Genomic DNA, 115,343 nt, shown 5'->3' with positions numbered 1-115,343 from the left:
AGATCGACGTTGAGGTGCCGGTCTTCGTTGAAGGCACCCCGAAGGGCGCTGCTGTGGCCTTCGTCGACATCCAGGAGCTCAAGGTTCGCGCTGACGTTGCCAACCTGCCTGAGAAGATCGTCGTGAACGTTGAGGGCCTGACCGACGGCACCAAGGTCTTCGCTAAGGACGTTGTGCTGCCTGAGGGCGTTGAGCTCGACGTTGAGGATCCGGAAGAGTCCGTCGTTACCGTTGAGGTGCCGGAAGACGCTACCGAGTCCACCGCCGCCCCGGAAGCTGCTCCGGCTGCTGACGATGCTGCCGCTGCTCCGGCTGCCGACGCTAAGTGAGTCTTATAGTCTCATGCGATTGGCTGCATGAGACTGATATAACTCAATAATGCAAGTGATTGCATTGTGGAGCCCGTGCCTGAATGTTCAAGGTGCGGGCTCCTACTTTTTCACCATGTGAAAACTCTTACGCGCGTTACACGATGGTGTGTAAGAGTATGCACAGAGCTTGCGCCACAAGCGCACAGCAAACCCCCATCACGGCGGCTTATACCGCCAAGTCAAGAAGAAGTAATGACTAATGACTGAAAACACGCATCACGATCCGGCGGCGCTCGACAAGCTCGCCGAAGCGTTCACCGTACTGCCGAACGACAACCCTGCATCTGATGAGAAGCGTCAGTCCCTCATCGACAAGCCGGCTTTCGGCCAGGTGTTCTCCGACAACATGACCCACATGACCTGGACCAAGGGTGAAGGTTGGTCCGATCGCCGCGTTGAGCCGTATGCTCCGCTGAAGATGGATCCGGGTGCTTCCGTGTTGCACTATGCACAGGAGTGCTTCGAAGGTCTGAAGGCATACCGTCACGCTGATGGTTCCACTTGGCTGTTCCGCCCGGATGCAAACGCCGAGCGTTTCCAGAACTCCGCCAAGCGTCTGTACCTGCCTGAGCTGCCGATTGATGACTTCCTCGGTTCCGTGGCTGCTCTGGTCAAGCGTGATGCCAACTGGGTTCCGTCCCGCCGTGAGTACACGCTGTACATGCGTCCGTTCATGTTCGCTTCTGAGCCGTTCCTCGGTGTGCGTGCTCCGCAGGAAGTCGATTACTGCGTAATCGCTTCTCCTTCCGGCCCGTACTTCCCGGGTGGCGTGAAGCCGGTGAGCATCTGGGTTGAAGATAAGTGGTTCCGTACCGGCCCTGGCGGCACTGGTTTCGCCAAGTGCGGTGGCAACTATGCTGCATCCCTGCTCGGTGAGTACACCGGTATTGCCAACGGCTGCGAGCAGGTGTGCTTCGTGGACGCTGCTACCAAGACTTACCTCGAGGAACTCGGCGGCATGAACATGATGGTTGTCCACAAGGATGGCCACGTTGAGACCCCGTCCTTGACCGGTAACATTCTGCCGGGCGTGACTCGTCGTTCCCTCATCCAGCTGCTGCAGGATGACGGCCATGACGTTGTTGAGACCATGATTGCTCTGGATCAGCTGCTTGAGGATATCAAGTCCGGCGAAGTCACCGAGGTGTTCGCCTGCGGTACTGCAGCCATCATCACCCCGATCGGTCGCTTCAAGTCCGAGAAGTTCGACGTCACCGTGGCTGACGGTGGCTCCGGCGAACTGACCGTTGCTCTGCGCGACCAGCTGCTCGGCATACAGCTCGGCGAGATCGAAGACCCGCACAATTGGATGTGGAAGGTCTGCTAGTAGACGTTCGAACATCCGTTTGAAGTGATGCCGCAAGCCCTACTCCCATAAGGGTTTGCGGCATTACTTGTTTTTGGAATAAAATCGAGCATAAGTCCATTCGCCAACATTGGGCAACAAATTCCAATCTAGAATAAACTAGTGTGTCGTGATTTGTCTCGTTTATGTCCGTATGACTGTGCCGCCTAACAGCTGGAGGTGAGCTCGCGCTGGGTAATCTACGCTACTTGGCTGTCATTAGCTTTGTTATTGATGCATTTAGATCGATGTGAAAGGTGGTGAATCATGGGGCACTTGGCAAAGCGGCGCCGTGCCGCAAAGATTCTGAGTTGTCGTTTCCGGTTTATCAGAAGAACTGACGTAAGCCTGAGTATGTACTTGCGTGAGGTTCGTAAGAGCTTGCGTTATTGCTACGGGGTTCCGCGTTGATTTAATCGGCATGCTGTTCGGGTGGTTGTGTCCCACTCATACAGTCAATCGATTGATACGTGAACCGTGGCAAATTTCGTTGCCACGGTTCGCGATTTCGGCCTTTTTCAGGAAACCGGGACAATGGTTCCTCGCGTAACCATGATATTCACTTCGTCGCCATGGAGAAAAAGCCCGGAATTCCAACGTTTTGCGTTGAGGGGAATATGCTCATGGCCACGTGAGCGCCTCTGGAAATGTCCCGGTTTCCCGTAAAGGATCGAAATCACGAACCGGGACAGTGAAAACCGTTCCCGGTTCATGCATAAATCGATTGACGGAACTACCGGGACGACGGGAGACCACTCGGCATGCGTGTACGGGGTAATTATGACGCATGTGCTGGCGCATTCGAGTAATCGTGTGCAGCGCCGGATGATCCGAGGGAAGCTTCTAGATGGTGGCGAGTCTATGGGTCTTACACGTAAAGCAGCGGCCCATCTTCGACAATGAATGGGCTGACTTCCGTGGACACTTCGATACGGCTTGTGCGTAAGCCATGAAAACGCCTGCGATTTGACGTTTCTGAATTTGACCGCGTATGGTGAATCGCGTTATGGAGAATAGTGTCATGTTTGAGCTTGCTGGCCGATTTGGCTATGCTGCACGCTGGCAGGAGGAACTGCTGGCGTTGCTCAAACATACCTTGAAATTGTTTAAGGGATTGCTAAAGGGTTCTCTTCCATTTCGAACCACTGAATATCGCATAACCCAAGCAATAGCTGCCATCTAGCGTAAAGTTCCGCGCAATAACACCCTAGTCTACGTTTTTGCGGGCTTAGCGATGCAGCGTAATCTATGCCCAAGATAGGAATCATTCGAGTGTAATTGTCGGCATCAAGGCAATGACTCGCACTGAACGATAGCGGTTTGCCATATAACACGGCAGACGGTCGGCAATCAGGAATACAGCAGAAAACAACAGAAAAGAGAGAAACAATGAAGTACTTTACTACTGACACGCATTTCGGACATCCGCTGGTTACTGTGCTGCGCGGATTCACTACGTTTGATCCCGGTAGTGCGCAATATACGCACATTCTGCGCGAACAGGGGCGCAAGGCTGCCGAGGATTGGGGCAAGCAGATTGTGCTGGACGACTCCCGACTGAGCTTCCGCAAGGCAGCTGACACTGATGCACATGATGCGGCGGTGGTCGCGAACATCAATGCAATGGTCGGTGAGGATGACGAGCTATGGATTCTTGGCGATATCGGATATCGCACATCCGTACATCATCTCAAGGATTGCCTTCGTCAGCTTAGGTGCCGTCATCTCCACGCGATTATCGGCAATCATGATGATTGGTGGATGGGTGATAAGCCTGCGCTGAATCTCTTCGAGAGCATTGAACCGAACGGTACCGTCGAGCTAAGTGGCATGGATACCAATGCTCCAGATGCTGCAGAAATCGTGAACCTGTCACATTTCCCATACCAAGAAGATCTTGCTTACGGTTGGCCGGATGATGCCGTGCGCTTCCACGAACAGGCGTTGCCGTTCGACGGGCGCAAATTGCTGTACGGGCACACGCATCAGCTCACGCCTGCAGGGGCGCGCCCGGAATCCCTCAACGTTGGCCTCGATGCATGGAATCTGATGCCGGTTTCACAAGAACAGGTTGCCGATTGGTTCCGCGCTCAGCGAGATAGAAACAACAGCACTGGAGAATCGCGCTCTCCTCAGCTCGATATGCCGTCTTTTTCCTGAAATTGATTTCAAATACGTTTTTCATTCTTGAAACCACATCCCCGGTTTCAGACAAGGCTTGTTGTAGTCTCGGATACGGCGAAAAACGATGAAGCCTAGTGAGAAGGGGAGTAGCTCATGCAGGTGGCATTGGAGAACAACATCGTCTTTGTGGGCATTGAATACCTCGCTATCCTATGCTGGGGACTCTCGGGCGGTCTGTCCGCAATCAAAAAAGGCTACGACATTTTCTCCATCATGCTCTGTGGATGGCTCACCGCTCTCGGTGGAGGTCTTTTCCGTGATGTGATGCTCGGAGCGCTTCCTCCGGTGGGTATTACGAATAAGGGCTATGTGCTCACCACATTGTTCTCTGGTGTGATTGTGGTGGTAGCGCATCCGGAAATCAAAAAGTTCAAATGGACTATGACCGTCATTGACGCCCTCGGCCTTGGTTTGTTCGCCGTTAACGGTACGGCAAAAGCCTTGGCATTTGGCACATCTGGCATGACTGCAGTATTCCTCGGTATGTTTACCGCTTTGGCTGGCGGTTTGATTCGAGACATTTTTATCGGTGATGTACCGATGATTATCCGAGACAAGCATCTGTATGCTATCCCATCGTTCATCGGATGCATATTGACAGTGCTTGTCTGGCGAGGCGTGCGCTACGGCTGGTTCGATATGCGCTCTGAAATGGTTTTGGATGTGCTGATTGTCATTATTGTGGTGGCGATTCGTCTGCTATCCGTAGCGTTCAATGTGACTATGCCTGGTGCCATGCCTCGCACGCATGTGTATTTGCCTGGCGAAGGGCGGTATTTGGCGCGTCCGGATATTACGCCGCGTGATTCATCGCATGATGCCAATAATAATGAGTGACTGCATAATCACATATGGTTGCATAACTTCACGCACAGTACTGCAGATCAGTAATTCATAGATAATACATATAGATAGCAAAAAGCCCTGCAATCCAAATTGGAATGCAGGGCTTTTGTAAACCTTAAAGGCTTATGCTCACAGAGCGTTAATTGCCACAGCGAGGCCGGACTTGCGGTTAGCGGCCTGGTTCTTGTGAATCACGCCAGCACCAGCAGCCTTGTCGAGCTTCTGGGCAGCGACCTTGTAGGCGGCCTCGGCGGCAGCCTTGTCACCGGCGGCGATGGCTTCGCGGGTGGCGCGGATGGCGGTCTTCAGGCCGGACTTCACAGCCACGTTGCGAAGGTGCGCCTTCTCATTGGTGAGCACGCGCTTCTTCTGCGACTTAATGTTTGCCACGTTTACTCCAAACGATGTGTTTTACAAGGACATACAAAAGTTAGAGGATAGCACGCACCCAGGAAAAACCCGCGCAGTGCCACGCCGGATACAGTCCCTCGGCTACACTAGGTGAAGTTTGAGTATATGGTGAGCTTACGCCAAGAGGAGGAATGCGTTGGTCGTCCAACACAATCAGCCGGGTTCCACTGATCAGTCGTTAATTCGTAACTTCTGCATCATCGCGCATATTGATCACGGTAAGTCTACTGTGGCCGACCGCATTCTGCAGTTGAGTGGTATTGTGCCCGAACGCGAGATGCGCGACCGCTTCCTCGATCGTATGGATATTGAGCAGGAGCGTGGCATCACCATTAAGTCCCAGGCTGTGCGCGTGCCGTGGACGTTCGACGGTACCGAATACACGCTTGGCATGATTGACACCCCAGGCCACGTGGACTTCACATACGAAGTCTCCCGTGCACTGGCTGCATGTGAGGGTGCGGTACTGCTGGTGGACGCCACCCAGGGTATTGAGGCGCAGACTCTATCCAACCTGTACATGGCTATCGACCATGATCTGGCTATTATTCCTGTGCTCAACAAGATTGATTTGCCGAGCGCCGAGCCGGATAAGCATGCTGAGGAAATCGCTGGTCTGATTGGTTGCGAGCCAAGCGATGTGCTGCGCGTCTCCGGTAAAACCGGCGAAGGCGTGGCTGATTTGCTTGATCATATTGTGATGGAAGTTCCGGCTCCACATGGTGATCCGGAAGCACCGGCCCGTGCACTGATTTTCGATTCCGTCTACGATTCCTATCGCGGTATCGTGACTTACATTCGTATGGAAGACGGCGAACTGCACGACCGTGAAAAAGTGCACATGATGGGTATCGGTATGACCCACGATCCTATTGAGATCGGCGTCATCAGCCCGGATATGACCCGCACCAAGGCACTCGGCGCCGGCGAGGTCGGCTACATTATTACCGGTGCCAAGGATGTGAGTCAGTCCAAGGTGGGCGACACCTTGACCTCCGCGGTCCGTCCTGCGACCGAGCCGCTGCCGGGCTACCGTGACCCGAAGCCGATGGTGTACGCCGGTCTGTTCCCGATTGATAATGCTCAGTTCCCTGAACTGCGCGATGCGCTCGATAAGCTGAAGCTCAACGATGCCGCCCTGATTTATACGCCGGAGACTTCTGTGGCATTGGGCTTCGGATTCCGCTGCGGCTTCCTTGGTCTGCTGCACATGGAGATTGTGAACGAGCGTCTTTCTCGTGAGTTTGGTTTGGATCTGATTCAGACTGCTCCAAACGTTACCTATGATGTGACTGCTGAAGACGGTAGCGAACATCATGTGACGAATCCGAGCGAGTTCCCGGACGGCAAGATCAAGAAGATCGTCGAACCGATGGTTGCTGCGGACATCATCACGCCGAAGGAATTCATCGGTGCGGTGATGGATTTGTGCCAGGATCATCGTGGCATCATGGGCACGATGGAGTACATTTCCACTGACCGCGTGGAAATGCATTACCGTATTCCACTTGCGGAAATCGTGTTTGATTTCTTCGATCAGCTGAAGTCCCGCACCAAGGGATACGCATCGCTTGACTACCACGAGGATGGCGAACAAACCGCCGATCTGGTGAAGGTGGATATTCTCATCCAGGGTGAGAAGGTGGATGCTTTCAGCGCCATCGTGCACCGTGATAAAGCGTATAGCTATGGCGTGATGATGACGAAGAAGCTGCGCGGTTTGATTCCACGCCAGCAGTTCGAGATTCCGATTCAGGCTGCAATCGGTTCGCGCATTATCGCGCGTGAGAACATCCGCGCGTTGCGCAAGGATGTGTTGGCCAAGTGCTACGGCGGTGATATTACGCGTAAGCGTAAGCTGCTCGAGAAGCAGAAGGCTGGTAAGAAGCGTATGAAGATGCTCGGTCATGTGGAAGTACCGCAGGAGGCATTCATCGCCGCGCTCTCCACTGGCGAGGAATCCAACGACCGCGACACCAAAGACAAGATTCGCGCCGCCCAGAAAACAGAAGGCTGAGAATCAATCGTAAGGTTGTGGGCTCCCTCGTCAGAGGGAGCCGCAATGCGCCAGAGTAGGAAGGGGGAGTCACTGATGCCGTTTGAGGTTTATATCCATGTGCCGTTTTGTCTGCGCAGATGCGGCTATTGTGACTTCAACACCTATACGGCGGTGGATCTGGGAGGCGGGGCTTCGCGCGGCAACTATGCCAATATGGTCATTCGAGAGATGGAACTGACCAAACAATGGCAGCTCGACCATGGCATCGAGGAGCCAGAGGCCTCCACGGTTTTCTTCGGTGGCGGCACGCCCACGATTCTTTCGGCAGACGATCTGGTATCCATGCTGAATGCCATCCGCCGTATCTGGGGCATCGCACCAAATGCGGAAATCACCACTGAAGCCAATCCGGACACGGTCAATGAGTATTACATCAATCGTCTTGCCGAAGGTGGCTTCACGCGTATCTCCTTTGGCATGCAGTCCGCAGTGCCGCATGTCCTGAAAACACTCGACCGCACGCATACCCCGGCCAACGTGGCTGCCGGCGTTAAAGCCGCGACCAAGGCCGGTTTGCGCTCCAGCGTGGATCTCATCTACGGAGCACCGGGGGAGAGCCTTGATGATTGGCGCACATCGGTCGAAACAGCTATTAACCTCGGTGTCAATCACATCTCCGCCTATGCTCTGACTGTGGAGCCGACCACGAAAATGGGTCGTCAGCTTGCGGCAGGTACTCTGCCAAAGCCGAATGACGATGATGAGGCCGCCAAGTACGAGATTGCCGATGATCAGTTTACCCAGGCCGGCCTCGAATGGTATGAGGTTTCCAACTGGGCTCGCCCTGGATATGAGAGTCAGCATAATCTCGGTTACTGGCGCAATGTTGATTGGGCTGGTTTAGGGCCGGGCGCACATTCTCATTACAATGCGATGGCCTCCAGAACACACGGCCTGCGCGCATGGGATATCGCCCATCCGCGTTTGTGGGGCACGGCCATCAATGAACATCGTGTGCCATGGGGCGGCAGCGAGGAGATTACGCCGACTGAGAACCTCGAAGAGCTCATCATGCTGGGGCTGCGTATCCGTGAAGGCCTTGATTTGGGCCGGGTCAATCGGACCATTTCCGCTCAGTCGGCGAGCGCAGCCGGTTTGCGACTCATTGAGCCGAATGCTCTGCAGCCGATGGTTGATGAAGAACTCATCACCCTCGAACGTCAATCTGATAGTTCAGCATACGCAGGCAGCCTCAACGCCGAATCCGATCAGGGGACCGGCATTCGTGTTATTCCCACTCGCAAAGGTCGCTTACTGAACGACGCTATTATCGAAACGTTCTTCGAACTTATCGGCGTGTGAATTCCGAAAAACCATAAGTGTTCCACACGCCACTAGTGCAATCCCGCAAGTGAATGAACACAATGCGGGACTTTGTTCATTGCATTATGCCCTGACTCCGCGCATAATGTGAGCCGTGTTAAATAGACACTCTGTTGTCTGATTAATGGCTTTCATGTGCTGACGGAAAAGGAGCTTGGCGTGCGCAATGTGTGGAAAGTATTCGTTCGAGATATGCGGCGAGTACTCGCTGTACCGTTTGCGATGATTCTGCTTATTGCATCATGCGTAATTCCTGGACTCTACTCATGGCTGAACGTAGCCGCGAACCTCGACCCTTATGCTCGAACCGGCAATGTGCCCATCGCCGTGGCTAACAATGATCGAGGCACGTCGGTAAACGGCATGACTATGAATTTCGGCAAGCAGACCGTAGCCGAGCTCAAGAACAATCATGATTTGGGATGGCAGTTCATGAGCGAAAGCAGCGCCATCGAAGGCGTGGAATCAGGCGACTATTATGCGGCCATCATCATTCCCAAAGACTTCAGTGCAGATATGACCAGTGTGCTGCAAGGCACTATCACTCGCCCGCAACTCGAATTCTATGTGAACGAGAAAGTCAACTCATTATCGCCACGAGTAGCTCAGTCCGGTGCGCAATCACTCGAAAAGCAAATTAATGAATCATTCGTACGTACCGTAAGTGCCACTGTTACCCGTGAATTGACCAAGGAAGCCGGCAAGATCAACGATAAGCTTGACGGCACTGCAAACACCCTGAGCGGCAAGCTTGATAAGGCCCAGGGCAGCATCACCGATGCCCGCTCAGGCACCAGTGATGCGCAAACATCCATCGAGAACTCACGCCAAACTATCGCCGAAGTCAGAACGGGCATGGCTTCTCTCTCTAATCGTGCGAATACACTATCCGATTCGATTGCAAACACCGCTGATTCAATCAGTGCGGCACGTGGCGGATTGTCAAGCTTCAACCAATCCGCCAATACGGTCATTGCGCAAAGCCAAACCGGGCTGGGAAACCTGTCCAGCACGGCAAACGGAGCCATCGGCCAAATCAACGGCAATGCCGCAGAACTCTCCGGGCAGGTGAGCTCGATGCTTTCCACGCTGCAAACCGCCAACGACCGTCTCGGTGATGCCATCGAAACCATGGAAAACGATTCCACGCTGGCAAACTCCCAAGCATTGCAGCAGGCCAAAGACCATCAGCAGGCCATCGCCGATCAGATCACAGCCCTGCAGCAGATTAATACTGCGATTCCGGACTCGCTCAACGCGTCGCAGGAGACTGTCAACAAGGCAATCAATACCATCAAGCAGAAAGCGGATAACCTTTCCCGTATCTCCGGCGAAACCTCCAATAAAGCCAATCAAGGATTCGACACGCTTTCAGCAAACCTCACCGGACTGTCCGCAACCACGGCGGCGACCGCACAAGAGCTGAAACAACTCGACTCCAGCCTTGCCCAACTGGACTCCACATTGGCCTCCGCCTCGGAAGTCATGACGCAAACTGATACGCAACTCAAACGGGTGGATGATTCCATCACGCGTACACGCAACGATTTCACCGTGCTGGAAGCCAGCGAAGCCTGGGCCAAGATCAAAGGACTATCTGAAGTCAACGCGGATACCGTTTCCGACTTCCTCGCATCTCCGGTATCGCTGGATTCGCGAGAATACTATTCGGTACGCAATTACGGTTCTTCCGTAGCACCGTTCTTCACCAACGTCGGCTGCTGGGTTGGCTCATTCGTGGCGATCACCCTATTCAGGCAGGACGCCGACTCGGATGGAATCGAAGGATTGACACCCGCACAGGCCTTCCTGGGCCGATGGCTGCTGATGATGCCGCTCGCCATGCTGCAAGGCTTTGTAGTCTCCGTAGGCAACCTCATCATCGGCATCCAGTGCCTCAACCCTGCGGCATACATCTTCGGCACCATGGTCTGCTCGATGACCTATGTATCGCTCGTATACAGTCTGGTGATGATGTTCAGACATATCGGCATGGCGCTCAGCGTCATCGTGCTGATTCTCCAGGTGCCTGGCGCGGGAGGCATGTACCCAATCGAAATGATGCCGCGCTTCTACCAGCTACTTCACCCAATATTGCCGTTCACCTACGGTGTGGAAGCATTGCGCGAACCTATAGGCGGCTTCTATGGCAACGCGTTCTGGGTTGATTTGGCACGCACGGCTCTGTTTGCTGTAGTGTTCCTGTTTTGCACCGTATGCTGCCGTCCGGCGCTCGCCAACCTCAATGACCTGTTCACTCGGGAATTGGCGGACACTGATCTGATTAACGTCAGGAAGCAGGAAGTGGTCGGATCCGAACGCAATGTGATGCGTACTGTGCGCAAAATGATGCACGATCCTACCTGGGGCGCTGCAATACGCAAGCGTGCGGCGACCTTCGAACGCTACTATCCCACGGTGATTCGTTTCGGATTCCATCTGATCTGGGCGATTCCTGTACTGTTCCTCATCATCATGATGATTACCGGCCCGCGCATCGCATTCCTGGTTGTTTGGCTAATCGCGGTGCTGGTTATTGATATCGCACTTATCATCATCGAATATCTGCATTTGAATCTGCCAAGGCAGGCTGCAGAAAGCAGCATGGATATTCGCGAACTTATGCAATCCGTGATTGGAAAGGTGATGCACTGATGCGCAACATCTGGACTATTTTTGTGGGCGACATCAAACACATCGGTGGCAGTGTCATAGCATTGATTATTGCCATCGGCCTGATACTGATGCCCTCGTTCTACGCCTGGTTCAATATTTACGGCAGCTGGAATCCGTATAACAACACGAGCGGAATGAAAGTGGCCGTAGCGAACGCAGATCAAGGCTACCAAGGCGATTTATTGCCGGCAGCCGTGAACGTAGGCGATCAGGTGGTTAACGCTTTACGCGCCAACGAAGATCTCAAATGGACATTCGTGACTGAAAAGAACGCCAAAGACGGGGTGCAAAGTGGCGAATACTATGCTGCGATTGTTATCCCCAAGAACTTCAGTTCCGATGTGTTCGCCTTGTTCACTGCACAAACCAGCGATACCGGTAACGCAGACGAGTCAGATACAACGGATGCCGTGCATCACGCCCAGCTCATCTATTATTCGAATCCCAAGAAGAATCCCATCGCTTCAACAGTCACCAATCAAGGCGCTGCGGCTGTGCAGGAACAAATCAATGACACGCTGACTTCAACGGTGGCAACAGCATTGATTGGCACGATGGATTCCGTGCTGGATTATTTGGATACTGACCAAAGCAGTCGGTCAATATCCACGCTCAGCGCCAGCTTGCGGCAGGAATCAGAAGATTTGTCTTCGGCCGCAGCATTGAGTTCCAGTTATGCGGGGCTAACCCGTTCGGCGGCATCGATGATGGAAACATCGCTGCAGGCTATGCAATCCTCCAAAGACTCCATGAATTCGCGTGGCGTTGATACCACAGCATTAAAAAACAAGCTCAACAAGGCGGCCGATGCCATCGACCAAGCCAACAGTGGTATGGAAGCCGCGTTGGACGCTTTGGCTGATGCCCTTGAATCAGCTGGCTCCAACGTGGCCGACGCGCTGGAGAAACCATCCTCCTCGGCGTCAGATACCGCAGCAAAACTTCGTGCTATCTCTACGAATACCGTCAAGCCGATGATTGCCAACCTCAACGATTATCGCAGCACGCTTGCTGGTTTGAAAGACCAGGCTACGACGGATGCCGAACTGAAAGCGCTCACGGCCGCCATCGCTGACGTTGATCGCAGCATCGACAAACTCAATGATTATGATGCCAAGCTCAACGCGGCAGCGGACAAGGTGGCAGCCGGCTCACAATCCACAAGCCAAGCCGCTACGGATATTCGCAATCAAACCAGTGCGTTGGCTCAATCGATTCGGGATCTGAAGCAGTCGTATCAGGATAATGTGATGACGCCGATGAAAAATGCTGCAAATGCAGCTCGGCAGAGCGGCAAGGATGCGGCACTGCTAGTGAGCGATGCGCAATCCCTGCTTGCGAGCGTAACCGAAACCACGCAATCCGGTGGGCAAAGCGCTGCGGATGCGCTCGACCGTATCAATACGGTAGCCAGCACGCTCGATTCAGCAAACAGCCAATTGACCGATCAGGCCGGCAAGCTGAAGCAAACCGCGGACAGTATCGACGAAGCCCTGGCATCCGGGGGAGTGGAACAGGTACGCACCTTGTTCAGTCAGCCTGCGGATACGTTGGCTGCAGCCATGACCACACCAGTGAGTCTCAAGCGCAAAGCTATCTTCCCGGTGGAAAACAACGGCTCCGCTATGGCACCGTTCTATACGCTGATGGCCATTTGGGTGGGCGTTATGTTCCTTGGCATCATCATGAAGCCGAATGTGTCCGAGAAAACCGTGGCAGCACTGCATAAGCCGAAAGGCTGGCAGCTGTATCTTGGCCGAGGCGTGATATTCGTCTCACTTGCCTTGATTCAGACCACGATTCTTGGACTAGGCGACCTGCTCTATCTGCGGGTGCAGACCGTCAACCCGTTCCTCTTTATGCTGTGTCTATGGTGGACGGCCTTTGCCTGCAGCGTATTCATCTATACATTGGCGGCAGTGTTCGGCAATATCGGTAAGGCGATTAGCACGGCATTGATGATTGCGCAAATCGCTGGCACAGGCGGCACATTCCCGGTGCAAATGCTGCCTGACGGATTCCGCGAAGTCTACCCGTATCTGCCGTTCTCCCATGCTATGGCCGCTTTGCGTGAAACGATTGCCGGCTTCTATGGCAATGTGTATTGGGAGCAAATGGGGCGTATGGGCATCTACCTTATTGTGGCTCTGCTTATCGGCATCCCGTTGTATACGCCGATTAGTCGTGCCATGGCTCGTAGTAACGATTTGGTGGCGAGTACCAAGGTGCTTGGCTGATTTGCTGGGGCGCTCTGTGGAGACAGGGTGAAAGCTAACGCTCCTTCAAGTCGAGGATTGGATTGATGCCGTGTGCTCGAGAGTAGTCTTGAGTCTGAGGCAGAGATGCGGGGTCAATTCCGCATGGATATCCAATGAAGGAGCGTTGCCATGAGCCGTCACCAGTCGCTGATTGAACCGTTTGCACTCGCCCATGTGCGCGTTGTTACCGGTGACCAAGCAGGCAGCATACGCAATAATATGACCATTTTGGTCAATGCATCCGGCCGCATCGAACAGGTGGCGCCTAGCATCGAAACCAGTATTCCCGAGGAATACCATTACTTGGATGGCACCGGCAAAACCGTAATGCCGGGACTAATCAACGCGCATACGCATTTGTTTGCGCAGGGCAAGCCTCTCAATCCCAAGCTGGCTACGCCCAAAGGCCAGCGCATGCTTGCTCAACTGGTGCATTCAGCGCTTGGCAAACCGTATATGAAGACTACGGTGCAACGCAATGCGGAAACGCTATTGGATTCCGGTGTTACCACTATTCGTACGTTGGGCGACGTGGGCTATGAAGTGGTGGCGCTGAGGGATAAGGTTGCGGCCGGTGAAGTTGCCGGACCACGAATTCTGGCATCTGGTCCGTTGCTGGCTATTCCGGAAGGTCATGGGGCTCCGTTGATCGCATTGACCAGCTCTACGCCTGAAGAGGCGCGTGCCTGTGCTGCGCAGAATATTGCGCATGGTGTCAACGCGATTAAGATTGCGGCGACCGGAGGAGTGACTGACGCGCAGAAAGTCGGTGAAGCCGGCAGTCCACAGATGAGCGTGGAACAGATGCGTGCCATCTGCGATGAAGCCCATGCACATGGCATTATCGTGGGCGCGCATGCACAAAGTGCGGAAGGTGTGCGCCGTGCACTCAGAGCCGGAGTGGACACCATCGAGCATGGTAGTGCGTTGGATGATGAGCTAATTGGCTTGTTCCGCCATAATCCCAATGCGCTGCGTGGCTATTCCGCTCTGGTGCCTACGCTGTCTGCCGGACTTCCGCTGACCATGATCGACCAGAAGGTGACTGGCATTACGGATATTCAGCTTGAAAACTCCAAGAATGTGGTTGAAGGCATGGTTGCAGGAGCCAAGCAGGCGCATGATGCCGGGTTGGTTGTGGGAGTCGGCACGGATACTGGCATGACGTTCGTGCCGCAGTACGCCACATGGCGTGAACTTGCCCTCTTGGTTCGATTCGCTGGATTCACGCCGGCTCAAGCCATTCATGCGGCAACGCAGGTAAACGCGAAAATTCTTGGTGTGGATGATGTGACCGGTTCGCTGGGAGTCGGCAAATCTGCTGATTTGCTGGTCTTGAACTCCAATCCATTGGATGATTTGTATGTGCTGGAGCATCCGGCCTTAGTGGTGGCCGCTGGTCGGCCGGTATTCAGGCCCGAAGTTGATCGGTTCGTGCAAATTGACGAGCTTTTGGATCAGGCATATGCATAGGCTCTGCTGGAAAAAGAATAAATGGACGCCGTTGTCCGATTATTCATTATGCCAGCTTCACGCTGACTGTTGAATTATCGAATCTTCATATGACCTATTCGGTCGGGGAGAAACATCGCTATCAGATGATTCTCATAAGCGCATGAGCGCTATTTGGTTCAGCGAGCAACCTTGTCGGAGTCGTTGATGATGTCAGCGATCACCTTGGCGCTCTGAACGCTGCCCTGAGCCATGGTGCTTGCACCGTAGAGAGCGAGACCGCGCAGCATAGAATCCTTGAGAGACATAATCGTTTCCTTTCGTTGGGTCAAAGCCGGTTGGCTTTGATTTTTTTCGGCTTCGTTTGAAACCGGTTTCAGAATAACGCTGTTTCGTTGCGTTGGCAAGTTACCGTATGGTCATCGGCGTTTCGCGCCATTTTCCGCCATTCTTACTCCCGCTTGAATCGAACCGGTTCGATATGAATGTGCTTGTGCGTACGCCTCTCTATGGTGGATTACTGATTGCAGGTTTAACCAGCGTCGCAAAGACGTTGGAAAGAAAAAAGGGGAGAGGCATGGCGAGGAGTACGAAGCGTTCCCGGCCGGTTATCAAGGATGTGGCCAAGCTCGCCGGTGTTTCAGCTCCCACGGTATCGCGATATCTCAATGGCACTGCGAATATTACTGAAGACAAACGCAAGCGCATAGCCGAAGCGATTCAGGAGCTTGGCTATGAGCCGAGCATGGCAGCTCGTGCGTTATCCAATCGTGAGATGGATTCTGTAGTGGTGTTCGCCTCAAAGCCGGATGAATTCTCTACTTCCGCCACCAATCATGGCGTGGAGGCCGCCGCACGGCAATGCGGTTTTCTTCTCAATATCATTTCTTTGGACGAATCTGATATAGCTACGGTTGCAACCCGTGTGAAGATGGGACTGGCGGTAAGGCCCGCCGGCGTGTTGGTCTATGAATACGGCTGGGCCGGTGTGGAAGCACTGAAGGCTATCCCGCAAAGTGTGCCCACAGTCGTAGTGGGTGGCGGCTTTGGGGATGGCGATTATCAGATCATCAATGCCGAGCGTGATGGTGGCCGCTGGATGACTATGCATTTACTGGATTTAGGGCATCGCACGGTATTCCATGTGCAATGGGACCAGGAATCCGGTGACAATTCACGTACCAATGGTTGGAGAGATGCACTCGAAGAGCGTGGCGTGGATGTGACGGAGCCGATTATGGTGCCTGCTGGTGATTTGCGTAAAGCTGTGCTGGTGGGGAAGAGTCTTGGCAGCCGCGACGATGTAACAGCTGTATTTGCTGCCAGTGATGAACTGGCTATTGCTGTTATCAAGGGATTGCGTGAGGCTGGTCGCAGGGTTCCTCAGGATGTGAGTGTTGTCGGTTTTGACGACATGTCTTTTGACGCTATGTGGGAACCGCCGCTGACCAGCTACACGCAGAATTTCCATGAGATGGGGGAGCGCGCCTTCCGTATGCTGTTTGCGCAGATTCAAGCCAATCGAGCCGGAATCGAGCCGCCGCCTGCGCAGGTGGAAATCGTACAAGGCCGCCCCTGCCTGCGCGAGTCCGAAGCGACGTTTTCTGGTTTCCCTATTTGAGTTTCTGGCTCCCATTCTTGAGTGAAGCTGTCAGCGAAGCTGACTGAGAGGAGCCTTGCGTGAATGACACAAAGTACGAAAAAGTAAAAATGGACGCCGTTGTCCGATTATTCAGTTATGCCAGCTTCCCGCTGACTGTTGAATTATCGATATTCATGGATGACCTATTTGGTCGGGGGAGAAGCATCTGTACTAGATGATTCCCATATGCGCTTGCGCTAGTTGATTCAGCGAGCGGTCTTCTCGGAATCGTTGATCAGATCAGCGATCAGTTCAGCGCTCTTCATGCTGTTCTGAGCCATGGTGTTGGCGCCGTAGAGAGCGAGACCGCGCAGCATAGAATCCTTGAGAGACATAATCGTTTCCTTTCGTTGGGTCAAAGCCGGTTGGCTTTGAATTTTTTCGGTTTCGTTTGAAACCGGTTTCAGAATAACGCTGTTTCGTTGCGTTGGCAAGTTACCGTATGGTCATCGGCGTTTCGCGCCATTTTTCGCCATTCTTACTCCCGCTTGAATCGAACCGGTTCGATACGAATGTGACTATACACGCTTCTCTATGGTGGAATCGACACCGTTCCCTGTCAGACTTCTCTGAGGGGAGTATCAGCCCAGCTTCTTCAGCAATGACTCCACGTGCCCTTTGGCACGCACGTTGTATCGAGCCAATTCGATGACGCCCTGGGCATCAATGGCAAAAGTAGAGCGGATTACTCCCACATGCGTCTTGCCATACAGCTTCTTTTCTCCATATGCGGCATACAACTTATGCACGGTCAGATCGGGGTCGGAAAGCAGTGGGAACGACAGGTGATCGCGTTCGCGGAACTTCTGCAGTTTCGCAATCGAATCCTTGGAAACGCCGAGAACCGTGTATCCAAGCGCACCAAGCCGTGCCATATTATCGCGGAAATCGCAGGCTTCTGTGGTGCAGCCCGGAGTCATTGCGGCTGGGTAGAAGTAGAGAATCACACTTTTGCCCTGCGTGGTGAGTGCTGACAGAGTCACCGTACATTCAGTGCCGTCCGGGTTAACGGCAGACAGCGTGAAATCCGGTGCCTGCGCCCCTGCGGTCAGTCGCACAGGCAAGTCGGCTGCAGGAGAGGTGGTGGTATCGGTCGAGGTATCAATGGTGTGTTCGGTGTTGCTCATACTCGGTATCGTAATTGCTGCTCTCGTCTCTGGTCCTGCCATTTCACGTGATTACCACAGCACGTCAATGGGTGCTGTGGTTTTGTTGGTTTCGATGATGCGGCAGATTTGCTCGGGCGTCTCCTTGCAGCCGCGGCGAATCCACAGCCAGATGATTGAGGAGACCGCCGAGACCAGAATCTCCATCGCATAATCAGCGGGAATACCGTTGTAGTCATGCTTCGGTTCTTCCCCGAAGCGCTTGGCCTGTGCCACGATGAGCTGCTTAAGTACGTTCTTCAATCGATCGTACAGCTGCATATCGGTGCCGGAGCGGGAGACCGCATTGAAGAATGCATAATCGTCTTTGACATAGTGCAATGCCTTGGCGATGGCTACTTCTTGGAATGCATCGCACACGGATTTACCACTAGGAGTTGTGGTCTGACCGGTTTCGTCAGAATTGTCGATAAGAATCTGCGTGAGGTCATCGATGGTGTCGTCAATGAGCTGCTGGCGCAAATCGAACTTATCGATGTAATGCATATAGAACGTGCCGCGATTGATGCCGGCTGAACGAGCAATGTCGCTTACTGTCATGGCGTCAAAACCTTTGGACTGCATCAGCTGGGTGAATGCCGCCTTGATCTTCGCTTCGGTTTTGGTATTGCGCTTGCCGGTCATGATTCCTTCCGTTTCTTGTCTTCGGCTCGTATTGTTCGACTCTCGATTCTATCAACATGTTGTTGATTTAGTTGCTCAAATCAGCACTTTTCAATGAAGTGTTCAATTTGGACACTTTGCATAATTCTGGTCATTGACGGGCATTTCCGGGCGACTTTACGATTCGAGTAATAAATCAACACGTTGTTTATTCAATGTGAAGAAAAGACACAATACAGGCGAGGTCTACCCCTCAGTCGGCTTTGCCGACAGCTCCCCTGTCAAGGGGAGCCGGGAGGTCGGCAAGAAGGAAACAATCAGCATGGCATATATCGAAATGGTTCATAGCTTTAAGCGCTACCACACCGGAAGCACCACCATCACCGCCAATAACGACGTCAGTTTCGGCATCGAACAAGGCGAACTGGCGATAATTCTTGGCGCGTCAGGTGCCGGCAAATCAACCGTGCTCAACATTTTGGGCGGCATGGACACCAATTCCGAGGGCCAAGTCATCATTGACGGCAAAGACATCTCCAATTACAATGCCCACCAACTCACCGACTACCGTCGCTACGACATCGGCTTCGTCTTCCAGTTCTACAATCTCGTCGCCAACCTCACCGCCAAGGAGAACGTGGAACTGGCATCGGAAATCGTCAAGAATGCAAAAGACCCGGTGCAGACGTTGATAGACGTGGGGTTAAAGGATCGCATCAATAATTTCCCGGCCCAGCTTTCTGGCGGTGAGCAGCAGCGCGTAGCCATCGCACGAGCCGTGGCCAAGAACCCCAAGATTCTGTTGTGTGACGAGCCAACCGGTGCGCTTGATTACAACACTGGCAAACAGGTGTTGCAGATTTTGCAGGATCAGAGCCGCAAGCAAGGCGCAACCGTGGTGATTGTGACCCATAACTCTGCCATCGCCCCCATTGCCGACCGTGTGATTCACATGCATGACGCGCGAGTCAAATCCATAGAAATCAACGAGCATCCGATGGATATCAAGGACCTGGAGTGGTAAATATGGCTGATTTCGAGGATTTCATGGAAGAAAGCTTGGCTGGTTCCGCATCTTCCGCTACCTCCGCAACCCGAACTCATGGGGCTAGTGGGCGCAGACATTGCAAAGCATCCCACTCAAGTCTGTTGCGCAAACGCATGCTGTGGAAGGACATTTTCGCCACATTGCGAAAATCCAAAGGCCGCTTTCTGTCCATCGTGAGCCTGATGCTGCTCGGATCGTTTGCGCTCGTGGGACTGTTCGTCACCGGCCCGAACATGCGCGTCACCGGAACCAACTACTACAACACCAACAATCTGGCCGATGTCACCATCATCAGCGATTACGGACTTACCGACGATGATGCGCACATCATCCGCAATACTCCCGGCGTCAAAGCGGCGGAATTCGGCTATTTCAAAGATGTGACCATCGCACACAGCAACCATAGCCTGCGTATTTATTCGAAGCCAGAAAGCATCTCCACATTCTCGGTTCAGGAAGGCAGACTGCCAAATAAAGCGAACGAAATCGCACTGGACAGTACCGAACGAGACAAATACGCCATCGACAGCACCATAGCTGTCACAGAACAGCCTGATATCGCTGGAGACAAAGTACTCAAGCGCAGTAGATACACAGTGGTCGGCTTTGTGAATTCCAGCGAAGCACTGTCGAATGTGAACCTTGGACAATCCACAGCAGGCACCGGCGAACTCGACGGATACGCGGTGGTTACCGACTCAGCATTCGATTCCAACGTCACCATGATCGGACGCGTAACCTTCACGGATACGCAAACCATGGATTACTGGACCAGCGAATACCGCGACCGAGTGCAGCAGCATAAGGAGACATTGACCACACGTCTGGCCGACCAGCCTCAAGCGCGCGAGGCCACGATTCGCGAAGAGCGCAGGGAACAGATTGATAAGGCGCAACAGCAGGTCGACGCAGCCAAGCAGCAGCTTACCGACGCGCAAACGCAATTGGATGACGCGAAAGCACAGATAGAAGCCGGCAAAGACCAGCTCTCAAACGGCAGTGTGGAAGCTGTGGATCAAGCGTCATCCGCATTGGCTGAGCTTTCAGGTGCCACTGCGCAGATCGCATCCGCCGGCTCGCAGCTGACAGCGGCGCAAACGAAACTGGTTGCAGGCGGTCAGCAGCTGAGTCAAGGGCAAAGTCAACTTGGATTAGCTTGGCAGCAATTGACCGATGCCAAAACACAGCTCGATGTTGTTCGCACGGCATTGGATAGTGCCAAAGCCGTGCTCGATAAAACCGGTGCCGCGCTGCAGACATGGTCGGATTCCGGACTGACCGGCGAAGTATATAACAGTGTGAAAGCACAATACGATCGTGCCGTAGAAGCATATAACAATGCCGCCGCACAATACAACGACAAGCTTGGCTCTTACAATACGGCCCTGCAACAGTGGAATTCCAGTGCTGCCGAGCTCAAGCAAGGCAGCGAGGAATATCAGAACAATGCGGCTGCCATCGCCGATGCCGCCAATCAACTCGCCAACAAACAGACCGAACTCGGCTCAGCGGTCTCCTCGGCACCTGCAAGCGCTTCGAATGGAGCCAGCCAGCTTATTGAAGGCAACCGGCAGCTTGAGAAAGCCCAGGATGAATACAACGCCAAACTCGAAGAATTCAACGAAGCCAAACCAGCGGCCGAAAAGAAAATCAAGCAAGCCGAGCATGATATCGCACTGGCCCGCGAAAAAGTGGACACACTCGAAGTGCCTGCCTATTCGATCGACGGACGTCGCGAAGGATTGACTTCGGAAGGCTACCGAGTCTACGAAATCATCGCTAACATCGTAGAAAAACTGGCATTGATCTTCCCAGTGTTCATGTATTTCGTGGCGGCATTGGTGACTTTCACCACCATGGGCCGTATGGTCGATGAAGAGCGCACCAACTCAGGCACATTGAAAGCACTGGGATATGGCAACTGCGATATTCTCAAGAAATTCGTATTCTACGGTTTCACCGCATCCACTATCGGAACGATTCTCGGCGTCATACTCGGCCATACCCTGCTGCCGATGATCGTCTACCATGCGTACTCGGACGGCTTCACCGTGCCACGTATTGCGCTGGTTTTCCATCCGATGGTTACTTTGGCCGCGTTCCTGCTCGCATGGGTGAGCGCTGTGGTGCCTGCTGTAATCGCGGCATCGCGAGAACTGGCCGACAAGCCTGCGGCACTGTTGCTGCCGAAACCACCCGCCAAAGGTTCGAAGATTTTCCTCGAACGCATCACACCGCTGTGGAACCGGTTGAACTTCACCCGCAAGGTCACCGCACGCAACCTATTCCGTTACAAGACGCGCGGATTGATGACCATCTTCGGCGTGGCCGGTGCAGTGTCGCTGCTTACAGCAGGACTTGGCGTGCAGGCATCCATCGGACAGATCGGTGAGCGTCAGTTCGATGAGATCATCCACTACGACCTCATCGTGGCCGAACGCAGCGATAACAATGAGGAGCAGAACGCGACCGTCGCCCAATCGATGAAACGCGATGCCGTGTCTGACTCCACGCCGATTCGATACGAGGAACTCACCAAAACCGCTGGCAAGGAGAACGATAAGCAGACCATCACGTTGCTGGTCACGGATGACGCCTACAACTTCGGCGATTACATGACCCTGCGCTCGCGTACCACTCGCGAACCGCAAGTGTTGACCGACCGTGGTGCGATCATTTCCGAACGCATGGCGGATATGCTGAACGCGCAGGTGGGGGACACCATTACCGTAACCGACAGCAATGGCGTGGAGCGGCGCGTGAGAGTGGACGGCGTCACGGAAATGTATATCGGGCATTTCATGGTGATGTCTTCCGGGGAATATGAGCATGTGTTCCACACGGATTACCAGTCGAACGCGTACATGGTCAAACTCAAAGACAACAGTATTGAGAACGCCGAACGCCAGGGCGCCTCGTTCATGAAAGTGGATGGCGTCAGGGGAGTGGTACAGAACACTACGATGAAGAATCAGGTGGCCACCATCGTGAATTCACTGAACCAGATTATGGAAGTGCTGATTCTCGTGGCTGCATTGCTCGCCATAGTGATTCTCTACAATCTGACTAATCTGAACGTTTCCGAACGTATCCGAGAGCTATCCACCATCAAGGTGCTTGGATTCCACTCCAATGAGACCACCATGTATATCTACCGAGAAACCATCGTGCTTTCGGGGCTCGGCATTCTTGGCGGATATGCGTTCGGCGAGTGGCTGCATCAGTACATCATCACCGAGGTGCCACCGGACGAGGTGATGTTCGATCCAGCGCTCGGCTGGCTGGCACTCGTTGTGCCGCTGGTGCTGATCGTCGTGGTGCTCGCCGTACTTGGCGTTGTGGTCTATAGACGATTGCGCACAGTCGATATGCTCGCAGCACTGAAGTCGGTGGAGTAACGGCTCTCAATTCCGGTTGGGGTTTCTGATTTTCTCTCGCTGAGTCAAACTCAGCGAGAGAAAATCAGAAACCCCAACCGCATGCTGCTTGATGACATGGCCGGTTTTCCAGGTGTCTTGAAATTGCGTAAAATTGACTCTTGACTTTTTACGCGGTTTTCTCCAGTCGCCTCCGCATGGTCGGAAGCCATATATTGCAACGGTTTTCGACCATCATTTCGTTGGCATTGTACGTCAAATGGGAGGACATGAGGGGACATTGCGGCATTTCATGTCCTTCACAGATGGCGAAATTTGCAGGCGGAATGAACCAGAAAACGGAATTGTCGGCCACAACGGTTTTGGCATGGTAGCTGGCTATTTCCCTCTATCATAGGGTGTCGTTGAGCATGTCGAGTGCGAGGGGGATTTCTCCGGTTTCGGTGAGTCTGAGGATGAATGCCATGACGCTTGGCTCGCGTTTGAGCTGGCGGTATGCGTCGGGGTGTATGTCGATGACGGGTATGCCGGAGATGGTGTCCTCGATGATCTGTTGATCTGTTTGTTCTGGTGTGCTGAGAAGGCTTGAGCGGAGTTCCCGGCTCCAGGTGATGCTGCGTTGTCCCTTGGTGGCGTGCGCGTATTCGAGCCAGAGGTGTTTGGCTTTGCTGCCCCCGATATCGTCGATGGTGGATTGGTCAAGGAGCTGGAATGGCGCCAGGCTGTCCTTGCGGCTGGTTTTGTTGTCCATGCGGGTGATTTCCATGCCTATCGCGTCCGGTGGTTTGCACATGTATCGGCCTACGCGTTCCGGTGATTCCTTGACGGGCAGGAGGGTAACACCGTGGCGTTTGGACGCTTTGCGGCTGCCCTGCTGCCGGAGCATCGTGTTCCACAGATCGTAGAGGTTGTTTTGCAATTCCTTGATATGAGGATTGGGCCGGTCGATGAACAGGAGTGCGTGGATATGCGCGTGCCATCCGTGTGACGGATTCCATGTGATTTCGATGCTCCGAGCCCAGTGGGTGACGGCGTAGGTTTTCTTGAAAAGACGCCAGCGTTGCGAGGCTATCATGGTCGACCAGCTGACGGTGATGATATCCATGCCCTGTTCAAGCCTCTCGCCTCGGGTGTGAGGGCGTGTCAGCGTGGCAAACACGAGCCCGTGTCCCTCGGCCTGCCACCTGTTTGCGGCTTGTTGCAGGTCCATTCCTCTTTTCATGCGGATGATCGGCGCGCAGATCGGGCAGGCCCAGGGTGATGCGCAATGCTCCAGATTCGCGATGCTGGCCTTGCCGTCGATGAGCTGGACGACGGGTTTGCCCAATGTCCATCCGCAGCGTGCGATCCTCATCGGCTTGATGAAACCCGTCGTGGTGCTTTCGGACAGTTGCAACGCCTCCTCGATGAGCCATGCGGCGCTACGGTTCCTGCGCTCCCACTGCATCTGACGCCATGCTTGCCGCACTTCGTAGCTGTTCTTCTTTGGCTGGTCGTTCATAAGGCACCGTCTATGCGCATAGGTGACGAAGCACGAAGCCCGATATCAATGAAGGAGGCGTCATGAAGACGAATACGAAGAGAACTGACATGAAACAGTTGCGTGCATCAAGGTTTCCTCGAGTGAAAAGGTTATGGGATGCCGTGCTGTGTTCACGTCGTTCGTTGCTGTGGGTACTGCTGATGATCCCCGCTCTGGCGTGGGGCGGTATGTGGCCGTGGGTCTGGCTGTTCTCTTTGGTGCTGGTTCTGATTGTCGACCTGCCGGTGCATATCCCGTTTTACTGCGACGGCGTTCTGACCGTCGCTGATTTGACATCGGATTGGGGATTGTGGCCGCTAGTCATATTGTCGCCGTTCGAGGACGTGGATATGTGGAGCGACAGGAAGCGTCGAAGGAATGGCAATAGGCTGGTCCGAAGGCTGGGCCTAGTGTCCGGCGATGATTCCCACGATTATCGTGTGTGGTGGTATCCGGAAGAACTGACGCTGCTGGTTCGCGAAGGATTGGGGCCGAACCTGTCCCCGTCCCAATTGGAGCCGGTGCTGGTGAGCAAGGCCCCGCTCCTGGATTGCGTGGACGCGACGGTGACGGGAATCAATGGGGTGTGCTGCACCGCCCGTTTCCATAAGCATCCTCGATGGCAGGCTTTGGCCGGGGCTCGTAGGATAGGCATGCTGCCTGCACCGTCTACCCAGGATAACGGCATCGCGGTGCCGATAGGCCGTGATCTTGAAGGAGATCATTGCCTGCAGCTGCGTAATGTGCCTGGATTGTGCGTGGGAGGCGCATCAAGGTCGGGCAAAACCAAGGCGGTTTGCATGTTGGCTGCCTCGTTGCAGCATTTCGGTTTTGCTTCCGTGTCGGTAATCGACTGCAAAGGCGGCGGTGATTTCACCAATGCGCTCTCAAGCTCGGTTCCGTCATTGGAAATGTTGGGTGCCCGGGTGCTGGCTGACCGTGGGGATGAGGATTTCCTGCAACAAGCGAAAGACATGCTGGACCGTGAGGTGGAGGATATGAGAGCCCGGCAATATGCGTTGGACCGTAGTTTCTGGGACCTCACCGCGAACAGACGCCCGCCCCTGCGTTTGCTGATCATTGATGAGTGTCAGGAATTATGGGCCATGAAAGGCCGTACCAAGGCTGAGACCGAACTGTTGAAGGCCATTCAACGCAATATCCTGACGTTGATCCGCGTGGGCGCATCCGCCGGCTGGTGCACGGTTCTGTGCTCGCAGGACTGGACGAGCGATGTGATTGACACGTCGGTGCGTAGCCAACTGATGCGTATCGCGTTCTGGTCGGCTGAGAGCTCGAAAACGCAGGCCATTCTGGGCTGTTCCAACGAGACGATGAAACGGATGAATTTCGACGGTATGGATCGCGCCGCATGGCGTGGCATGAGCATCATCAACGACGGAGACAAACCCGACTGGGTGCGATGGGATTTCCTCGCATGATAAAAAGCCGGAGCGCATGGCAAAAACCATGTACTCCGGCTTTTGCCGGGTCGGCTACTTGGCGTCGCCTTGCGGCAGAGGAAGGATATTCACCTCATCCGCGTTGAAGGTGATGCCATTGCGTCCATCCACGGCCCACGGGCGCGCGGTGAGATTCATCAGACGGATTTTCGCATACTCCTGTCCCCGAGGGGGCTCTTTGCTGGGCACGTTCACCTCAATGACCTCCCGTTTGCCCGTAAGCGGCTTGATGAGCACGCTGACCACCTGCACTGGGACCTTGTCTCTGATAACGGCGTTGCCGTCGCCATCAAGTTTCGGTTCCGAACTCAGGAACCGAGTGTCTCCCAATGCAGGGGTATCCACTGGAATACGATTCATCGGAATCTCCTTTCTCCGAATCCGAGGGGTGGGACTTTCCCATTCCTCCTCACGTTTCTATGCGGCTTTCTGGGTAATGAATACGCGCCTAAAGCCGCAGGATTCCTCGATGAAGGGTTTCCAACACGAGCGTGGCAAGCGAAGTCGTTTCGTCCAGGGACAAGGCCTCGAACGCCGCCGTGACCGCCTCGGGCATGTTCCGTGAAAGCAGATGAAGATAAGCGGCGGTGGCGAGCGTCTGCGGTTCATGATGCTCACGCCCCGCATGTGCGAGGCATGAGGCGAAACGTTGGATACGTGGAACGTCAAGCCGTTCAGGCTGGCGGAGCGCGTTGACGATGATGCGCTGCATGATGCTCCTGGCGGTGGGAGAGTGCGGTGTCATGGTGAGGGCATCCCACTCCGCATCCTTCATGCCAGGGTTGAGAATGGCGCAGATTACGGCGTCGCGATTATGCAGGCTGGTGTTGATTGCCTCGCGCAGGGTCTGCGGTTCCGGCTTATCGGCTGCGGCGACGTTGCGCATTTCTATGGTGTCCATATTTATCCTCCGTGATTTTGTTTTTTGCCGTTCTTCGGCGGAATACGCGATGATGAGCCTTGCCGGTCAAGCAAGCCGGACGTTTCGGAAAACATGGTTTCGCGCACGGACGATTTGCATGACCGGCAAGGCTCGTTAGGGTGGAATCCGCGAAGAACGGCAAACACCGCCGGGAACGGCGGCCTGGAATATCAGGAAGCGGTCGCGCGGCCTGGATGCCGGGCGTCCTTGTCGACGCGCCGGTGAAACCGGCTCCGAATCCTCGGCGTGAAAGACGGATTGACCATGCCCGCGTATGGGAGAAAAGTCCGTGACCGGATGCCGGAATGGTGGCCGCGCAAGGCGCGGCCGAGCCCGCCGCGACGGCCGTAGGCCGCAAGCGGGCGGGCGGCTTGGTAATGAATACGCGCCTAAAGCCGCGGGATTCCTATTTCGAACGTCCGAAAACGATTTTAGAGGGGCTTGTGCGGCAGTGCTTGGCTTTACCTTGGATTGGGGTCGGCCATTGAAGGAATGACGTGGGGTATTTTTGTCGCGTGCGTCAATGGTTAGTCAGAGTTCTTCTTGACGCCGATTATCGTTATATTTCAAGGACTTGCGAATGATTGTCAGTTTTTCGCAGATGCTGATGTGTAGAGCAGTGCATATCGTATGTAGTGGTATTGTGATGCCTGACATCCTGACATTTGCCGTTAAACGCCTTTATTCCGGGGATTGCTGCGTCAATTTTTCGTCTGACATGTTATGACAGTATGTACTGCTTACGTGTATGTGGGGGTGTGATGCCGTATTCGAAGTATTCGATGCAGGCTAGTCAGCTGTTGTCGCTGTTAACTCTTACCGAAGAAGATCCCGATGCGTTGATCTTGAACGGTACTCGGAATCTGCCTGTGTCTTGTTTCCTTGGTTCGGACTGGTACTGCCGTCAGTTTTCAGATGTAAATGTTTCCATCAGTTACAACCCGATTGATATTGGCGATTACCTGGCGAAGGAAGGGGATCGGGTACTTACCCTTCGTAAAACTCCCTTCGGCAGCGTGAACGATGCAGGCCTTGCAAAGCTTGAGTCACTAGTTCGTCGTAGAACCAGCTTCCATATGAAAATCTATTGCTGCATGTCGTCATATGCTGCGTATGTGCCAGACGTCTATTTGCGTATTCCGACAGAATTCGAAGTCGATGAGCTGATTCGTCTGATTCGGCTTCATGGTCGATGGCCGATTCCTTTTTCGTTGCTCAAACAGGAACTGGCGGCGGAATCTGCATATCGATGGATTTGTAGGCGAGCCGATTGCGTTCTGATGGAGTATGCAGGCTCGAGAAACGTTCCTCCTCGTTTTCTGATTGAACATTCTTTCTGGTTTGGACGATGTGTGGTTTCAATTTCCGCTACTGGTACTCGGCATGTTCCAGTATGCAAATTACTGACGCCGAATGGTTTCCTGATTCTCGCCGTAAAACCTCATACCAAGCAGTTATATCAATTCCTTCATCGGCATATTACTGATTCTCTGGTAGCATCCGTGATTCGTGTTTTACCGGAAGGCAGGAGAAAGCCCGTCTACCGTCTTGCATTGGCTACTGCACCGGCTTTCCGACATTGACGCAACCGATTTTTTCAGTTTTATGCAATTAAAGGTCATTTTCCTTTCGACCTGCTTCGTTATTCTGCATAGGTCCTCCCCGTCTCTATTGATTGGACGCGTTGAATCACTGGTCATGCGTCCTCGAACGGCATCGGAGGTACGAAATGTCATCCTCTCAGGATCCTATGCATGAATTTGGCGAATGCTTTGAACCGCTTCCGCCAGCGCCCCTTGTTCCCGTCTACCCTGGCATGCTCAGTAGTTTCAACAAGTTGTTGAAGCTCGTGTCCTGCGTTGTGGACCCTCTTGATGAGGATTGGTTGGTGATTTCGCCTGATGGTAGGCAACTGAAAGTTCCGAAAGTAGAGTCTTCTGGAAATCCTGTTTGCTCTCCCGGCGTTGCAATGGCGATGGCGGAGCTGCGCGTGACTATGGGAGGTGGACCAATCGCGTTCGCTATTCAGGAGGGCACCGAACGTCTCTGGCACCGCAGCGTGGTGAATGGTCGGACCGTGTTTCATCCCATCGCTAGCGTTGAAGCTGAATTCGGCATCGCTGCGTCAGAGCATATGTCTGGGATCGACGACTTTATACGCCATGCTGTGTCTCGAATTCCTCAGGCACGACTGGTGCTGGGGGTGAAGTTCAAGGATAAAGGTTTTGCCCGTACGTACTCTACTTCGGGAATATCTCACACAACGGTTGTTGAACCGGACGATCCAAGATTTAGCATGATTTGGGCTCTCTCATTTCCAACCATCGATTATTGCGAAGATAGAGCGGACCGATTTTTGCGTGTGGCTCAGACGGTTGTTGATGGAGCTGCGGCGGCTGAGATGTTGGCTCGTATCATTGCTGCGCCGGTGTGCCAGCCGTACATGCACGGGATGGGCTTTCTTACAGGTCCTGGCGGAAATGGCAAGGGCAGGACTATTAAATCTATCTCTGCATTGTATGGTCGGCTGGCTGCTCCGTTCAACCTTGCTGCATTGCTTGGAATGGCGCGCTCTTCGTCAACGACAAATGATCAAGCTGCGCTGGGTTTGCTCACGGGCCTGTTGGCTTATGATTCCGATGCTGTTAATCCCGGTCAAGGGATGGTTGAAAATATCAAAAAAGCCACGGCGGGCGAGTCACTGTCTATACGATTGCTTCAGCAAAACGTGTCAACGAATACGGTGATGGCGTTCATGATTGCGGCGACGAATCGGAGTAGTACGCTTCCATCCACGCCAGAATGGCGTCGACGCATATGGACCGTTCCATTCCGTTCTGATACCACAGAAGAAACGGTTTTACACTGGTCTATGTATCTCGGCGATGGCATGAATCCGGATGATGGAATCATTGACGCTCTCATGGCGGGGGCCGCTAGTTTCGCGGAAGGCCGGCCCGATCCGGAAACTATAAACCGTTTGACTGAAGGTTTGACGTTGTATGGAAAAACCGTTCGTGATCTGCTTATGTCGTGTGCTCCATTGGAAAATGACGGTTTCCCCGTCAAACCTCGTGTTCCTGTGTCTCATCCGGAATTGAAGGAACTGCATGTAAGTGAAAAGGAACGCTCCGATCAATTGTCGTTGATGGGTCTATCGACGAGTAGTATGCGAGACGTACACGGTGACGGACGTACCCGGCAAGTCATCTTTATCAAAGATATGAAGCGTTTCGTGCCGTTCGCCGATGAATGGCGACGGCAGAATGCCGCCAATATGGCCGAGCAGGATGATGAGGATGAGCGCAAACGAGAATTGGTTCAGAAAACGCATGCGCAAATGTTGAATGCACGCCCGCTCCAGGCTGTGGATGCTCGTCAACAGCTTAATCTATTGCAGACTGTTACAGGATTGGATGGATGGGTCATCACACCATCGCCATCGCAATGGAACGGGAAGGGAATCATAGGCGATTGGAAAAGCGATGAGAGTAAAATCCGCCATCCTCTCCATGATATCCAAGCGTTAAAAATACCAGATAGGTATGGTCTGTCGCTGACGAGCAATCTGCTGATTATCGATTGCGATGCCCCAAAGCAGGGGGGTGAACACGGAATCGATTCACTGATGCGTATCCCCGGAGTAACGCTTGACGATTTGGATACGGTTGTCATGCGCTCTCCCAATGGGCTGCATCTCATTTATCAAACACCGAATCAGTGGATAGGTCATGTCAAGGCATCTACTGGAGTGAACAATACCCGTATTGATTTGCGCCCGGGTGTGAAATCCTATGTTGTTGGTCCCGGATCTCACTGGACTGATAAACAAGGTGAGCATGTATACCTAGGAATTATTCGGTTGCCTTCACCTCGGATGATTTCAAATGAAGATGGTACCAGTCAAGAAGAGCGTCGGATACCCCTGCTGCCTGAGGCCATTGCGCAATGGTTGGAGCCGGCTGCACTAGAGGTCCCGAGCCCATCTATGAATCATTCATCCGAACCTCTAACTACCGGCGAACAACCATGGCGTGTGAAACAGCCTTTCGACCCGGGTGCCACACATGGAGCGATTGTTTCCCAAGCGGTAGCCATAGTTCACGCCTACCGTGAGAAACATCATTCTTCAAAATGGCTGGAGGACGCTCTACGAGCACTGCAGGATGAGGTGCTTCGTCAACACCCTGATCACGTCAAACGCGAGCCAGGAGATGTGTACAAGGCCATCAAATGGGCATGCAGAAATGAAGGAATACCTGTGCCGTCAACCGTTCGAACCGATATCTGAGGGGGATTTGGAGAAGGATTTGACGTTGTTTATTGAATACGGAACGGAGATACATGAAAATATGAACGATATGGGCACCCGTGTCTTAATTTGAGGACGTGCTGCTTGTCCTTGCGGATGATCCACAGCCAGGTGCCGAACCTGCCGTCCTCCGGGTTCACGTAATCCGTACCGTCCGCGTTCTTCGCGGTCACCGTGTTGGTCTGGCCGCTGCCGGTGAACGTGGTCTGGGCGGTGGCGGCGGGCTCGCCGAGCTTCTCGTTGACGCGTTCCAGATACGCGTCGGGATCCTCCGGGTTTTTGATGTCGCCCGTCTGTTGGAGCTCGTGGAGGATGGTGTCCTGATCGCCGGTGTAGTAGTAGCCGTCGGCGGTGACGCTCACCCCGTCCACCCATTCGTCCTGGTTCGTGGTGTTCACGCCGGAAGTGACCTTATCCGTGACGGTCTGGCCGCGTTCCAGCACGCGCGTGTTGGTCTGGGTGGTGACGGTCGGCTGGAAATCACGACGCACCTCAAACTGGATGTTCCCCGACGTCGTCTCCGGATCGGTCAAGGTAAGAAGATCCTGACTGGAGGAAGAGGAAACAGCTACCCGAGGATTCTTGTACTGAACCACAGGAGTGACCGTTCCATTACCGGTGGCAGTCCACGGGATATGCATCTCACCGCCAGCAGTGGTCCCACTGATCGTATTCGTTCCGGTCGCATCGAATTTCGCCGGCCCCTTCAATGTGATCGTGTAGCTTACTCCGGATACGAATTGTCCATCTCCGGTTTTGATTCCCGGGTCGATGGTGCCTTTGCGCTTGCCCTGCGTGTACTTGTAGGACGCGTCGATGCCCGCGGGCATGTCGTTCGCCTCGGCCCAGATGGTCGCGGCACGCGCGCGCACCGCGTTGATGTCGCCGCCCACGAGCGTCATCTTGCCTTTGGCTTCGTTCCACCATGCCTGGTTGCGGTCGAAGTGGTCGTGGATCGCGTACGCCAACGCGGCCTGGTCTACCGGATCCGTGCTGTTCTGGTATTTGTCGGCCAGATACGCGGCCTTTTTCCCGTCCTCGGAGTCGACCGGCGTCCACGTGCCCTGGTTCTGCCAGTTGTACGGGTTGCTGAACTCGATGCAGTACTTGTATGGTTTGCTGTCGTCCTGCGGGCCGAGGAAGAACGAGCCGGTGCCTACCCACCAGCCTCCCGCCGCCGAACCGCTCATCGGGTTCGTATAGTAGCCTGGCCCGGCCGCGGCCTGCGCCGTATTCGCGACCAATGCGCCGCCCAGCAGCGTGGCCGACGCGGCCAACAGCGCGGCGCCCGTCTTGGCGAACCGTTTCAGCAGTCCGCCGCCCTTGTCTTTGAGATCGTGAGAATGCATGCGCATCCCATCCTTTCTCTGGTTCCATGCCGCACGGCCTGTTCCGTGCGACGCGAAACACCCCTATGCGGGGAGAACCGGAGGGGATTCGTCGTTTCTCCCGGACGGGGGACGCATGCGTGGGGGTGACTGGTTGACATTTTGTTGCAGGCCGGGGCCAGCCATCATGAACAGTGGTGGAATCCCCGGGATGATCGGAGACATGAACACAGCCACGGTTCTACCGGACCCGTTGTAGTCTGGTAGACCGCGAAGCGTAAACACAAGGAAGAGGAAATCGCATGAGCGAGGAGATCAGGAAGGAAGACATTCAGGATCAGGATGCATCCGTGAAGGCCGAAGCCCAGGGCAAGACGAAGCCGAAGTGGCTTATCCCCGCCATCGCCGGAATCGGCGTGGTCGTGCTGGTCGGCTCGGGTTTCGGCGGATACCACGCATGGTCGAATCATGAGTTGAACGTGGCCAGGACCGCGTGTGCGACCGCATCGGAGAAGGTCAGGGAATCGGCTAACGACTACAACAATCTGCTCAACGGCGACGCCAATGACGCTTCCGCGATTAAATCCGATCAGGTGAAGGACGCGAAGACCGTCGACGCTTTGGCGAACGCGTTGAAGGCGGAGGCTCCCGAATACGCGGGCTGCGTCGCCGACGACAGGGACGGGCTGAACAAGGCGGCGGAGACCCTGGAATCCCAGGCGAAATGGTACGAGAACCATACGAAGAGCCTGAGCAAGGCGGTGAAGGCGGTCACCGAGTCCAGGGCGGCGAAGACGTTGGAGACCGCGAAATCGAACCTCTCCTCCAAGCTGGATGAGGCCTCCAAGCTCCTCAGCGACTCCGATGGCAAGGTGCAGGACAACGCCACGCGTGATTCCCTGACTCAAGCCATCGACGATGCGAACAAACTGAAGGACGGGACCGATCCGGCGAAGATCGACGAGGCTCGCAAAAGCCTCGAGGATGCGATGAAATCCGTGAACGACAGCGTTCAGGCGAAGGCGGATGCGGATGCGCAGGCCGCGGCCGCGGCCCAAGCCCAAACTTCATCCGGTTACACCGGATCCTCTTCCAGGGGAGGCTCTAACTACTCCGGCGGAACCACCTATAGGAAGACGAATACGGGAGGTTCGACCTCCAACGGTTCCGGCAGTAGCCAGAGCTCAAATAATGGATCTTCCAGTGGGAATCAGTCCGGACTGCCTTCCTGGGGCAGTGGGTCTGATTTGTGCTTCGCCTATCCCACTGATGGCTCCCCTTCATATCAGGTTCCCTGCAGCTGATAGGCACAGACATTGTCTGTAATGTACTCTTTCCCCGCTTCGCGTTGAATCCCCGTTCCTTTCCTCCATTGGATCGGAGCGGGGATTCCCTCATGCTTTTGGGCCGGAAGTTTCGATACGCCACGGGACGCCGCTGACATACCCGCCATTGGCGTTCTTTACGGCAACGGTAATGGTTCCCTTGCGTTTGCCCTGCACGTACTTATAGGAACCGCTGATATTGTCGGGCATGCTGCTCGTCTCCGCCCACAATGAGTCGGCCTTCGCGCGCACCGCGTTCATGTCGCCGCCCACGAGCGTGAGCTTCGCCCGCGCCTCCTTCCACCGGTCCGGATGCAGATCCAGCTTGTCGTGGACGAGCACGGCCAGGCCGGCCTGCGCGGCCGGATCCGCGTCATCCTTGTACTTGTCGGCCAGATACGCGAGCTTGAGGCTGTCCGCGTCCGTCGCGTCCTGCCATTGCCCGTTCGCCACATCCTGCCACTTGTAGGATGTGCCGAAATCGATGCAGTACTTGTACGGTTTGCTGTCATCCTGCGGGCCGACGAAGAAGCCGCCCGTGCCGATCCACCAGCCGCCATCCGCGCTCCCGCTCGTCGCGTTCGCATAATAGCCGGGACCCGCCGCCGCCTGCGCCGTATTCGCGGCCAGCATGCCGCCGGCCAATGTGGCGGCCGACGCGATCAGCGCCACCGTGGCCTTGGCGAACCGTTTCAGCAGTCCGCCGCCCTTGTCTTTGAGATCGTGAGAATGCATGCGCATCCCATCCTTTCTCTGGTTCCATGCCGCACGGCCTGTTCCGTGCGACGCGAAACACCCCTATGCGGGGAGAACCGGAGGGTTCCGTCGTTTCTTCTGGACGGGGGACGCATGCGTGGGTGTGACTGGTTGACATTTTTTTCAGGCCGGGGCAAGCCATCACGCAAGTGGGGAATCCCCGGAATCATTCGAAACATCTGGAAGCCACGGGTGATGGGCGTGATAGCCTGTAGCCCGCGAAGCGTAATAGGTAAGGAGAAGCGTTCGTCATGAGCGAGGAGACTAAGAAGGAAGAAATCCAGGATCCGGCCGTGATCAAGCCGGAGACAACCACATCGGAAACGGCGGAAGCCCAGGGCAAGCCAAAAGCGAAATGGCTTATCCCGACCATCGCCGGGGTAGGCGTGGTCGTATTGGTCGCTGCGGGTTTCGGCGGGTATCACGCATGGTCGAATCATGAGTTGACCGTGGCGAAGACCGCATGCGCGACCGCCTCCGAGAAGGTCAGGGAATCCGCTAACGACTACAACAATCTGCTGAACGGCGACGCCGGCGACGCTTCCGCGATCACATCAGATCAGGTGAAGGACGCGAAGACCGTCGAAACCCTGGCGACAGCGTTGAAGAACGCAGCCCCCGAATACTCGGGCTGCGTCGCCGACGACGCGAAGGGTCTGAACGAGGCGTCTTCGAAGCTCGAATCCCAGGCCAAGTGGTATTCATCCCACACGAAGTCGCTGTCGAAGGCCGTGAAGAGCGTGACCGAGTCCAGGGCGGCGAAGACGTTGGAGACCGCGAAAGCCAGCCTCTCCTCGAAGCTGGATGAGGCGTCGAAACTCCTGTCGGATTCCGATGGGAAGGTCGCCGACAACGCGACCCGAGACAACCTGAGCAAGGCGATCGACGCGGGCAACGGTTTGAAGGACGGCAACGATCCGGCCAGGATCGACGAGGCCCGCAGAAGCCTCGAGGATGCGATGAAGGCCGTGAACGACAGTGTTCAGGCGAAGGCGGATGCTGATGCGCAGGCCGCTGCCGCGGCTGCGGCTCAGGCTCAGGCTCAGGCCCAATCGTCGCGATCCTCCTCCTCGTCCAGGTACTCGTATTCCGGCTCCTCCTCTTCCTCGTCCGGCTCCAATGGTTCGATCGGTGGTTTCCCGGACGCCGACCCCAACTATCACGGAGCCGCCCATGGAACCGGCCGTCCTGTGGATGGCTCTGAATCCGCCTGCAATAGTCAGGGAGTCTGCGGCATCGGCTGACCGCATCACCCCCCCTCTTCTCCCCTCGAAGGCCCGTACCGGCATGCCCCCGGTACGGGCCTTTCCCGTCCTCCATCGTCCGGAAGAAACCGCATAGCCGGAGCCCCGTCCCGTGGCATGCGGTTCTCCCATCCTTATCCGTCACGGCCGCGGGGCGACAGGAAACAGGGTCGCGCGGCGGGGAATCATGAGGCCGTGAAACCCCGGTCGCCAATTCAATCGCCCCGTGACCTCGGCATGATTCAGACTTTTTGGTCATATTCCATGACCTTTAGATCTTCCACATCTGGTTGAGCTTATCGACGGCAGTTTGTTCGTTCCCTGGCCATAGGGCAGCATACGTATCCAGAGTCATGGTGGCATTGGCGTGCCCCATGAGTCGTTGGACTGTCTTCACATCAGTGCCATTGGCAATCAGCATTGAGGCGTATGTATGGCGCAGGGCATGAGGGCTGAGTTTATTGATGCCGTTTAGTCCGGCTGCCGTTACCGCTGGTAGCCAGCATGAATGTCTCCATGCTATGTAATTAAGTCTGCATCCATCCGCGTCATGGAAGAGGAAATCATTCGCACGACGACCGGCCATAATGTCCGTAAGCCGGTCATGCAGCATCGACGGAATAGGAACTATACGGTCAATGCCGTTTTTGGTTGGTCCCTCTGCGCTCCATATGCAGCCATCTTTTCCTGTGGATCGTGTTTTGGTCACAGATACGGTCCAGGAGAACCTGTCTATGTCTCCAACGCGTAAAGCTGCGGCTTCCCCGATGCGGAGACCGGTGCAGGTGAGGAAAAGGATGAACAGACCATTGCAGGCAGTGGATTTCTCGCTGGTCTTCTTGTTGACGATACGGTCACAGGCTTTCGCGAGTGCTGTGACTTGGTCTGTCGAAAGAATGACCAGCCGTTTTGCATTATTACTTTTCACTTTCGGCCATTTTGCCTTTCTGCCGGCGTTTTCATTAACCCACCTGCATTGAATTGCGACATCGAGAATCTGGTTGAACACGTTCCGAATGTTCTGAATGCTGCCCGGTGTAAGCGGATGCTTGCGTCCGGGCGCGGAGCCGTTGAGCAGATCCGATCCCCACAGTTCCACGGCTAGGGGAGTGATGGATCCGACTGCTGCGTTACCCCAGCGTGGCTTGATTCGTCTCTCGTAAATCAGACGCTGGCCTCGCAGAGTTCCAGGGGCGACCGTAACGCGTTTTTCGAACCAGATATCGGCCGCCTGCGATACCGTGTGCTGCGCGCTGGCTTTGTCGATATAACGGTTCGATCTAATGTCGTCGTCGACTTGTGTGCGCCAGGATTCAGCTTCCGCTTTTGAACTGAACCTTTTGTTGCGACGCTTGAGCGAACCGCCAGGGAGCGGTTCCATCCAATACACGACCCAGCGTTTGCCTGTTCCGAAGGCGGCGGTTCGGTTCTCCTCGGCCACCTTCGCCTTGTCCGGGATTCGTGCGGAGTTAAGGCTTCGTCTCTCGGCGGAGGAAGCCGTATCCTTCAACCAGCGGTCTTCTATCCAAGCGTGTGCCATGTCAGTGGCTCGCTTCCGTGAGATTGGATTCAATCCAGGAACGAACGTCAATCATCCTGTATCGGACTGAATGCCCCAGCTTCAGGAAGGGGAGTTCCCGGTGCTCGCCTCTCCATCTTTTCAACGTCATAGTGGAGATTCCGGTCAGTTCGGAAACTTGTTCGGTGGTCAGCAACGTCACGCAATCGAGTTCTTGATAATCGTTCATACCCGGCTCTATGCCGGTTTTCGAGTGCGTGAAACGGGGGACATAGAGGGGACATCGTCTCGATACGTTCTGAACCCCGGTGAAACTTTCATTCTTGGAATCCCAATGATTCCAAGGGTTTTCGGCACTTTTCCCGTAAAAGCGAGAAATTAACCCCGATGACGCTTTTTGAACCCTGCTGAGACGTATTGAAACGCCGGAAAGCCTTACTCCCATAAGCGATTTGACCTTTCGTGAGCGGTTCGGGAGAGGCTAGGGAGAAAATAAGCTAAGATTGACTCTTGACTTTTTACGCAACTCGGTATATGGACAGCGAAACGTAATTGACATGCTTCGACGCTACGCTGTCAACAGCAACCTAGAGAAGTGGCGCGTTGTTAGCGTGCCCATAAGCAATTGAGGTGATTTCGGTGACATTCAAAGCCCCGCTTGATCTCACGGTCCATGCTCCGGATGGCATGTACGACCCCTCCAATGAGCATGACGCCTGTGGTGTGGGTATGGTCACCACATTGAACAAGCGCCCCGAACACAAGATCGTCAAGGACGCCATCGAGGTGCTGGTGAACCTTGACCACCGCGGTGCCGTGGGTGCCGAGGAAAACACGGGTGATGGTGCAGGCATCCTGATGAGCATGCCAGACGAATTCATGCGCGCCACCATTCCGGCCGAACTGCCTGAAGCCGGCCACTACGCTGCAGGCATCGCATTCCTGGATCGTGACATTGAGACCTCCGGCCAGCAGGAACAGGCCATCGCCAACATTGTGCGCGAAGAAGGTCTCGAAGTCCTTGCATGGCGCGTGGTACCCACCAACCCGGACGGCCTTGGTCTGCAGGCTCTGGCCGCAATGCCCGGCTTCAAGACCCTGGTCATCGCATCCGAAGATGGTTCCCTCGGCGGTGTGGAGCTCGACCGCAAGACCTTCCGCATCCGCAAGCGCGTGGAACACGAAGTCGGTGTCTACTTCGCATCCCTGTCCGCACGTACCATCACGTACAAGGGCATGCTCACCACCATGCAGCTCACCCACTTCTTCCCGGATCTGGTTGACGAGCGCATGAAGGCCACCGTGGCCATCGTCCACTCCCGCTTCTCCACCAACACGTTCCCGAGCTGGCCGCTGGCCCAGCCGTTCCGCCTGCTGGCCCACAACGGCGAGATCAACACCATTCAGGGCAACCGCAACTGGCTGTCCGCCCGCGAAGGCCGTCTGAGCTCCGAACTGCTCGGCGAGTTCAAGCCGCTGCTGCCGATTACCACTCCGGGATACTCGGATTCTGGCACCTTCGACGAGTGCCTTGAACTGCTGCACCTCGCCGGCCGCTCCCTGCCGCATGCCATCTGCATGATGCTGCCGCCAGCATGGGAGAAGAACAACGATCTCGACCCGGACGTGCGCGCATTCTACGAGTACAACAACACGCTTATCGAGCCGTGGGATGGCCCGGCAGACATCGTTTTCACCGATGGCACCCAGGTCGGCGCGCTGCTCGACCGTAACGGCTTCCGCCCGGGCCGTTGGCAGCTCACCGATGACGGCTACATCGTGCTCGCCTCCGAATCCGGCGTATTGCCGGAAACCGAGCAGGATCACATCGTTTCCAAGGGTCGTCTTGAGCCCGGCAAAATGTTCCTTGTGGACACCGCCGAAGGTCGCATCATCCCGGATGAGGAGATCAAGAAGAACCTCGCCGCCCAGCACCCGTACCGCAAGTGGGTGGAAGGCAACTCCGTGGAGCTTTCCGACCTGCCCAAGCGCGAGCACGTGAGCCACTCCGGCCAGTCGGTGCAGCGCCGCCAGCGTGCATTTGGCTACACCGAGGAAGACCTGAAGCTTCTGCTGACCCCGATGGCCAACACCGGCAAGGAACCGCTCGGCTCCATGGGTAACGACACCCCGCTGCCGGCACTCTCCAGCCGCAGCCGTATGCTGTTCGACTACTTCACCCAGAAGTTCGCACAGGTCACCAACCCGCCGCTGGACTGGGAGCGTGAGGAAATCGTCACTTCCCTCGAATCCGCCATCGGCCCGGAGCCGAACCTGCTGGCTGACTCCGAACTGCACGCCAAGAAGATTCTGATTCCGCTTCCTGTGGTCAACTCCGATGAAATGGCCCAGTTGAAGCGTCTCGACCGCGCCCGCATCCTCGGCGACTACTACCGTCCGTACGTGGTCAAGGGTCTGTATCAGGTAGCCGGTGGCGGCAAGGCGTTGAAGGAACGCCTGGATGAGATCTTCGCTGAAATCGATGAGGCCATCGAAAATGGCAAGAACTTCATCGTTCTGTCCGATCGTGATTCCAACCACACGTGGGGCCCGATTCCGTCCCTGCTGCTCACCTCCGCAGTACAGCATCATCTGCTGCGCCGCCACACTCGTACCCAGATTTCCATGGCAGTCGAGGCTGGCGATGTGCGCGAAATTCACCATGTGGCACTGCTTATCGCCTACGGTGCAGCATGCGTGAACCCGTACCTGGCCTTCGAATCCGTGGAAAACCTGGCCCGTACCGGTTACCTCAAGGTGGACGAACGCACCGCTGTGAAGAACCTCACCAAGGCACTTTCCACCGGCGTGCTCAAGATCATGTCCAAGATGGGCGTCTCCACCATCATGAGCTACCGTGGCGCACAGCTGTTCGAAGCCGTGGGCCTGAGCCAGGAAGTCGTGGACGAATACTTCACCGGCACCACCTCTCGTGTGGGTGGCGTTGGCTTGGATGAGATTGCCGAAGAAGTGGCCATTCGTCACCGTGTTGCCTATCCGAACCAGTGGACTGCATCCCCGCACCGCAACTTGAGGACTGGTGGCGACTACAAGTGGCGTCGTACCGGCGAAGACCATCTGAACGATCCTGAGGCAATCTTCCTGCTGCAGCAGTCGACCCAGCGTGGCGACTACCAGATGTTCAAGAAGTACTCGCACCACATCAACGACACGTCCAACCGTCTCATGACGTTGCGTGGCCTGATGAAGTTCAAGAACACCCGCAAGCCCATCGACATCTCCGAAGTTGAGCCGGCCAGCGAGATCGTCAAGCGCTTCTCCACTGGTGCAATGAGCTACGGTTCCATTTCCCAGGAAGCCCACGAGACGCTCGCCATCGCCATGAACTCCATTGGCGCCCGCTCCAACTCCGGTGAGGGTGGCGAATCCGAGGATCGTATCAACGATCCGCAGCGTTACAGCCGCATCAAGCAGATCGCATCCGCTCGTTTCGGTGTGACCTCCGATTACCTGGTGCATGCCACCGATTTGCAGATCAAGCTCGCACAGGGTGCTAAGCCTGGTGAAGGCGGCCACCTGCCTGGAGCCAAGGTTCCGCCGTGGATTGCACACGTCCGCCACGCCACTCCTGGTGTGGAGCTCATCTCCCCGCCACCGCACCACGACATCTACTCCATCGAGGATTTGAAGCAGCTGATTAACGATGCGAAGATGGCCAACCCGAAGGCTCGTATTCATGTCAAGCTCGTCTCCGAGTTCGGCGTGGGCACCATTGCCGCTGGCGTGGCTAAGTGCCATGCCGACGTGGTGCTCATTTCCGGCTACGACGGCGGTACGGGTGCAGCCCCGCTCAACGCCATCAAGCACGCCGGCACCCCGTGGGAGATCGGCCTGTCCGAAACCCAGCAGACGCTAATTCTGAACGGTCTGCGCTCCCGCATCGTCGTCCAGTGCGACGGCGAGCTCAAGACCGGCCGTGACGTGGTCGTTGCCGCACTGCTTGGTGCTGAGGAATTCGGCTTCGCCACTGCGGCATTGATCGTCGAAGGCTGCGTCATGATGCGTGCCTGCCAGAAGAACACCTGCCCGCAGGGCATCGCCACCCAGGATCCGGAGCTTCGCGCCCGCTTCCGCGGCAAGCCTGAGCATGTGGTCAACTTCTTCATGTTCATCGCTGAAGAAGTGCGTGAGATTCTCGCCGAGCTCGGTTTCAAGACCCTTGAAGAGGCCATTGGCCACGTCGAGTGCCTTGATCAGAACGAAGCAATCAAGCGTTGGAAGTCTGACGGCATTGATCTGAGCAACGTGTTGAAGCAGGCCGGCCCGGTTCCGGGCACCATCCTGCACCAGACCATCGAGCAGAACCATGAGCTCGAAAAGGCTCTGGACAACGAGCTCATCAAGCTCTCCGAGCCGGCTCTGGAACGCAAGGAGCCTGTGCGTATCGAAATGCCGATTCGCAACGTCAACCGTACGGTGGGCACCATGGTCGGTTACGAGATCACTCGTCGCTACGGCGAGGAAGGTCTGCCTGATGACACGATCGACATGACCCTGCATGGCTCTGGTGGTCAGTCCATCGGTGCGTTCATCCCGCGTGGCGAGACCCTGCGCATCTACGGTGAAGTCAACGATTACGCCGGCAAGGGTCTGTCTGGCGGCCGTATGATCGTGCGTGCTGAAGAAGGCGTCACCTTCGATAAGCATGAGAACGTCATTGCCGGTAACGTCACTGGTTTCGGTGCTACCTCCGGCCAGATGTTCGTGGCCGGCCGCGCAGGCGAACGTTTCGCCGTGCGTAACTCCGGTGCCACGTTCGTGGTGGAAGGCGTGGGCGATCACGGCTGCGAATACATGACCGGTGGCACCGTTGTGGTGCTCGGCCCGACCGGACGCAACTTCGGCGCAGGCTTCTCTGGCGGTAACACCTACGTGCTGGATCTCGACATGAAGAAGGTCAACCCTGGTGCCATCAAGTCCGGCAGCCTACTCTTCAAGTCGCTGAACGCTGAAACCGCACAGCTGGTGCACGATTTGGTCAAGCAGCATGCCGAGGAGACTGGTTCCCAGTTCGCGGCAGCACTGCTGGAAGACTGGAACGAAACCGTCAAGCGTTTCACTCATGTGGTTCCGAAGCAGTATCTGGCCATGACTCGTGCCATGGAAGAAGCCAAGGCCAACAACATCGATTTCAATTCGCCCGGAGCCTGGGAAGAGGTTTACGAGCACGTCACGGAAGGAGTGCGCTGACATGGGCGACCCAAGAGGATTCCTGAAAGTCCGTACCCGCCGCGAGTTGGCTGAACGCCCCATCGAGGAGCGTATCAAGGACTGGTTCGACGTTCACGCCGAATCCGGACTTCAGCCGTGGACTCGCGAACAAGCGGCCCGCTGCATGGACTGCGGCACCCCGTTCTGTATGACCGGCTGCCCGCTTGGCAACGTTATTCCTGAATGGAATGATCTGGTTCGCCAAGGCAAGTGGGAGGACGCATACAACCGCTTGTCTCAGACCTCTAACTTCCCTGAGTTCACCGGCCGTATCTGCCCGGCACTGTGCGAACAGGCCTGCGTGCTCGGCATTCACCAGCCGCCGACCATGATCAAGAACGATGAAGTCACTATCATCGACCAGGCATGGGAACTCGGCTACGTGAAGCCGCTGCCGCCGCAGCGTCTGACCGATCAGACTGTTGCCGTGGTCGGCTCCGGCCCGGCAGGCCTCGCCGTGGCACAGCAGCTGACTCGCGCCGGCCACACTGTGGTCGTCTATGAGAAGGATGACGCTCTCGGTGGCCTGATGCGTTACGGCATCCCGAACTTCAAGCTTGAAAAGGGCCTGATTGATCGCCGTATCGAACAGATGGAGGCCGAAGGCACCCGATTCCGTACCAACGTGGAAATCGGCAAGGACATCTCCTGGGATGAGTTGCGCGATCGTTACGACGCAGTCGTAGTGGCCATCGGCTCCCGTGTACCGCGCGATATGAAGATTCCGGGCCGCGAGCTCGACGGCATTCACTTCGCCCTCGACTTCCTGCCTGATGCCACTCGTCGCGTCTTCGGTGTCAAGCCGGTTAACGACATCACCGCCAAGGACAAGCACGTTGTGGTCATCGGCGGTGGCGACACCGGTTCCGACTGCCTCGGTACGTCCATCCGCCAGGGCGCCAAGGACGTTACTGTGCTGCAGATCATGCCGAAGGAGCCGAGCACTCGTCCGGACAACCAGCCTTGGCCGACCTTTGCGCGCCTCTACCAGAAGACCACGTCTATGGCCGAAGGCGGCGAGTACCTGTACAGCACCGATTCGGTGAACTTCATCGGTTCTGAAGAGGAACAGTCCAAGGTCACCATCGAGAACTCTGCCACCGCTGAGGGCTTCGTGGCAGATGAGCACGGTCACGTGACCGGTCTGAAGATTGTGAACGTGGCACCCGGCGAAAATGGTCCGTTCACTCGCCAGCCTGGCACTGAGCGCGTCATTCCGGCTGACCTGGTGCTCATCTCCGTGGGCTTCCTGCACCCGGACACCACCACGTTGCTTGACCAGCTGCCTGTGGAGCTCGACAAGCGCGGCAACATTGCCCGTAACGATAACTTCGCCACCAGCCAGGATGGCGTGTTCGTTTGTGGCGATGCCGGCCGTGGCCAGAGCCTTGTGGTGTGGGCCATTGCGGAAGGCCGCTCCTGCGCTGCAGCAGTGGACGAATACCTCTCCAGCGAAAAGACCAGCGAGCTGCCAGCCCCAATCAAGGCCAGCGATCGCCCGATGATGCTGCCTCGCTAAAGTAGAGCAACTACAAGCATGAGAAACCCCTGCCAATCTCGGCAGGGGTTTCTTTTTGTTAAGGTTTCTTACATTTCGAGAATATGTATATATAGTTAACATTCGGCTTCTACGGTGTTCTTTCGTCGTCATGAGGCGACGCCAATACTGTGGGAGAGAATTATGAAGACACGCCACATAACCTCATTAGTCGCGGCAGGTGCTGCGATCATCATGCTGCTGAGCGGCTGCGGCTCGACGGGCACATCAGATAATGCAAGCAGCACAGCAGGCTCCAACATCATTTCCGTCTACGGCAGCGAACCCGCGCACCCGCTGTTCCCGGGCGCAGTCACCGAAGCTGGCGGTGGCAAGGTTGTCGATCAGCTGTTCGCCGGCTTGGTCACCTACGATGCCAACGGCGGCATTCACAACGAAGTTGCGGAAAGCATCACATCCAGCGACAACGCCACTCATTACGTCATCAAGATTAAGAAGGGCTGGAAGTTCACGGACGGCACTCCTGTCACCGCTCATTCGTTCGTGGATGCCTGGAACTACACCGCTAACAGCGCCAACAAGCAGGGCAGCGCTAGCTTCTTCAGCACCATCGAAGGCTATGATGCATTGCAGGCATCGGATGTGGACCCAAGCGCCACACTGTCTGGCCTGAAGGTCGTGGATGACTACACCATCGATGTGAAGCTGAGCCAGCCTGATTCGGCATTCCCCGTGAAGGCCGGAAGCCACGCCTACATGCCATTGCCTGAATCCGCATTCAAGGATCCGAAGAAGTTCGGCGAAAACCCGGTTGGCAATGGTCCGTACAAGTTCGTCTCCTGGACGCACAACCGCAGCATCAAGATGGTGAAGAACCCCGACTACAAGGGTAACCGCGTGGCCAAGAACGACGGCCTCGACTTCATGATCTACACGTCTCCAGACTCCGCCTACGCTGATCTTCGTGGCGGCAACCTCGACTTCACGCACGCAATCCCATCCACCGCATTGAAGACCTTCCAGTCCGATAAGTCGCTGAAGTCCTATAACCAGCCGGGCGGCAACACGCTTTCCTTCACCATTCCTGAGTGGCTCGATCACTTCGGCCAGAATGAGGAAGGCAACCTCCGCCGTCAGGCCATCTCCATGGCCATCGACCGCAAGACCATCGCCGAGAAGATCTTCAACAACACGTCCACTCCGGCCGTCGACTTCCTGGCAGCCCCGATTAGTGCGTACTCCAAGAGCCTCAAGGGCAATAGCGTGCTCAAGTACAACCCGAAGAAGGCCAAGGAACTGTGGGCCAAGGCCAACGCCATTTCCCCGTGGTCTGGTGATTTCGAAATCGCCTACAACGCAGACGGTAATGCTAAGGGTTGGGTTGAAGCCGTATGCAACTACATCAAGAATTCGTTGGGCATCGATGCCAAAGCTGCGCCAATGTCTACATCTGATGAGTTCCTGTCCAACGTGGATTCCGGCAATATGACTACCGCATACCGCAGCGGTTGGGGCCCGGATTACCCGTCCGCAGACAACTACTTGGTGCAGCTCTACGCATCCAGCTCGGCTGACGGCAAGGGCGCAAACTCGGGTAACTACAAGAACCCTGAATTCGATGCGCTGATGGACAAGGCACTGTCTGCACCATCCACTGAGGAAGCGGATAAGTACTACCAGCAGGGAGAGGAGATTCTGCTGCAGGATCTTCCCGCCATCCCGCTGTGGAACCAAAACGCCACTGCAGCGAGCACCTCATCCGTCTCCGGTGTCGAATTCGACTATGGTGGCGGCCCGGTATTCACTGAGCTGACTAAGAAGTGATGTTCGAGGTATCTCACATTGACCTATAGTTTCGGAGCCAAAATCACCGGTACCATAGTCAGTGGTGAGACAGCCGAACATGCAGCACAGCGCACATAGCGCAAACAATGACGCCCGCCGTCCCGAAGTGAATGGCGGGCGTTCTGATGCAAACAGGCGCATCAGCATAATCAAATGTAATTACAACAGAATAGACAACAGGAGTACAGCACATCATGGAATTCACCGCATCCGGTACCACCGTGCGCTTTGATGAGCGAACATTGCAGTTCACATTCCAGCGCAACGGAGCCGAATGGAACACCCGCGCCGGCAGCAAACCTCAGCTGGAAAGCACGCAAGGTACATTCTCGTTTACTGATGCTGCATCCATCACCCATGAGTACAGGGAAACCGGCACTGGAGTAGGCGTACGCAGCATGTTCACCGGATTCGCGCACAGCGCGTACGCGTTCTGCACGTATGTATGGATTGAACGAGCTTCAGGCGATGTGCTGTTCGAGTGGATTCCGCTCAACGAGCAGGGATTGGATGTCACCAAAGTAGTGTGGCCGGTCGCAATGGAATTCGACCGTTCGAACGGTCACGATGCTACGCTAATCACCCATGAGCAAGGCGTGATGATTCCCAACACATGGCCTACCGCTGTCACTACGAAAGACATTGCTTTCGAGGGACGATTCGAAACAGCTGGAGGATACATGCCATGGTTCGCGCAACTGCGCGAGGAAGGTGACGGTTATATTGCCATCTGCGAAACCCCATGGAATGCCGGCTATGGCATCGACCATCCAGCCGATGGTCCGTACACGCATATTGGCACATGGTTCGAGCCAAGCCTGGGAACCATGGATTACCGCCGTGTAATGCGATACCGTTTCCTTGAGCATGCCGACCACACTGCGGTATGCAAGACATATCGTGCGTATGTCAACGAGCGTGGCCGTCTGCGCACCCTTGCCGAGAAGGCTGCGCGCAATCCTTCTGTACGCGATTTGATTGGCCGTTCTTGGGTGCACGTCGGCATCAAAACCAAGGTTCAGCCTGATTCCTACTACTTTGATAAGGAACATCCGGAAAACAACGGATCCTTGGTCACATTTGCCCAGCGAATCAAGCAAATGCAGACACTGCATAGCATGGGTGCCGGCCGACTCTACATGCATCTGGACGGCTGGGCACAGCCGGGATATGACAACGAGCACCCTGATTATTTGCCGGCTTGCCAGGAAGCTGGCGGATGGGAAGGCATGAAAGCGTTGGTAGATGCCTGCCATGCGCAAGGCGATATCTTCGGCACTCATGACCAGTATCGTGACTACTACTTCACCGCGAGAACGTTTGATACGAATAATGCCATTCGTCTGGCCGACGGTACGATGCCGGAGCATGCGCGTTGGGCAGGCGGACATCAAACCTACCTGTGCGCAGAGCTTGCCCCGGATTATGTGCGCCGTAATTTTGCTGAAATCGCGTCGCACGGCATTCAACTCGATTGCGCATATTTGGATGTGTTCACCTGCAACGAAGGCGACGAATGCTCCAATCCCGAACACCGCATGACCCGTCGCGAGTGCTACGATCGCCGCGCGGAATGCTTCGAATACCTGCTGTCGCACGGCATTCTGTCTTCCTCCGAAGAGGTCTCTGATTGGGCTGTGCCGAGCCTCGTGTTCTGCCATTACGCACCCTATGACTTCCAGATGCGCTCACCAAGTGCACCACGACAAGGCGTGCCGGTGCCGCTGTACAACCTCGTCTACCATGATTGCGTCATCGAACCGTGGATGATGGATCGTGTAGTGGATGGTGACGATTACATGCTGTACGCGTTGCTGAACGGTGGTGCGCCATACCTCATTCGTGATGCCGCATACATTGGTGTGGACGGTGACATGGACGCCGAACAACGTGCACGAACCGAAAACGAAATCGAACGATGCCAGATTGTTGCAGGCTTCCACGAACAGGTAGGCATGCAGGAACTGGTTCGCCACGAATTCGTCGAAGGTGACCCATTGGTGCAGCGTTCAGTATTTGCGAACGGGGCTTCGGTCACTTGTGACTTCCATACGCAAACCTACAGCATTGCCGACTGAGCGCATTGCCATAGTTTCGTGCGTAGGCGAGTATTATAGCCAACAGTGTCATCGTTGAGACAGGAGTAGATCAATGCCGAATCGTGCAGAACGTCGTGCCCAGGCTAAGGCTAATCGCAGGGGAGTGCCTTCACAATACGACCAGACTCAGGGTCGTGGTCGTTCAGGAATGATTGACGAATATCAGCTGCAGCAGAAGTCCATCCGTCTGCAGGAAGGTACGGACGGTAAGGAATGGAAGCCGAGCGGCGGCAAGGTTGAAGAGACCGAAACCCTGCTGACCACCAATCCGAACTATACGAATCCGAAGATGTTCAAAGCACCACATTCAGTTCGCCAGTGGTTCCGTGTGGGCAGCTGGACGCTGATTGCGCTGGCCATCATCGCTTTCTTTGTGGTGATGTGGCTGCCGAGCCATCCGATGTGGCTGATTGCTACTGTCTCCGGCGTGTTTATTGTCGGTGTGGTCAGCCTGTTCTTCACTGCAGGCAACTCCAAGGACAATCCGAACCTTGATCAGAATGGTACCGCCGTCTGATTGCACGCAGATAGATGAAAACCGTCATTATGTACGCGGCTGAACGAGCTTGCCGCAAACATAATGACGGTTTTTGCGTCTAAAACATCACTATGTTTGCGGGAGTACCGTTGAGCCGCGTACATAATGACGGTTTGAGTGTCTAAAACATCATTATGTACGCGGGAACTTACTGAATCGCCTCGCATTCGCCTCGATGAATAGCTTCGGCGGCCTTATCCGTGTAATCATTCATCAGGTACTGCTCATGATGATTCTGCGCGGCATATTCGGCACTCTGCTTAAGCCAATTAGCATCGGCGCCAAGGTATTTGATGGCATAACTATTGGTCACGCCTTCGAAACGGTTCACGCCATCCTGCATCACTACCGGCGGCTGAATTGTGCCGCAGTACATGTGGATGGCATGGTGCGCAAGCTCATGGCGAATTGCTGCGGCCGGGGCGTAATCCGTATCCCATCCATTGGCGTCCGTATTGGCGTAAATAACATTTGGCGTAACTGGGCAATAATATGCAAACGTCTCTTTATCTTCGAGTGCCTGCATATCCGGATTATTCGAGGAAGACTTTGTGCAGTATTGCTTGCCGGCATTGAAATCCCAGTTGATCTGCAATCCTGCAAGTTCAACGATTTTCTGTGCGCTCTCACGGTAATTGGAACCCATGTTGTTAGCTGCAGCTGCAATCTTGGGTTCCAAATCAGCCCACAAAGGCTTTAATTCCACGGAATTCTGACCATCAACCGTGTACGTGTCGCCATTGGCACCCTTAAGCGTGACCTGTACGCCGAGCGGTTCGCCTTTCTTAAAATGCTCCTCTACGGTATCCGTATCGGTTTTGTAAGACGCGATTACATCGTCCATTTCGTCAGCATCGATGCCGATGGTATCTCCGATGAGTTGCAAATTATTGGAGTATTTACCTAATACTGCGATGAAATCAGTGACGTATTTACCGCCGTCATCCGTAATCGGAATGCGGTATTTATCCATGAAGCCTTGCAAGTCATCAAGCGCTTCTTGACTGTACTGCTCGTACTTACCGTTCACATACTCGTACGTTGTTTGGTAAGAAGGACGATCCTTCATTGTGATGTATGTGACTTTTGGCTGAGTCTCCTGCTGTTGCTCCGATTGACTCTGAGCCTGCTGAACAGCATCATTCAAGGCTTTGTTTGCCATGGCGGAAAAGCCTGCGGCAATAGCTGCAAAGAGCAGTACCGGAATCAGAATCACTGAAATCACGATGGCTGCAATGCCGCCGCCGCTCAGTCCGCGCTTTTTTCTTCTCTGTATTGGTTGAGTGTAATAGTACGGAGATTGAGTCGGTTGTGGATTAGTGGATGCATGTGCATTCTGATAATGCACACCAGACTGCTGGTAGGGGTGAGGTTGCTGAGTATATGGATATTGCTGAGGATTCGTAGGGCCAGAATACTGCGTATATGGATTCGGCTGCTGTTGATTGCCTCCTTGTTGAGCAGGGCCGCCGTATTGCGCACCATACTGTGCTCCATACTGATTGGGCTGAACGGGTTGGTGAGGTTGGTATGGATTAGATTGTTGCCTGTATTGGTTGGATTGAGTGGGACTATTGGATTGCCCATATGGCTGAGACTGCGGTGGCTTGCCATAGGGGTTTTGTGGTTGTTGCTCGGTCATGATTCCCCTTCTGTTGAGACCTGTGCAAGTACTGTCTAGTTTAGGCGAGGAATGTATGCATAGTCCAGTATTGCGTTCGTGAATGCACGAATTGATTCGAGCATGGTTTAGCGGGATCATTGATGGCGAAGTTAATGCAAAACGCACGTCGGAAGTTGTGCGTTTTTGCGGGTCTTGTGCTTTAAAGTAGAACTTGCTTCCAGTGTTCTGATGAAAGAAGGAGAGGCAGTCCAATGAAGGTCGACATTCTCACCCGCGAATACCCGCCGCACGTTTATGGTGGTGCAGGCGTGCATGCTGAGGAGCTGTCCAAGGTTCTGGCTGAACGTATCGATGTAACCGTACGCGCCTTTGACGGCAAGCGCACCGAAGCTGATGTGCCGGCGATTCCGAACGCCGCTGAAGCCAAGGGTAGCCTGAAGGTTGTGGGCTATGACACCCCGGCTGAACTAGCTGATGCGAACGGTGCACTGAAGACGTTCGGTGTGGATCTGCAAATCGCCAATGATGTCGATGCCGATATCATCCACGCACACACTTGGTACGCCTGCCTTGCCGGCTACTTGGCCAAGATGCTGCATGGCACCCCGCTGGTTATTACCGCCCACTCTCTGGAACCGTTCCGCCCGTGGAAGCGTGAGCAGCTCGGCGGCGGCTACAACCTGAGCTCCTGGGCCGAGAAAGATGCCTATGAGCATGCCGACCGCGTGATTGCCGTTTCCGGTGGCATGCGCAACGATATTCTGACCGCATACCCGAATCTCGACCCGGATAAGGTGGTTGTGGTCTACAACGGCATCACTATGTCTGAGTTCGCCACCCCGGCAGATGATGATCCGGGCTGGAAGGTCTTTGAGCGCTACAACATTGACCGCTCCAAGCCGACCCTGCTGTTCGTAGGCCGCATCACCCGTCAGAAGGGCCTGCCGTACCTGCTGAAGGCTCTGCACTTCGTGGACCCGGGCATCCAGATTGTGCTGTGCGCCGGTGCTCCCGATACGCCGGAGATTATGGAAGAGGTCAAGAACTCCTTCGCCGAGCTGGACAAGGAACGCGGCAACATCATCTGGATTGAGGAGATGCTGCCGAAGAACGAGCTGTCCGCTCTGGAACATGGCTGCGACGCCTTCATCTGCCCGTCGATTTACGAGCCGTTGGGCATTGTGAACCTTGAAGCCATGGCTTGCGGTCTGCCTGTGGTGGCTTCCGCAACCGGTGGTATTCCTGAGGTTGTGGTGGATGGCGAGACCGGCTTCCTGGTCCCGATTGATCAGCTGCACGATGGTACCGGCACCCCGACTAATCCGGACAAGTTCGTCCATGACATGGCCGACGCCATCAACAAGATCATGGCCGATCCGGAACTTCGCAAGAATATGGGCCAGGCCGGCTACGAGCGCGCCCGCGACGTATTCAGCTGGGAGTCCATTGCTGACGAAACAGTCAAGGTCTACCAGTCCGTACTCGACGAGCAGAAGTAAGTCGAGTTCAGCCTCCCTCTGACGAGGGAGGTGGCACGCGCAGCGTGACGGAGGGAGAGACATCGTCTACAGGACGAGCCTCTCCCTTCATGTTGTTATTACAACTGCTATATGTTCTAGGATTTTCACTATGCCTACCGAAGTTCTCAAACTCGATAACGTTGAATTCCGCCGCAATCGCCGCGTAATCATCACCGACGTGAACCTGACCGTCAACGCAGGGGAGCGGTGGGTTTTGTTCGGGCCGAACGGCATCGGCAAATCTACGGCGGTGGGCATGCTCGCTACGCGCACCTTCCCTTCGGAAGGCCGAGTATTCATTCTTGGCCACCAGCTTGGCAAATACGATGTGTTCAAGCTGCGCACGCGCATTGGTTTAGCCTCCGCTGACTTGGGCCGTCAGTTCCCGGATTTCGAAGATACACTTGATGCCGTAGTCACTGGTCTTTCCGCTGTGACCGGCCGCTGGCAGGATACGTACACCGAAGAGGAGTACGCGCGAGCCCGTGGTCTTCTGCATGATTTCCGCGTGGGCTACTTGGAAGGCAAGCAAATGTGGCGCTTGTCCGAAGGCGAGCGCACGCGCGTGCTGATTGCTCGTGCTTTGATGGGTGACCCGGAATTGTTGATTATGGATGAGCCGACCACTGGTCTTGATTTGGGTGGTCGCGAGCAGGTGATGCGCACGTTGAGCCGTATTGGTGAGGAAAGCTCCAATCGCGCGGTGGTGTTGGTCACGCATCGACTTGAGGAGATTCCGGCTGGCTTCGACCATATCGCCATCATGGGCCGCAAGCCAATTCCCGCTGAGGATGCCACCGCCGAAGGCGTGGACGTAATGGGCAACCCGGGTGCTGGAACAATCGTCTATTCTGGTCCGCTCGAAGAAGGCCTAACCGACGAGCGCCTCTCCGATTTGTTCGGCATGCCCATCGAAGTGGAGCACAGTCACGGCCGCTGGTCTGCCTACGCAGTGTGATTTATTGTGCCGGCTGAGTGGTGGTTCATGGCGAATGGTTGGTGAATTATTCGCCGAATGATTGATTGTCATGAACTATTGTCGGTAATGAATGTTGCATAACGGGGGTATTCATGACTACGAGCAAACTGGTTTTTCTGGATATTGATGGCACGTTGGCGGATGAGAATCATCGGGTTCCTGAATCCGCGCAAGCCTCCTGCCATGAGGCGCAGCGCAACGGGCATAAGTTGTTCATCTGCACCGGCCGTTCGATGCCGAAGATCGAGCGCAGTATCTTGGATCTTGGCTTCGATGGTGTGGTGTCTGTAGCTGGCGCTCAGGCGAATGTAGGCGATACACTGCTCTTCCAGCATTTGGTGCCGCCTGCTGCGGTGGATGCGGCAATGGAGTATTTCAAGCTGCATCACATTGAAAACTACCAGTGGCAGGGTGCGGACGGCATGTATATCTCCGAAGGATATCGCCGTCATTTGGAATCTAAAGGTATGGCGTTCAACCGCGGTGAATTCGCAAAGTTCTGGCATTTGATTGATGAGATTGAAGTGTCGTTCGGCTCTACGCTTGGCCAGACCATTCATGTGAGCAAAGGCTCCTACTTCACTGGTCCGGAACCGGATGTGACATTTGAACAAACCAAACAGGATTTGAGCCCATGGTTCGAGTTGGTGCACGGTTCGTATGACAAGATTTCCCCGAATAATGGTGAGCTGCTGATTAACGGCATCGACAAGGGCACCGCTGTGCGTGATGTTGCCGATGCGTTGGGATATTCCATCGCCGACACGATTGCAATTGGCGATTCCGATAATGACACCGCCATGCTCAAGGCTGCAGGCACATCCGTGGCTATGGGCAATGCCATTCACGGCATCGAACAATTCTGCAACCTACAGACCACTGATATTCACGACAACGGCATAGCCAACGCCTTCCGCACACTCGGCCTGATATGAGCCATCAGCGAAGCTGACTGAGGGAGGCAATCACGAACAACGCAGAACACAGCTCATATCTATCGGTGGCAATCGCACAGTTCACACGGTGGCCCGTGAGCCGGAGCGCAACCTTCAAATCATCAATGGATTTGCCCATGATGCAGCTGATAAAGGAGCACTGCAGAATCGTCGCTTCGCTGACCCACAGCTTAAGACTGTAAGCGAATTACAACCAAAGAAGTCGTAAAGGAATTACGTATGGATGAGCGATGGTTGAAAGCATTGCGAGCTAAGAACATTACAGTCAGAGGACAATCAAACGACGGTGAAGCTCGTGTAAATGGCAAGAATGTGAACACATACAAAACGGCCGCGCACGGAGCATCGAACACATCGATGAGGCATGCGCAGCCGTTCAAAGCCACCGGCCATAAAGGCGGTATCAGCAGGCAGGGAAGCTGAATCGATTTGCCGGTTTTAATACACCGAGTAGCCGCCGTCGACCTGCAGATTGGTGCCGGTCACATAAGACGATGCATCGCTGGCGAGGAACAGCACGGCAGAGGCGATTTCCTCGTTAGTGCCGAAACGATGCATTGGCACCGGAGCGGTCATCATGTCATGCGCTTCAGGCACGATACGGCCCTCGAAAATACCGGACCACACGTATCCGGGCGAAATCGCATTCGAACGGATACCGTACGGGGCAAGCGCGGCAGCCAAGTATCGTGCGTACTCGTAGATTCCAGCCTTGGACGCGCCATAAGCAGCTACCGGCGAAGGGCCGCCGGCGATGAAGTTCGCGTTGTGTGCGGACAGCGACGAAGTGAAGACCAGCGATCCACCATGATTATGTTCGCGCATGATGTGCTGCGCAATCTGCGCGGTCAGATATGCGCCAGTCAGATTGATATCGATGGTCTTCTGCCAAACCTCATACGGTTCATCCGCGTCATCGCCAGGCACATTCACACCGGCGTTGATGAACGCCACATCAACTGTGCCAAGCTCCTCAACCAGTGAAGTCTTCAATGCATCAACCTGTGCCTTATCAGACACATCGCAGTACAGCGGCACAACCTTCACGCCGTATCGCTCAGACAGTTCCTTAGCCAACGGTTCAAGAGTTTCCTTGGTGCGCGGCAGATCAACAATCGCCACATCGGCACCGGCTTCAGCCCAAGCCGCGGCCACATTGCGGCCGAGACCGCCAGCACCACCAGTCACGAAACCTTTCTTACCAGCCAGAGAGAAGCGATCCATGATGTGATGGTTCGGATCTTTCCATTGATCGAGGGGATACTGATCGAATACTGAAGCGTCCGTCATAATAGTTCTCCGTTCTATTCGGTGGCGGCGTCATTGTTGCCATCAACAGAGCGAGCCTATCACAGACAATTAGGTTATCTGCGATAGGCTCGCATTAAAAGTTTAGGAAGTTAACATTTTCACAATGTGCGATGTATGCTGACTTTCCATTGTGATTGTTGAAGTCACAGCCGAGAGTCAGTCTTCCTCGTGCCAGTGCGGATCCTGCTCGAAGGTACGACCTTCCGGATTATCCATGGCAGCGATATCCTGCATATCCTGCTCGTCGAGCGCGAACCCAGTCAGATCAAGGTTGGCACGTTGACGTTCGGGATTCATGGACTTCGGAATCGCCACATCACCCAGTTGCAGATGCCAGCGCAGAATCGCGGCCACAGGGGAGACACTGTGCTTTTCGGCGATGCGCACGATGGTCGGATCCTTGAGCATCTGATTCGCACGGCCCAGTGGACTCCATGCCTCGGTGATGATGCCGTGAGCATCGTCATAGGCGCGCTGCTCTGCCTGCTGGAAGAACGGATGCAATTCCACCTGATTCACAGCCGGAGTCACACCAGTGGCGCGAATCAGCAAATCGATATGGCCAGGCAGGAAATTGCTCACACCAATATGCTTCACAATGCCTTGTTTCTGTGCATCGACCAAGGCTTGCCAAGCTTCCACGAACTGGCCCTGTGACGGGTTCGGCCAGTGGATCAGATACAGGTCAATGTAGTCAAGTCCCATACGAGCCACCGATTCCTCGATGGTTATGCGAGCCTGATCATACTGATGGTGACGTCCCGGCAATTTCGAAGCCACAATAATGTCTTCACGCGGCACTTCGGACTCGCGGATGGCCTTGCCCACCACGCCCTCGTTCTCATAGTTGAATGCGGAATCAAGCAGACGATAACCGACCTGGAGTGCGGACTTGATAGCCTCGACGCCTGCAAAACCATTGACCTTATACGTGCCGAAGCCGATTGCCGGAAGCTCCAGCCCATCATGCGCCTTGCGAACCGGAATCGCTGGTGGTTCCATCAATGCCATACCTACTCCTTTGTTGTCGTTCTGTTGCGACATGGCATGTGCGACATCGCTATTCACAATGCTCACTATAGTGACGCGGACTTGCTGATTATTGCATTTCGCGGGCCGTGGAGATGCTGTTGCAAACGGCTTTGACCCCGTATAATAAGGCGCGTTGCAGGGGAACCCGGCGAGTACGTGATCTGCGTGCAATTGGATGTGATTGCTGTGCGATTGCGATGTGAGTGCACGTGATTTCATGGAATCGCGTGAGAAGCAGTCTGGGTTGAGATAGGCGTTACGCCTGACCCTTGGAACCTGTTGGCTAACACCATCGAAGGGAGCAATTATGGCATTCGACGCCGCTGCATTCGGCCCAATCACATTCAATCATCTGCCGCCATTCGCCCAGCGTTTGCGAGACGCTGCAAACCTGGTTTGGGAGGAAGGCTATAATCAGCCGTTCCTACGCGAACTCGGGCATGGCACACTAGCCCGCGAGAAGTTCGCGTTCTACCTGTTGCAGGATTACCGCTATTTGAACGACTATGCCAAGGTGCACGCGTTGGCGCTCACCAAGACGCAGGATCCTGAAGTGATGCGATTCATGGCGAACGTGCAGAACGCCATTTTCAACGTGGAATCTGCCATGCATCGTAAATACATGGCTTCCTACGGCATTAGCGTCGAAGAAATGAACAATGTTCGTCAATCCGCGTTCGCCCGCGCGTATACATCGAACATTCTTTCCATCGCATACGGTAACCCGCTTGTTGACATTCTGGTGGCAGTGCTGCCTTGCGCATGGGTATACGCCGACTATGGGCAGCGTCTGGCCGCTGAATTCGCCGATACGCTTGACGCCAACCCATACAAGAGCTGGATTGACATGTATAAGACAGAAGAGTTCTGGAGCTCATCCGCCTGGCTCATCGAGCACATTGAAGAGCTGACGAAAGACCTGAGTGAGGAACGCAAGCAGGAGCTCGTGGATATTTTCGTCACCGGCGTAGAAAACGAATACATGTTCTGGGCCTCCGCATACGACATGCAATACTCGTGGAAGCCAGAATGGGATGTGCGGTAGTAGTCGGTGTGCGCACATTGGTGACGGTGTGTATGTTCAACCGCGTACATAATGATGATTAGAAGCCTGAAATCGACATTATGTACGCGGGATCTTCGCTGAACCGCGTACATAATGATTCTCAGATGAGATGGACACACATGAATAGCAAGTATGAGGCGATACGGCAATTCGTAGCCGAGCATAGTGATCGTGCCGAGCTCATTGAACACGAGACGGCAATTGTGGATTTGATATCCGGCGCGCAAGTGTTCGATATCAATCAGGCGGCTGCAACTTATATTGTGGAAGCAAAGGAAGGCGTGTTCGCCGTGGTTGCCTGTGCGGCGGCTCATCTGAAATGGCGTCAGCTGGGGCGCGAGTTGGGATTGCATCAGATTCATCTTGCCGCGCCGGACGTGGTCAAAGATCGCACCGGTTATGACGTGGGCACGGTTGGACCACTGTTTTTAAATGATTTGCCAATGTACGTAGATCGACGGCTACTCACACACAGCAATGTGTACTGTGGCACCGAAGATCCGCATCACACGCTTGCCATCGACCCGCAACTCATCATCGAAAACAACGCCATAGCCGGCTACTTCAACGGCGAAGATTTCGCCAAACCTGTTCTATTCGCCAATAATCGAACCGACGATGCCTGACACGATCGCCATGATGAGTGAACCGATTACCGACCACCAGAAGCCTTGAATAATCACGCCCACGTCAAACAGGGAGAATGCCAGCCACGAGGCAAGCTCCATGAACAGCCAGTTAAGAATCAATGCAAACAAACCGAAACTCAAAATCGAAATCGGCAAAGCAAGTAGATGAACAACTGGCTTGATGGAGGCGTTAATCAACGCCATAAACAGTGAGAATGCCGCAACACCAAGAATCGGTGGTTCACCCACCGCCACCATGCCGGGCAGCACGGCGACCATGACGGCCGCCGCGATGGTCAGCACCAGCCAACGGATAAGAAATTCTTTCATATCACCTGATTATTCCAGTGCGGATGTCATCGGACTGTGATGGTCAGAAACACTGTTAGAAACACTGTGTGCCTCAGAGTTGGATTGAACGAGCTGATCGCGAATTTCGGTGAGCAGCGCGATGGTCTGTTCGTCGACGCTGGGCTTGTTCGGCTGTTCAGCGGCTTGCGCAGCCTGCTGCTCGGCTTCGTCCGCCTCTTGCTTGAGCTTGGCCTTGACCAGCAGTGCGTCGGACATATCGCGGAACTTATTGATCGGCACCAGAATGAAGAAGTACACCGCCACCGCAATCACCAGGAAGTTAAGCAGCGCACCCAGAATAGCGCCAAGAGATACGGTGGCACCGTTGAACGTGAACGCCAGCAGTCCGCTCATATCCGGCTTGCCGAAAATCATGGCAATCAGCGGATTAATCAGACTGTCCACGATTGCGTTCACCACTGCGGTGACCGCACTGCCCATAACCACGCCGACCGCCATGTCGATCATGTTGCCTCGCGAAATAAACTTCTTGAATCCGTCAATCATATTGAATGCTCCTTTCTCATAATGACCGAAAACAGGTTCAGTCGATTTCACCTCGGTCGATGATGTTGGCATCAAGGAACCAGTAGTCGTGTGGGTCACCGCGTAACGCCGTGAATGGATTCAATTCCACGCCCTGTGCCGTAGCCTGGGTGAGTAGATAATCACGGATTATCCACGGGTATTCCAATACTCCGGATTTAAGATTGATGATTCGCTCCACGGTATCGCCATCTACGCCGAAATCTCGGCCGATGCTCTCGGTAGTCAATCCCAGTCGGTGCATATTCTCATGGAATTCGCGAATCGTCGCCGCGCGCTGCTCATTAGTTAAAGACATAACGTTTATCGTAGTCGAGATAATTGCTAGGCAGTTAGGATTAAAAACGCCATGGCGCCTGTTTGCTCACGATATTGAGTAGAGCATACGCCACGACGTTTTTCACTGCATCTAGATATTTTTGATTACTTGGTGAATGGCTCGGATGCCTTGTCAAGCAAAGCGATTTCATCTGCAGTCAAATCAAGCGAGACAGAATCAATCAATGCCGGCAGCTGTTCTGGCGTACGGGCTGAGGCGATAGGGCCGGCAACTTGCGGACGGTGACGCAACCATGCCAGCGCAACCGTTGCGATTGCCGTGCCATGCTCCTTAGCGACCTGATCAAGTGCGTCAACGAGTGCAAAACCATCATCGGTCAGATAATCGGCCACCATACCCTGACGAGCCTTGCCTTCGGCATCGGCTGCCGAACGATACTTGCCGGTTAGGAAACCAGCGGCCAGCGAGAAGTACGGGAACACCGCCAAGTTCTCGCGCTCGGCAACCGGTGCGAGCGTACGCTCATAGTTGCCGCGGGTCACCAGATTGTAGTGAGGCTCCAGCGCAACCGGCAATGCATAATCATGCTCGCGGGCAATCTGGAACCATTCCTCAATACGATCTGCAGTGTAGTTCGACAAGCCAATCGCACGAATCTTACCAGCCTTGACCAGTTCGTCGAATGCGGCGGCAGTCTCCTCCAATGGAGTGTTCTTATCGTCGAAATGAGCGTAATACAAATCAATCGTATCGATGCCGAGGCGCAGCAGCGATTCATTTGCGGCGGCAATCACATTGTCATGAGACAGGCCTTTGTACTGCGGGTGTTCGCTGACCTTCGTGGCAATAACCACGTGGTCGCGATTGCCGCGCACTGCCAGCCAGCGACCGAGAATAATCTCGGATTCACCGCCTGCATTGCCTGGCGCCCATGCTGAATATACGTCGGCAGTGTCGATGAAGTTACCGCCTGCCTCCACGTAGGCGTCAAGCACGGCACGGCTGGTCTGCTCATCGCTCGTCCATCCGAATGTATTGCCGCCTAGCACCAGCGGATACACTTCGAGAGCACTGTTGCCCACTTGAACTCGTTGCTCGGTCATGATGATCGTCCTTTCCTTATAACAACGCTCCGAATTCTCGAAAACTTGGATTGTCATGACATGTCACGTGAATCATGGTTCCGGCATGCCCGGTGACGATTGCGCAACGCGTCACCATTATTGTTGCGCTCGATTGTGCACATCGGCTCTGCAATTCCGCTACCGGCGGACAGCTGGTATGTTGCCGGCAAAGAAAGTATCAGGCGTATGCAATAAACGTTAGGAAATTATTGGTGCAGTATCTTTGACTGCACATTACGGATACGCGGCCTCAACTCAGGCAGCATCACCATGAACAGCACTATGGCAAGTGCAGCGGTGAGCAAATCAGCCACAGCCTGTGCGGCAATCACACCCTCATATCCGAACCATCGCGAGCCGACAACCAGCGTAAGCGCAAGCATCACACCTTGTCTGCTGATGGATAGTATGAATGCACCAAGCGCCTTGCCGGTTGACTGGAATGTGCATGTGGTCACCATTACCACCGCCACGCATACGAGGCTCAACAACTGCACGCGAAGCATGCCCGCGCCCAGCGTCACGATAGCATCATCGTTGATGAAGAATCGCATCAGCATACGATCGGCAAGACTCAATACCACGGTCATGCCGAGTGCGAATAGGCAAAGGAACACGTATGAGAATCGCATGATGCCGCGAAGTCGGTTCATATTGCGCGCACCGAAGTTATAGCCGATAAGAGGCTGAGCGCCAAAGGCGAAACCAGCGAATACCAGTACGGCAATCATGACCACTTTCAATGCGATGCCCATTGCCGCCACAGCATCTGTGCCATACGGCAAGAGGAATAGATTGACCATGACTATTCCCACGCTCTGCGTGAGATTCGTAATCGCCGCAGGAATGCCAATGGCGAAGATGCTGCGAATCTCATGACCGGTGATATTGATGGCGTGAGCGATACGCGTGATATTGCCGGTTGGCTGAGCAGCCCTGGCAATCATCAATTTCGGATGAATGGACAGGTTCTGGCTGCGTGCAACAAGGAACCATACGTAGTAGATATCAGTGCAGATATTGGCGATTACCGTTGCGCCGGCAGAGCCCAAGGCACCCCAGCCGAACACGTGGATGAACAACGGATTGAGCACGATGTTAACGACGGTGCCAGCCATCGAACCGATCATGGATTGGACGGCATGGCCCTCGGTGCGCAGCAGATTCGTGGGCGTCATCGAAACGATGATGAACGGTGAACCGATGATAATCAGCGTATAGAATTCGCTGGCATACTGCCGGGTTCCTTCGGTGGCGCCCAGCAAGTCAAGCATCTGTGAGCGGAACACTAGGCCAAGAATCGTGATGATAATGCCAGTGGCAATGGCTGCATAGAAGCAGAACACACTGAGACGTTTGCCGTCCGCGTAGCGATGCTGGCCGAACAAACGGGAGATGACCGAGGCGCCGCCAAGACCGAAAATATCGCCGAGCGCGATCATCACCGTAAATACAGGAGCGGTCAGTGAAACGCCAGCGACCATATTCGTATTGCCGGTATGAGCAATGAAATAGGTGTCAACCAGGTTATACACCAGTGTGACCAGCATGCTGAGCACCACTGGCATTGCCAGCGAGAAATACGCTTTGGGAATAGGCGCCTTTTCAAACAACGCATTATCCATGGCCTCATTTCCTTTCTCGCTTCTCGCACGTATAGCCGATTGATATCTGGAATATCACGGGCATCATAGCCGGCACAGTGCGGACAATCGACACGCCAATGCGTGAGAGAGGAAGGTATTCATCAGCATCTGAAGGAATTCGGAGGCGTCTCCTACGAACCGATGAGCATTGCCGCCGATATATGATGTCCTCTGACTGTTGTGCTGTTTCGAGGTGATGCATATGTATGACGGGGAGCGTTTCAACGTCGCGGTGGTGGACAACGACCAGTTGACGCTGCGGATGTTGACGTTGCTGGTCCGGCGTGAGCTACCTCAAACCACCGTGATTTGGACATGCCGCCGCGGACAGGATGCAGTCGAGCGATGCCTGTCAGCTGCATCACGACCGGATGTGCTGTTGGTGGACATGTCGCTGGAGGGAATAGGCGGCGTGGAGGTGTGCCGACGGGTACGTGCAGCGACGCCCGACGTAGTGCTCATCGGCATCACATCCTTCTCGTTGGAACATTACGCCGCTGACGCCCTGGCTGCGGGCGCACAGTGCGTGATGGACAAGGCTCGGGTGAAGGATATTTGCGATGCAGCGGTCACATTGGCCAACGGTCGAATTCCGCGGACGCGATATGTGTCCGATCTGACCGCGGCCCAGTCGCATGCGTTGCTTGCGGCGGAGGCTGAGCTCGGTAACGCCGATGATTCTGAGACTCGGCCGGCTACGGTTACCGTAGCCGCAGATGCTGCAGCGCTGCTGACGGAGCGTGAACGCGAGGTCATGCGTTTGTGTGCCGAGGGCAGGAATTCACAGGAGATTGGCGTGATGCTGGGGATTGGCGAATCGTCGGTAAAGACATATGTGATGCGTGCGGCACGCAAGCTAGGCGCGAAGAACCGGACGCAGGCGGTGGCCGAATGGATGATGTTGCAGGATTGATTGCGAGAACAGCCGCGGGATTGGGCAAGCGGCGCAAGATTGTTGCGGCGTGGGTTTTCCGACCGCGCAGCATCATGGCGTTCATTGCCGTGGTCGCCGTAGGACTGACCGTATTGGAGATGGTGGTGTATCCCGCGCATCTGCCCGTCACGACAGTGCTATCGGTGGTGCATGTGGTGTGCGTGCTAGCGATGCCATGGAAGCCACGTCCGATGGCCATGGCGGTGGTGAGCACATTCATGGTGTGCTGCTTGCTGCCAGATATGGGTGGGTCGAGTCTGCTGTTCGGCACGTTTCTGGCCGTGGCTGTGCTTGGCCTGTATACAAAATCGTGGGCCGGCTGGCTGTGGCCGATCTGCATCTGCGTGGTGCGATGGATGAAATTCGTTGCCGATGGCATCGGCGTGGACGAGTATGCGACACTGTTGATGGTGTTCGTTGGACTATATGCGGTGGGGCGCGCACTGTCATGGAGAGATGCGGCCGGCCGCGCGGAGCGTGACCGTCTGCGCTACGAGCAGGCTCGGCAGCGGTTGGAATCGATGAAACGCGACCAGTTGGCGGCGAGCCGGATACACGACGCGGTGACGAACAATCTCGCGTACATGGCCATGCGTCTGGACTATGAACGTTCGTGCGAGACCGATGCCGAGCGCATCGCGATGCTCGACGACCTTCACCAGCGCGCGATCAACACGCTTGGCGAGGTACGTACGGTTATCAATATGCTTGACGGCGATGATGCGGGTAGTGGCAATGGTGCTGATGGAAATGCTGTCAGCACTGATGACAATGTTGATGGAGACGTTGCTTGCGGCGACTTCCGCTATGGTTCATTCACGGAACGGATTCACGACGAGATGAAACGAGGCGACCAATATCTTGTCCAACTGGGATTCGTCGGGGATTCGACCTTGGCCGATGCGTGCTCGCTGAACGGCGATGCGTTGCTGCAGGGCCGTGCAGAGAAGGAACGATTGGACGCGGCCGTCGCATTGCTGCGCGAGCTATACACCAACATTGCCGTGCATGGCGATTGTTCCGGAACATACAAAGTGGTTGTGCGCTGCAACATCGATACGCTGGTCATCGATCAGGTCAATGACATCGCTACACGTTCTCTGCTGCCTGACAAACCGCATTCCGGCAAAGGTCTGACCCTGCACCGCAATCGATTCGCCTCACTCGGCGGTGCTATCCACACCTGTGCCGAAGACGGCACCTGGATTCTCCACGCGTTGATGCCGCTTGCAGAGCAGACTGCCCTCTCGTAGATCATCCTGTCGTCTTTGGTTGACGTAATTCCCTTTGGCTGGCACGACAATTCAAACCGCGTCATGATGATGCTTGTGTCATGCGATTGCTTGACGCCAGTTGCGCCCATGACAACGGCGCTTTCATGATGCCGTTATGCCAGTTGGATGCTAGATGACAGACCAGGTTGGTTCTTACGGCAGTTTGTCAAGGAGGACGTATGGAACCTAACTCAAATCCGGAATCGCACTGACTGGTGCCGTTGCATCCCTGAACAACAATCAGGGGTGCAACGGCACGTAATCAGGGATGATACAGGCACGTTCTCCGTGTAATGAACGCACACTGGAATTGTGCGGCACAGGGCTGTGCGGACGATTCACACAGCCGCGAATCATCAAAGGAAAAGGGGCATGAATCATGGTCTATGGACGGAATCGTTCGTCAGGTAGACGCGCCGCATGCACTTTCGTAACACGATCGCGTCGTGCCGAGGCAACATCCAATTGCAAAACTGGCATGTACGACAAACACGTCATCGGACGCAGCTGCGGTGATGATACTTTTCCCTCTGCGTCAATGTCTCCCGCAATCTTTTTTGTGTTGACCGTGTGCTGCGCGCTGTCGACGACCGTGCTCAGCTGGCTGATGGGACGGAATCAATCGCTGTGGTTCGACGAACAGTACTCGCTGATCCTGGCAAGCCAACCCGTGCCGCGGCTGATCGCGCTCACCGCCGTCGACGCGCATCCGCCGTTGTACTATCTGCTGCTCAAAGCATGGCTGACTATTGTGGGCGAAGATGTTGAGTTGTTGCGGATACCGAACTGCGTATGCCTCGGACTTGCGGTGGCCGTGACGATTCTGCTGATGCGTGACCTGTGCGGCGAGAGCACGGCGATGGCGTGCATGCCGATGATGATGTGCTGTGGGTTCATGCTGCGATACGGCTACGAGCTGCGCATGTATTCGCCGGCGATGCTGTTGACCGTGGGCGGCACGATGCTACTGTTACGTGCGGTCGGCGTGACCGGGACGTGTGATGCGCGACATCGCATTGTGCGGTGGATCGCGTATGCCGTGACTGTCGCACTCGGCATGCTGACGTTGTACCTCACTGCATTCGTATGGCTGACGCACGTGATATGGCTTGTCGTGCGATCATGGCGCATGCGACGTCTGTCCGAGTGGCGATGGCTGCTCGCCTACCTCACGTCGGTTGACCTGTTCCTGCCGTGGATGCCGGTGTTTCGGAGCCAGCTCGACAATTCTGTGTTACCGCCGGTACGTCGTCGCACGAACATGTCCGGCGTGGCGAACACGCTCGACATCCTTCTGCTTGGCATGACGGAAACGGAACTGCCGTCAATCGTTTCGCTGCTGATCGGCGTCACGATGACGCTGATCGTCAGCATACTCATCGCGGAACGGCTGTGCATGCGGACGTGGGGTCTGCCGCAACCATCGGCATCACAGCAATACACATCCACGCCATCCGCATCGCAACAGTGCGTATTCTCGCAGCAGCCCATCGCGGCCACATGGCTGATCGTCATGCTCGCCGTCGTGCCGACGGCAATGTTGATGGTCTGGTCCGCCGTCAAGGAACTGTCCAGCGGCGGCTACGGCATGTTCTCCGTACGCTATCTGATCGTCGCCGCACCGTTCGTTTATGCCATGATCGCGCTGTCATGCGTTCTCGCGCATCGGATGTGCGGCCGTCGCATGTTGCTCGTCTACGCTGTGGCGCTCGCGATATTGGCCTCGGGAACGATCGTGTACGGCGTACGCGGCAACCACAGTTTCGACCGCAACGATACGCCCGGATCGGCAGCGCTCAGCCGACAGGTCGTCTGCTCAGCTGAGCAGCCGGTAATCGCTCAGGACGAGTACACGTACATCGATGCATACTGGTACTACCGCGACTGCCCGTACTACTACTTCCTCGACGCAAACGACGTGCCCACGCGCGGCGGATACGCGCCGCTGCACGGTTCCGCCGCGCAGTTGCACGCCATCGACGATCTCAGCGCCGAACGCTTCACACTGCTGTCATGGTCCACGACGCGCGACTACGACAAACTGATCGGCGGAACGACGAGCGGGTGGATACAGGCCGGCGTCATCAAACGCGACGCGAACGCGGCCGTCTCATATCGCCGATGATTGTCTCAGCGGTGTGTGATCAGGACTGTGGAAGGCTGTATTCGGGTTTTTGCATGAGGTTATGCCATTGCACAGTGGCTAGCCAGGTGGATGTCTGCGGCCATGGCGTCGTCTTTAGACGACGGATATCCCGTTTGATTGGCGCGATGTTGGGATCGGCAGCATTATTGATGGATATGACTGCCGGGAGGGAATGATGAGATTGGTCAATGAAGCATGGAACGCCGATCCGGAGCATGCGGATTTGCCGAAGGCGGAGTTCATGATGCCCGGTCCGGAACGTGACCGGCTGGTGCGGCTGATCCTCGACGGCACGAAGACTGCGACCTCCGCGTTGCTGCTCGACTACACGTCGTGCGGCGAGCCGCTGCCGCAGGTTGGTGACCGATCCGTGTTGGTCGACTCCAACGGACAGGGTGTGGCGGTATTGACCACCACCGATGTCGCCGTGACCCGCTTGGGTGACGTGACCGACCGTCAGGCGATGGACGAGGGCGAAGGCGATACGACCGCGGAGCAATGGCGGCGCACGCATGAGGCGTTCTGGAACTCCGACGAATACCGCGCCGGATTCGCCGACCCGACGTTCCCGATCGACGACGATACGCTTGTCGTCTTGGAGCACTTCACGGTGACGGAGCGCCGCATGGCCGCCGCGGACGTCGACATGGATGTTGCCGCGAACCGTATCGCCAATACGAATGGAGGATCCCGGAACATGTCCGATGAGCCGGCGGAAATACACGTCTGCGAAAGCCTTGATGAGGTACGTGCCAATATCGACTGCCACGTGCGTTTACAATTCGGCTTCCTCCCACTGGCTGGGTAACGGGATATGCCGAGTCGGGGTCGTGCAGGCGAGCGCCAGCCCTGCTGCGGCGCAGATAACGACTAGTATCATGACTGCGCGGAAGCCGAGTCCCGGGGTTTGCAGCAGCCAGCCGACCAGCGCTGGGGTGAGCGCGCCGGGCACGCCTATCGTGGTCTCGAACACGGTGGAAACGCGACCCTGCATGTCATCGGGCGTGCGGCCGTAGATGAAGCCGAGTTCGCCAGCGTTCAGCGCGGGGAACAGCAGCGATGTGGCGCTCATGCATGCGACAATCACCGCGTATGAGCTGGTGAGAGTGAGCGGGATCATTGCCACTGTGAGCACCGCGAAGGTGAGGATGATGAGCCGGCCGGTGGGAATGTGCTCGACCAGCCATCCAGCAGCGAGCGAGCCGATGAACGCGGCGATACCGGTGAACGTGTTGACCAGTCCGATGAGCGCGGGATCGGTGCCGCGTTCGGCGAGCATGATTTGCACGCCGATGATACTGCCGTAGCAGGCCACGTTGACGGTCGCGCCCTGCGCGATAGCTGCAAGTATCGTGCGTCGAGTCAGCGTCCACCGCCATCCTTCAACGAACTGCGTGAAGAACGACGGGGTAGCATCCTGCATGGCATTCATTGCCATTGCAGGCGCTGTTGCTGTATGCGTATCGGTTCTTTGCGGCAGTGCGAGCGCCGTGACAGTGGCGATGCCATACAGTGCAGCGGAGGTGAGGAACGGGCACCAGCCAGCGATTCGGTACAGAAGTCCGCCGATTGCGCCGCCGGACAGTTCCACGCAGGATTCGCGTGCTTCTCGTATCGCCTGCGCCTTGGCGAACCGGTCCATCGGCACGATCGACTTCAGCATTGCATCATTGGAGGGTCCGAGCAGTCCGTTCATCACTGCGAAGGCTGTGACCATTATGGCAAACAGGGGAGCGGACATCATGCCTGTGGCAAGCACCGCCGTCGTGGCGATGGACAGTCCCGCGCCGATGATGCCAAGCAGAATCATGAGCCTACGGCGATCGTGCCGGTCGGCTATCGCCCCGCCAATGGACATCAGAACCAGTCCGATGGCGGATTCGATGGTGACCAGCAGACCGGCAACGAATGGGGATCCGGATACGGCCAATCCGACCAGCGGTATGGCGAATGTGCGCAGACTGACCGCGAACACGTCGGCCGTATCGGCGGCGAACCAGTTACGATAGGCGCGCACGTGCCACAATGACTGGGGCGATTTCGCCGCATCGGCGTGATGCTGTTCGCCGGATATTGTTGCAATGTTTTCAATGGGGGAGTCGTGCGGTGCTGTGGATGTGATGTAGGCATCGGGAATGGGATGGGTGGTATCAGTGTTCATGACAGACTCGTTTCATTCATGCGCCATGATTGATTCCCGTCGAGTTTGCAACTGACCTCGTGATGAGCGTGATTGGATGGTGCAATCAAAAGGGAATGTCATGGCGACGTTTCGGTGTGATTTCGCATAACGAATCATTGCGGTCGCACGCCGACTGCGGCGTATGATCGCAACGGAAGTATCGGTCGGGATGATGCCGGCCGTTAGTCGTATGCGAACGACACCAAAACGTGGTACATATCCGCTCCTGTTGCTGTCTAAGATCGGGCGCGACGATCAGCAATGAACATCGCACAGTGCCGTGTGTAACTGCATTCCATTATCGCACGCAAATGATGTCATGCTGCTCTCTTCGCCAGTACTGGCCGGGTGCGCAAAGTGCGCTAAGTATGTGCGAAGGGCGTTTCACCGTTGCTATGCCAGGATAATGATTGACTGACATTGAGGGTGTCGTCCGAGAGAGGAAAATGACTGCCTGCAGCTCCCTTGTAGTCTTTAGACGACGTAATCGCCTTTTGGCTAGCATGGATGCTTGATCAGCGTCATGATTGTTCCATGTCATGCGATTGCTTGACGCGATGTTGCCCACGCTCATTGGGTGTGTCAGCATTGGTGATATGCATGGGCTTGCGGAGACTCAAGGAAGAGGGACGATCATGGCCGTCAAGAACACTCAGGACTCCGGTAGTGGGCGTGCGGGCATGAGCGAGGGTCGGCTGCAGATGTTCATGGCGGCCGGCACCATTGCGTTGTATTCCGTCGTGCTCACGGCATGCGCTCTTATTCGGTATGGGTGGGGTTCGGAGCGGTTCTGGGACTTTGGGATGACGGCGGCCATGTTCCTGGTGGCGTCCATCCTGCTGGTGATGGGTGGGATCGCCTATAGCGGCAAAGTGGCCGAGCGACTGGAGCCTGATGCGCGCGGTCAGCTGCTTGACTATAGGTCCGATGCCGTTGCGGGGAGGATTCTGTTCGTCGTTTGCGTCAACCTGTGTGTCGACATGCTGGCCGTCGCCATGGTGTTCCAATTCGCGACATTGCAGTATCTGGCATTGGGTCTGGGAATGGCCTGCGTGCTGTACGTGGTGATTTCGATCATCGTCAGAGCCTATTGGGGGAGTGACATGAATCAGAAAAAGGACTCAACCGGGATGCATTCGGCGGCTGGCGATTCTGAGAAGGCTGCGAAGCCCTCGGCCAATCGGTTTGCGAACAATCAGAAGTAGTTTTCGCCAGATGACATGGGGTTGATTGTCGTTCACGCGAGTCTTCCATCACATATCGGCATGGGCGTAGAGTCGATGGGAAGTATGTAGGGACGGCATCACATGTTGTGATTAGAGGCACTATGGCGAAGGTTGGTATGAGCAACCTGTTGGAGGCCAATGGTCTTCGCTTGGGGTACACGGCGAGGACGGTCACGGTCACCGAGCCGGCGACCGGGTTCAAGATCGTGTTCAATAATGACGGCACCGTGAGAAGCAACACGTTCCCGATGGAAGGAATCTTTGCCATTGGTGGAGGGTTACTTCAAACGCGCCTATCCGTTCGTGGAGGATGCGCGCGAAGTGGATCGTGAATATGCCTGAGATCTGGTTTGAAGATGTCGTCGGATATGAGAATTTTATGTGACCAGCAATGACGGCGGCCACGGCGTGCATTTTCATATCAAGCGTAACGACTCGTACCGGCTCGCGAAGTTCGTGTTGACCGCCGATGGTGACGTGGTCGTGGATGCGACCACGCTGGACGCCAAGACGACCAGGAAGATCCAGCTGTATATGCGTCGTAACTGGAACGGTTTCGTGCAGGCATGGCGCAGTTTCTTCGGTAATTGCCACTTCGACAGGTAGGGGAGCGTCGGCGAGCGGAAGGCCGCTTCGTCACTGAAGGATCTGAAAGGCTTCGGCGTCCGGCCATCCCTGTGCCGTTCTACGCCTGACTGCCGGATGCCCACACAAGCAGCGCTCCGGCGAGGGAAACGACGATGACGCCGAGGACGGCCACCGGCGTGATGGTCTGCCGCAGGATTAATGCGGCGATGATGACGCTCATGGCCGGGTCGATGGAGAACAATGTGCCGACCACGCGTGCCGACGTGATGCGTCCGGACAGTGTGTCCATTGTGTAAGGGATCGCGACTCCCAGCACAGCCGAAGCAGCGATAACGCCCCATTGGGCGGGTATCGTATGTGCGGCGTGGCCGATGGATATCGGTAGTGTGACAAGAGCGGCTACCGTGACCGATAAAGCGAGCCCGTCCAGCCCGGTGCCCGCCTTGCCGACCTTGTCCGCGAACAGCGTGTACAGGCCGAAGCAGAAGGCCGACCCCAATGCGAACAGGTAGCCCGCCGGATTGAAGTAGCCTCCCGGCGTAAACGAGATCAGCCCCACGCCCATCAGCGCAACCACCGCGCACAGGCCTTCGCGCCAGTGATGTGAACCGGCTAGGGCGACCACGCATGGGCCGAGGAATTCCAAGGTGACGGCCACGCCCATCGGGATGCGATCGATGGCCGAGTACAGGCAGATGTTCATCGCCGCCATCGCCAGCCCGTAGACCACGATGCCCAACCATTCGCCTTTCGACCGGCCAGACAGCTTGGGCCGAATGATTACGAGCATGACCATCGCCGCGACGAGCATACGCATCGAGCTGACCGGAATCGGACCCAGCGCATCGAACAACGACGCCGACAAGGATGACGAGGTCTGAATACCCAACGATCCGACTGTCACCATGCCCGCCGCAAGCAGCACCTTGCTACGCATCTTCAAAGGTTTCATTGTGTATCCCCTCCTGAAGAGAACAATCTACTCGGTGGGTAATCTGCTCAGTCGGCAATGCGACTGCCCTATGTTCTCGTCGTCCAAGAGGAACCGCGGCGATTCCGGGGTATTGCCACGTTCCCCTAAGGCCGGGAGATCGGAATTGTGTCATCTATAGATGACAGCCGCACCGTCGTATGCCGCACAGAAGATAACCTTTACCAAAGCCGCAAAGTACGGCGCTACCATAAAACCATGAGTATCAATTGGTGGCGAGTGGCCCGAATCGCTTGCTATGTACTATTGCTGATTAGTGCTATCGGTGAGAATCTATTGCTCGTTGTGATCGCTGCGGTTGGGATTGCACTGGATATAGCCGAGTACTTCTGGGAACGCCATATGCGCAACCGGAATAACCAGCAGTCTGCAGGCAAACAGTGATGCAACATAAGGTTCACCGCCGAACGAAGCTGATTGTTGCTGTCGCAATTATCTTGGCATTGGTATTCGGTGGAGCACTCGCCATACGGCATATGACAGGCCTGCCTTGGCAATCGATGGCGAGTGCCATCGCATCCCGGATATCAAAGACCACATCAGCCAATACCTCACAAGGTTCAGATGCTTCGACAATGTCGGCGGATGAGGCTGACCAGAAGTATCCAAAAACGGTGAGCCCGGTTGATTTCAATAACAATGGCGTGGACGATTACGCGGATATCGTTACCGGTGCGCGCAAGGATGCGCAAGCCAAGCCGCAGTATGATGACGGCTACTACCAGGGCGGCTATCCGCCTGATAACCGTGGCGCTTGCACCGATTTGGTATGGCGTGCATTCCGCGAGGCCGGCTATGATCTCAAGGCCATGGTAGATGCTGATGTTGCTGCCGACCCGGCCAGCTATGCTGCAGTGGCATCGAATCCAGATCCGAACATTGATTTTCGTCGTACTGGCGTATTGGATGTGTTCTTCGCCAAATACGGGCAGAGCCTCACCACTGATCCTACGGACAAAGCCTCATGGCAGGGTGGCGACATCGTGGTCTTCAATCACACCAAACACATTGGCATCATTTCGGACAAGCGTGACGGCAACGGCATCACATACGTGCTGCATAACATGGCGCAGAACAATCGCGAAAACGATTATCTGGCATTCGCGCATCACATGAGCGTAACCGGACACTATCGGTTTGACGCATCCAAAGTGCCGGCAAGTGTGCTCAAAGCCTGGCAATGATTGGATGCCACAGAATAATCGGCACTACATCGTGGCAAGCAGATAATACAACCACGTGATATTTACAGGTTCTCGATTTGCGCGCCGAACGGCCACAGTGCCAGCTTCGCCATCTTGAACGACTGCAAACCAAACGGGATGCCGATAATCGTGATGCAATTGAGCACGCCAGCTGCCACATAGCTCAACGCCATCCAGACGCCAACCAGCACCACCCAGACAATATTGGCGAGCAAAGACCCAACCCCACCGCCATAGCGCACGGTCTTACCAAACGGCGTCAGCGTAAGACCCGCCATTTTGAACGCCTGAATACCCAGCGGAATGCCGATAATCGTAACGCACAGCAGCAATCCCACAATGGCCCAGCCAATGGCGATTTCAATGCCGCCCAAAATAATCCACAGAATGTTACCGATGAGTCGCATGGCATGTCCTTCTCTGTATTCGCAGTAAAACTCTATTATTACAGACAGCAACGCTCCAATACACTAGGGAAAACCCGGATACAGCCCTGAACATTTGAGCACGATGGCCGTAACGAAAGGCGGAAAAGGAATGACGAAGTTATTCATCGGATCGCATTTGTCGACATCCGGCGGATGGAAAGCATTACTGGAACGATCACACGACGAAAACGGCTCCGCATTCGCATTCTTCCCACGCTCACCGTATGGCAAACGCTCAAAAGCCTTGGACCCAAGCACCGCAGGGGAGTTCGGCACCCAACTCAAAGCCGAAGGATACGGTCCACTGGTGGTCCACGCACCGTATGTCTACAACCTCGCAGGCAAGGATGAAGACAAACGCCGGTTCGCCATCAACGCACTCGCAGAAGACATCGAACTACTGACTCCGATTCGTGAAGCCGGGCAGGAAACCTACATCAACATTCATCCGGGAGCACACGTGGGCCAGGGCGCCGAAACCGGATGCCGACTGATCAGCGAAGGTCTGAATCAGGTATTCGAACGAGCAAACGGCATCATGGTGCTGCTGGAAACCATGGCAGGCAAGGGGACCGAATGCGGCCGGAACTTCGAAGAACTCGCCACCATCATGGACGGTATCGACAACAAGACGAATGTCGGCGTCACATTCGATACCTGCCATGTGCTGGATGCCGGCTACGATCTAGTGAACGATTATGACGGTGTGATGCGCCAACTGGATGACGTCATCGGCTTGAACACCGTCAAAGCCATCCATGTGAACGATTCCCAATTCGGCTTAAATTCGCATAAAGACCGTCACGCCAACATTGGCGAAGGCCAACTCGGCCTCCCATTCTTCACACGACTCGTGAACGACCCGAACATGGCACGATTGCCGATGATTCTGGAAACCAAGGAACAAACACCCACCACGCATCGCGAGGAAATCGCACTCCTGCGCTCGCTGGTGGCAACTGAATAGCCCAAAATGTAGGACGGGCGCGGTTTTTGCCGGGCCAGTGACCTAGAGTGACGCATGATCGACTACCAGCAAAGGGAGGATCATGTCGGTTCTGGACGAATTGGTAGCGGGCGCGCTGGAAGACCAGCAGACCCGTGAACGCACTGTGTCACTTGAGGATGTGCAGAAGGCTGCCTTCGCCGCACCTGCTCCGATTGACGCGATGCGATGGCTTAAGCGTGAGGACGGCATTCCAGTGATTGCCGAGATTAAGCGCGCGTCTCCGTCCAAGGGCCACCTGAGTGATATTCCCGATCCGGCCGGCCTGGCCCACGAATATGAGCAGGGCGGCGCAAGCGCCATTTCCGTGCTCACCGAAGGTCGCCGTTTCCTCGGCTCTCTCGATGACTTGGACAAGGTGCGTGCAGCCGTGCACATTCCGGTGCTGCGCAAGGATTTCATCGTCACCGATTATCAGATTTACGAGGCCCGCGCACACGGTGCTGATTTGGTGCTGCTCATTGTAGCTGCACTGGATGATGCCAAGCTCAAGCATCTGCTCGACTTGGCCCATGAGCTCAAAATGACCGTGCTAGTGGAAACCCACACGCGTGAGGAAATCGAACGTGCACGTGAAGCCGGAGCCAAGGTAATCGGCATTAACGCCCGTAACCTGAAGAATCTTCGCGTGGACGTCAATAAATACAACGAACTGGCTGCAGACCTGCCTGAGGACGTCATCAAAGTGGCGGAATCCGGTGTCTTCGGCGCAGTTGAAGTCGAGGATTACGCCCGTGCAGGAGCGGACGCGGTCTTGGTCGGCGAGGGCGTGGCCACTGCCGACGATCATGAACTTGCAGTGGAACGACTAGTAAAGGCAGGAGCACAAGTGAAAGCATCCGAAACCACCCCATTGAGCGAACATCAAGGACCATACTGGGGCCAGTTCGGTGGCCGCTATGTGCCGGAAGCCCTGATCACCGCTCTGGACGAGCTGGAGCGCGTATACAACGAAGCCAAGGCGGATCCGGAATTCCATAAGGAGTTCATGACCCTGCAGCAGCGTTATGTGGGCCGTCCGAGCCCGCTGACCGAGGCTCCACGTTTCGCCAAGCTTGTCAAGGACAAGACCGGTCTTGATGCTCGTATCTTCTTGAAGCGTGAAGATCTGAACCACACCGGTGCACACAAGATCAACAATGCGCTGGGACAGGCTCTGCTCGTCAAGCGCATGGGCAAGACCCGCGTCATCGCCGAAACCGGTGCCGGCCAGCACGGCGTGGCAACCGCAACCGTGTGCGCCATGCTGGGCTTGAAGTGCCGCATCTACATGGGTCAGATCGATGCACGTCGTCAGGCCTTGAATGTGGCCCGCATGCGCATGCTTGGCGCCGAAGTGGTTGAGGTTACGCTCGGTGACCGCATTCTGAAGGATGCCATCAACGAAGCCCTGCGTGATTGGGTGACCAACGTCAAGGACACGCATTACCTGCTCGGCACGGTCGCTGGCCCTCACCCGTTCCCGGCCATGGTTCGTGACTTCCAGAAGATCATCGGCGAGGAAGCCAAGCAGCAGCTTCAGGATTGGTACGGCATCGACCACCCGGATGCGATCTGCGCATGCGTGGGCGGCGGCTCCAATGCCATTGGCGTGATGAACGCCTTCCTTGATGATGATCGCGTGAACCTGTACGGCTATGAAGCGGGCGGCAACGGCCCTGAGTCTGGTAAGCACGCCATTCGATTCGCTCCCGGTACCGGCCAGCTCGGCATGTTCCAGGGTGCCAAGAGCTATCTGCTGGAAACCGATGAAGGCCAGACCCTCGACACCTACTCCATTTCCGCAGGTCTTGATTACGCATCCGTTGGCCCTGAGCACGCCTGGCTGAAGGACATTGGCCGTGTGAACTACTCTTGGGCCACCGATGAGGAAGCCATGAACGCCTTCCGCGACCTGAGCCAGACCGAAGGCATCATTCCGGCCATCGAAAGCTCCCATGCCGTGGCCGGCGCTTACAAGGCCGCCGCCGATTTGAAGGCCAAGGGTTACGACAAGGCTGTGATGATCATCAACATCTCCGGTCGAGGTGACAAGGACATGGCCACCGCAGGCAAGTGGTTCGGCTACCTGACCGACGATCAAGCCAAGGCACTTGAAGTAACCGGAGCGCACGGCAACACCGTGGCGTGAATCACGAGTCGTTGCGAGTCGTCTCGAGTTGCAAAACACGAATCAAGCAGGCATCTAAACATAGAACTTTTTTTGCATACCTCCCCTCAGTCACTTCGTGACAGCTCCCCTCCAGAGGGGAGCCTAGGGGCGGAAAAGGAGATTTTGATATGACCAACACAGCAACCACGCCATCCGGCCAGCCATTGGGCATCAGTCACAAGCCCAGCCAGACCGAGGCAATGTTCACCAAGTTCAAAGCCCAGAACAAGCCGGCCTTCATCGGCTACCTGCCATACGGCTTCCCGAACCCGGAAGTTTCCCTTGACGCACTGAAGACCATGGTCGAGCACGGCGTTGACGCAGTGGAAATCGGCCTGCCGTATTCCGATCCGGTCATGGACGGTCCGGTGATTCAGGCCGCATCCTCCATCGCCCTGCGCAACGGCGAAACCATCAAGCGCGTGTTCGAAGCCGTGGAAACCGTAGCGAATGCCGGTGGCGTACCGCTGGTCATGAGCTACTGGAACCTCATCTACCACTATGGTGTCGAACGCTTCGCCACCGATTTCGGGAATGCCGGTGGCGCAGGCCTGATTACCCCGGATCTGATTCCTGATGAAGCAGGGGAATGGATCGAGGCATCCGATCGTCATGGTCTGGATCGTATTTTCCTGGTTTCTCCGGACTCGGCCGACAATCGTCTGGAAACCGTGGCTCGTAACGCTCGTGGCTTCGTGTACGCGGCCGCACGCATGGGCGTTACCGGCGAGCGCTCCACCATTGATGCTTCTCCAGAAGTGCTCGTGGAACGTACTCGCAAGGCTGGCGCCAAGAATGTCTGCGTGGGTATTGGTGTGTCCACCGCCGAGCAAGGTGCCAAGGTCGGCTCCTATGCCGATGGCGTTATCGTGGGTTCCGCTTTGGTGCACACGTTGCTGGCCGATGATAACAAGACCGCTCGTGATGCTGCAGAAGGTCTGAAGCTGCTCGCCGCCAAGAGCGAGGAATTGGCCGAAGGCATTCATAACGCTCGATGAACTTTCTGGCGAGTCGCAACCGGTTTTGTGCTCAGCACAGTAGGGTAGTGACTCGTCAGAAGCAACCATCGAATACGGCATAACAAGAGGAACCATGAATCTGGCTTATATTCCATCACCGACCTTCTCGCAGTTCAAGATCGGTCCCGTCACTATCCACATGTACGCGATTTGCATTCTTATTGGCATCTGCGCAGCCGTGTGGATTCTTACCAAACGATGGAAGCGCTATGGCGGCACGTTCGACCAGATTCTTGACACCACCTTGGTGACCGTGCCATGTGCACTGGTGGGAGCACGTCTCTACCATTGCATCACCACACCTTCCGCATACTTCCCGCCTACCGGCAACCTGGTGAATATTCTCAAGGTATGGGAAGGCGGCATGGCCATCTTCGGCGGTATTTCCGTGGGCACTTTGGTAGCCTTCCTCTGGTGCCGTCATAAGCACTACCCATTCGCCATTTTCGCCGATGCCATCGCGCCAGCATTGCCGGTCGCACAGGCCATCGGACGCCTCGGCAACTGGTTCAACCAAGAGCTATACGGCTGGCCCACCACGCTGCCTTGGGGCCTGAAGCTCAATGATGCTGACGCCATCGGCAAAACCGAGATCTGCTACAACGGCTCGCAATGCCCCGACTACAAAACCACGCTGTTCCACCCCACCTTCCTCTATGAGATGATCTGGAACCTGATTGGTGCCGCGCTCATCATCTACCTTGGCGCCAAGTTGTACGGCAAGCTCAAGGCCGGCCAGCAGTTCGCCATATACCTGATGTGGTATGGCTTGGGCCGCACCTGGATTGAAAATGTGCGCATCAACTATTCGACGGTCATTCTTGGCCTAAGAACCAATGTATGGACGGCCATTATCGTCTTCATTATCGGCTGCATTCTCTTTGTCGTGTTATACCAGTACGGCCCGGATTCCAAGGCCCAAGCACAACGCCTCGCTGCAGTAACCGCCGACGAACTCGAACGCCAGCGCCTTCAAGAAGAGCAGGACGCTCAGAAGAAGCGCAAATAACGAAAAACGTGGAAAATAATAAGAATCAAGTCCCATTACAAAGATAAGGTAAGGAACCATGAGCAAGATCGCAATCGCACCCAGCATTCTGTCCGCCGACTTCTGCAACCTTGAGCGTGATCTCAAGGCTATTTCCAACGCCGACCTGGTTCACGTCGACGTTATGGATCACCATTTTGTTCCGAATCTGACTCTTGGTGAGCCGATTGTGGGCCGCATCTGCCAGGTCACCGATCTGCCGGTTGACGTGCACCTGATGATTGAAGACCCCGATCGCTGGGCCCCTGAGTACGCAAAGCTCGGTGCAGCATCCGTGTCCTTCCACATGGGTGCCACCCACGCTCCCGTTCGTCTGGCTCGTCAGCTGCGCGACATGGGCTGCAAGGCCTGCTTCGCCGTGCGCCCGGCGGAACCGGTAGAGCCGATTTTCGATATTCTTGACGAGTTCGACATGATTCTCGTCATGACCGTGGAACCGGGCTTTGGTGGCCAGAAGTTCCTCGACAATCAGATGGCTAAGGTCCGTCGCCTGCGTGACGAAATCACTCGCCGTGGTCTGAAGACCCGTATTCAGGTCGATGGTGGCGTGAGCCCCAAGACCGCTCACATCGTTGCCGAAGCTGGTGCCGATGTGCTCGTGGCCGGCTCTGCCGTGTATGGTGCCGAAAGCCCTGCACAGGCCATTGATGATATCCGTGCTAAGGCCGAAGCCGCATACAAGGACTGAAACCGGCCAAGCCGTTTACCATAAAAAGGACATAGATTATGAAGACGTTTGAATCCCTGTTTGCCGAGCTCTCCGAGAAGGCTAAGACCCGCCCGGAAGGTTCTCTGACTGTTGACGAGCTCGACAAGGGTACCCACTTCATCGGTAAGAAGATTATCGAGGAAGCCGGCGAAACTTGGATGGCCGCTGAATACGAAGGCGCTGATCGCACTGCAGAAGAGATGAGCCAGCTGATTTACCATGTTCAGGTCATGATGATCAAGCATGGTCTGACCCTCGAAGATGTATACAAGCACCTGTGATCTCCTTTGGGCCTGGCCTATACGATAAGGTCGGGCCCACCCATCCGTCACATCATTCACACAAGCAAATTAACTAGCTCCCAATAGGGGAGAGGAGTAGTCATGCTGAGAATCGCCGTACCCAATAAGGGAATGCTGTCCGAGCCGGCATGGAATATGCTCGCCGAAGCCGGCTATCGTCTGCGCACCAACACACGCCAGCTGGTTGTGCAGGATCCGGACAATGACATCGAACTGTTCTACCTGCGTCCGCTTGATATCGCCGTGTATGTTGGCCGCGGAGCCATTGACGTCGGCATCACCGGAGAGGATCTGTTGAAGAATTCCGGCACCGCCGCACTCGAGCATATGCCGCTTGGATTCGGAGCTTCGACTTTCCGCTTCGCCGCTCCGAATGAATCCCCGATCTCCACGTTGGAAGATATTCAGGGCAAGCGTGTGGGCACCACGTTCGACAAACTCGTGCATGATTATCTTGTAGAGCACGGCGTAGAGGCTGAAACCATTCACTTGGATGGTGCTGTGGAGTCTTCCGTACAGCTTGGTGTGGCTGATTTGATTGCCGATGTGGTTTCCACCGGCACCACGCTGCGTAACGCTGGACTGCGCGTATTCTCGGAACCGCTGATGCATTCCGAAGCATGCCTGATTCGTTCTCCGCGTCTGGATGAGAAGGATCCCCGCTTGGCGGTGCTGTCTCGCCGACTGCAGGGTGTGATTACTGCTCACCAGTATGTGTTGATGGATTACGACATTCCAGTGAGCAAGGTTGCCGCAGCCGTGGCCGTGACTCCGGGCTTTGAGAGCCCGACCATCTCTCCGCTGCATGATAAGCAGTGGAACGCTGTTCGCGTCATGGTTCCCAAGGCTAAAGTCAACCAACTTATGGATGATTTGTATGAAGTCGGTGCGCGCGGCATTATCGTTACCGCGTTGCAGGCTTCTCGCATCTAAACTGTAAAGCCGTTATGACCCATCAGAATACCGATACGCAGTACAGTCCGGAAGCTCGTGATATCTACTTCACGGTTCCGAATTTGATTAGTGCATTGCGAATCATTTCGATTCCGTTTATCACTGCACTTATTTCACGCCATAGCATGATTGAAGCGTTAGCTTTAATTGCTATCTCTTCGGCTTCTGATGGGGTAGACGGCATTATCGCCCGTAAATTCAATCAGGTCAGCAAAATCGGCCAGATTCTCGATCCTCTGGCCGATCGTTTGCTGATTATCTGCTCGATTCTGGCGTTGGGCATCGCCGGCATTATTCCGATGTGGATGCTTATCGTCGTAGGTCTTCGCGACTTGTGGATGGCGATTCAGGTGCTTTGGCTTGCCCAATACGGGTATGGACCATTACCGGTTCATTTTGTCGGGAAAGCCGGAACCGCGCTTCTTATGATTTCCATTGTGGCGCTTATTGTTGCGGACCTCGGTACCAACCCGTTCTTCCATACCCTGTATTTGGCAGCTCTTGCCGCTGGAGTGTGGGGCATAGCCATGTACTGGCTGGCTGGCTACATTTATACGCGTCAGGGCGTTGAACTGTTGCGTAAGGAACTGGGGGAGAAGTATGGCGCCTGATACCGTTGCTCCGGTTTCATTTCCTGTGTCACAGGACAATGCGCCGGTGCATCGTCGCGCCATTTTTTCCTCATCCGTAAGCGGTATAGAATCTCACCACGCGTTAGCCTCCAACGATGATGCTGCTATCCGGACACGCCGCAGGCGTAAAACCGATGATGATTCGCTTCGTTTGATTGACGATTTAGTGAATCGTCCAATGGATCCGATGTTCTCGGATGCCCGTTTGGTTCATGAGCATCGATCTGTATTCTCGATTTGGTTCAATCGCATCATCGTTTTTGTGATTTGCGTCGGTGTAGGTTTTGCTGGCAGTTTGTTTGTACAGCAGCTGCAATCAGATCCTCGCAAGCAAGTTCGGCAAACGTTGGTGAACCAACTTGAGGATCGCAATGATCAGATTCAGCAACTCACCGATGATGTGAACGACCTGAAAACCCAGGTCGATGATCAGTCGAAAAAAATCTCTGGCAATGTGAAAAGTGACACGTTGATCCAAGATGAAATGGTCAACGGTACTGTTAGAGTCACCGGTCCCGGCATTACCATGACATTAGCCGATCCGATTGCGGCCAGCCAATCTGATCAATCCACATCCACACGCGTAGGTACAACCAGCAATATTCGAGTCGTTACCGACCTTGATTTGCAGCAGCTGGTATCGCTTATGTTCAGTAATGGTGCTGAAGCAATATCAATTAATGGCAATCGTATAGGCGCACAGACTTCTATTCGCAAAGCCGGCGGCCATATTCTCATTGGCATGACCGCTATTGAAAGCCCATACTCTATTGAAGCCATTGGCGATAAAAACGTGCTGGCTGAACAAATGGGGCAGAAAAAACTGAAAAGCCTTTACGATTCATTCAAAAAAGCCGGTATCTACCCCCAGGTAAGTACATCCAATTCGATTACACTTGAAGCAGCAGTTGCTGGTGATATCCAGTATGCAGAGAGGAATGAGTGATGGCAGCCGTTCTAGGTCTGATTATCGGAGTTGTTGTCGGCGTGTTTGTTAAGCCGGACATCCCCGTAGTGATGCAGCCCTATTTGCCGATTATGGTGGTCGCTGCATTGGATGCTTTGCTCGGCGCTGCCCGCGCTTATTTTGAACGCAGCTTCTCGGACCGCGTGTTTGTTATCTCCTTCCTAGCCAACGTTATTACCGCTACGCTGCTGGTGTTCCTTGGCAACCAGTTAGGCGTTGGTTCCCAGTTGCAGACTGCTGTGATTGTGGTGCTGGGTATTCGAATCTTCTCGAATGTGTCCGCCATCAGGCGATTCATCTTCAGAGGCTGATATGGCGCGCAGATCTCAATCAAACAACATGCTGGAGAAGATGCATGACCAGCATGCCCAAGATAAAGTCAACGATCGGATGGAAACCGGTTCGTTCCCTAAGGTGCGCAAAAAGCCTCGCAGGGATTTGAACGCACATTCCAATCGTTCGCGTCTCATTTCCTCTATTCTGGTCATGCTCATGTGTGCATTGCTGGGTTTTGCGTACATGAGTCAGATCAATAACAGCAAATCCACCTATGAGACATTGGATGAGAATGAACTGGTGCGTTTGCTCAATGAATCAAATACACAGATTTCCAATCTTGAGCAACGCAAGACACAACTGTCTAATCAGTTGAATTCATTGAAGTCCGCTGCGAACGAACAGGAACAAGCTCGTAAGATTGCCAAACAGAATGAGGAAACCAGCGGTTTGATTTCCGGTAGGCTTCCTGCACGCGGCAAGGGTGTGACTGTCACCATCAGCAGGGGAACCGACGCCAAAGTCGATGCCTCAATTATGTTCAACCTTATTGAGGAATTACGTAACGCTGGCGCTGAAGTCATGGCCATTAATACAGTTCGCGTGGTGGCATCCACCTATATTCAGGATGCTGATGACGGATTGATTTGCGACGGTACCACCATCAAACCGCCATTCATAGTCAAGGCTATCGGCAATCCACAGGAGCTTTCCAACGCGGTCGACATCGCCGGTGGTGTTGGCGCTCAACTCCAGGTTAAGTATGGTTCCAGTGTTGATGTACAGTCCTCGGATAACATCATCATTGACGAAGTACGTGAAGCTACGCAAAATAAGTACGCAAAGACGGTAGAATGAGGAGCTATGACTGATCCGATTCCAAGCGCAGGCGAAACTACCATCATTGGTTTGCCTGCTATTAATGTATTGCCCGTTACCTCCACTGGCGATCGTCCGCTGACCCAGGAGGATCTGGATACGATTACGCGTCTGGCTGAGGGAACGGCGTTGCTGATTTCCACTAGGGGAGCGGTCTCCGGTTCTCGTTATCTGCTTGACGAGGATGAAATCACTGTCGGCCGTGATCCTCGTGCCGATATTCTTCTGGACGATTCCACGGTATCCCGTCAGCATGCTGTCTTCCGCCGCGTAAACGGACAGTTCTCCGTGATCGACGCTGGAAGCCTCAACGGTACATATGTGAACCGTCAGCGTGTCGATCAAGCTGTGCTGAAGAACGGCGACGAAATCATGATCGGCAAGTTCCGCTTGGTGTTCTTTACTAAATCCGCTGTTATCTCTCACTAAACGGACCTTATGATGGACTTACGCTGGTCTGAACAACACGGTATAGCGGGCGTTCAGACCAGCGTAAGCGAAGGGGTGTGCGATGGGAGCAATCGGACTGCATCTTCATATTCCGCTCAAGGAGCGTGAGAACTTGAACGATGAAGCGATTCAGGGGGAGTTGTTCTCCAACGCTGACGAGCAAGAAGCCAAGCGTGGCTACCGTGGTACAGTGGCGTCCAAAGTGGCCGGTATCACCTATCGTCAACTCGATTATTGGGCTCGAAAACAAATTGTTGAGCCTTCAATAACCCCATCACATGGCTCTGGTTCTCGGCGTTTATATTCGTTCAAAGATGTGGTGATTCTTGCGGTGTCCAAGCGATTGCTTGACGCGGGCGTGAATCTGCAGAACGTTACCGCCGCCATAGGATTTCTGACGCAGCGCAGCACAGATCAACTGGCGAACGTAACCATCATGTGCGACGGACAGCATGTCCATGAATGCACAACCAGTGAGCAAATGCTCGATTTGCTGCAAAGCGGTAAGGCAGTGTTTGCTGTTTCCGTAGGTTCGCTCTGGCATCAGATTGAAGCAGCTCTGGAGCATGAGGATTACGTTGATCTCGAAGCACAGCCAATGAAAATCAGTGCCAATCGGCCGATTGACGAACTTACTGCAATGCGTATGCGCAAGAAGCTCGAAGAGCGTCGATTGCAGCGAGAGTCAATCTGACATAACCTATATGGCGATTGCTGATATTGCAGCAATCGCCATTTTTCTTTGCAGTGATGAATGACAACCTTTGGAGATTGGTGTGACGATGTTTATCGAATTGCTTCCTGCATTATTGTGGATTATCGCTGCGGTATTGGCATTCAATATTATCTGTATAACTGTGCTACGCGGCCATGTGCTGACACCTCGCAGTAAACGCCCGCCGGTACATCCGGTGAGCTGGAATATGGTCATGCTGCATGTCGTATCGTTCGTAATGGCGATTGTGCCATTCCCGGTATACGCATTGGCTGCAGATCAGATGGATGTTGATATCCGTGATTTCTATGAGGCCAATGCATTGATTGCTGCAATCATCATTATCGTTCTGGTAATGCTGGAAATCTTGGTGATGTATCTGCAAGCACATAATGCCATGGAAACTGAAATGGACCGCAAACTTGGCCTTGCCATCCATAAAAATGACTCCACAGCAAAATAGCCGATAATGTACGTTATGTCAGATTGTTTTCCGCTTTCTCCCTCACCGAATGCAGATATTCTATCTTTTCTCGTAGCTGAAGGGATTGGATGTTTGTGCTCGGGCGTAAAGCTTGGCCCGAGCGGCCTGGAGCGGTCCCGAGCACAAACATCCAATCCCTTCAGCGTAAAATGCCACAACGAAATCAGTGTGATGCGAAGTAACGGTTTACTGCATCTTCGAGCTGATCAGTGGTCTCGATGATTTCGTAGACGCCGTGTTCTTCCATTTCGCCTTCAGGCGCATACCCCCAACGGCATCCAATCGTATCCAATCCGCAGGCACGCGCGCCATCGATATCGGTGTAACGATCACCAATCATGACGGCTTTATCGCCTTGCGCAGCATCAAAACCAATCTTGCCGAAGCAGTAACGAATCACCTGATCCTTATCCAAGCGCGAATTGTCCTTGGAAGCTCCGTAGATACCGTCCAGCAGCTCGGTCAGGTGGAAATGCTCGCAGATCGGCACGCACTGATATTCCGGCTTGCAGCTGGCCAGAGCCAGATAATAGCCATCTTCGCGCAGCTTAATCAGCTGCTCGCGAATGCCAGGGAATACCACGTTGACCAAGCGACCGGGCACTTTGTTACCAGGCTCATTCGGGTCGTCGAATACAGCCTTGTCTGCGTAGTAGCTGCGGTAAATATCGACCGCATGGTCAAGCTCATCGTCTGGAATATGATTGCGCTGCAACGATTCGATGATGGCCGGTCCGATGAAGCGCTTCAATTCCGCATCATCTGGTACCGGACGGCCCAGTGCTTCAAAGGTCTTGACTACGGAGGCGATGATGCCGCCATCGGATTTGGTCAGCGTGCCATCGAGATCAAGCAGAACTACATTCCTTGGATGCTGTGCCATTGAAAGGTACTCCCCTGTTATGTATTGAATCGTTGTGTTGCCGTTAGCAGTTATCTGCATGCATATCGCACTCTGCGTGTTTATGGTGGCAACATGTTCAGCAATGATTATGCCCAGTCGCTTTGACTGGGCATTGGTTCACGTGTTGTTCAACTTACGTAGTGAGTACGTAGTTATTGATTCAACTCACTCGTAATCTGGAATCCAACCATCACGGTGCATCTGCAGGCGCTTTTCCAGCAGCTTGGCAAGTTCCTCTTCGCTGCGGCGCTCCAGCAGCATATCCCAGTGCGTACGGCTGGGCTTGCTGATTTCATCAGCTTCACGATCTGCATCGCCTTCACGGTGAGCTACAGCACCGCAACGGCACTCCCACTCATCAGGCACTTCAGCGCCTTCAGCAAACGGCAAGATGGTACGGTGACCCTTCGGGCACACGTATGCCACATCGTTCCTAGCGGCGAAATCCACGTTATCGTCGGATTCCAGCGACTTTGCTCCGATGCTCATACCCCTGAGGCTACGTTCTGCCATATTGGCACCCTCCTTGCAATATCAGTAACCGTACTACTGTACGCAACAGTTCGGACTTGGTTGCTATTCCTGTATTCCTTTGGCTATCAGTCAACTCCGGAATATGCCACAATGCCGCGATTGACGCGATCAGCAGCTTCGTGGGCAGTATTCTGCAACGCTTCTCCCCTATCTACAGGCATTGGACCGGCAACTGCGATCTGCTGAAGCACATCAGCCAGACGTTTAGCGGTTCGCACGAAGTCGCCACCGGTCATATCGGTACCGTAGAGGCATGAGGCAAGGGAGCCACCATCTGCCCATTCGTACATGATGTCGACGATTCCGAAATCTGGCTGATTTGGTTCATCAAGACCATGATCCTCGCACAGCGCGCTGATGTTTGCGCATACGCCTTTCAGCTTGGACGATGCAATGGCTATTTTGCCGGAAATGCCACCAGGATAATGCCGTGGTTCCCCTTGAGAGCCGCGCCTTGACTCATAGACCAAGGACGACAGCACTGCAGCAAGACCATTGGCATCCAATGTGTTGAATATGCCAGCAAGCATGGCCTCGCAGAGTTCAAGATCATGTTCACTGTAGATACGGCGCAGAATACTGCCTTTTTCAGTGAGCGTCATATCAACGCGGCCATGGTCTTGCTCGCTGCGTTCAAGATAGCCAAGATTGCAGAGAATATCGCAGATGTGATCAAACTGACGAGCCACGGAACCGGTGCGCGAATCGTATCGATTCATCACTCGGTTAAGTTCACGAGTCTCCCTTGCCCAACGATGACCCCATTTAAGATGCTGCTGCAAATCCGGGCAATTACGGCATGGATGTTCATGTTCGGCCTTGCGCAATTCGCTGATACGCTCGTCGAGCTGACGGAACGCGTTGGTTCGGTCTTGGTCGGTAAGGAAGATCTCATGCTTGAGCTTACGGCGGCCTTCCTTCTCGATATCGCTGAGCTGCATGCGGATGGACATGAACTCTTTGAAGTCACCATAATTGCATTGGAATGCTTGCTCGTAGCCTTCAAGCGCTTGCTTCAATGTGGTAATTTGCGATTCCAACTGCCAAGCTGATTCGTTAGCTTCCCATTGTGCGAACGATTGGTCCAACGTGACGCGTGCTGTCTCATAATCGCTGGCATTAAGCAGATTCACGGCCATGTTGAACGTCGGACGGAAGCTGGAATGCAATGGGTACACGCGCTTGGATGACAAAGCTGCAGCTGTTGCCGGTACAAAATCCTGATGATCCACCACAATGGCATGGCCAATGGTATCGATGCCTCGGCGGCCGGCACGTCCGGTAAGCTGGGTGAATTCGCCGGGAGTGAGTGCCACATGACCCGTGCCATTGAATTTCTCCAGTTTTTCCACCACCACACATCGCGCTGGCATATTGATGCCCAAGGCCAATGTCTCGGTGGCGAACACCATTTTAATCAGACCTTCTTCGAACAATCGTTCGACAATCTGGCGGAATAAGGCAATCATGCCGGCATGATGCGATGCGAAGCCTTCCTCCAATGCGAACCTGAACTTCGAGAAATGCAAAGCCTTCAGGTCATCTTGGCTAAGCTGGCCGGCCACCATTTCATCGACGATACGGCGAATCTTGACTGCCTCTTCGTCGGTGGTGAGTTCCAGCCCTGCGTTAATGCACTGTTCCACAGCCTGATCACAGCCATTGCGAGAGAAAATGAAGTAGATTCCAGGCAGCATACCGAGGAAATTCAATTCATCAACTACTGCCCAGCGCCGTGGCGTATGCCGTTGCGGTTTTGGAGCGTGGCCCTTAGGCCCCTTCCCTTTAAACCCTTTGCGTTTGTCCGGACGCTGTTCGCCTCGGCGTCTTGCCGCCTTACGATCAAGACGATCAAGTGTATTGATGAGCTCAGGATTCAGCTTGGTGGTTTGCTGACCGTTGCCATCCCTGCGATATAGGTCGATAACCTCTGGTTCGGTATGCTCGTCCGCCTGAACAATAACATGCTGTTCGAGCGGCACAGGACGATGCTCGCTAATAACCAGCTTGGTGTCTCCACGCACGGAGGAAATCCACTGAGAAAAGTCCTCCACGTTAGACACGGTTGCGGAAAGGCCAACGATTTTCACCGTCTTAGGCAAATGGATGATGACTTCTTCCCACACCGGCCCGCGGAATCGATCGGCGAGATAATGCACCTCATCCAGAATCACGTACTGCAAAGCTGTCAGCGTGGTGGACCGCTCGTAAATCATATTGCGAAGCACTTCAGTGGTCATCACCACAATATCTGCTTCGGAATTAATAGACGTGTCGCCAGTGAGCAGACCCACTTTGTCTGGGCCATAAATCTCAACCAAATCATGGTATTTCTGATTACTCAGCGCCTTGATTGGAGTGGTGTAAAAAGCCTTAACATTGCGTTCCTGTGCTAGATAGATAGCAAAATCGGCCACTACTGTTTTACCGGCACCTGTAGGTGCTGCGACAAGAACATTACTGCCTTGCTCGAGTGCCTCATTGGCTTCACTTTGGAAATCATCCAAATCAAATGGCAATGTTGCTGCAAAACGAGCTGCTACTGACGCTCTGCGTTGTTTGACTTTTTGAAATGATGCGTACCGTTGCGAAGGACTCAGCGTAGTTGATGCTTCGTTCTTCTGATGATGGTGACGTGCCATAATGTCTTCCGTCTCATACTGGCTAGTTATTGAAACCTAGTTATTGAAACGCTTCCACCTGTTCCATGCCTGGACATGACGCTCGCGCTTGGCTGCCTTGCGCATAATAACTTCGGCATGCGCTTCGGCGTAACGGTCTTGGGCCGCGCTCAATGGTTGCGTAAACGACACGGGCGGCATGGGATTATCAACGTTATCCGGTTGCCCCATATCGGCAATTTTCTCGCCTACACGGCCGCCGATTTCGCTTACATCTTTGAGCGCACGCATACCATGTACGCCTGCATACACCAGTCCGGCGATAATCATGGCCAGCATGAACAACGCCAGCACTAGCCATATCCACCAAGGCATGGGAGCTGCTCCTTACTTATTTGCACTCAGGCTGAGTTCGCGTTCCGCTCGTGCAATAATCATTGTGCGAAGTGTTTCCGGTGCGACCGCGGTGATATGCCGTGCGTGTGCAATACAGAATGCCACGAACCAGGAATCAGAGGATACGGTCAGATGGACCTTCTCCCCTGCTCCGCACTGTTCCACCGTAGCGCCCGGCAGCGTCTTAATGAACGGTAAATCCGCTTGATCGGTGATGAACACAGCATCGGTACCGTTATCAAAGCTCCACTTGCGCAATTCACTGACTGGCATATTAGGCACGTCGATAGTCTTCGTGGGCTTGACCACTTCAGCTTTTTCGATACGTGCCAAACGCAACACCTGCCAAGTGCGGGGCTTGCCATTGGCTTTGTCAATGGTCTTGTCTTTGGAGACGTAGGCCTTTTTCTCCTTGGGAGCAGCAGCACCAACATCTGTATAGACAGCTGCGTAGTAGACGCCCTCATCAATGAAGATCTTGGCGGGAGCCACCAGCTTGCGGCGCGTACGGCCAGTGCTATCGGTGTACCCCATGTCAAGCAAGGAATCAGTGTTGATGGCACGCTTGACTACAGAGAAACTGCGAGGCTCCAGTTCGTAGCCGGTCAGACTCAGCCAAGGGGTCTGACCGGGACTCACATGACGGCGAAGACGAGTGCACAATGATTCAGCCTGCGCGCGTTGCTTATCGGGAAGCAACGGCGAGTGAGCCAGATAGCTTACCGAAGCGGTCAGCATGCTGAGGTATTGAGGAGAGATGCCTGCAAGGCGCTCCAGCCCCAACGAATTAGTTGCGGAAACAATACCCTCGGCATCAAGCAGCGGCCAGTCGATGTCGAAGAACTGGCTGCCAGCCATTTCGCCATCATCAGAGACTGTGGTGAGCGTATTGATGTCTTTATGAATGATGTTGACGAACTTCTTCAGCTCATCATCATTCTTCGGTTTACCGATGAATCGCACCGCCAATTCACTCATCGAGAATTCTTCACCAAGATGAGCTGAGAGGAACAGCATCAAACGCAGACGACGATCCACTTCACTGCCGGTTTGGAAAGCGGAACCGTTCTTCTTGTTCTGAGCCTTGATGGACTCCGGATCGCCCGGCTCGCTGACATCACGGCTAATAGATGGTGACACTACGGAAGCACTGACAGGGCCAGCAGATTCATCAGCAAGAGTGAATTGGCTGGCGGCATGAAGACGACGATGATACGCGTCCACAGCCTCTTGCGGGTTGACAATCGTGGCACCAGGATGCTCGAGCACGTACATGGCCAAGTCATCGGAATCGGTGTATGCCACGTTCAGGTGCTCGCCGTCCACATCTACTGTGGCCGCAAAACGACGTGAATCAATAACCTTGACTAACGAATCGGGAATATGCTGCGTACCCAAGCCTGGTGCAATGGAGTCCAATCCCAGCCCTGGAATCGGAGTCTGCGGTACACGCGGCGTAGTACGAGATGCTCGCTGAGCAACCTGCGACTGGTCAGGTTCGGAGGAAATGGCCATAGAACGAGCCAAATAATTGGCTGCGGCAAGCACCGGCATATCTTCCGGCTCGAACATGAGTCGAATGCGAGGTTCATCGCCGAGCTGCAGACGATAGGATGCGAAATCCTGACCTTCTGACTTAGACGAATATTCAGGCTGCCTGGATTCAATAGCAATGCCCATAGCCGCGAGCTTGGCGCGATCGCGCTGGAATTGCTTAGCAAATGCGGCCTTGGCCGCCTGATCAGCAAGCTCCCCGTATGAATCCGCATATGCCTTGACTCGCTGCGCAATTTGGCGAGAAGTCAGCCATTGCGGGAACGCGGATGACAACACAGCCAGTACATCTAGCTCGTGCTTGCCCCACTTGTCGGAAAAACGCCGACGCCCGCTTGTACCTTCTGCCATTAGTCCTCACGTGTAGTTATTGTTTCTTTATAAGTATGCGATATTCATTCGCACTCCCTCTATATTAGAGGGTTTTTTCTATGATATGCGTCATTTCGCAAAATTTAACGGCCCTTTTTTGTCGGGGCCGTTAAATTTCATGAAATTCCGTGGTGTTTTTACACCCAATCATCAGGCTCAATGCCTTGCGGACCAACGTATTCACCGTTCGGAACGTAGCTTGGTTCCTCTTTATCCTCAAGTTTGGCGTCAGCGAACATGATCACATCTCGGCCGAATGTCCAGTCACCCTTGATGGTCACCGAATTTGCTGCAGCCAGTGACGGCACAGCATAAGGGAAACGCTCATCGAAGTCATGGATATTCTTGTAGAAACGCGGATCCAGTTCAACGTTCGGGAAGATGTAGTTACCATCCTCCATCTCGTAGCTATCAGTCAAATGGAAACGATCAGAACGCATGATAAACAAGTCATTCGTGGTCTTTACCGGCAGGAAACGCATACGATCGACCTGCACGCAAATGGCACCATTAAACAGGCCAATGGCGGCACCCATAGCGGTTTCCAGCTGAATGACCGGCTCTGAATCCGGGTTAGTGGGATCAACGGTCTTCTTATTGCGAATAACCGGCAGCGGCAATACGCCGTTGTACTCGGCTAGCTTGGCCTTCAACGCATCAATGCGAATCCAAATCGAATTCGTATTGAAATACGGATGCTTGGTAATATCCTGAGCGGCTTCCTTATCATCAGGATGAACCTGGCTCATTTCTCGCAGCATCAGTCGGCCGGTCTTCTTATCTCGAACGATATGGCCACCCTTGCGATCAGCAGGCGTACGAATAGCCACTTCAGCCATGAACGGCGCTCCGGTGTTCTCGAAATGCTGCGCCAACGTGCGCGAAGGGCGTGCGCCAAGATTATCCGAGTTGGAAATGAACAGGTATTCGAAGCCATGTTCTTCGAGAACATCCAACAGACCGGATTCCCAAATGGTGGAGAAGAGATCACCGTGTCCTGGCGGGCACCATTCGAGATCAGGATTCTCGGGGAAGCTCACCGGCTCGCCGGTTGCTGCTACAAGCTTCGGCTCCTGATGCTGGATGATTTCCATCGGGATCTCAGTCTGCTCAAACTTGCGATTATGCTTCAGCACCTTCATGGTATCCGCAGAAGTGCGGAAAGAGTTCATGAACGTCAGCGGAAGTTCCACGTTCAGACGGGTGCGAGCAGTAAGCACCTGACCGATAATGATGTCGATAAAGCGCATCTGCTTGGCCTTGTGACGACGCACAGGAAGCAGTGACTTAGCGCATTCGAGACCCATCGATGTACCAAGTCCACCGTTAAGCTTTAGGAATGCTGTCTTGGCGAAAGCGTCCACGGCCTTGTCGTGGTTGATGGTTTCGTAGACATCATGGAAGCTGGGAACACGTTCCAATGGTTCGATATCTTCTTCGCGAATCCAGCTGGAAGCTTCTTCCCGGCGCCATACATTGAACAGATGGTGGAACTGGTTGATGGCGGTTTCGGTCATTCCATGTTCACGCATCTTGTTGGCCGAGTGCTCAAAAATCTCGTCGTCGGCACTGAAGGCAGCCGAAGGGTCGACGGAATTCACGGCGTTGACGCCGGCGGTGGGGTCCACTCCCCCGTTGCCCAGCTGAGTGGCATCGGTTGGTTCAGTCATTCAGGTCCCTTTCTTCAAACTACAAGGCATAAGTCTATCGCTTGAACGGCAAAGATGCACTGCAACAAGCACAATCACAATGTTCTTTTTTGCGATGATGCAGTATGCCGATGTGCTGATGTTTTATGTTCGTCGCTGTGAGATCTTCGCAAAAATAAAGACAAGGGGAATTCCTACCCCCCTGTCTTTGTTAGGCAGAAGTCGTCTCATGAAGAGCTTTTCACCAGTTGGGAAGATTATCCCCCGTCCATGGATGCCAATCAGGTAGCTTACCATCAGGGTTATTCGTCGTCTCAGCAAACTCATGGAGTTCGTGTGGTAACAATATCGGTACTTCGTCAGTCGGATATAAGAGAAAATCCCACTGGTCTTTGTACTCGCCAAAAATCGATGTACCTATACGAGCCTGTTCAGGACCACAATTACGTGCGCGCTTAGCAGTGGGATCTGTCAGCCACATCATATGGCCTAGCCAAGCTCCAGCGGAGACATGATTTCTTGGAACAATATAGCTGGATAATCTCTGCGAGGATTCATCCCATCCAACCAAAACGAACCATTCATACGAACTGCGCTGGCCTCCAATCTTTGCGGGATTCAGAGCCCAGCGTTCATTACGAGATGTTTTAACTTGTACACTAATCTGTGCGACGTTGAAAGGTTCGTGGCTTCGCTCAGCCAAGATGTCAGTTCGCTCCAAACCATCCCTCGTCAATGCAGGAGCCCATCCGTTCATCGCTAACTTACAGCAAGTCCAAAATTCTCCGACAGATTTCACGGCTTTGGTATCGGAAACCATGATGAACTCCTTTGTATAGACGAATGATGTCTATCTATGACTTTAGTTCATTACCAGCAGGCTTTATCTCGCCGTCATCAAGAGAATCGTTATAGGGATTCATATTGGCAAAGTCTATTCGTGTTGCGTAAGTAAAATGTCTTAGTAATATCGCATCAAAAGATCCATAGAATGGGTGTTTTACGCGCTTAAGTGCCGGCGTGGAATGAAACTATCAGCATGTGCGTATGGTATAAAAACAGGCTCGTTCCACTTGCAATTATGATAACGAATTGACAACAGGGTTATTGGACTGTTCTTAGGAATTGTGGGGTCTAATAGGCCAAATTGTGTGTCTCGAGGCTGACGGGCTGGCGAGATCGCTTCCCAACCGATCTTTACATCCGTGACCATCATTATGTATGCGCGTCAACGAAGCGGTCGCGTACATAATGATGGTTTGAGGCTCCGAATCGTCATTATGTATGCGGGTGCTTCGTTGAGCCGCGTACATAATGAGTGTGTGGTGTCGGAACCTAACCCGATAGTCTCCTGCCTTTTCTGTAGCGTTATTCCCACTGTTGCAATGCGTCCAGCGTAACGATGTTGTCGGCAATCAACTTCCCGTGATCGTAATAGATATCGTCGTCCGGCGTTATTGTCCGGACAATCTTCGCCGGGCTTCCCATTGCGATGACGTTCGCCGGAACGTCCTTCGTCACAATGGAGCCCGCGCCAATAATCGAATTATCTCCGATATGCACCCCGGGCAAAATGGTGACGTTAGACGCAATCCATACATTTTTGCCGATATACACGGGTTTGTTGCAGCCATAGCCCTCCGCCCGAAGCTTTGGCGATACCGGGTGTGATGCTGCGACGATTGTCACGTTAGGCGCTATCATCGTCCCGTCACCGATATAAATCTGCGCGTCATCCACCAAAGTGCAGTTGAAGTTGATATAGACTTTGCGGCCCAAATGAACGTGGCACCCGCCCCACATCGCATGATACGGGGCTTGGATATACGCGCCATCGCCCACTTCCGCAAACAGGTTGTGCAGTATCTCCTGCTTTTTCGCTTCTTCTTCTGGGGAATAGCCGAGTCTGTTGTATTTCTCCATCTGCTGGAGATAATCACGGTAATGAGGGTCCTGCTCGGTGAATTCCATTACCTTATACAGCTTCCCCGAATTCATAACCTTTTCATATGCCGTCATCGTCACGTTGCCTCTTTGCCGGGATATTCTGAAGTTTCCTCGAATTTAATCAATGGTATTGCAACGGGTTTAACGCCTGGCCGGTTGTTCGAAAGATTAGTAACACGGTCTGTTTGACGATCAGTTCTTGTCTGTCGGACCAGCAAAATTTGAACCCGCGCCCCCCCCTTGTTCTTGAGTATTAATCTCCAGTTGTTAAATGCGCAGTTTTCATCAGAAAAGTGGTAAGCGGTGTCGGTGAAGGAGCTGAAGCACGACACGCAGGGTTTACATCGGCTGATGCTTCAGGTAAACTACTCGACTGTTGCTTTTGCAGCATCGGACCATAGCGCAGTTTGGTAGCGCACTTGACTGGGGGTCAAGGGGTCGCGGGTTCAAATCCCGCTGGTCCGACCAGAAAGCCCGGAATTTCAATGATTCCGGGCTTTTTCGTTTCCGTCGGCTCCCCTGTTCTGGGCCTCTCAGACACGATTCAGACACGATTTTCGGACACGACCAGACACGACGCCCCTGTGACACGCCTCAAAAACCCCGGCATGTCGCGGTCCCGTCCGGCGACTTTCCTTATCCGACACCGCCACTACTCCACACTTTCTTCACATAGTTTCGTCGAGGCATGTGGGCCGGAACGCCGGCGCATTCCCTATGATGAAGGTAGACAATGAAGCCATTCAGGGAGGTGCGGCATGTCCGACTATAAGATCTACGACCGGTACGCCCGTCGGATCATCGAGTTCAAGGACATCGCGAACGCGCAGGTGGCCGAGGCGCGTCCGCTGAACGACTATTTCGTGGAGGTCAGGTTCAACGACGGTCGCCATGGCGTATACGACATGGAGCCGTATCTCAAGTACGACCTGTTCAAGCCGTTGCGTGACCGTGCGTTCTTCGAGAAACTGTACGTGCGCAGAATCGATGGCACGGTTGCATGGCCCGGCGACATCGACCTCGCCCCCGAACGCATGTGGACCGACATGGAGCCGCTGGCCGACGCCCCTGATGCCGTCGGCCCCCTTCCGCACATACTGTCTGATAAGCCCACGGCCACTATCCAGCTTACCGTCGATGAGGGCCAGTGCTTCCTTGCGGAGGAATACGCGCGCGAGCACGGCACGACCTTGGTCGGGCTTCTGCAGGAAACGATCAGGGGATACGCAGCAGCGGCGAACGAGAAAAAGGAAGACTGACATGGTCCGGCACACCATGGGGTTGCGTGAACTCAGGCTGAAGCGAGGATTGACCCAGCAGCAGCTGGCGGACAAGGTGGGAGGTGTCACCCGGTCCCGCATCGGGGAGTACGAGACGGGAAACAAGCCGATCGAGAACATGACCCTCGGCACGGCAATCAGAATCTGTGACGCACTCCGAATCAGCAACCCACGCAGACTGCTCACCGCAGAAGACGGGGACGCTGAAGAGCCGGCAACGGAAGAGCGAGAAACGCTATGAGCCTGAGGGAATTACGAGTACAACGCGGTCTTACACAGCAGCAGTTGGCCGACCGCGTGCCCGGAGTCAACCGAAGCCGGATTGCGGCTTGGGAGACTGGTGAGCGGGCCATCGGGAAAATGTCATTGGAAGTCGCTCTCCGCCTATGCGACGCACTGAAGATAAAGGATCCTCGCAAACTGTTTGATGATGATTCCGCGAACGAGTGAAAAGCAACGGTTCCACGCTTCTCAACGGATGAAGCGTGGAACCGTCTAGTTACGTGCCCGCTGCCGCAGCAGGGGCACGATGTCGCTGAGCGTGATGTGACCGTGCGCGTCGGGTGTGAGTCGTTTCTGGTGGATCCATGTGCGGATGGTCGAGGCGGGCAACCGGATGCCGGCTCTCGCGCATTCCCGGCTGATCTGTTTGGGTGTGCCCTTCTTCTCGAATCGGGCGAGTTTGTCGAGCAGCCGGTCGGCCACATAGGTGCGGTTCACCTGCGCGCCGCACGTCTTGCATTCTCCCATGTGGGCCCTAGGTTCTCCCCATACGACGCCGTGCTCGCAGAACGGGCATGCGCCGAACGCGACCCGTGTGGCCGGCGAATCCACGATGCGGTTGACCTTCCGGGCCGTGTCGGTGATGTCCCTCCACCATTCGCACGCGTCCGGGGCCGTGAGCAGGGGTTTGTCGTCCTTGAGGATGCCGCGTACGAGTTCGGGTATGCCGGCAGTCCTGCGCGTGGCCGGCGGATAGCCGCATTGCAGGGCGGCGGGCCGTATCAGCTGCTCGTCTCGCAGTAGAGTTCCCAGCCTGTTCGCGGATGAGCAGCGGCGCGTGCGCCGACCTGCTGCGCACTTCCGTACGGTCGGTTTCGCCGGTGCCTGCCTGGCGTGCGGCAATCAGCAGCAGTGCGGGCGTGTCTACGCCGATGGAGTCCAACGCCTCGCGGAACCGTTTGGCGCAGCCGGCGCACACGTTGAGCCCGCCCACGTGGTTGCCGTCCCTGTTGACGCAGTATCGGGTCATGGCCGCATCTCCTTCGAATTGCTCAGGTGCTGGTGGAGCTGGATGCTGCTGTCGGTGTCCCATCCGCATGAGCACCACCAGTGGAATCGGCCGTCGTATTCGGTGACGATGAGATGCCGTTCACTCATGGTCGTCTCCTTCGATGCGATCAGCGTAGCGGACGTGCTTCTGCATGACGCCCAGCGAGGTGAAGTCATGGCCGCACGAGCAGATGAACACTTTGCCGTGGTTGGCGGTGTCCACGAGCCGGTGCGTCATCAGGGGGCGGGGTGCCTGGAAGGCTGCGACGCCAACATAATGGTCCGGTCACAATAACACGGCCGGGTCCTGCGTGCGGCCTCATTTAACTCCGATCGGCACCACCCAACCTCATGGGTGACGTTCCTTTGCCGAGCGATTTGCCTTAGAGTGTGCTCTAACCCTTAACGTATTGAGCATCGGCAAACGGAGGTGCACGCATGGGCCTGAGTATTGGACAGGTGTCGAAGAAGATGAACATTTCGACGTATACCTTGCGCTATTACGAGAAGGAGGGTTTGCTGCCCTTCGTTCATCGGGATATCAACGGCGTACGCGTGTTCGAGGAATCCGATCTGGATTTCCTGCGGGTGATCGACTGCCTGAAGCGTACAGGCATGCCGTTGCAGGATATCCGTCGGTTCATCCGGCTGGCCGATGAAGGCGATGGGTCGTTGCAGGAACGCTATGAGCTGTTCATGGAGCGTCGTGATGCCGTGGATAGGCAGATAGAGGAACTGCAACGATGCCGCGAATGCATCGACTTCAAATGCGAGTACTACCGCAAGGCGGTGCAGCGCGGTTCCGAGCGCGGCGACAACGCCGATGGGACGGACGGACCTCCGGAAATGCCGCTGAGCCTGATCATCGGGGACCGGGAGCACTGTGACGTCTCGCTCTCCGAGGACGACTGAGCCGTCAGAGGTATCGGTGATTCGACAACGAAAGGAAACAAAACAATCATGATGAAAGCAGTGGTGATCGGCGGATGCGGTCATATCGGCAGTTGGCTTGTGCCGAAGCTGGTCCATGCCGGCTATGACGTGACCAGCGTCTCCCGTGGCAAGCGCAGGCCCTATACCGACGATTCGACATGGCGGTATGCCCACTCATTGGTTCTGGATCGCGCGACGGGAGAACCGGGGGATTTCGAGAAGGCCATCGCGGCGTTGGATGCCGACATCGTGGTGGACCTCATCAACTTCTCGTTGGATGACACCAAACGCATGACGGACTCCCTCCGCGGCACCCGGTTGTCGCATTACCTGTTCTGCTCGTCCATCTGGGCTCATGGCAGGGCGACCACCCTGCCCGTCACCGAGGATCAACCGAAGCTGCCTCTTGACGAGTACGGCATCGAAAAAGCGAAGAGCGAAGCGTACCTGCATGACTTGTTCCGACACGAGGGATTCCCCGAGACCGTGGTGATGCCCGGCCAAATCTCAGGTCCGGGCTGGAACATCATCAACCCTCAGGGCAACGAGGACATGTCCGTGTTCGCCCGCATCCGCCGTGGGGAAGGAATCACGTTGCCGAATCTGGGCATGGAGACCCTTCACCATGTGCATGCGGACGATGTGGCACAGGTGTTCTTCGATGCGATCACGCACCGTAATGCAGCACTGGGAGAAAGCTTCCATGCCGTGGGCGCCCAGTCGACCACGCTGCTCGGCTACGCGCAGGCCATGTATCGGCATTTCGGGCATGACGCTGATAGGGATGGCCTCATCACTCTGCTGCCGTGGGACGAATGGTGTGCGAGCGTAGGCGACGAAGCGCACGTGGAGAAGACCTACTACCATATCGCGCGCAGCGGCTTTTACAGCATCGAGAAAGGACGCCGTCTCATCGGCTACGACCCTCGCCACACATGGCTGGAGACCGTCACCGAAAGCGTGGACTACATGGTCCGGCACGGCTGGCTTGACCGGAACGATTAAAGACTTGCAACGAAGCTCACGGAAACCATCGAAGTGACCCCTCGAACTAACAAGGAGTCGCGGGTTCAAATCCCGCTGGTCCGACCAGAAAGCCCGGAATTCCAATGATTCCGGGCTTTTTCGTATTCCGTGAAAAACGTGTCTGGACACGATTTGGGAGTACAAGCCAGATTGTGTGTCTGGTGGTTTGGCTGCCATTCGGTTCTGCCGTGGGGTCGTCCCGGTTGATGCTGATGGGCGTATTGTGGCGTGGTGTCGCGGTCTCCAGCGGTGGCTTCCGGTCCTGTGGGGGCCGGGCGTGGTGTTTAAGTGGCTTGTCGCCATGGTGTTGTGCTTGTTTCGTGTTCCGGTTGCGTGGTGTTCAGGGGTGGTTGCGTCCCGGTTGCGTGGTCATCGATTGATGCACGGACCGTGGCCGATTTCACTGCCACGGTCCGCAGTTTCGGCCTTTTTCGGGGAACCGGGACAACGCTTCCCGCGTAACCGCGGTATTCGCTTCGCTGCCATGATGAGGAACGCCCGGAATTCCAACGTTTCGTGTGGAGGGGGATATGCTCGCGGTCGCGCGAGTGTCTCCGAGAATGTCCCGGTTCCCCATAAAGGATCGAAAATCACGGACCGGGACAGTGAAATCTGCCACGGTCCGCGTATCAATCGATTGCCGGAACTACCGGGACAACAGGAGACCATTCGACCTTGGTGTGGGAGGCCGTTCCGGCCGACCCCGAGCTCCGCCATCACACGACTCGAAACCGTTTCACTCCTACTGCCACAACAGAGCACAAGCCAAAAACAGACACACAATCTGACCTATAACCTCACGCTTGGGCACGATGAAATACATAACCTCGGACCAATTCTGTTCCTGACCGTCAGATGAATCCCAGTCATTCCATAACGTGGGCGACTTCGACTGCGCAGCCCCGCTTGGCTCTATAGGCCGTTTTCCAACTTTATAATCATGGAGTGAGCAAAAGTAGTGAGAATGATCAACGACGACCATTAGATGCCGTAGTAATGGCGGTACTCTCAGGTTTTATTTTCCTTGTGGCATTGAATCTGCGCCCAGCGGTGTCCGGTGTCGGCCCAGTGCTCACCAGTATTGGAGATGACCTGCATTGGAGCGAAACCGTACTGGGCATACTCGGCGCTATGCCGTTATGGGCATTCGCCGCCGTCAGCCCTTTGGTCCGTTTCTTTACTTCGCGCATTGGAGCGGACGCATCGATTCTGCTGGCATTGCTGGTGCTGGCCTGCGGCAATGCAGCACGTTCTCTTGGCGGACCAACGATCATATGGTTAGGAACTATGGCCGTTGGCGCTGGAATCGCAACCGGCAACGTCCTTGTGCCAGTTATCGCCAAGCGTGATTTCGCACAGCATATTCCGCTTGTCACAGGCGTATATTCTGCATGCATTACAGCCGGTTCAGCAATCTCTGGATTGACTACTGCACCGATGGCTCATGCGCTCGGCGGATGGCGTGCAGCTTTAGCAGTGTGGACCGTGCCGCCAATAATTGTCGCAGTGTTATGGGCGGCACGCATGATATACACCGCATCAATGCTGCGGCAGAAAACCACATTCACAAAAGGCCTTACGCAGCCCGACAAAGCTGCAAAAGCAACTCTCAAAACATCAGCAGAACATTCCCAACAAACAGATCCCAGCGCTTCCCGTCAAACCACTCCGTTATGGCGCCGATCAACAACATGGTGGGTCACACTGTTCATGGGATTGCAGTCAGCCGCGTTCTACACCATGACGAATTGGCTGCCGTCCGTCGCTACCGCAGCTGGATTCGATGATGCACAAGCCGGTGTGCATCTGTTTGTATTCCAATCGATTGGTATTCTTTCCGGCCTGATTATTCCTGCGCTGATGCATGTGCATAACAGTCAGGTATGCGCAGCGCTCACATCCAGTATTCCCATGGTCATTGCTGGTCTCGGCTGGATTTTCATGCCGCAATTATCTATTGCATGGAGCGTTATCGGCGGTATCGGGCAAGGCGCCTCATTGGTGGTCGCGTTAACGCTAATCTCCTTGCGCGGTCGTACCGCTGATGAAACGGTTGCGCTTTCCGGCATAGCGCAGTCTATTGGATATTTGCTGGCTTCAGTCGGACCGCTTGCGTTCGGTATGCTCACGGAACTATCCGGAGGATTAGTAGCGCCACTCACACTGTTTACCGCACTTGCAGTATTGCAATGTGTAATCGCCATTCCTGCTGGGCAACCTAGATAAAGAAAGCCAACAGAATAACAAAAAGGCTTTGTGAGACTGAGAAGTAAAGAATCTCAATCGCACAAAGCCTTTAAATGCGTAGTACTACTTGCGCTTCTTCTTTTCGCGGATATTCACCGAAATCTGAATCGGCGTGCCTTCAAAGCCGAACTCTTCGCGCAAGGAACGCTCAATATAGCGACGATATCCATGCTCCAAGAATCCAGTAGCGAAGATCACGAAACGTGGCGGACGGGTGGAGGCCTGAGTCGCAAACAGGATTCGCGGCTGCTTGCCACCACGCAGCGGATGTGGATGCGCAGCCTGAATCTTGCCGAGGAAAGCGTTGAGCTTACCCGTAGGAATACGCTGATCCCAAGATTCCAAGGCAGTGTGCATGGCACTGGCCAAACGGTTGGTGTGCCAGCCGGTCTTAGCTGACAAATTCACACGCTGCGCCCAAGTCACACGATCGAACTCAGTGTTCCACAGACGCTCCAGACGCTGCTTGTCGAACTCATCCATCGCATCCCACTTGTTGAACACCAGCACGATTGCTCGACCGGCATCCACTGCAGTGGACATCACCTTCAAATCCTGATCGGAAATCGGCTGAGATGCGTCAAACAGAATCAACGCCAGTTCGGAACGTTCGATAGCCGCCTGCGTACGCAATGATGAATAGTATTCCGCACCGGAAAGCTTATGCTGACGGCGCTTAATACCAGCGGTGTCGATGAACAGCCAGTCCTCACCATCGATATCGATGATTTCATCAACCGGGTCACGCGTAGTGCCGGCCAGATCATTAACCACGGAACGTTCTTCACGTGCAAGCTGGTTCAGCAGCGAGGACTTGCCCACGTTCGGGCGACCCACCAAGGCCACGCGGCGTAGATGCGAAGGCGTCAAATATCCAGAGGTTTTCTCAGCCTTCTTGAGTTTATCGAGCGCAGCATCGAGCAGTTCACCCATGCCTCTGCCGTGCATGGCAGACACTGCATACGGTTCGCCCAAGCCGAGCTTCCAGAATTCAGCAGCCATGTATTCGCTGGCATTATCGTCGATCTTGTTAACCGCCAGTGTTACAGGCTTGCCGGCAGCGCGCAGCATCTTAACAATGCGCTCATCCGTATCGGTCATACCAACCTGAGCGTCCACGACGAACACCACGGCATCCGCAAGCTGCACAGCAACCTGAGCCTGAGAAGCGATGGCGGAATCGATGCCTTCAACATCAGCTTCCCAACCACCGGTATCCACCAGCTTGAAGTCGGTGCCGGCCCATTCGGCGTCATAGCTAACGCGGTCACGCGTCACGCCAGGTGTATCTTCCACCACTGCGGCACGACGGCCCAGAATACGATTCACCAACGAGGACTTGCCCACGTTCGGGCGGCCGACAATCGCTAATACGCCAACTGGCTTAGGACCAGGCTTGCGTGCGCCTTCAGTGAATCCGCGGCCGGAAATCAGAGCCTCGTCCGCTTCATCCAGATCGTAGCCTTCGAGATTGGCGGCATACTGCTCGTATTCCTGATTCTCGATGGCATCTTCAACCAAACCAATCAGCACATCAAGCGTATGCTCGAAATCCATATCCGAGTTATCGATAGTGGTTACACCATCGGCTGCGGTCAGGAAGCTGGTGACCTTGGAATCAGCTTTATCGCGGGCAGCAACATCTTCCGTACCCACGCCGGAAGCAGCCTGGCCACTACGGCGAGCCTGACGAACCTCTTCGCGAGCGGTCAGCAATACGCGTACTTCAGCATCCGGTGCCACCACTGTGGTGATATCACGGCCCTCAGCCACAATGCCCAAACCACCGGAGAACGAATCCACCGAAGCTTCTCGAGCAATGTATGCGCGTTGTGCAGCAATCAGCACATTGCGCACAGGAATCACATTGGAAACCTTGGACACATGTGAGGAAACCTCAGAGGAACGAATAGCCTCAGAAATATCCTCGCCATCGGCGAACACGCCGGGATTATCCGGGTCGACGGAAATATCAAAGTGATCGCCGGTGAAGAATTCACCCACCGCTTCGGTCACAATACGCTCGTCAACGGTTTCAACATCAAGATCGATGCCTTGCTGCAAGCACCACCAAGCGCAGGCGCGGTACATAGCGCCAGTATCCAAGTAGGCATAGCCGAAATATTTGGCCAGTGCTTTGGATGCGGATGATTTGCCGACGCCGGCAGGACCATCAATGGCAACGCGAATCACAGTCCAACCTCCTTGGACAGCGAACGAACTTCAGTCTGCGACAGTACGCGGTAGGAACCGGATTTCAGATCACCGAGCTTGATCGGGCCGATTTGCGTACGCACCAAGCGCTTTACCGGGAAGCCGATGGAGCCGAAGATACGGCGCACGATACGGTTCTTGCCGGAGTGCAGCACAACCTTGACCATTGTGTAGTCGCGCGTGGCGTCAATGATGGCGCAATGGTCGAGCTTGATCCAGCCGTCATCCAGCTGCACGCCGGTCTTGACCAGACGGCGGCAGACCGTACCGGACAGTTTGCCTTCCACAGTCGCAATATAGGTCTTCTCCACCTCGTACTTGGGGTGCATGACGTGCTGGGAAAGTTCACCATCATTGGTCATGAGGATCAGGCCTTCGGAATCGTAGTCCAAACGGCCCATATGGAAGATGCGATCGTACTTATCTCCCACAATGTCGCGCAACGTATAACGGCCCTTAGGGTCATCCATGGCGGACAATACCTTGCGGGGCTTATTTAGTGCGAGAGTCACATGATTCGGGTTCACGCGCACGCGAGAACCGTCCACACGGACCTGCTGCGTCTTCGGGTTGACACGGGAGCCGAGTTCGGTCACCAGTTCACCGTCGACCTCAACACGACCTTCGGTAATCATATCTTCGCACTTGCGGCGGGAACCGAAGCCTGCCTGAGCGAGCAGCTTCTGCAGACGAATGGAATTGGAATCATCATGCGCTTTTTCAGCGCGAGAATATGCGTTTGGCATCGTTCTCCCAACGTGGCCGGGCAGGTTGTATATCAACCTGAAATTGAATACATCGAATTGGAAGCTGAAATTCACAGCTTTTTCCAACCTTTACATAATACCAGAGAGGCAGACTACTGATAGACTGGCAGACGTTTGTGCGGGTTCGCCCGTCTTCCAACAGATGAAAAGGAATATAACCATGGAAGAAACCAAGCAACAGCCGCTGGCTTTGCGCGTTTGTGCAGAACTTGCCGGCAGCCTTTTGCTGTGCTTCGCTATTTACGCATTCTCTACGTGGGGTTCTGCAGTATATGGCGTCAATGTCGTCTTTGTGCCGTTGGCCACTGGCTTGGCCTATGCGGTAATCACCGCGCTGTTCGCCCGCGTGTCTGGTGGTCAGCTCAACCCTGCTGTAACCGTTGCTGCAGTACTTACTTCTAAAACCAAGTTGGTGGATGGCATTCTGTATGTCATTGCTCAGGTGATTGGTGCCATTGCCGCTGCCTTCGCCGTAGTCAAGCTGCTGCCGACTTCCGAGCAGGTTGCCGCTAAGGTGTGGCTCTCCCCTGCCGTTAATGGTTTTGAGCAGGGCTCAGTATCGTACAGCTTGCTCACCCAGTATGGCATTACGTTCTCGGTAACGCTGGCAATTGTGGTAGAAGTAGTTGCTTCGCTGCTTGTAGTGGCAGCAGCTATGTCCGCTATGGGCAAGAACAATGAGTCCGCTGACCGTTATCCGCTGATTATGGGTGCTGCTTACGGTATTGCTGTGGCTATCACGTATCCGGTGACCGGTGCTGGCCTGAACCCTGCACGCTCCACTGGCATCGCATTGGCCGCAATGAATGAAGGTTTGACTCAGAACCCGGCACAGCAGCTTTGGGTGTTCTGGGTTGCTCCGGTACTTGCCGCCGCTATTGTGGCATTGGTGATGATTGTGGTGCAGATGGCTACCACGCCGAAGCCGAAGGATGAGGCTGACGCTGCAACTGCTGATGCAACCGATGATGCTGCGCAGGAACCTTTTGATTCAGTGCAGGAAAGTGCTGGAGAACAGGCCGAAGAAGCTGAAGTACGTGATCAGCAGGCCGATTCCCAGAGCGATGCCGATGAAGGAGTCGAACGCAACTGAGCGTACCTTCCATGGGCTCTTCTCACGCATGATTAAACGGATGAGCCCTGTACCGATGGCCGTCACGGAAAGCAACACCGTGGCGGCCATTGTGTATCCCAGACCAGCCAACACGGCGATTACCACAACAATGCCGAGCACAATCCATTCGAACCACGGCTTGCCTTCATGCGCTTCGGATACATAAGGATGATTGTGCATAATGTTCTTTCTTATCGCAAGAGATAGGGGCTTCTCTCGTTAGTATACGAGAGAAGCCCCTATGTTGTGTTGATTGATAATCAACAGTAGTACTTGATTATCAATCAGTGACTATCAGTGGAAGAAGTGGCGAGTACCAGTCAGGTACATGGTGACGCCAGCCTTCTTGGCTGCTTCGATGACTTCTTCATCGCGGATTGATCCGCCCGGCTGAACGATGGCCTTCACGCCGGCATCAATCAGCACCTGAGCGCCATCGGCGAATGGGAAGAATGCATCGGATGCAGCAACGGAACCGGTTGCACGATCAGCGCCATCAGCAAGCGTGTTGGCGCGTTCGACAGCCAGATGGCAGGAATCCACACGGTTGACCTGACCCATGCCAATGCCGACAGTTGCCTGGTCGTGAGCCAACAGAATAGCGTTGGACTTCACGCAACGAATTGCACGCCAAGCGAAGACAAGATCCTTCAGCGTTTCAGCATCAGCGGCTTCACCGGAAACAAGCTTCCATGCATCCGGATCATCACCAGTAGCGTTGATGAGGTCGGTATCCTGCACCAGCAGGCCGCCGTCAATCTGACGCACGGACTCATGGCCCTTCGGCGGCTCAGCAACCTTGAGGATGCGGAGGTTCTTCTTCTTGGTCTGCAGCAGTTCCAGAGCGTCCGGCTCGTAATCCGGAGCGACAATCACCTCGGTGAAAATCGGGCGCACGCTTTCGGCCATCTCAAGAGTGACTGTGGAATTGCAGGCAATCACACCACCATACGCGCTCATCGGATCGCAAGCGTGGGCCTTCTTATGAGCTTCTGCGGCAGTAGCACCGATAGCGAGACCGCAAGGATTGTTGTGCTTGACAACGGCAACAGCGATAGCGGGAGCCATATCCCAAACGGTACGCCATGCAGCGTCGGCATCCACATAGTTGTTGTAGCTCATCGGCTTGCCGCCAAGCTGCTCAGCATGTGCAAAACCAGTCTGGTTCAGCGGATCAATGTACAGAGCTGCCTGCTGGTGAGAATTCTCACCGTAACGCAGCGTATGTGCACGATCCCATGTGCGCGTGTACTGCGCCGGGAACTTGGCAGAGTCCACTTCGCTACCCTGATCGTCCTTATCGACTTCAACAGAGTCAAGGGAAGCCGGCTTCGGCCAATGCTTAGCAGTCCACTCGTTAATCGTGGCATCATAGGCAGCAGTGTGGGCGAATGCCTTAGCAGCGAGCCACTTACGTTCTTCAAGAGAGAAGCCCGTGCCGTCTGCAACGCGAGCGGCGACCAGCGCGTAATCAGCCGGGTCGGTCACGATAGCTACGGTAGCGTGGTTCTTGGCAGCGCCGCGCACCATGGATGGGCCACCGATATCAATCTTCTCGATGGTGTCTGCTTCATTGGCGCCGGAGCGTACAGTGTCTGCAAACGGATACAGGTTCACGACGACCAGATCGAACGGCTTGATGCCGAATTCCTCAAGCTGCTTGGCATGCTCCGGATTGGTCATGTCTGCGAGGATGCCGGCGTGAATGTACGGGTGCAGTGTCTTGACGCGGCCATCCAAGCATTCCGGGAAACCAGTGACATCGGACACCTCAGTGACCTTGACACCCAATTCCGCAAGCTTCTTGGCGGTCGAGCCAGTGGACACGACCTCGGTACCTGCCTTCACGAACGCGTCGGCGAGTACTTCGATTCCCTCCTTATGGAAGACGGAAACCAGTGCCCGTCGTATCGGCCTGTTCGTGTTTGTCATCCTTGTTCCTCCTTGGATTTTTGGGATTGTGACACGTCTGATTTCGGCTGGGAAGCAGTGCTGCGAGCCGTATGAACAGTGGTGTTGGAAGACTTGGCTTTTCCAACTACCCAGAATATCGAAAAAACAAGCGCTGTGCCAATCAGTGCGATAAGCCACGCTGCAGCGAGTCCCAATGCTGCCGGATGGCCTACTGCTCGTGTGGATGCCATAACATTGACGCCCACGTTGGCAAGACGATGCTTGCCCAGAGAGCCATTAGACAGAGCAAAAAGCAACGTAGACCCCAGCGAAATGATTACAGCGCCAATTGAGAACGACACAGCAGGATATGCCAAATCAAGTATTACGGAGCTTCGTATCTGTGCGTCTCGCACCTTCATCGGGCGATATCGGAATCCTTGAGGCAGGAACAATATCAGCAAGCCTGCAATCAGCGCAATCGCAAACGGCGTGCACATGGCTACGGTGCGCCACACTTCGCTCGTCACAGGTTCAGGGAAAATGCCGAATGCCGGGACTGCTGGCAGTGAATTGGACTGCCCCACCCAGAGCGTAAAGTTCGCAAGATCACCGATAGCGAATCCTGCACCAAAAAGCCAGGAAATAGCCCAAATCATAACGTTAGGGAGCCAAATCAGCATGGCTATAGTAGTGAGGATTCTTGATCCCGTTTCCATTCCAGACATGGTGAAAATCGAGACCACGGCGGCATTGTTCAGCACAATCCAAATGATTACGGTAATCAGACCAGCCGCTAGATACAGACCTAGGATCAGCATTCCCAGGAATATGCCAAGCTTGATGCAGCGGACGGCTGCAGAAGACAGTATTCCGCGGATACGTTGATTCAATGCTGGCACAATATCGGAGTGGATGGCACAGGCCAACACATAACCGAGGGTAAACACGAGAGCCGCTTTAGCAAGCGTAAGCCACTGGGCGTCAACGAGCCCACCGTCAATGGCATGCCGGCAATAGACGTTCATGATCAGCCAAGTAATCAGGCCTGCCACGAATTCGTGTACACCGACTGCTTTAATCCGCACTGCAATGGTATCGATAAGCCATACCAATAAAACAGTGAGCAGCAATGGTGTGATGGTAAGCGTTACCGAATCAGTTTCAAATCCTGAGCCTTCGCTTAATAGCACTATTGCTTGGGTAAGCGGCACGGTACTGCCGGTAAGATTGTCACCTCCTTCTTCCATGGAGATGACCAACAGCATTAAAGCGATGAAGCAACCTATTGCTATCGCGTATACTGCCATGGATGCGAGGGCGACTACGATCCCTCGCACCCATCGGCGTATCAATGTTTTCATAAAGACCGTTCTATAGGCGATCAGATGATGTTGTTCTTGGTAAGAATGTCGCGCATGAATTGTGCAGCCTGACCCGGCGTCTTGCCAACCGGGATACCCGCTGCTTCGAGTGCGTTTTTCTTATCCTGAGCAGTGCCTTTGCCGCCGGAAACAATGGCGCCGGCATGCCCCATCTGCTTGCCTTCAGGAGCGGTGAAGCCAGCAATGTATGCCACCACGGGCTTGGTCATGTGTTCCTTGGCCCATGCTGCGGCTTCCTGCTCGGCAAAGCCACCAATCTCACCAATCATCATGACTGCCTTGGTGTTGGGATCGGCTTCAAAAGCTTCCAAGGCCTCGAGCAGCGTAGTGCCGACAATCGGGTCGCCGCCAGCGCCTAGGCAGGCGGTGAAACCGATATCGGAGAGCTCACCCATCAGCTGATAGGTCAACGTGCCGGACTTGGAGACCAAGCCGAGAGGACCGCGGCCGACAATACCATCCGGAATAATGCCGAGGTTCACACCGGGCTCGCCCAAAGTGATAAGACCCGGGCAATTCGGTCCGATGATGCGCACGCCCTTCTGCAGAGCAAGCTCAACGAAGTAAGCGGAGTCGGCGACCGGAATACCTTCGGTAATCACCACAATAAGTTCGATGCCAGCTTCCACGGCTTCGACCACAGCACTCTTGGCGAAGCGCGGTGGCACAAACACCACGCTCGCCTTGGCACCTGTGGCTTCACGAGCATCCTGGCAGGTGGCGAACACTGGAATATCAGCGTCCTCGCCATTGCGGGCTGCGGCGAACGTTACGGAAGTGCCGGCCTTACGCGGATTCACACCGCCAACGATGTTGGTTCCAGCCTTGAGCATACGAGCGGTATGCGTCATGCCCTGATGGCCGGTCATGCCTTGTACGATAACGGGTGCGCCGTCTTCAATAAACAGCATCAGCGAATCTCCTTGGACTGGGTGGCGTCAGCGGCAAGCTGAGCAGCCTTCTGGGCTGCGCCTTCCATGGTTTCAGACACATGAATGGTCGGATTAGCGGCTTCAGACAGAATATGCAAACCTTCTGCTGCTGCGTTACCGTCGAAACGAACGACGATGGGCTTGGAGCTACCAAGCGTCTTAACAGCTTCAAGAATGCCATTAGCCACTTCAACGCAGGAAGTGATGCCGCCATACACGTTGATGAACACTGATTCGACCTGCGGGTCAGACAGCACGATTTCGAGGCTGCTGGCCATCACCGCTGCAGATGCACCACCACCGATATCGAGGAAGTTTGCCGGCTTGATACCGGTGCCCTGTTCCTCACCAGCGCCGGATACAGCATCGAGCGAGCTCATGACCAGGCCAGCACCGTTACCGATAACGCCTACTTCACCGTGCAGATGCACGTAATGCAGGCCGTGCTCGCGTGCCTTCTGCTCGAAAGGATCGGGAACGATCGGGTCTTCAAAACGGGTCCATCCATCATGGCGGAAGGAGGCATTGTCATCCAAGGAAATCTTGGCATCCAATGCGCACAGCTGCTTAGTGGATTCATCATCCGGGTCGCCGATCTTGGCCAACGGGTTGATTTCCACCAATGTGGCGTCATTTTCCTTGAAGCAGCGCCACATCTTTAAAAGAATTTGAGCGGCCTGATCAACATCGGCGTGGTAGAAGCCAATGCTTTCAGCCATCTTGGTTGCAGCCTCAAGATCGAAATCACCTAAGGCTTCAATATGAAGACGCTTCACCGATTCAGGGTGTTCCTTGGCGATTTCCTCAACCTCGGTACCACCGTTTGCGGTGGCCAGCACGTCGAAATCGCGGGAAGTACGATCCACGGAAATGGACACGTAATACTCGTGCAGAATGTTCTTGGCTTCAGCCACCAATACACCAGACACCTTGTGCCCGTGAATGGTCATCGGAAGAATGCTTTCCGATTCCAGAATGGCCTCGTCACGGTTATGCGCAATCTTTACGCCGCCCGCCTGGCCACGGTGGCCGATTTTCACCTGGGCCTTGATGACGCAGGGGTATCCGATTTTGTCTGCTGCTTCGGCAACTTCATGGGAGTTCTGGGCGAAGATGGCACCCGGGGTGGGGATGTCCTGTTCCTCCAGCAGCTCTCGTGCCTGGTATTCGTAAAGGTCCATGGATCCTTCCCTGATGAAATGAATAATCCGGCATGTAACTGTACATGGTACATGCCGGACGATAAAAACGAAGATTAACTGGTGAGACAGAACGCTCAGGCAGGCATTGAAATAAGCGAGCTTACCGGTACATTACCGAGCTTATCCAGACCGTCCAGGCCATTGAGCTTCATCACGAAGCTGAAGCCTGCGACCTTGCCACCGGCCTTTTCAATCAGATCGGCCGCGGCCTTGGCGGTGCCGCCAGTGGCAATAAGATCATCGACGATCAAAACACGTTCGCCTTCATGAATCGCAGTGGTCTCGATTTCAACGCTTGCAGTACCGTATTCCAAATCGTAGGATTCGCCGATGGTTTCAGGCGGCAACTTGCCGGCCTTGCGCACGGCGATGAAGCCCTTGCCGTAATGCTCGGCAAGTGACGGTCCAAACAGGAAACCACGAGATTCCAGCCCGGCAATCACATCGAAATCATCCGGGTTGACCGGAAGTGCCTGTTCGAGTGCCTTCAACAGAATCTTCAATCCACGAGGATCGGCGATAACCGGCATAAAATCGCGGAAGATGATGCCTTCCTTGGGGAAACCGGGAACAGAGCGGACCAGCGATACCAGGTATTCCGCGTCTTCCTGACCGACTGCGCTCAATGCTTCGATGGTGATGTCCGATTGTGCCATAGTGCTATTTCGCCTCTTGAATCCTCGTGGGTTGTGCTCTACCGAGTTGAAGAGCTTACTTTGCTTCGGTTTCGGCCTTGTTGCTGTCTTCTTCGTTTTCGACAACAGTGGCGTCGATGGGTTCCTGACCTGCTTCGTCATTGGCCGGGGCTTCCTGCTCGTCGGTCGGCAGCGGGTTGCCGTTCTCGTCTACCTCATCGTCGGACACGTATGCCGGGCGGGTGTATTCGCGAGCGATGGCGTTGAACGCGAAACGCATCTTAGAGCCCTCGGAATCGATGACGATTTCCTCGTACTGCTCGTCGACTTCCACAACCTTGCCAATCACCTGACCGATGGTGATGACCTCGGTACCCGGCTGCAGGTTGCGGCGGAAGTCCTGCTTTTCGGCCTGCTGCTGCTTGGCCTTCTTGGACTGCCACCACATCATGCCGCCGATGACCACAACCATGACGATAAGCATTGCGTATGATTCCACGGAAAACTCCTTTAAAAACAACGGTTATGGCGCATATTGACACATAACCGGATTGTGCAAACAGGCTAAAGTCTAGAAGAGCTTGCTGACATCATCTGTAGGCGTAAGACCTAAATGCTGCCATGCTTTTTCAGTGGCGACACGACCTTTCGGTGTACGGACAAGGAAGCCTTCACGCACCAGATACGGTTCGCATACCGTTTCCACGGTTTCGGACTCCTCGCCTACCATGGCCGCGAGATTGTTGAGACCTACTGGGCCACCATTGAAATTGCGCACAATAGCGTTCAGCACAGCAATATCCAGACGATCCAGTCCTTCAGAGTCAATCTGATACAGCGACAGCGCTTCTTTAATATCGTCAGGACGCACCACGATAAGGTCATGGACAATAGCCCAATCACGTACACGGCGCAGCAAACGATTAGCGATACGCGGCGTACCTCTGGAACGACGTGCCATTTCCGCAGCCGAACCTTCATCAAGGTTGACGCCCAGCACGTTAGCTGAACGATCGATAAGCTTCTCCAGCTCCTCATGCGGATAATAATCGAGATGTGCGGTGAAGCCGAAACGTGCTCTCAACGGGCTGGGCAGCATGCCTTCACGCGTGGTGGCACCGATTACAGTGAATCGGGGCAATGTCAATGGGATTGAGCTCGCGCCCGGACCTTTACCCACCATGACATCCACACGGAAATCCTCCATCGCGATGTACAGGAGTTCCTCAGCGGCTCTCGGCAAACGATGAATCTCGTCGATAAACAGTACTTCGCCAGTATCGAGAGAGCTCAGAATCGAAGCCAAATCGCCAGCATGCTGAACCGCCGGACCGGAAGTCACACGGATGGGCACTTCAAGCTCGTTCGCCACAATCATGGCCAGGGTGGTTTTGCCGAGGCCGGGAGGGCCTGCGAGCAGAATATGATCCGGTGGAACATCGCGCTTGCGCGCGGCATCCAGAAACAGTTGAAGCTGCGCCTTAAGTCTTGGCTGGCCGATGAAGCCATCCAATACATGCGGGCGAAGTTCCTCGTCGCTGACCGGTTCGTTGCCGATAGGCTGCGAGGAAACCATGCGCAGGGATTCCTCATTGGCTCCCGTATTTGACGTGCCGAAATCTGCTGCTTCGTTCATTACCGCCCCCTATCCATCAACGCCAGAGCAAAGCGGAGCACACGCGGCACATCGTCCGCAGCCAAAGGCGTGTTGATATCGTTGTCCGCAATAGCTTCAGTAACTGCCTGTTGAGCGTCCTGCTGACGCCATCCCAAAGAAATCAGGCCTTCAATAACTTGTTCCATGCCAGTATCAATCGGCTGTTGTGCCGTTGACGCAGCAGATTGCGTTGCTTCAATCTGGCTCAAATCAATCGAGCCCTTCAGCTCGAGAATGATTTTTTGCGCACCTTTTTTGCCCAGCCCTGGAGCTTTGGCAAGAGCAGTAGCGTCATTGTCGGCAATGGCACGAGCCAACTGAATCGGCGTTAGCGTGGAGAGCAGTGATTGCGCGACTTTAGGACCAATACCGGAAACCTTAATGAGTTGCAGAAAGGTTTTCTTGGCATCTCGGTCAAGAAAACCATGCAATGTCACAGCATCTTGTGAAATGTTGAGATACGTGTATACGCGGGTATCTTGACCGGCATGAAGCCTGCCAAGATCTGAGACGGACATGCGCACTTCATATCCCACTCCCCCAACATCAATCAGCGCGGTATCGGCATCCACCGATTCAACCCGGCCGGTCAGCATACCAATCATTCATGCTCCCTTTCACGCCGTGGTGCCTGCTATGCACATATAATCGAACAACTGTTCGAAGTATACTACATGCCTCGGTCGTGATTCATGCGTCGACGTGCCGTATGCTGTGCAGCCTCGGCCCATTGACGTTGTGCTGGGGTGAGATGCTGCTCCCGTTCACCGCCTTGCAATGCCCCAGCGGGGCGCAGCGCATGGCAAATGGCCAACGCGAGAGCATCGGCGGCATCAGCCGGGGTTGGCATCTTGGTGAGATTGAGAATTCGGGTGACCATACGCTCCACTTGGATTTTCTGGGCTTGTCCATTGCCAGTAATGGCCAGCTTTGCTTCGGTCGGCGTGTGCAATGCCACTGGGATATTGCGTTGAGCGGCAGCCAGCATGGCAAGGCCTGCTGCTTGTGCCGTGCCAAGTACCGTATTGCGATTGGATTGCGCGAATACACGTTCGATAGACACACTATCTGGGGCAAAACGGTCCATTTTTTCAGACAAACCGTTGTAAATTGCCAGCAATCGCAAATCCTGAGAGATATCAGGGGAAGAACGTACTACGTCGACGTGAATAAACGAAAGCCGGCGATGTTCGCCGGCTTCAATCACGCCGACCCCGCAGCGTGTAAGCCCGGGATCGACGCCAAGAATAATCACTGTGGATTACTCCTCATCAAGCTGGGCCATAACCTCATCGGAAGCGGTCCAGTTGGAGTAGATGTTCTGCACATCGTCCAGATCATCGAGCTTGTCGATGAGGTTGGAGACCTTGCGAGCATCTTCGAGGCTCAGTTCGACTTCGTTCTTCGGCTGCATAACCTGATCAGCGGAATCGTAGTCAAAGCCGGAATCCTGCAGGGCCTTACGAACCGTGAAGAGGTCGGACGGGCCGGTGATAACGGTGTAGACTTCGCCGTCATCGGTCACGTCTTCAGCGCCAGCTTCAGCAGCGGTTTCGAAGAGCTTGTCGTAGTCCACGCCTTCGGAAGGAACCACAATCTGGCCCTTACGCTCGAAGTTGAAGGCCACGGAACCGGAGGTAGCCAGAGAGCCGTTGCCCTTGGTCAGGGTGGAGCGGACTTCTGCAGCTGCACGGTTGCGGTTATCGGTAAGGCACTCAATGATGAGGCCAACGCCTGCAGGAGCGTAGCCCTCGTATACGATGTCCTCGTAGTTGGCGGCACCATCTTCAGCACCGGAGCCACGCTTGACAGCGCGGGCGATGTTGTCGGCCGGCATGGAAGCCTTCTTGGCCTTGTAGATGGCGTCGTACAGGGACGGGTTGCCGTCCGGATCACCGCCGCCGAGACGAGCGGCGATTTCGATGTTCTTGATGAGCTTGGCGAAGAGCTTGCCGCGCTTAGCGTCGATAGCGGCCTTCTTGTGCTTGGTGGTCGCCCACTTGGAATGACCTGACATTGGTGCTCCTAGCGATTAAACGAATGATGTCAAACGGAATGATTGTAGGCCGGTAATTAGACATGGCCAATTACCGGCCTAGAAAAACGCAGAAAATCAGTCTGCGATAGCTGCCTTGAAGTCGTCCGCGGAGTTGACCTGGACGCGCTTCTTGATCACGGTGAGGATATCGGCGCGAGCCTCATCCACCGGCACACCGTTGAGCTGGCTGCCGTCACGGAAGCGGAAGCTCACGGAGTTGTTGTTCATGTCTTCCTCACCGACGATGAGGATGAACGGCACCTTGGACTTGGATGCGTTGCGAATCTTCTTGCCGAAGCGATCGTCGGAGGAATCGATCTCGCAACGAACCATTTCGTCCTCAAGGGACTTGACGAACTCTTCCAGATGCGGAGCGAATTCGTCGGCAACCGGCACGCCAAGTACCTGAACCGGGGCAAGCCACGCCGGGAAGGCGCCTGCATAGTGCTCCAGCAGCACGGCGAAGAAACGCTCGATGGAACCGAACAGTGCACGGTGAATCATCACCGGGCGCTGGTGAGTACCATCCTTGGCGATGTACTCGAGCTGGAAGCGCTCAGGCAGGTTGAAATCAAGCTGAATGGTCGAGACCTGCCAAGTGCGGCCAATGGCGTCACGAGCCTGCACGGAGATCTTCGGGCCGTAGAAGGCAGCACCACCCGGATCGGCGACGAGATCGAGGTGCGAGGCCTCGGCCACTTCGCGCAGCGTGTTGGTGGCCTCCTCCCAGATTTCGTCGGAGCCGACGTACTTGTGCTCATCCTTGGTGGAAAGCT

General features: G+C 54.8%; 107 protein-coding genes and 1 tRNA gene (2 of these 108 running past the window's edge). 58 read left to right on the top strand and 50 right to left on the bottom strand.

Going from position 1 to position 115,343, the window contains the following annotated elements:
* The 5 genes from AC1AY0_RS05510 to AC1AY0_RS05490 form a co-directional block, all read left to right on the top strand.
* Window positions 1-329 carry the 3' portion of a 50S ribosomal protein L25/general stress protein Ctc gene (locus AC1AY0_RS05510; RefSeq protein WP_476525060.1) on the top strand. It extends 295 nt beyond the left edge of the window, so only the last 329 of its 624 coding nucleotides appear in the window; its start codon lies off the left edge, out of view; the stop codon is at window positions 327-329.
* A gap of 241 nt (window positions 330-570) precedes the next feature.
* Window positions 571-1,698, top strand: coding sequence for a branched-chain amino acid aminotransferase (locus AC1AY0_RS05505; RefSeq protein WP_476525062.1), 1,128 nt, complete (start codon window positions 571-573; stop codon window positions 1,696-1,698).
* 1,039 nt (window positions 1,699-2,737) lie between these two features.
* Window positions 2,738-2,899, top strand: a complete 162-nt coding sequence (locus AC1AY0_RS05500) for a hypothetical protein (RefSeq protein WP_476525064.1) — start codon at window positions 2,738-2,740, stop codon at window positions 2,897-2,899.
* 206 nt (window positions 2,900-3,105) lie between these two features.
* Window positions 3,106-3,876 (top strand): metallophosphoesterase family protein, encoded by a 771-nt coding sequence (locus tag AC1AY0_RS05495; RefSeq protein WP_476525066.1) that lies wholly within the window; start codon window positions 3,106-3,108, stop codon window positions 3,874-3,876.
* A 117-nt stretch (window positions 3,877-3,993) separates the two neighbouring features.
* Window positions 3,994-4,737 carry a trimeric intracellular cation channel family protein gene (locus AC1AY0_RS05490; protein WP_476525068.1) on the top strand — a complete coding sequence of 248 codons (744 nt, stop codon included), beginning with the start codon at window positions 3,994-3,996 and terminating at the stop codon, window positions 4,735-4,737.
* A gap of 138 nt (window positions 4,738-4,875) precedes the next feature.
* Here the strand turns inward: AC1AY0_RS05490 and rpsT are convergent, their stop codons facing one another.
* The gene (gene rpsT / locus AC1AY0_RS05485) at window positions 4,876-5,136 is read right to left on the bottom strand and encodes a 30S ribosomal protein S20 (protein ID WP_007052167.1); all 261 of its coding nucleotides are present in this window, start codon (window positions 5,134-5,136) and stop codon (window positions 4,876-4,878) included.
* 157 nt (window positions 5,137-5,293) lie between these two features.
* Between rpsT and lepA the strand changes: the two genes are divergently transcribed.
* From lepA to AC1AY0_RS05460, 5 genes are all read left to right on the top strand, one after another.
* A complete protein-coding gene (gene lepA, locus AC1AY0_RS05480; protein WP_476525070.1) occupies window positions 5,294-7,174 on the top strand; it encodes a translation elongation factor 4 in 1,881 nt (626 codons plus the stop codon).
* Between the two features lie 75 nt (window positions 7,175-7,249).
* Window positions 7,250-8,518 (top strand): radical SAM family heme chaperone HemW, encoded by a 1,269-nt coding sequence (gene hemW / locus AC1AY0_RS05475; protein WP_476525072.1) that lies wholly within the window; start codon window positions 7,250-7,252, stop codon window positions 8,516-8,518.
* A 156-nt stretch (window positions 8,519-8,674) separates the two neighbouring features.
* On the top strand, window positions 8,675-11,194 hold the full coding sequence (locus tag AC1AY0_RS05470) for a YhgE/Pip domain-containing protein (RefSeq protein WP_476525074.1): 2,520 nt from the start codon (window positions 8,675-8,677) through the stop codon (window positions 11,192-11,194).
* Entirely contained in the window at window positions 11,194-13,452 is a 2,259-nt protein-coding gene (locus AC1AY0_RS05465; protein WP_476525075.1) for a YhgE/Pip family protein, read from the top strand. The genes AC1AY0_RS05470 and AC1AY0_RS05465 overlap by 1 nt, the downstream gene beginning before the upstream one ends.
* A 150-nt stretch (window positions 13,453-13,602) precedes the next feature.
* Window positions 13,603-14,946: a metal-dependent hydrolase family protein gene (locus AC1AY0_RS05460; RefSeq protein WP_476526022.1), complete on the top strand. Its 1,344-nt coding sequence runs from the start codon at window positions 13,603-13,605 to the stop codon at window positions 14,944-14,946.
* Between the two features lie 158 nt (window positions 14,947-15,104).
* Here the strand turns inward: AC1AY0_RS05460 and AC1AY0_RS05455 are convergent, their stop codons facing one another.
* On the bottom strand, window positions 15,105-15,233 hold the full coding sequence (locus AC1AY0_RS05455) for a hypothetical protein (RefSeq protein WP_476525035.1): 129 nt from the start codon (window positions 15,231-15,233) through the stop codon (window positions 15,105-15,107).
* A gap of 269 nt (window positions 15,234-15,502) precedes the next feature.
* Here AC1AY0_RS05455 and AC1AY0_RS05450 point away from each other — a divergent pair, with 269 nt between their 5' ends.
* Window positions 15,503-16,546, top strand: coding sequence for a LacI family DNA-binding transcriptional regulator (locus tag AC1AY0_RS05450; RefSeq protein ID WP_476526020.1), 1,044 nt, complete (start codon window positions 15,503-15,505; stop codon window positions 16,544-16,546).
* A 227-nt stretch (window positions 16,547-16,773) separates the two neighbouring features.
* Here AC1AY0_RS05450 and AC1AY0_RS05445 read toward each other — a convergent pair whose 3' ends face one another.
* From AC1AY0_RS05445 to AC1AY0_RS05435, 3 genes are all read right to left on the bottom strand, one after another.
* Entirely contained in the window at window positions 16,774-16,902 is a 129-nt protein-coding gene (locus AC1AY0_RS05445; protein WP_476526018.1) for a hypothetical protein, read from the bottom strand.
* Between the two features lie 246 nt (window positions 16,903-17,148).
* Window positions 17,149-17,694 (bottom strand): peroxiredoxin, encoded by a 546-nt coding sequence (locus AC1AY0_RS05440; protein ID WP_476525034.1) that lies wholly within the window; start codon window positions 17,692-17,694, stop codon window positions 17,149-17,151.
* Between the two features lie 51 nt (window positions 17,695-17,745).
* Window positions 17,746-18,357 carry a TetR/AcrR family transcriptional regulator gene (locus tag AC1AY0_RS05435; RefSeq protein ID WP_476525033.1) on the bottom strand — a complete coding sequence of 204 codons (612 nt, stop codon included), beginning with the start codon at window positions 18,355-18,357 and terminating at the stop codon, window positions 17,746-17,748.
* 301 nt (window positions 18,358-18,658) lie between these two features.
* Here AC1AY0_RS05435 and AC1AY0_RS05430 point away from each other — a divergent pair, with 301 nt between their 5' ends.
* Window positions 18,659-19,360 carry an ABC transporter ATP-binding protein gene (locus AC1AY0_RS05430; RefSeq protein WP_476525031.1) on the top strand — a complete coding sequence of 234 codons (702 nt, stop codon included), beginning with the start codon at window positions 18,659-18,661 and terminating at the stop codon, window positions 19,358-19,360.
* A gap of 2 nt (window positions 19,361-19,362) precedes the next feature.
* The gene (locus tag AC1AY0_RS05425; protein WP_476526016.1) at window positions 19,363-22,782 is read left to right on the top strand and encodes an FtsX-like permease family protein; all 3,420 of its coding nucleotides are present in this window, start codon (window positions 19,363-19,365) and stop codon (window positions 22,780-22,782) included.
* Window positions 22,783-23,152: 370 nt separating this feature from the next.
* Here AC1AY0_RS05425 and AC1AY0_RS05420 read toward each other — a convergent pair whose 3' ends face one another.
* On the bottom strand, window positions 23,153-24,262 hold the full coding sequence (locus AC1AY0_RS05420; protein ID WP_476525028.1) for a protein rep: 1,110 nt from the start codon (window positions 24,260-24,262) through the stop codon (window positions 23,153-23,155).
* A 62-nt stretch (window positions 24,263-24,324) separates the two neighbouring features.
* On the opposite strand from AC1AY0_RS05420, the gene AC1AY0_RS05415 reads away from it, so the two are divergent.
* Entirely contained in the window at window positions 24,325-25,725 is a 1,401-nt protein-coding gene (locus tag AC1AY0_RS05415; protein ID WP_476525027.1) for an ATP-binding protein, read from the top strand.
* 54 nt (window positions 25,726-25,779) lie between these two features.
* Here AC1AY0_RS05415 and AC1AY0_RS05410 read toward each other — a convergent pair whose 3' ends face one another.
* Complete coding sequence (locus AC1AY0_RS05410; protein ID WP_476525025.1) at window positions 25,780-26,106, bottom strand: hypothetical protein; 327 nt, start codon at window positions 26,104-26,106, stop codon at window positions 25,780-25,782.
* Window positions 26,107-26,194: 88 nt separating this feature from the next.
* Window positions 26,195-26,647, bottom strand: a complete 453-nt coding sequence (locus AC1AY0_RS05405) for a hypothetical protein (protein ID WP_476525022.1) — start codon at window positions 26,645-26,647, stop codon at window positions 26,195-26,197.
* Between the two features lie 782 nt (window positions 26,648-27,429).
* Between AC1AY0_RS05405 and AC1AY0_RS05400 the strand changes: the two genes are divergently transcribed.
* Both AC1AY0_RS05400 and AC1AY0_RS05395 read left to right on the top strand, forming a co-directional pair.
* Window positions 27,430-28,251, top strand: a complete 822-nt coding sequence (locus tag AC1AY0_RS05400; RefSeq protein WP_476525020.1) for a hypothetical protein — start codon at window positions 27,430-27,432, stop codon at window positions 28,249-28,251.
* Between the two features lie 167 nt (window positions 28,252-28,418).
* On the top strand, window positions 28,419-30,959 hold the full coding sequence (locus tag AC1AY0_RS05395) for a bifunctional DNA primase/polymerase (protein ID WP_476525019.1): 2,541 nt from the start codon (window positions 28,419-28,421) through the stop codon (window positions 30,957-30,959).
* Window positions 30,960-30,988: 29 nt separating this feature from the next.
* Here AC1AY0_RS05395 and AC1AY0_RS05390 read toward each other — a convergent pair whose 3' ends face one another.
* Window positions 30,989-32,329, bottom strand: a complete 1,341-nt coding sequence (locus AC1AY0_RS05390; RefSeq protein ID WP_476525017.1) for a hypothetical protein — start codon at window positions 32,327-32,329, stop codon at window positions 30,989-30,991.
* A 281-nt stretch (window positions 32,330-32,610) separates the two neighbouring features.
* On the opposite strand from AC1AY0_RS05390, the gene AC1AY0_RS05385 reads away from it, so the two are divergent.
* Complete coding sequence (locus tag AC1AY0_RS05385) at window positions 32,611-33,612, top strand: colicin transporter (RefSeq protein WP_476526014.1); 1,002 nt, start codon at window positions 32,611-32,613, stop codon at window positions 33,610-33,612.
* Window positions 33,613-33,702: 90 nt separating this feature from the next.
* Here the strand turns inward: AC1AY0_RS05385 and AC1AY0_RS05380 are convergent, their stop codons facing one another.
* Window positions 33,703-34,368: a hypothetical protein gene (locus AC1AY0_RS05380; RefSeq protein ID WP_476525015.1), complete on the bottom strand. Its 666-nt coding sequence runs from the start codon at window positions 34,366-34,368 to the stop codon at window positions 33,703-33,705.
* Between the two features lie 272 nt (window positions 34,369-34,640).
* Between AC1AY0_RS05380 and AC1AY0_RS05375 the strand changes: the two genes are divergently transcribed.
* Window positions 34,641-35,633: a colicin transporter gene (locus tag AC1AY0_RS05375; protein ID WP_476526012.1), complete on the top strand. Its 993-nt coding sequence runs from the start codon at window positions 34,641-34,643 to the stop codon at window positions 35,631-35,633.
* Between the two features lie 271 nt (window positions 35,634-35,904).
* Here AC1AY0_RS05375 and AC1AY0_RS05370 read toward each other — a convergent pair whose 3' ends face one another.
* The gene (locus tag AC1AY0_RS05370) at window positions 35,905-37,173 is read right to left on the bottom strand and encodes a tyrosine-type recombinase/integrase (protein WP_476525012.1); all 1,269 of its coding nucleotides are present in this window, start codon (window positions 37,171-37,173) and stop codon (window positions 35,905-35,907) included.
* Window position 37,174: 1 nt separating this feature from the next.
* Window positions 37,175-37,381 carry a helix-turn-helix domain-containing protein gene (locus tag AC1AY0_RS05365; RefSeq protein ID WP_476525010.1) on the bottom strand — a complete coding sequence of 69 codons (207 nt, stop codon included), beginning with the start codon at window positions 37,379-37,381 and terminating at the stop codon, window positions 37,175-37,177.
* A 410-nt stretch (window positions 37,382-37,791) separates the two neighbouring features.
* Between AC1AY0_RS05365 and gltB the strand changes: the two genes are divergently transcribed.
* The 5 genes from gltB to AC1AY0_RS05340 all read left to right on the top strand — a co-directional run bounded on the left by gltB (window position 37,792) and on the right by AC1AY0_RS05340 (window position 48,343).
* Window positions 37,792-42,363 (top strand): glutamate synthase large subunit, encoded by a 4,572-nt coding sequence (gene gltB, locus AC1AY0_RS05360; protein ID WP_476525009.1) that lies wholly within the window; start codon window positions 37,792-37,794, stop codon window positions 42,361-42,363.
* 1 nt (window position 42,364) lies between these two features.
* Window positions 42,365-43,903 (top strand): glutamate synthase subunit beta, encoded by a 1,539-nt coding sequence (locus AC1AY0_RS05355; protein ID WP_476525008.1) that lies wholly within the window; start codon window positions 42,365-42,367, stop codon window positions 43,901-43,903.
* Between the two features lie 162 nt (window positions 43,904-44,065).
* Entirely contained in the window at window positions 44,066-45,706 is a 1,641-nt protein-coding gene (locus tag AC1AY0_RS05350) for a peptide ABC transporter substrate-binding protein (protein ID WP_476525006.1), read from the top strand.
* Window positions 45,707-45,921: 215 nt separating this feature from the next.
* Window positions 45,922-47,805, top strand: a complete 1,884-nt coding sequence (locus tag AC1AY0_RS05345; RefSeq protein WP_476526010.1) for a DUF5696 domain-containing protein — start codon at window positions 45,922-45,924, stop codon at window positions 47,803-47,805.
* A gap of 73 nt (window positions 47,806-47,878) precedes the next feature.
* Entirely contained in the window at window positions 47,879-48,343 is a 465-nt protein-coding gene (locus AC1AY0_RS05340) for a tripartite tricarboxylate transporter TctB family protein (protein WP_476525002.1), read from the top strand.
* Window positions 48,344-48,512: 169 nt separating this feature from the next.
* Here AC1AY0_RS05340 and AC1AY0_RS05335 read toward each other — a convergent pair whose 3' ends face one another.
* Window positions 48,513-50,006, bottom strand: coding sequence for a hypothetical protein (locus tag AC1AY0_RS05335; RefSeq protein WP_476525000.1), 1,494 nt, complete (start codon window positions 50,004-50,006; stop codon window positions 48,513-48,515).
* Between the two features lie 233 nt (window positions 50,007-50,239).
* Here AC1AY0_RS05335 and glgA point away from each other — a divergent pair, with 233 nt between their 5' ends.
* The 3 genes from glgA to AC1AY0_RS05320 all read left to right on the top strand — a co-directional run bounded on the left by glgA (window position 50,240) and on the right by AC1AY0_RS05320 (window position 53,422).
* Window positions 50,240-51,487 (top strand): glycogen synthase, encoded by a 1,248-nt coding sequence (gene glgA / locus AC1AY0_RS05330; RefSeq protein ID WP_476526009.1) that lies wholly within the window; start codon window positions 50,240-50,242, stop codon window positions 51,485-51,487.
* Window positions 51,488-51,617: 130 nt separating this feature from the next.
* Window positions 51,618-52,466, top strand: a complete 849-nt coding sequence (locus tag AC1AY0_RS05325) for an ABC transporter ATP-binding protein (protein ID WP_476526008.1) — start codon at window positions 51,618-51,620, stop codon at window positions 52,464-52,466.
* Between the two features lie 113 nt (window positions 52,467-52,579).
* Window positions 52,580-53,422: an HAD family hydrolase gene (locus AC1AY0_RS05320; RefSeq protein WP_476524997.1), complete on the top strand. Its 843-nt coding sequence runs from the start codon at window positions 52,580-52,582 to the stop codon at window positions 53,420-53,422.
* A 4-nt stretch (window positions 53,423-53,426) separates the two neighbouring features.
* Here the strand turns inward: AC1AY0_RS05320 and AC1AY0_RS05315 are convergent, their stop codons facing one another.
* The 3 genes from AC1AY0_RS05315 to AC1AY0_RS05305 form a co-directional block, all read right to left on the bottom strand.
* Window positions 53,427-53,561 carry a hypothetical protein gene (locus tag AC1AY0_RS05315; protein ID WP_476526007.1) on the bottom strand — a complete coding sequence of 45 codons (135 nt, stop codon included), beginning with the start codon at window positions 53,559-53,561 and terminating at the stop codon, window positions 53,427-53,429.
* A 320-nt stretch (window positions 53,562-53,881) separates the two neighbouring features.
* The gene (locus AC1AY0_RS05310; protein WP_476524995.1) at window positions 53,882-54,733 is read right to left on the bottom strand and encodes an SDR family NAD(P)-dependent oxidoreductase; all 852 of its coding nucleotides are present in this window, start codon (window positions 54,731-54,733) and stop codon (window positions 53,882-53,884) included.
* 177 nt (window positions 54,734-54,910) lie between these two features.
* The gene (locus AC1AY0_RS05305) at window positions 54,911-55,759 is read right to left on the bottom strand and encodes an aldo/keto reductase (RefSeq protein ID WP_476525039.1); all 849 of its coding nucleotides are present in this window, start codon (window positions 55,757-55,759) and stop codon (window positions 54,911-54,913) included.
* Window positions 55,760-56,093: 334 nt separating this feature from the next.
* Here AC1AY0_RS05305 and tenA point away from each other — a divergent pair, with 334 nt between their 5' ends.
* Together tenA and AC1AY0_RS05295 are read left to right on the top strand one after the other, a co-directional pair.
* Window positions 56,094-56,831, top strand: a complete 738-nt coding sequence (tenA, locus tag AC1AY0_RS05300; RefSeq protein ID WP_476524994.1) for a thiaminase II — start codon at window positions 56,094-56,096, stop codon at window positions 56,829-56,831.
* A gap of 140 nt (window positions 56,832-56,971) precedes the next feature.
* The gene (locus tag AC1AY0_RS05295; RefSeq protein ID WP_476526005.1) at window positions 56,972-57,478 is read left to right on the top strand and encodes an aminoacyl-tRNA deacylase; all 507 of its coding nucleotides are present in this window, start codon (window positions 56,972-56,974) and stop codon (window positions 57,476-57,478) included.
* Here AC1AY0_RS05295 and AC1AY0_RS05290 read toward each other — a convergent pair.
* From AC1AY0_RS05290 to AC1AY0_RS05270, 5 genes are all read right to left on the bottom strand, one after another.
* The gene (locus AC1AY0_RS05290) at window positions 57,446-57,811 is read right to left on the bottom strand and encodes a phage holin family protein (RefSeq protein ID WP_476524992.1); all 366 of its coding nucleotides are present in this window, start codon (window positions 57,809-57,811) and stop codon (window positions 57,446-57,448) included. The two genes, AC1AY0_RS05295 and AC1AY0_RS05290, sit on opposite strands and share 33 nt — an antisense overlap.
* A gap of 9 nt (window positions 57,812-57,820) precedes the next feature.
* Entirely contained in the window at window positions 57,821-58,339 is a 519-nt protein-coding gene (locus AC1AY0_RS05285) for an MscL family protein (protein WP_476524991.1), read from the bottom strand.
* A 37-nt stretch (window positions 58,340-58,376) separates the two neighbouring features.
* The gene (locus AC1AY0_RS05280) at window positions 58,377-58,676 is read right to left on the bottom strand and encodes a DUF2316 family protein (protein WP_476524990.1); all 300 of its coding nucleotides are present in this window, start codon (window positions 58,674-58,676) and stop codon (window positions 58,377-58,379) included.
* Window positions 58,677-58,801: 125 nt separating this feature from the next.
* Complete coding sequence (locus AC1AY0_RS05275) at window positions 58,802-59,761, bottom strand: aldo/keto reductase (RefSeq protein WP_476524989.1); 960 nt, start codon at window positions 59,759-59,761, stop codon at window positions 58,802-58,804.
* Window positions 59,762-59,988: 227 nt separating this feature from the next.
* The gene (locus AC1AY0_RS05270; RefSeq protein WP_476526003.1) at window positions 59,989-61,407 is read right to left on the bottom strand and encodes an MATE family efflux transporter; all 1,419 of its coding nucleotides are present in this window, start codon (window positions 61,405-61,407) and stop codon (window positions 59,989-59,991) included.
* A 223-nt stretch (window positions 61,408-61,630) separates the two neighbouring features.
* On the opposite strand from AC1AY0_RS05270, the gene AC1AY0_RS05265 reads away from it, so the two are divergent.
* The 4 genes from AC1AY0_RS05265 (at window position 61,631) to AC1AY0_RS05250 (ending at window position 66,590) form a co-directional block, all read left to right on the top strand.
* The gene (locus tag AC1AY0_RS05265) at window positions 61,631-62,341 is read left to right on the top strand and encodes a LuxR C-terminal-related transcriptional regulator (RefSeq protein WP_476524987.1); all 711 of its coding nucleotides are present in this window, start codon (window positions 61,631-61,633) and stop codon (window positions 62,339-62,341) included.
* Entirely contained in the window at window positions 62,320-63,615 is a 1,296-nt protein-coding gene (locus AC1AY0_RS05260) for a sensor histidine kinase (protein ID WP_476524986.1), read from the top strand. The genes AC1AY0_RS05265 and AC1AY0_RS05260 overlap by 22 nt, the downstream gene beginning before the upstream one ends.
* Window positions 63,616-64,174: 559 nt before the next feature.
* Window positions 64,175-65,761: a glycosyltransferase family 39 protein gene (locus AC1AY0_RS05255; RefSeq protein WP_476526001.1), complete on the top strand. Its 1,587-nt coding sequence runs from the start codon at window positions 64,175-64,177 to the stop codon at window positions 65,759-65,761.
* Between the two features lie 202 nt (window positions 65,762-65,963).
* Entirely contained in the window at window positions 65,964-66,590 is a 627-nt protein-coding gene (locus AC1AY0_RS05250; protein WP_476524984.1) for an ASCH domain-containing protein, read from the top strand.
* Here the strand turns inward: AC1AY0_RS05250 and AC1AY0_RS05245 are convergent.
* Entirely contained in the window at window positions 66,558-67,943 is a 1,386-nt protein-coding gene (locus AC1AY0_RS05245; protein WP_476525999.1) for an MFS transporter, read from the bottom strand. The genes AC1AY0_RS05250 and AC1AY0_RS05245 overlap by 33 nt on opposite strands.
* 656 nt (window positions 67,944-68,599) lie before the next feature.
* Between AC1AY0_RS05245 and AC1AY0_RS05240 the strand changes: the two genes are divergently transcribed.
* Both AC1AY0_RS05240 and AC1AY0_RS05235 read left to right on the top strand, forming a co-directional pair.
* Window positions 68,600-69,169: a hypothetical protein gene (locus AC1AY0_RS05240; protein WP_476524042.1), complete on the top strand. Its 570-nt coding sequence runs from the start codon at window positions 68,600-68,602 to the stop codon at window positions 69,167-69,169.
* A 402-nt stretch (window positions 69,170-69,571) separates the two neighbouring features.
* Window positions 69,572-69,796 carry a hypothetical protein gene (locus AC1AY0_RS05235; protein ID WP_476524043.1) on the top strand — a complete coding sequence of 75 codons (225 nt, stop codon included), beginning with the start codon at window positions 69,572-69,574 and terminating at the stop codon, window positions 69,794-69,796.
* Window positions 69,797-69,875: 79 nt separating this feature from the next.
* On the opposite strand, the gene AC1AY0_RS05230 is transcribed toward AC1AY0_RS05235, so the two are convergent.
* Complete coding sequence (locus tag AC1AY0_RS05230) at window positions 69,876-70,730, bottom strand: EamA family transporter (protein WP_476524045.1); 855 nt, start codon at window positions 70,728-70,730, stop codon at window positions 69,876-69,878.
* A 237-nt stretch (window positions 70,731-70,967) separates the two neighbouring features.
* Between AC1AY0_RS05230 and AC1AY0_RS05225 the strand changes: the two genes are divergently transcribed.
* Complete coding sequence (locus AC1AY0_RS05225) at window positions 70,968-71,153, top strand: hypothetical protein (protein ID WP_476524046.1); 186 nt, start codon at window positions 70,968-70,970, stop codon at window positions 71,151-71,153.
* Window positions 71,153-71,953, top strand: a complete 801-nt coding sequence (locus tag AC1AY0_RS05220) for a DUF1287 domain-containing protein (RefSeq protein WP_476524047.1) — start codon at window positions 71,153-71,155, stop codon at window positions 71,951-71,953. The genes AC1AY0_RS05225 and AC1AY0_RS05220 overlap by 1 nt, the downstream gene beginning before the upstream one ends.
* 62 nt (window positions 71,954-72,015) lie before the next feature.
* Here the strand turns inward: AC1AY0_RS05220 and AC1AY0_RS05215 are convergent, their stop codons facing one another.
* Window positions 72,016-72,381 (bottom strand): YccF domain-containing protein, encoded by a 366-nt coding sequence (locus AC1AY0_RS05215; protein ID WP_476524049.1) that lies wholly within the window; start codon window positions 72,379-72,381, stop codon window positions 72,016-72,018.
* Window positions 72,382-72,511: 130 nt separating this feature from the next.
* Between AC1AY0_RS05215 and AC1AY0_RS05210 the strand changes: the two genes are divergently transcribed.
* From AC1AY0_RS05210 to AC1AY0_RS05145, 14 genes are all read left to right on the top strand, one after another.
* On the top strand, window positions 72,512-73,369 hold the full coding sequence (locus AC1AY0_RS05210) for a deoxyribonuclease IV (RefSeq protein WP_476524050.1): 858 nt from the start codon (window positions 72,512-72,514) through the stop codon (window positions 73,367-73,369).
* Between the two features lie 82 nt (window positions 73,370-73,451).
* A complete protein-coding gene (locus tag AC1AY0_RS05205) occupies window positions 73,452-75,539 on the top strand; it encodes a bifunctional indole-3-glycerol phosphate synthase/tryptophan synthase subunit beta (RefSeq protein WP_476524052.1) in 2,088 nt (695 codons plus the stop codon).
* 149 nt (window positions 75,540-75,688) lie between these two features.
* Window positions 75,689-76,558 (top strand): tryptophan synthase subunit alpha, encoded by an 870-nt coding sequence (gene trpA / locus AC1AY0_RS05200; RefSeq protein ID WP_476524053.1) that lies wholly within the window; start codon window positions 75,689-75,691, stop codon window positions 76,556-76,558.
* 94 nt (window positions 76,559-76,652) lie between these two features.
* Complete coding sequence (lgt, locus tag AC1AY0_RS05195) at window positions 76,653-77,588, top strand: prolipoprotein diacylglyceryl transferase (RefSeq protein ID WP_476524055.1); 936 nt, start codon at window positions 76,653-76,655, stop codon at window positions 77,586-77,588.
* 58 nt (window positions 77,589-77,646) lie between these two features.
* Complete coding sequence (rpe, locus tag AC1AY0_RS05190; RefSeq protein WP_033891136.1) at window positions 77,647-78,315, top strand: ribulose-phosphate 3-epimerase; 669 nt, start codon at window positions 77,647-77,649, stop codon at window positions 78,313-78,315.
* A gap of 38 nt (window positions 78,316-78,353) precedes the next feature.
* Window positions 78,354-78,617 carry a phosphoribosyl-ATP diphosphatase gene (locus tag AC1AY0_RS05185; protein WP_100493955.1) on the top strand — a complete coding sequence of 88 codons (264 nt, stop codon included), beginning with the start codon at window positions 78,354-78,356 and terminating at the stop codon, window positions 78,615-78,617.
* Between the two features lie 102 nt (window positions 78,618-78,719).
* On the top strand, window positions 78,720-79,571 hold the full coding sequence (gene hisG / locus AC1AY0_RS05180) for an ATP phosphoribosyltransferase (RefSeq protein WP_476524057.1): 852 nt from the start codon (window positions 78,720-78,722) through the stop codon (window positions 79,569-79,571).
* A gap of 14 nt (window positions 79,572-79,585) precedes the next feature.
* Window positions 79,586-80,203, top strand: a complete 618-nt coding sequence (locus AC1AY0_RS05175; protein WP_476524059.1) for a CDP-alcohol phosphatidyltransferase family protein — start codon at window positions 79,586-79,588, stop codon at window positions 80,201-80,203.
* Window positions 80,193-81,170 carry a DUF881 domain-containing protein gene (locus AC1AY0_RS05170; RefSeq protein ID WP_476524060.1) on the top strand — a complete coding sequence of 326 codons (978 nt, stop codon included), beginning with the start codon at window positions 80,193-80,195 and terminating at the stop codon, window positions 81,168-81,170. Before AC1AY0_RS05175 ends, AC1AY0_RS05170 begins: the two co-directional genes overlap by 11 nt.
* Window positions 81,170-81,502, top strand: coding sequence for a small basic family protein (locus AC1AY0_RS05165; protein ID WP_033891131.1), 333 nt, complete (start codon window positions 81,170-81,172; stop codon window positions 81,500-81,502). Before AC1AY0_RS05170 ends, AC1AY0_RS05165 begins: the two co-directional genes overlap by 1 nt.
* A 1-nt stretch (window position 81,503) precedes the next feature.
* On the top strand, window positions 81,504-82,325 hold the full coding sequence (locus tag AC1AY0_RS05160; protein ID WP_476524061.1) for a DUF881 domain-containing protein: 822 nt from the start codon (window positions 81,504-81,506) through the stop codon (window positions 82,323-82,325).
* A 6-nt stretch (window positions 82,326-82,331) separates the two neighbouring features.
* On the top strand, window positions 82,332-82,775 hold the full coding sequence (locus tag AC1AY0_RS05155) for an FHA domain-containing protein (protein WP_033891128.1): 444 nt from the start codon (window positions 82,332-82,334) through the stop codon (window positions 82,773-82,775).
* Between the two features lie 82 nt (window positions 82,776-82,857).
* Entirely contained in the window at window positions 82,858-83,490 is a 633-nt protein-coding gene (locus AC1AY0_RS05150) for a MerR family transcriptional regulator (protein ID WP_476524063.1), read from the top strand.
* Window positions 83,491-83,578: 88 nt separating this feature from the next.
* Window positions 83,579-83,974, top strand: coding sequence for a hypothetical protein (locus AC1AY0_RS05145; protein ID WP_476524064.1), 396 nt, complete (start codon window positions 83,579-83,581; stop codon window positions 83,972-83,974).
* A 184-nt stretch (window positions 83,975-84,158) separates the two neighbouring features.
* On the opposite strand, the gene AC1AY0_RS05140 is transcribed toward AC1AY0_RS05145, so the two are convergent.
* The 8 genes from AC1AY0_RS05140 to AC1AY0_RS05105 form a co-directional block, all read right to left on the bottom strand.
* The gene (locus AC1AY0_RS05140) at window positions 84,159-84,878 is read right to left on the bottom strand and encodes an HAD hydrolase-like protein (protein WP_476524065.1); all 720 of its coding nucleotides are present in this window, start codon (window positions 84,876-84,878) and stop codon (window positions 84,159-84,161) included.
* Window positions 84,879-85,064: 186 nt separating this feature from the next.
* Complete coding sequence (locus tag AC1AY0_RS05135) at window positions 85,065-85,412, bottom strand: RNA polymerase-binding protein RbpA (protein WP_476524067.1); 348 nt, start codon at window positions 85,410-85,412, stop codon at window positions 85,065-85,067.
* Window positions 85,413-85,498: 86 nt separating this feature from the next.
* A complete protein-coding gene (locus tag AC1AY0_RS05130) occupies window positions 85,499-88,075 on the bottom strand; it encodes a DEAD/DEAH box helicase (protein WP_476524068.1) in 2,577 nt (858 codons plus the stop codon).
* A 36-nt stretch (window positions 88,076-88,111) separates the two neighbouring features.
* The gene (locus tag AC1AY0_RS05125) at window positions 88,112-88,429 is read right to left on the bottom strand and encodes a hypothetical protein (RefSeq protein ID WP_476524070.1); all 318 of its coding nucleotides are present in this window, start codon (window positions 88,427-88,429) and stop codon (window positions 88,112-88,114) included.
* Between the two features lie 12 nt (window positions 88,430-88,441).
* Window positions 88,442-90,355: a helix-turn-helix transcriptional regulator gene (locus AC1AY0_RS05120; protein WP_476525997.1), complete on the bottom strand. Its 1,914-nt coding sequence runs from the start codon at window positions 90,353-90,355 to the stop codon at window positions 88,442-88,444.
* Window positions 90,356-90,513: 158 nt separating this feature from the next.
* Window positions 90,514-91,908, bottom strand: a complete 1,395-nt coding sequence (locus tag AC1AY0_RS05115; protein WP_476524177.1) for a UTP--glucose-1-phosphate uridylyltransferase — start codon at window positions 91,906-91,908, stop codon at window positions 90,514-90,516.
* A 358-nt stretch (window positions 91,909-92,266) separates the two neighbouring features.
* The gene (locus tag AC1AY0_RS05110; RefSeq protein ID WP_476524073.1) at window positions 92,267-92,845 is read right to left on the bottom strand and encodes a hypothetical protein; all 579 of its coding nucleotides are present in this window, start codon (window positions 92,843-92,845) and stop codon (window positions 92,267-92,269) included.
* Window positions 92,846-93,393: 548 nt separating this feature from the next.
* Window positions 93,394-94,044 carry a sugar O-acetyltransferase gene (locus tag AC1AY0_RS05105; RefSeq protein ID WP_476524179.1) on the bottom strand — a complete coding sequence of 217 codons (651 nt, stop codon included), beginning with the start codon at window positions 94,042-94,044 and terminating at the stop codon, window positions 93,394-93,396.
* 319 nt (window positions 94,045-94,363) lie between these two features.
* Between AC1AY0_RS05105 and AC1AY0_RS05100 the strand changes: the two genes are divergently transcribed.
* The 4 genes from AC1AY0_RS05100 (at window position 94,364) to AC1AY0_RS05085 (ending at window position 95,702) form a co-directional block, all read left to right on the top strand.
* Window positions 94,364-94,440: transfer RNA gene (locus AC1AY0_RS05100), tRNA-Pro, on the top strand.
* A 290-nt stretch (window positions 94,441-94,730) separates the two neighbouring features.
* Window positions 94,731-95,231 (top strand): DUF2442 domain-containing protein, encoded by a 501-nt coding sequence (locus AC1AY0_RS05095; protein WP_476524074.1) that lies wholly within the window; start codon window positions 94,731-94,733, stop codon window positions 95,229-95,231.
* Between the two features lies 1 nt (window position 95,232).
* Window positions 95,233-95,493, top strand: a complete 261-nt coding sequence (locus AC1AY0_RS05090; RefSeq protein WP_476524075.1) for a helix-turn-helix transcriptional regulator — start codon at window positions 95,233-95,235, stop codon at window positions 95,491-95,493.
* Window positions 95,490-95,702, top strand: coding sequence for a helix-turn-helix transcriptional regulator (locus AC1AY0_RS05085; RefSeq protein WP_476524076.1), 213 nt, complete (start codon window positions 95,490-95,492; stop codon window positions 95,700-95,702). The genes AC1AY0_RS05090 and AC1AY0_RS05085 overlap by 4 nt, the downstream gene beginning before the upstream one ends.
* A gap of 45 nt (window positions 95,703-95,747) precedes the next feature.
* On the opposite strand, the gene AC1AY0_RS05080 is transcribed toward AC1AY0_RS05085, so the two are convergent.
* Genes AC1AY0_RS05080 through AC1AY0_RS05065 form a run of 4 tightly spaced genes read right to left on the bottom strand, consistent with a single transcriptional unit; the run spans window position 95,748 to window position 96,762 of the window.
* Window positions 95,748-96,002, bottom strand: coding sequence for a hypothetical protein (locus AC1AY0_RS05080; protein WP_476524077.1), 255 nt, complete (start codon window positions 96,000-96,002; stop codon window positions 95,748-95,750).
* A gap of 7 nt (window positions 96,003-96,009) precedes the next feature.
* Complete coding sequence (locus AC1AY0_RS05075; protein ID WP_476524078.1) at window positions 96,010-96,504, bottom strand: hypothetical protein; 495 nt, start codon at window positions 96,502-96,504, stop codon at window positions 96,010-96,012.
* On the bottom strand, window positions 96,501-96,632 hold the full coding sequence (locus AC1AY0_RS05070) for a hypothetical protein (protein WP_476524079.1): 132 nt from the start codon (window positions 96,630-96,632) through the stop codon (window positions 96,501-96,503). Before AC1AY0_RS05070 ends, AC1AY0_RS05075 begins: the two co-directional genes overlap by 4 nt.
* Window positions 96,625-96,762, bottom strand: coding sequence for a hypothetical protein (locus AC1AY0_RS05065; RefSeq protein ID WP_476524080.1), 138 nt, complete (start codon window positions 96,760-96,762; stop codon window positions 96,625-96,627). The genes AC1AY0_RS05070 and AC1AY0_RS05065 overlap by 8 nt, the downstream gene beginning before the upstream one ends.
* A gap of 200 nt (window positions 96,763-96,962) precedes the next feature.
* Here AC1AY0_RS05065 and AC1AY0_RS05060 point away from each other — a divergent pair, with 200 nt between their 5' ends.
* The 3 genes from AC1AY0_RS05060 to AC1AY0_RS05050 all read left to right on the top strand — a co-directional run bounded on the left by AC1AY0_RS05060 (window position 96,963) and on the right by AC1AY0_RS05050 (window position 100,709).
* Window positions 96,963-97,436: a MerR family transcriptional regulator gene (locus AC1AY0_RS05060; protein WP_476524082.1), complete on the top strand. Its 474-nt coding sequence runs from the start codon at window positions 96,963-96,965 to the stop codon at window positions 97,434-97,436.
* Window positions 97,437-97,484: 48 nt separating this feature from the next.
* Window positions 97,485-98,462: an NAD-dependent epimerase/dehydratase family protein gene (locus AC1AY0_RS05055; RefSeq protein ID WP_476524083.1), complete on the top strand. Its 978-nt coding sequence runs from the start codon at window positions 97,485-97,487 to the stop codon at window positions 98,460-98,462.
* 966 nt (window positions 98,463-99,428) lie between these two features.
* Window positions 99,429-100,709 carry an MFS transporter gene (locus AC1AY0_RS05050; protein ID WP_476525995.1) on the top strand — a complete coding sequence of 427 codons (1,281 nt, stop codon included), beginning with the start codon at window positions 99,429-99,431 and terminating at the stop codon, window positions 100,707-100,709.
* 84 nt (window positions 100,710-100,793) lie between these two features.
* Here AC1AY0_RS05050 and der read toward each other — a convergent pair whose 3' ends face one another.
* A complete protein-coding gene (gene der, locus AC1AY0_RS05045; protein WP_476524087.1) occupies window positions 100,794-102,923 on the bottom strand; it encodes a bifunctional cytidylate kinase/GTPase Der in 2,130 nt (709 codons plus the stop codon).
* Entirely contained in the window at window positions 102,920-103,690 is a 771-nt protein-coding gene (locus AC1AY0_RS05040; RefSeq protein WP_476524088.1) for a pseudouridine synthase, read from the bottom strand. The genes der and AC1AY0_RS05040 overlap by 4 nt, the downstream gene beginning before the upstream one ends.
* 181 nt (window positions 103,691-103,871) lie before the next feature.
* On the opposite strand from AC1AY0_RS05040, the gene AC1AY0_RS05035 reads away from it, so the two are divergent.
* On the top strand, window positions 103,872-104,804 hold the full coding sequence (locus AC1AY0_RS05035; RefSeq protein WP_476524090.1) for an MIP/aquaporin family protein: 933 nt from the start codon (window positions 103,872-103,874) through the stop codon (window positions 104,802-104,804).
* Here AC1AY0_RS05035 and AC1AY0_RS05030 read toward each other — a convergent pair.
* The 12 genes from AC1AY0_RS05030 to thrS form a co-directional block, all read right to left on the bottom strand.
* Window positions 104,703-105,005, bottom strand: coding sequence for a DUF3017 domain-containing protein (locus AC1AY0_RS05030; protein ID WP_476524092.1), 303 nt, complete (start codon window positions 105,003-105,005; stop codon window positions 104,703-104,705). The two genes, AC1AY0_RS05035 and AC1AY0_RS05030, sit on opposite strands and share 102 nt — an antisense overlap.
* A 114-nt stretch (window positions 105,006-105,119) precedes the next feature.
* Window positions 105,120-106,757, bottom strand: a complete 1,638-nt coding sequence (gene purH, locus AC1AY0_RS05025) for a bifunctional phosphoribosylaminoimidazolecarboxamide formyltransferase/IMP cyclohydrolase (protein WP_476524093.1) — start codon at window positions 106,755-106,757, stop codon at window positions 105,120-105,122.
* Window positions 106,754-108,082 carry a cell division protein PerM gene (locus AC1AY0_RS05020; protein WP_476525993.1) on the bottom strand — a complete coding sequence of 443 codons (1,329 nt, stop codon included), beginning with the start codon at window positions 108,080-108,082 and terminating at the stop codon, window positions 106,754-106,756. Before AC1AY0_RS05020 ends, purH begins: the two co-directional genes overlap by 4 nt.
* Window positions 108,083-108,102: 20 nt before the next feature.
* A complete protein-coding gene (sucD, locus tag AC1AY0_RS05015) occupies window positions 108,103-109,014 on the bottom strand; it encodes a succinate--CoA ligase subunit alpha (RefSeq protein WP_476524096.1) in 912 nt (303 codons plus the stop codon).
* Entirely contained in the window at window positions 109,014-110,231 is a 1,218-nt protein-coding gene (gene sucC / locus AC1AY0_RS05010) for an ADP-forming succinate--CoA ligase subunit beta (RefSeq protein ID WP_476524181.1), read from the bottom strand. The genes sucD and sucC overlap by 1 nt, the downstream gene beginning before the upstream one ends.
* 80 nt (window positions 110,232-110,311) lie before the next feature.
* A complete protein-coding gene (locus AC1AY0_RS05005) occupies window positions 110,312-110,893 on the bottom strand; it encodes an adenine phosphoribosyltransferase (protein WP_476524097.1) in 582 nt (193 codons plus the stop codon).
* Window positions 110,894-110,948: 55 nt separating this feature from the next.
* Complete coding sequence (locus AC1AY0_RS05000) at window positions 110,949-111,356, bottom strand: preprotein translocase subunit YajC (protein ID WP_476524182.1); 408 nt, start codon at window positions 111,354-111,356, stop codon at window positions 110,949-110,951.
* Between the two features lie 87 nt (window positions 111,357-111,443).
* Entirely contained in the window at window positions 111,444-112,508 is a 1,065-nt protein-coding gene (gene ruvB, locus AC1AY0_RS04995) for a Holliday junction branch migration DNA helicase RuvB (protein ID WP_476524099.1), read from the bottom strand.
* Window positions 112,508-113,134 carry a Holliday junction branch migration protein RuvA gene (ruvA, locus tag AC1AY0_RS04990; protein ID WP_476524100.1) on the bottom strand — a complete coding sequence of 209 codons (627 nt, stop codon included), beginning with the start codon at window positions 113,132-113,134 and terminating at the stop codon, window positions 112,508-112,510. The genes ruvB and ruvA overlap by 1 nt, the downstream gene beginning before the upstream one ends.
* Window positions 113,135-113,199: 65 nt before the next feature.
* On the bottom strand, window positions 113,200-113,784 hold the full coding sequence (ruvC, locus tag AC1AY0_RS04985) for a crossover junction endodeoxyribonuclease RuvC (RefSeq protein WP_100493980.1): 585 nt from the start codon (window positions 113,782-113,784) through the stop codon (window positions 113,200-113,202).
* Window positions 113,785-113,790: 6 nt separating this feature from the next.
* Window positions 113,791-114,546, bottom strand: a complete 756-nt coding sequence (locus AC1AY0_RS04980; protein ID WP_476524101.1) for a YebC/PmpR family DNA-binding transcriptional regulator — start codon at window positions 114,544-114,546, stop codon at window positions 113,791-113,793.
* A gap of 96 nt (window positions 114,547-114,642) precedes the next feature.
* Window positions 114,643-115,343, bottom strand: partial view of a threonine--tRNA ligase gene (gene thrS / locus AC1AY0_RS04975; RefSeq protein ID WP_476524102.1) — the 3' portion only. The gene runs 1,333 nt beyond the window's last position; the window shows 701 of its 2,034 coding nt (coding positions 1,334-2,034); its start codon lies beyond the right edge, outside the window — the gene reads right to left on this strand; its stop codon occupies window positions 114,643-114,645.

Source organism: Bifidobacterium sp. LH_416 (genome assembly GCF_056357055.1).
This window is presented reverse-complemented; position numbering and strand designations above follow the sequence as displayed.

Bases quoted from the DNA above. Each gene is read 5' to 3' on its own strand.
- AC1AY0_RS05505 (WP_476525062.1), top strand. From the start codon at position 571: ATGACTGAAAACACGCATCACGATCCGGCGGCGCTCGACAAGCTCGCC.
- AC1AY0_RS05500 (WP_476525064.1), top strand. From the start codon at position 2,738: ATGTTTGAGCTTGCTGGCCGATTTGGCTATGCTGCACGCTGGCAGGAG.
- AC1AY0_RS05495 (WP_476525066.1), top strand. From the start codon at position 3,106: ATGAAGTACTTTACTACTGACACGCATTTCGGACATCCGCTGGTTACT.
- AC1AY0_RS05490 (WP_476525068.1), top strand. From the start codon at position 3,994: ATGCAGGTGGCATTGGAGAACAACATCGTCTTTGTGGGCATTGAATAC.
- hemW (WP_476525072.1), top strand. From the start codon at position 7,250: ATGCCGTTTGAGGTTTATATCCATGTGCCGTTTTGTCTGCGCAGATGC.
- AC1AY0_RS05465 (WP_476525075.1), top strand. From the start codon at position 11,194: ATGCGCAACATCTGGACTATTTTTGTGGGCGACATCAAACACATCGGT.
- AC1AY0_RS05460 (WP_476526022.1), top strand. From the start codon at position 13,603: ATGAGCCGTCACCAGTCGCTGATTGAACCGTTTGCACTCGCCCATGTG.
- AC1AY0_RS05455 (WP_476525035.1), bottom strand. From the start codon at position 15,233: ATGTCTCTCAAGGATTCTATGCTGCGCGGTCTCGCTCTCTACGGTGCA.
- AC1AY0_RS05450 (WP_476526020.1), top strand. From the start codon at position 15,503: ATGGCGAGGAGTACGAAGCGTTCCCGGCCGGTTATCAAGGATGTGGCC.
- AC1AY0_RS05445 (WP_476526018.1), bottom strand. From the start codon at position 16,902: ATGTCTCTCAAGGATTCTATGCTGCGCGGTCTCGCTCTCTACGGCGCC.
- AC1AY0_RS05440 (WP_476525034.1), bottom strand. From the start codon at position 17,694: ATGAGCAACACCGAACACACCATTGATACCTCGACCGATACCACCACC.
- AC1AY0_RS05435 (WP_476525033.1), bottom strand. From the start codon at position 18,357: ATGACCGGCAAGCGCAATACCAAAACCGAAGCGAAGATCAAGGCGGCA.
- AC1AY0_RS05430 (WP_476525031.1), top strand. From the start codon at position 18,659: ATGGCATATATCGAAATGGTTCATAGCTTTAAGCGCTACCACACCGGA.
- AC1AY0_RS05425 (WP_476526016.1), top strand. From the start codon at position 19,363: ATGGCTGATTTCGAGGATTTCATGGAAGAAAGCTTGGCTGGTTCCGCA.
- AC1AY0_RS05420 (WP_476525028.1), bottom strand. From the start codon at position 24,262: ATGAACGACCAGCCAAAGAAGAACAGCTACGAAGTGCGGCAAGCATGG.
- AC1AY0_RS05415 (WP_476525027.1), top strand. From the start codon at position 24,325: ATGAAGACGAATACGAAGAGAACTGACATGAAACAGTTGCGTGCATCA.
- AC1AY0_RS05410 (WP_476525025.1), bottom strand. From the start codon at position 26,106: ATGAATCGTATTCCAGTGGATACCCCTGCATTGGGAGACACTCGGTTC.
- AC1AY0_RS05405 (WP_476525022.1), bottom strand. From the start codon at position 26,647: ATGGACACCATAGAAATGCGCAACGTCGCCGCAGCCGATAAGCCGGAA.
- AC1AY0_RS05400 (WP_476525020.1), top strand. From the start codon at position 27,430: ATGCCGTATTCGAAGTATTCGATGCAGGCTAGTCAGCTGTTGTCGCTG.
- AC1AY0_RS05395 (WP_476525019.1), top strand. From the start codon at position 28,419: ATGCATGAATTTGGCGAATGCTTTGAACCGCTTCCGCCAGCGCCCCTT.
- AC1AY0_RS05390 (WP_476525017.1), bottom strand. From the start codon at position 32,329: ATGCATTCTCACGATCTCAAAGACAAGGGCGGCGGACTGCTGAAACGG.
- AC1AY0_RS05385 (WP_476526014.1), top strand. From the start codon at position 32,611: ATGAGCGAGGAGATCAGGAAGGAAGACATTCAGGATCAGGATGCATCC.
- AC1AY0_RS05380 (WP_476525015.1), bottom strand. From the start codon at position 34,368: ATGCATTCTCACGATCTCAAAGACAAGGGCGGCGGACTGCTGAAACGG.
- AC1AY0_RS05375 (WP_476526012.1), top strand. From the start codon at position 34,641: ATGAGCGAGGAGACTAAGAAGGAAGAAATCCAGGATCCGGCCGTGATC.
- AC1AY0_RS05370 (WP_476525012.1), bottom strand. From the start codon at position 37,173: ATGGCACACGCTTGGATAGAAGACCGCTGGTTGAAGGATACGGCTTCC.
- AC1AY0_RS05365 (WP_476525010.1), bottom strand. From the start codon at position 37,381: ATGAACGATTATCAAGAACTCGATTGCGTGACGTTGCTGACCACCGAA.
- AC1AY0_RS05355 (WP_476525008.1), top strand. From the start codon at position 42,365: ATGGGCGACCCAAGAGGATTCCTGAAAGTCCGTACCCGCCGCGAGTTG.
- AC1AY0_RS05350 (WP_476525006.1), top strand. From the start codon at position 44,066: ATGAAGACACGCCACATAACCTCATTAGTCGCGGCAGGTGCTGCGATC.
- AC1AY0_RS05345 (WP_476526010.1), top strand. From the start codon at position 45,922: ATGGAATTCACCGCATCCGGTACCACCGTGCGCTTTGATGAGCGAACA.
- AC1AY0_RS05340 (WP_476525002.1), top strand. From the start codon at position 47,879: ATGCCGAATCGTGCAGAACGTCGTGCCCAGGCTAAGGCTAATCGCAGG.
- AC1AY0_RS05335 (WP_476525000.1), bottom strand. From the start codon at position 50,006: ATGACCGAGCAACAACCACAAAACCCCTATGGCAAGCCACCGCAGTCT.
- glgA (WP_476526009.1), top strand. From the start codon at position 50,240: ATGAAGGTCGACATTCTCACCCGCGAATACCCGCCGCACGTTTATGGT.
- AC1AY0_RS05325 (WP_476526008.1), top strand. From the start codon at position 51,618: ATGCCTACCGAAGTTCTCAAACTCGATAACGTTGAATTCCGCCGCAAT.
- AC1AY0_RS05320 (WP_476524997.1), top strand. From the start codon at position 52,580: ATGACTACGAGCAAACTGGTTTTTCTGGATATTGATGGCACGTTGGCG.
- AC1AY0_RS05315 (WP_476526007.1), bottom strand. From the start codon at position 53,561: ATGGGCAAATCCATTGATGATTTGAAGGTTGCGCTCCGGCTCACGGGC.
- AC1AY0_RS05310 (WP_476524995.1), bottom strand. From the start codon at position 54,733: ATGACGGACGCTTCAGTATTCGATCAGTATCCCCTCGATCAATGGAAA.
- tenA (WP_476524994.1), top strand. From the start codon at position 56,094: ATGGCATTCGACGCCGCTGCATTCGGCCCAATCACATTCAATCATCTG.
- AC1AY0_RS05295 (WP_476526005.1), top strand. From the start codon at position 56,972: ATGAATAGCAAGTATGAGGCGATACGGCAATTCGTAGCCGAGCATAGT.
- AC1AY0_RS05290 (WP_476524992.1), bottom strand. From the start codon at position 57,811: ATGAAAGAATTTCTTATCCGTTGGCTGGTGCTGACCATCGCGGCGGCC.
- AC1AY0_RS05285 (WP_476524991.1), bottom strand. From the start codon at position 58,339: ATGATTGACGGATTCAAGAAGTTTATTTCGCGAGGCAACATGATCGAC.
- AC1AY0_RS05280 (WP_476524990.1), bottom strand. From the start codon at position 58,676: ATGTCTTTAACTAATGAGCAGCGCGCGGCGACGATTCGCGAATTCCAT.
- AC1AY0_RS05275 (WP_476524989.1), bottom strand. From the start codon at position 59,761: ATGACCGAGCAACGAGTTCAAGTGGGCAACAGTGCTCTCGAAGTGTAT.
- AC1AY0_RS05270 (WP_476526003.1), bottom strand. From the start codon at position 61,407: ATGGATAATGCGTTGTTTGAAAAGGCGCCTATTCCCAAAGCGTATTTC.
- AC1AY0_RS05265 (WP_476524987.1), top strand. From the start codon at position 61,631: ATGTATGACGGGGAGCGTTTCAACGTCGCGGTGGTGGACAACGACCAG.
- AC1AY0_RS05260 (WP_476524986.1), top strand. From the start codon at position 62,320: ATGGATGATGTTGCAGGATTGATTGCGAGAACAGCCGCGGGATTGGGC.
- AC1AY0_RS05255 (WP_476526001.1), top strand. From the start codon at position 64,175: ATGTCTCCCGCAATCTTTTTTGTGTTGACCGTGTGCTGCGCGCTGTCG.
- AC1AY0_RS05245 (WP_476525999.1), bottom strand. From the start codon at position 67,943: ATGAACACTGATACCACCCATCCCATTCCCGATGCCTACATCACATCC.
- AC1AY0_RS05240 (WP_476524042.1), top strand. From the start codon at position 68,600: ATGGCCGTCAAGAACACTCAGGACTCCGGTAGTGGGCGTGCGGGCATG.
- AC1AY0_RS05230 (WP_476524045.1), bottom strand. From the start codon at position 70,730: ATGAAACCTTTGAAGATGCGTAGCAAGGTGCTGCTTGCGGCGGGCATG.
- AC1AY0_RS05225 (WP_476524046.1), top strand. From the start codon at position 70,968: ATGAGTATCAATTGGTGGCGAGTGGCCCGAATCGCTTGCTATGTACTA.
- AC1AY0_RS05220 (WP_476524047.1), top strand. From the start codon at position 71,153: ATGCAACATAAGGTTCACCGCCGAACGAAGCTGATTGTTGCTGTCGCA.
- AC1AY0_RS05215 (WP_476524049.1), bottom strand. From the start codon at position 72,381: ATGCGACTCATCGGTAACATTCTGTGGATTATTTTGGGCGGCATTGAA.
- AC1AY0_RS05210 (WP_476524050.1), top strand. From the start codon at position 72,512: ATGACGAAGTTATTCATCGGATCGCATTTGTCGACATCCGGCGGATGG.
- AC1AY0_RS05205 (WP_476524052.1), top strand. From the start codon at position 73,452: ATGTCGGTTCTGGACGAATTGGTAGCGGGCGCGCTGGAAGACCAGCAG.
- trpA (WP_476524053.1), top strand. From the start codon at position 75,689: ATGACCAACACAGCAACCACGCCATCCGGCCAGCCATTGGGCATCAGT.
- lgt (WP_476524055.1), top strand. From the start codon at position 76,653: ATGAATCTGGCTTATATTCCATCACCGACCTTCTCGCAGTTCAAGATC.
- rpe (WP_033891136.1), top strand. From the start codon at position 77,647: ATGAGCAAGATCGCAATCGCACCCAGCATTCTGTCCGCCGACTTCTGC.
- AC1AY0_RS05185 (WP_100493955.1), top strand. From the start codon at position 78,354: ATGAAGACGTTTGAATCCCTGTTTGCCGAGCTCTCCGAGAAGGCTAAG.
- hisG (WP_476524057.1), top strand. From the start codon at position 78,720: ATGCTGAGAATCGCCGTACCCAATAAGGGAATGCTGTCCGAGCCGGCA.
- AC1AY0_RS05175 (WP_476524059.1), top strand. From the start codon at position 79,586: ATGACCCATCAGAATACCGATACGCAGTACAGTCCGGAAGCTCGTGAT.
- AC1AY0_RS05170 (WP_476524060.1), top strand. From the start codon at position 80,193: ATGGCGCCTGATACCGTTGCTCCGGTTTCATTTCCTGTGTCACAGGAC.
- AC1AY0_RS05165 (WP_033891131.1), top strand. From the start codon at position 81,170: ATGGCAGCCGTTCTAGGTCTGATTATCGGAGTTGTTGTCGGCGTGTTT.
- AC1AY0_RS05160 (WP_476524061.1), top strand. From the start codon at position 81,504: ATGGCGCGCAGATCTCAATCAAACAACATGCTGGAGAAGATGCATGAC.
- AC1AY0_RS05155 (WP_033891128.1), top strand. From the start codon at position 82,332: ATGACTGATCCGATTCCAAGCGCAGGCGAAACTACCATCATTGGTTTG.
- AC1AY0_RS05150 (WP_476524063.1), top strand. From the start codon at position 82,858: ATGGGAGCAATCGGACTGCATCTTCATATTCCGCTCAAGGAGCGTGAG.
- AC1AY0_RS05145 (WP_476524064.1), top strand. From the start codon at position 83,579: ATGTTTATCGAATTGCTTCCTGCATTATTGTGGATTATCGCTGCGGTA.
- AC1AY0_RS05140 (WP_476524065.1), bottom strand. From the start codon at position 84,878: ATGGCACAGCATCCAAGGAATGTAGTTCTGCTTGATCTCGATGGCACG.
- AC1AY0_RS05135 (WP_476524067.1), bottom strand. From the start codon at position 85,412: ATGGCAGAACGTAGCCTCAGGGGTATGAGCATCGGAGCAAAGTCGCTG.
- AC1AY0_RS05130 (WP_476524068.1), bottom strand. From the start codon at position 88,075: ATGGCACGTCACCATCATCAGAAGAACGAAGCATCAACTACGCTGAGT.
- AC1AY0_RS05125 (WP_476524070.1), bottom strand. From the start codon at position 88,429: ATGCCTTGGTGGATATGGCTAGTGCTGGCGTTGTTCATGCTGGCCATG.
- AC1AY0_RS05120 (WP_476525997.1), bottom strand. From the start codon at position 90,355: ATGGCAGAAGGTACAAGCGGGCGTCGGCGTTTTTCCGACAAGTGGGGC.
- AC1AY0_RS05115 (WP_476524177.1), bottom strand. From the start codon at position 91,908: ATGCGTGAACATGGAATGACCGAAACCGCCATCAACCAGTTCCACCAT.
- AC1AY0_RS05110 (WP_476524073.1), bottom strand. From the start codon at position 92,845: ATGGTTTCCGATACCAAAGCCGTGAAATCTGTCGGAGAATTTTGGACT.
- AC1AY0_RS05105 (WP_476524179.1), bottom strand. From the start codon at position 94,044: ATGACGGCATATGAAAAGGTTATGAATTCGGGGAAGCTGTATAAGGTA.
- AC1AY0_RS05095 (WP_476524074.1), top strand. From the start codon at position 94,731: ATGTCCGACTATAAGATCTACGACCGGTACGCCCGTCGGATCATCGAG.
- AC1AY0_RS05090 (WP_476524075.1), top strand. From the start codon at position 95,233: ATGGTCCGGCACACCATGGGGTTGCGTGAACTCAGGCTGAAGCGAGGA.
- AC1AY0_RS05085 (WP_476524076.1), top strand. From the start codon at position 95,490: ATGAGCCTGAGGGAATTACGAGTACAACGCGGTCTTACACAGCAGCAG.
- AC1AY0_RS05080 (WP_476524077.1), bottom strand. From the start codon at position 96,002: ATGGGAGAATGCAAGACGTGCGGCGCGCAGGTGAACCGCACCTATGTG.
- AC1AY0_RS05075 (WP_476524078.1), bottom strand. From the start codon at position 96,504: ATGACCCGATACTGCGTCAACAGGGACGGCAACCACGTGGGCGGGCTC.
- AC1AY0_RS05070 (WP_476524079.1), bottom strand. From the start codon at position 96,632: ATGAGTGAACGGCATCTCATCGTCACCGAATACGACGGCCGATTCCAC.
- AC1AY0_RS05065 (WP_476524080.1), bottom strand. From the start codon at position 96,762: ATGACGCACCGGCTCGTGGACACCGCCAACCACGGCAAAGTGTTCATC.
- AC1AY0_RS05060 (WP_476524082.1), top strand. From the start codon at position 96,963: ATGGGCCTGAGTATTGGACAGGTGTCGAAGAAGATGAACATTTCGACG.
- AC1AY0_RS05055 (WP_476524083.1), top strand. From the start codon at position 97,485: ATGATGAAAGCAGTGGTGATCGGCGGATGCGGTCATATCGGCAGTTGG.
- AC1AY0_RS05040 (WP_476524088.1), bottom strand. From the start codon at position 103,690: ATGCCAAACGCATATTCTCGCGCTGAAAAAGCGCATGATGATTCCAAT.
- AC1AY0_RS05035 (WP_476524090.1), top strand. From the start codon at position 103,872: ATGGAAGAAACCAAGCAACAGCCGCTGGCTTTGCGCGTTTGTGCAGAA.
- AC1AY0_RS05030 (WP_476524092.1), bottom strand. From the start codon at position 105,005: ATGCACAATCATCCTTATGTATCCGAAGCGCATGAAGGCAAGCCGTGG.
- purH (WP_476524093.1), bottom strand. From the start codon at position 106,757: ATGACAAACACGAACAGGCCGATACGACGGGCACTGGTTTCCGTCTTC.
- AC1AY0_RS05020 (WP_476525993.1), bottom strand. From the start codon at position 108,082: ATGAAAACATTGATACGCCGATGGGTGCGAGGGATCGTAGTCGCCCTC.
- sucD (WP_476524096.1), bottom strand. From the start codon at position 109,014: ATGCTGTTTATTGAAGACGGCGCACCCGTTATCGTACAAGGCATGACC.
- AC1AY0_RS05005 (WP_476524097.1), bottom strand. From the start codon at position 110,893: ATGGCACAATCGGACATCACCATCGAAGCATTGAGCGCAGTCGGTCAG.
- AC1AY0_RS05000 (WP_476524182.1), bottom strand. From the start codon at position 111,356: ATGCTTATCGTCATGGTTGTGGTCATCGGCGGCATGATGTGGTGGCAG.
- ruvB (WP_476524099.1), bottom strand. From the start codon at position 112,508: ATGAACGAAGCAGCAGATTTCGGCACGTCAAATACGGGAGCCAATGAG.
- ruvA (WP_476524100.1), bottom strand. From the start codon at position 113,134: ATGATTGGTATGCTGACCGGCCGGGTTGAATCGGTGGATGCCGATACC.
- AC1AY0_RS04980 (WP_476524101.1), bottom strand. From the start codon at position 114,546: ATGTCAGGTCATTCCAAGTGGGCGACCACCAAGCACAAGAAGGCCGCT.